The sequence below is a fragment of the Bradyrhizobium neotropicale genome, from assembly GCF_001641695.1.
Classification (GTDB): Bacteria; Pseudomonadota; Alphaproteobacteria; order Rhizobiales; family Xanthobacteraceae; genus Bradyrhizobium; species Bradyrhizobium neotropicale.
The window spans coordinates 56,015-168,705 of sequence record NZ_LSEF01000033.1 but is presented as its reverse complement, the minus strand read 5'-3'; the positions used below and the strand labels follow the sequence as shown (position 1 = coordinate 168,705).

General features: G+C 63.9%; 107 protein-coding genes and 2 pseudogenes (2 of these 109 running past the window's edge). 54 read left to right on the top strand and 55 right to left on the bottom strand.

What is annotated here, in order from left to right:
* A protein-coding gene (locus AXW67_RS08920; protein ID WP_145927500.1) for a hypothetical protein crosses the window boundary here: on the top strand, positions 1-1,947 show its 3' portion. The gene continues 339 nt to the left of window position 1, outside the view; 1,947 of the gene's 2,286 nt are visible here — the last part of the coding sequence; the start codon falls outside the window, past its left edge; its stop codon occupies positions 1,945-1,947.
* Between the two features lie 343 nt (positions 1,948-2,290).
* Positions 2,291-3,223 carry a helix-turn-helix domain-containing protein gene (locus AXW67_RS08915; RefSeq protein ID WP_063677560.1) on the top strand — a complete coding sequence of 311 codons (933 nt, stop codon included), beginning with the start codon at positions 2,291-2,293 and terminating at the stop codon, positions 3,221-3,223.
* A gap of 22 nt (positions 3,224-3,245) precedes the next feature.
* Here AXW67_RS08915 and AXW67_RS08910 read toward each other — a convergent pair whose 3' ends face one another.
* From AXW67_RS08910 to AXW67_RS08885, 6 genes are all read right to left on the bottom strand, one after another.
* A complete protein-coding gene (locus tag AXW67_RS08910; RefSeq protein WP_063677559.1) occupies positions 3,246-4,478 on the bottom strand; it encodes a Zn-dependent hydrolase in 1,233 nt (410 codons plus the stop codon).
* On the bottom strand, positions 4,471-5,256 hold the full coding sequence (locus AXW67_RS08905; RefSeq protein WP_063677558.1) for an ABC transporter ATP-binding protein: 786 nt from the start codon (positions 5,254-5,256) through the stop codon (positions 4,471-4,473). The genes AXW67_RS08910 and AXW67_RS08905 overlap by 8 nt, the downstream gene beginning before the upstream one ends.
* A complete protein-coding gene (locus AXW67_RS08900; protein ID WP_063677557.1) occupies positions 5,253-6,026 on the bottom strand; it encodes an ABC transporter permease in 774 nt (257 codons plus the stop codon). The genes AXW67_RS08905 and AXW67_RS08900 overlap by 4 nt, the downstream gene beginning before the upstream one ends.
* A gap of 79 nt (positions 6,027-6,105) precedes the next feature.
* On the bottom strand, positions 6,106-7,071 hold the full coding sequence (locus tag AXW67_RS08895; protein WP_063677556.1) for an ABC transporter substrate-binding protein: 966 nt from the start codon (positions 7,069-7,071) through the stop codon (positions 6,106-6,108).
* A gap of 112 nt (positions 7,072-7,183) precedes the next feature.
* Positions 7,184-7,912 carry a histidine utilization transcriptional repressor HutC gene (gene hutC / locus AXW67_RS08890; protein WP_063677555.1) on the bottom strand — a complete coding sequence of 243 codons (729 nt, stop codon included), beginning with the start codon at positions 7,910-7,912 and terminating at the stop codon, positions 7,184-7,186.
* Positions 7,909-9,267 (bottom strand): formimidoylglutamate deiminase, encoded by a 1,359-nt coding sequence (locus AXW67_RS08885; protein ID WP_063677554.1) that lies wholly within the window; start codon positions 9,265-9,267, stop codon positions 7,909-7,911. Before AXW67_RS08885 ends, hutC begins: the two co-directional genes overlap by 4 nt.
* Positions 9,268-9,352: 85 nt before the next feature.
* On the opposite strand from AXW67_RS08885, the gene hutI reads away from it, so the two are divergent.
* The 3 genes from hutI to hutU are packed head-to-tail and all read left to right on the top strand — an operon-like array spanning position 9,353 to position 13,816.
* Positions 9,353-10,567, top strand: coding sequence for an imidazolonepropionase (hutI, locus tag AXW67_RS08880; protein WP_063677553.1), 1,215 nt, complete (start codon positions 9,353-9,355; stop codon positions 10,565-10,567).
* A complete protein-coding gene (hutH, locus tag AXW67_RS08875) occupies positions 10,564-12,135 on the top strand; it encodes a histidine ammonia-lyase (RefSeq protein ID WP_063677552.1) in 1,572 nt (523 codons plus the stop codon). Before hutI ends, hutH begins: the two co-directional genes overlap by 4 nt.
* Before the next feature lie 10 nt (positions 12,136-12,145).
* Positions 12,146-13,816: a urocanate hydratase gene (hutU, locus tag AXW67_RS08870; RefSeq protein ID WP_063677551.1), complete on the top strand. Its 1,671-nt coding sequence runs from the start codon at positions 12,146-12,148 to the stop codon at positions 13,814-13,816.
* A gap of 7 nt (positions 13,817-13,823) precedes the next feature.
* Here hutU and AXW67_RS08865 read toward each other — a convergent pair whose 3' ends face one another.
* A complete protein-coding gene (locus AXW67_RS08865; protein ID WP_063677637.1) occupies positions 13,824-14,444 on the bottom strand; it encodes a TetR/AcrR family transcriptional regulator in 621 nt (206 codons plus the stop codon).
* Between the two features lie 254 nt (positions 14,445-14,698).
* Between AXW67_RS08865 and AXW67_RS08860 the strand changes: the two genes are divergently transcribed.
* Genes AXW67_RS08860 through AXW67_RS08825 form a run of 8 tightly spaced genes read left to right on the top strand, consistent with a single transcriptional unit; the run spans position 14,699 to position 23,094 of the window.
* Positions 14,699-15,559, top strand: a complete 861-nt coding sequence (locus AXW67_RS08860) for an FAD binding domain-containing protein (RefSeq protein ID WP_063677550.1) — start codon at positions 14,699-14,701, stop codon at positions 15,557-15,559.
* On the top strand, positions 15,556-16,107 hold the full coding sequence (locus AXW67_RS08855) for a (2Fe-2S)-binding protein (protein WP_063677549.1): 552 nt from the start codon (positions 15,556-15,558) through the stop codon (positions 16,105-16,107). Before AXW67_RS08860 ends, AXW67_RS08855 begins: the two co-directional genes overlap by 4 nt.
* On the top strand, positions 16,104-18,479 hold the full coding sequence (locus tag AXW67_RS08850; RefSeq protein WP_063677548.1) for a xanthine dehydrogenase family protein molybdopterin-binding subunit: 2,376 nt from the start codon (positions 16,104-16,106) through the stop codon (positions 18,477-18,479). Before AXW67_RS08855 ends, AXW67_RS08850 begins: the two co-directional genes overlap by 4 nt.
* A 21-nt stretch (positions 18,480-18,500) precedes the next feature.
* Entirely contained in the window at positions 18,501-19,751 is a 1,251-nt protein-coding gene (locus AXW67_RS08845) for an ABC transporter substrate-binding protein (RefSeq protein ID WP_063677636.1), read from the top strand.
* A gap of 11 nt (positions 19,752-19,762) precedes the next feature.
* Positions 19,763-20,638, top strand: a complete 876-nt coding sequence (locus AXW67_RS08840; protein WP_063677547.1) for a branched-chain amino acid ABC transporter permease — start codon at positions 19,763-19,765, stop codon at positions 20,636-20,638.
* A complete protein-coding gene (locus tag AXW67_RS08835; protein ID WP_027551157.1) occupies positions 20,635-21,633 on the top strand; it encodes a branched-chain amino acid ABC transporter permease in 999 nt (332 codons plus the stop codon). The genes AXW67_RS08840 and AXW67_RS08835 overlap by 4 nt, the downstream gene beginning before the upstream one ends.
* On the top strand, positions 21,630-22,382 hold the full coding sequence (locus tag AXW67_RS08830) for an ABC transporter ATP-binding protein (RefSeq protein WP_063677546.1): 753 nt from the start codon (positions 21,630-21,632) through the stop codon (positions 22,380-22,382). The genes AXW67_RS08835 and AXW67_RS08830 overlap by 4 nt, the downstream gene beginning before the upstream one ends.
* Positions 22,375-23,094, top strand: a complete 720-nt coding sequence (locus AXW67_RS08825) for an ABC transporter ATP-binding protein (RefSeq protein WP_063677545.1) — start codon at positions 22,375-22,377, stop codon at positions 23,092-23,094. Before AXW67_RS08830 ends, AXW67_RS08825 begins: the two co-directional genes overlap by 8 nt.
* A 6-nt stretch (positions 23,095-23,100) precedes the next feature.
* Here the strand turns inward: AXW67_RS08825 and AXW67_RS08820 are convergent, their stop codons facing one another.
* The 5 genes from AXW67_RS08820 to AXW67_RS08800 all read right to left on the bottom strand — a co-directional run bounded on the left by AXW67_RS08820 (position 23,101) and on the right by AXW67_RS08800 (position 29,369).
* Positions 23,101-25,116: a putative bifunctional diguanylate cyclase/phosphodiesterase gene (locus AXW67_RS08820; RefSeq protein WP_063677544.1), complete on the bottom strand. Its 2,016-nt coding sequence runs from the start codon at positions 25,114-25,116 to the stop codon at positions 23,101-23,103.
* Between the two features lie 275 nt (positions 25,117-25,391).
* Complete coding sequence (gene blaBJP, locus AXW67_RS08815; protein WP_063677543.1) at positions 25,392-26,279, bottom strand: BJP family subclass B3 metallo-beta-lactamase; 888 nt, start codon at positions 26,277-26,279, stop codon at positions 25,392-25,394.
* A gap of 190 nt (positions 26,280-26,469) precedes the next feature.
* On the bottom strand, positions 26,470-26,748 hold the full coding sequence (locus AXW67_RS08810; RefSeq protein WP_063677542.1) for a TonB-dependent receptor plug domain-containing protein: 279 nt from the start codon (positions 26,746-26,748) through the stop codon (positions 26,470-26,472).
* A gap of 61 nt (positions 26,749-26,809) precedes the next feature.
* A complete protein-coding gene (locus AXW67_RS08805) occupies positions 26,810-28,360 on the bottom strand; it encodes a hypothetical protein (RefSeq protein WP_063677541.1) in 1,551 nt (516 codons plus the stop codon).
* A gap of 211 nt (positions 28,361-28,571) precedes the next feature.
* Positions 28,572-29,369, bottom strand: coding sequence for an IclR family transcriptional regulator (locus tag AXW67_RS08800; RefSeq protein WP_063677540.1), 798 nt, complete (start codon positions 29,367-29,369; stop codon positions 28,572-28,574).
* Between the two features lie 175 nt (positions 29,370-29,544).
* Between AXW67_RS08800 and AXW67_RS08795 the strand changes: the two genes are divergently transcribed.
* The 5 genes from AXW67_RS08795 to AXW67_RS08775 all read left to right on the top strand — a co-directional run bounded on the left by AXW67_RS08795 (position 29,545) and on the right by AXW67_RS08775 (position 33,971).
* Entirely contained in the window at positions 29,545-30,702 is a 1,158-nt protein-coding gene (locus AXW67_RS08795; RefSeq protein ID WP_082907836.1) for an aminotransferase class V-fold PLP-dependent enzyme, read from the top strand.
* 29 nt (positions 30,703-30,731) lie between these two features.
* Positions 30,732-31,634 carry an amino acid ABC transporter substrate-binding protein gene (locus AXW67_RS08790; RefSeq protein ID WP_063677538.1) on the top strand — a complete coding sequence of 301 codons (903 nt, stop codon included), beginning with the start codon at positions 30,732-30,734 and terminating at the stop codon, positions 31,632-31,634.
* 61 nt (positions 31,635-31,695) lie between these two features.
* Positions 31,696-32,490: an amino acid ABC transporter permease gene (locus tag AXW67_RS08785; RefSeq protein ID WP_063677537.1), complete on the top strand. Its 795-nt coding sequence runs from the start codon at positions 31,696-31,698 to the stop codon at positions 32,488-32,490.
* Complete coding sequence (locus AXW67_RS08780) at positions 32,487-33,182, top strand: amino acid ABC transporter permease (protein ID WP_063677536.1); 696 nt, start codon at positions 32,487-32,489, stop codon at positions 33,180-33,182. Before AXW67_RS08785 ends, AXW67_RS08780 begins: the two co-directional genes overlap by 4 nt.
* 18 nt (positions 33,183-33,200) lie before the next feature.
* On the top strand, positions 33,201-33,971 hold the full coding sequence (locus tag AXW67_RS08775; protein WP_063677535.1) for an amino acid ABC transporter ATP-binding protein: 771 nt from the start codon (positions 33,201-33,203) through the stop codon (positions 33,969-33,971).
* A gap of 43 nt (positions 33,972-34,014) precedes the next feature.
* Here the strand turns inward: AXW67_RS08775 and pstS are convergent, their stop codons facing one another.
* A complete protein-coding gene (pstS, locus tag AXW67_RS08770; protein WP_063677534.1) occupies positions 34,015-35,064 on the bottom strand; it encodes a phosphate ABC transporter substrate-binding protein PstS in 1,050 nt (349 codons plus the stop codon).
* A 191-nt stretch (positions 35,065-35,255) separates the two neighbouring features.
* The gene (gene hisC, locus AXW67_RS08765; RefSeq protein ID WP_063677533.1) at positions 35,256-36,308 is read right to left on the bottom strand and encodes a histidinol-phosphate transaminase; all 1,053 of its coding nucleotides are present in this window, start codon (positions 36,306-36,308) and stop codon (positions 35,256-35,258) included.
* 227 nt (positions 36,309-36,535) lie between these two features.
* Here hisC and AXW67_RS08760 point away from each other — a divergent pair, with 227 nt between their 5' ends.
* Positions 36,536-38,014: an FAD-binding oxidoreductase gene (locus AXW67_RS08760; protein WP_063677532.1), complete on the top strand. Its 1,479-nt coding sequence runs from the start codon at positions 36,536-36,538 to the stop codon at positions 38,012-38,014.
* 85 nt (positions 38,015-38,099) lie between these two features.
* On the opposite strand, the gene AXW67_RS40340 is transcribed toward AXW67_RS08760, so the two are convergent.
* Positions 38,100-38,600: a septal ring lytic transglycosylase RlpA family protein gene (locus AXW67_RS40340; RefSeq protein WP_145927495.1), complete on the bottom strand. Its 501-nt coding sequence runs from the start codon at positions 38,598-38,600 to the stop codon at positions 38,100-38,102.
* Between the two features lie 90 nt (positions 38,601-38,690).
* Positions 38,691-39,230 (bottom strand): hypothetical protein, encoded by a 540-nt coding sequence (locus AXW67_RS08755; protein WP_245315502.1) that lies wholly within the window; start codon positions 39,228-39,230, stop codon positions 38,691-38,693.
* 823 nt (positions 39,231-40,053) lie between these two features.
* On the opposite strand from AXW67_RS08755, the gene AXW67_RS08745 reads away from it, so the two are divergent.
* The gene (locus AXW67_RS08745) at positions 40,054-40,776 is read left to right on the top strand and encodes a hypothetical protein (RefSeq protein ID WP_063677530.1); all 723 of its coding nucleotides are present in this window, start codon (positions 40,054-40,056) and stop codon (positions 40,774-40,776) included.
* Between the two features lie 100 nt (positions 40,777-40,876).
* Here AXW67_RS08745 and AXW67_RS08740 read toward each other — a convergent pair whose 3' ends face one another.
* Positions 40,877-41,302, bottom strand: a complete 426-nt coding sequence (locus AXW67_RS08740; RefSeq protein WP_027551144.1) for a YybH family protein — start codon at positions 41,300-41,302, stop codon at positions 40,877-40,879.
* A 59-nt stretch (positions 41,303-41,361) separates the two neighbouring features.
* Complete coding sequence (locus tag AXW67_RS08735; RefSeq protein WP_063677529.1) at positions 41,362-41,667, bottom strand: ABC transporter substrate binding protein; 306 nt, start codon at positions 41,665-41,667, stop codon at positions 41,362-41,364.
* 422 nt (positions 41,668-42,089) lie between these two features.
* Here AXW67_RS08735 and AXW67_RS08725 point away from each other — a divergent pair, with 422 nt between their 5' ends.
* The 4 genes from AXW67_RS08725 to AXW67_RS08710 all read left to right on the top strand — a co-directional run bounded on the left by AXW67_RS08725 (position 42,090) and on the right by AXW67_RS08710 (position 46,381).
* Positions 42,090-42,941, top strand: coding sequence for a 3-hydroxybutyryl-CoA dehydrogenase (locus tag AXW67_RS08725; protein ID WP_027551142.1), 852 nt, complete (start codon positions 42,090-42,092; stop codon positions 42,939-42,941).
* Between the two features lie 192 nt (positions 42,942-43,133).
* A complete protein-coding gene (locus AXW67_RS08720; protein WP_063677527.1) occupies positions 43,134-43,598 on the top strand; it encodes a group III truncated hemoglobin in 465 nt (154 codons plus the stop codon).
* A 277-nt stretch (positions 43,599-43,875) separates the two neighbouring features.
* Positions 43,876-44,535: a QcrA and Rieske domain-containing protein gene (locus tag AXW67_RS08715; RefSeq protein WP_063677526.1), complete on the top strand. Its 660-nt coding sequence runs from the start codon at positions 43,876-43,878 to the stop codon at positions 44,533-44,535.
* Positions 44,536-44,653: 118 nt separating this feature from the next.
* Entirely contained in the window at positions 44,654-46,381 is a 1,728-nt protein-coding gene (locus tag AXW67_RS08710) for a methanol/ethanol family PQQ-dependent dehydrogenase (protein WP_063677525.1), read from the top strand.
* Positions 46,382-46,606: 225 nt separating this feature from the next.
* Here the strand turns inward: AXW67_RS08710 and AXW67_RS08705 are convergent, their stop codons facing one another.
* The 8 genes from AXW67_RS08705 to xoxF5 all read right to left on the bottom strand — a co-directional run bounded on the left by AXW67_RS08705 (position 46,607) and on the right by xoxF5 (position 56,300).
* The gene (locus AXW67_RS08705) at positions 46,607-46,882 is read right to left on the bottom strand and encodes a hypothetical protein (protein ID WP_027551138.1); all 276 of its coding nucleotides are present in this window, start codon (positions 46,880-46,882) and stop codon (positions 46,607-46,609) included.
* Between the two features lie 653 nt (positions 46,883-47,535).
* Entirely contained in the window at positions 47,536-48,096 is a 561-nt protein-coding gene (locus AXW67_RS08700; RefSeq protein WP_027551137.1) for a hypothetical protein, read from the bottom strand.
* A gap of 642 nt (positions 48,097-48,738) precedes the next feature.
* Positions 48,739-51,051, bottom strand: a complete 2,313-nt coding sequence (locus tag AXW67_RS08690; protein ID WP_063677523.1) for a xanthine dehydrogenase family protein molybdopterin-binding subunit — start codon at positions 51,049-51,051, stop codon at positions 48,739-48,741.
* A 2-nt stretch (positions 51,052-51,053) separates the two neighbouring features.
* Entirely contained in the window at positions 51,054-51,506 is a 453-nt protein-coding gene (locus AXW67_RS08685; protein WP_063677522.1) for a (2Fe-2S)-binding protein, read from the bottom strand.
* Between the two features lie 619 nt (positions 51,507-52,125).
* Positions 52,126-52,689 carry an S-(hydroxymethyl)glutathione synthase gene (gene gfa / locus AXW67_RS08680; protein WP_027551134.1) on the bottom strand — a complete coding sequence of 188 codons (564 nt, stop codon included), beginning with the start codon at positions 52,687-52,689 and terminating at the stop codon, positions 52,126-52,128.
* A gap of 33 nt (positions 52,690-52,722) precedes the next feature.
* Positions 52,723-53,832, bottom strand: a complete 1,110-nt coding sequence (locus AXW67_RS08675; RefSeq protein WP_027551133.1) for an S-(hydroxymethyl)glutathione dehydrogenase/class III alcohol dehydrogenase — start codon at positions 53,830-53,832, stop codon at positions 52,723-52,725.
* Between the two features lie 62 nt (positions 53,833-53,894).
* Entirely contained in the window at positions 53,895-54,386 is a 492-nt protein-coding gene (locus tag AXW67_RS08670; RefSeq protein WP_082907833.1) for a c-type cytochrome, methanol metabolism-related, read from the bottom strand.
* Between the two features lie 111 nt (positions 54,387-54,497).
* Complete coding sequence (xoxF5, locus tag AXW67_RS08665) at positions 54,498-56,300, bottom strand: lanthanide-dependent methanol dehydrogenase XoxF5 (RefSeq protein WP_063677521.1); 1,803 nt, start codon at positions 56,298-56,300, stop codon at positions 54,498-54,500.
* Positions 56,301-56,815: 515 nt separating this feature from the next.
* Here xoxF5 and AXW67_RS08660 point away from each other — a divergent pair.
* Positions 56,816-57,784: a helix-turn-helix domain-containing protein gene (locus AXW67_RS08660; RefSeq protein WP_063677634.1), complete on the top strand. Its 969-nt coding sequence runs from the start codon at positions 56,816-56,818 to the stop codon at positions 57,782-57,784.
* 261 nt (positions 57,785-58,045) lie between these two features.
* On the opposite strand, the gene AXW67_RS08655 is transcribed toward AXW67_RS08660, so the two are convergent.
* From AXW67_RS08655 to AXW67_RS08640, 4 genes are all read right to left on the bottom strand, one after another.
* Positions 58,046-58,471, bottom strand: coding sequence for a hypothetical protein (locus tag AXW67_RS08655; RefSeq protein WP_063677520.1), 426 nt, complete (start codon positions 58,469-58,471; stop codon positions 58,046-58,048).
* A gap of 145 nt (positions 58,472-58,616) precedes the next feature.
* Positions 58,617-59,606: a Bug family tripartite tricarboxylate transporter substrate binding protein gene (locus tag AXW67_RS08650; RefSeq protein ID WP_063677519.1), complete on the bottom strand. Its 990-nt coding sequence runs from the start codon at positions 59,604-59,606 to the stop codon at positions 58,617-58,619.
* A gap of 99 nt (positions 59,607-59,705) precedes the next feature.
* Complete coding sequence (locus AXW67_RS08645) at positions 59,706-60,731, bottom strand: FUSC family protein (RefSeq protein ID WP_063677518.1); 1,026 nt, start codon at positions 60,729-60,731, stop codon at positions 59,706-59,708.
* A 369-nt stretch (positions 60,732-61,100) separates the two neighbouring features.
* A complete protein-coding gene (locus tag AXW67_RS08640) occupies positions 61,101-61,343 on the bottom strand; it encodes a hypothetical protein (RefSeq protein WP_245315491.1) in 243 nt (80 codons plus the stop codon).
* Between the two features lie 188 nt (positions 61,344-61,531).
* Between AXW67_RS08640 and lanM the strand changes: the two genes are divergently transcribed.
* The 3 genes from lanM (at position 61,532) to pqqA (ending at position 62,689) form a co-directional block, all read left to right on the top strand.
* Complete coding sequence (gene lanM, locus AXW67_RS08635; protein WP_063677517.1) at positions 61,532-61,924, top strand: lanmodulin LanM; 393 nt, start codon at positions 61,532-61,534, stop codon at positions 61,922-61,924.
* A gap of 128 nt (positions 61,925-62,052) precedes the next feature.
* Entirely contained in the window at positions 62,053-62,382 is a 330-nt protein-coding gene (locus tag AXW67_RS08630; RefSeq protein WP_245315489.1) for a hypothetical protein, read from the top strand.
* A 226-nt stretch (positions 62,383-62,608) separates the two neighbouring features.
* Positions 62,609-62,689, top strand: a complete 81-nt coding sequence (pqqA, locus tag AXW67_RS08625) for a pyrroloquinoline quinone precursor peptide PqqA (RefSeq protein ID WP_008562446.1) — start codon at positions 62,609-62,611, stop codon at positions 62,687-62,689.
* A 251-nt stretch (positions 62,690-62,940) separates the two neighbouring features.
* Here pqqA and AXW67_RS08620 read toward each other — a convergent pair whose 3' ends face one another.
* Complete coding sequence (locus AXW67_RS08620; RefSeq protein WP_063677515.1) at positions 62,941-66,087, bottom strand: efflux RND transporter permease subunit; 3,147 nt, start codon at positions 66,085-66,087, stop codon at positions 62,941-62,943.
* The gene (locus AXW67_RS08615) at positions 66,080-67,261 is read right to left on the bottom strand and encodes an efflux RND transporter periplasmic adaptor subunit (RefSeq protein WP_245315487.1); all 1,182 of its coding nucleotides are present in this window, start codon (positions 67,259-67,261) and stop codon (positions 66,080-66,082) included. Before AXW67_RS08615 ends, AXW67_RS08620 begins: the two co-directional genes overlap by 8 nt.
* Positions 67,262-67,367: 106 nt before the next feature.
* Here AXW67_RS08615 and AXW67_RS08610 point away from each other — a divergent pair, with 106 nt between their 5' ends.
* A complete protein-coding gene (locus tag AXW67_RS08610) occupies positions 67,368-67,577 on the top strand; it encodes a hypothetical protein (protein ID WP_027551121.1) in 210 nt (69 codons plus the stop codon).
* Positions 67,578-67,587: 10 nt separating this feature from the next.
* Here AXW67_RS08610 and AXW67_RS08605 read toward each other — a convergent pair whose 3' ends face one another.
* From AXW67_RS08605 to AXW67_RS08585, 5 genes are read right to left on the bottom strand one after another with little or no spacing between them, the layout of a single operon-like run.
* Complete coding sequence (locus tag AXW67_RS08605; RefSeq protein ID WP_063677514.1) at positions 67,588-67,938, bottom strand: hypothetical protein; 351 nt, start codon at positions 67,936-67,938, stop codon at positions 67,588-67,590.
* 25 nt (positions 67,939-67,963) lie between these two features.
* Positions 67,964-68,758 carry a pentapeptide repeat-containing protein gene (locus AXW67_RS08600; RefSeq protein ID WP_430648706.1) on the bottom strand — a complete coding sequence of 265 codons (795 nt, stop codon included), beginning with the start codon at positions 68,756-68,758 and terminating at the stop codon, positions 67,964-67,966.
* Positions 68,759-68,807: 49 nt separating this feature from the next.
* Positions 68,808-69,536: an ABC transporter ATP-binding protein gene (locus AXW67_RS08595; protein ID WP_063677512.1), complete on the bottom strand. Its 729-nt coding sequence runs from the start codon at positions 69,534-69,536 to the stop codon at positions 68,808-68,810.
* Positions 69,526-70,263 (bottom strand): ABC transporter permease, encoded by a 738-nt coding sequence (locus AXW67_RS08590; protein WP_027551117.1) that lies wholly within the window; start codon positions 70,261-70,263, stop codon positions 69,526-69,528. The genes AXW67_RS08595 and AXW67_RS08590 overlap by 11 nt, the downstream gene beginning before the upstream one ends.
* Before the next feature lies 1 nt (position 70,264).
* On the bottom strand, positions 70,265-71,239 hold the full coding sequence (locus AXW67_RS08585; protein ID WP_063677511.1) for an ABC transporter substrate-binding protein: 975 nt from the start codon (positions 71,237-71,239) through the stop codon (positions 70,265-70,267).
* Between the two features lie 86 nt (positions 71,240-71,325).
* Between AXW67_RS08585 and AXW67_RS08580 the strand changes: the two genes are divergently transcribed.
* A complete protein-coding gene (locus AXW67_RS08580) occupies positions 71,326-71,685 on the top strand; it encodes a hypothetical protein (RefSeq protein WP_063677510.1) in 360 nt (119 codons plus the stop codon).
* Positions 71,686-71,737: 52 nt separating this feature from the next.
* On the opposite strand, the gene AXW67_RS08575 is transcribed toward AXW67_RS08580, so the two are convergent.
* Together AXW67_RS08575 and AXW67_RS08570 are read right to left on the bottom strand one after the other, a co-directional pair.
* On the bottom strand, positions 71,738-72,556 hold the full coding sequence (locus AXW67_RS08575) for a quinoprotein dehydrogenase-associated SoxYZ-like carrier (protein ID WP_063677509.1): 819 nt from the start codon (positions 72,554-72,556) through the stop codon (positions 71,738-71,740).
* Positions 72,557-72,632: 76 nt separating this feature from the next.
* Positions 72,633-73,559 carry a quinoprotein relay system zinc metallohydrolase 2 gene (locus AXW67_RS08570; protein ID WP_063677508.1) on the bottom strand — a complete coding sequence of 309 codons (927 nt, stop codon included), beginning with the start codon at positions 73,557-73,559 and terminating at the stop codon, positions 72,633-72,635.
* A 141-nt stretch (positions 73,560-73,700) separates the two neighbouring features.
* Between AXW67_RS08570 and AXW67_RS08565 the strand changes: the two genes are divergently transcribed.
* Both AXW67_RS08565 and AXW67_RS08560 read left to right on the top strand, forming a co-directional pair.
* Complete coding sequence (locus AXW67_RS08565; RefSeq protein ID WP_027551112.1) at positions 73,701-74,585, top strand: substrate-binding domain-containing protein; 885 nt, start codon at positions 73,701-73,703, stop codon at positions 74,583-74,585.
* Positions 74,582-75,136 carry a PQQ-dependent catabolism-associated CXXCW motif protein gene (locus AXW67_RS08560; RefSeq protein ID WP_063677507.1) on the top strand — a complete coding sequence of 185 codons (555 nt, stop codon included), beginning with the start codon at positions 74,582-74,584 and terminating at the stop codon, positions 75,134-75,136. Before AXW67_RS08565 ends, AXW67_RS08560 begins: the two co-directional genes overlap by 4 nt.
* A gap of 443 nt (positions 75,137-75,579) precedes the next feature.
* On the opposite strand, the gene AXW67_RS08555 is transcribed toward AXW67_RS08560, so the two are convergent.
* The 6 genes from AXW67_RS08555 to AXW67_RS08530 form a co-directional block, all read right to left on the bottom strand.
* Positions 75,580-75,882 (bottom strand): copper-binding protein, encoded by a 303-nt coding sequence (locus AXW67_RS08555; protein WP_027551110.1) that lies wholly within the window; start codon positions 75,880-75,882, stop codon positions 75,580-75,582.
* Between the two features lie 125 nt (positions 75,883-76,007).
* On the bottom strand, positions 76,008-76,622 hold the full coding sequence (locus AXW67_RS08550) for a hypothetical protein (RefSeq protein ID WP_063677506.1): 615 nt from the start codon (positions 76,620-76,622) through the stop codon (positions 76,008-76,010).
* Entirely contained in the window at positions 76,619-77,467 is an 849-nt protein-coding gene (locus AXW67_RS08545) for an ABC transporter permease (protein ID WP_063677505.1), read from the bottom strand. Before AXW67_RS08545 ends, AXW67_RS08550 begins: the two co-directional genes overlap by 4 nt.
* Positions 77,464-78,273 (bottom strand): ABC transporter ATP-binding protein, encoded by an 810-nt coding sequence (locus tag AXW67_RS08540; protein ID WP_063677504.1) that lies wholly within the window; start codon positions 78,271-78,273, stop codon positions 77,464-77,466. Before AXW67_RS08540 ends, AXW67_RS08545 begins: the two co-directional genes overlap by 4 nt.
* A complete protein-coding gene (locus AXW67_RS08535) occupies positions 78,270-79,238 on the bottom strand; it encodes a YVTN family beta-propeller repeat protein (protein ID WP_063677503.1) in 969 nt (322 codons plus the stop codon). The genes AXW67_RS08540 and AXW67_RS08535 overlap by 4 nt, the downstream gene beginning before the upstream one ends.
* Before the next feature lie 8 nt (positions 79,239-79,246).
* On the bottom strand, positions 79,247-80,428 hold the full coding sequence (locus AXW67_RS08530) for an ABC transporter substrate-binding protein (protein WP_063677502.1): 1,182 nt from the start codon (positions 80,426-80,428) through the stop codon (positions 79,247-79,249).
* A gap of 130 nt (positions 80,429-80,558) precedes the next feature.
* On the opposite strand from AXW67_RS08530, the gene AXW67_RS08525 reads away from it, so the two are divergent.
* The gene (locus AXW67_RS08525) at positions 80,559-81,062 is read left to right on the top strand and encodes a DUF3280 domain-containing protein (protein WP_035684349.1); all 504 of its coding nucleotides are present in this window, start codon (positions 80,559-80,561) and stop codon (positions 81,060-81,062) included.
* A 169-nt stretch (positions 81,063-81,231) separates the two neighbouring features.
* Here the strand turns inward: AXW67_RS08525 and fghA are convergent, their stop codons facing one another.
* Positions 81,232-82,077, bottom strand: a complete 846-nt coding sequence (gene fghA, locus AXW67_RS08520; protein ID WP_063677501.1) for an S-formylglutathione hydrolase — start codon at positions 82,075-82,077, stop codon at positions 81,232-81,234.
* A gap of 77 nt (positions 82,078-82,154) precedes the next feature.
* The gene (locus AXW67_RS08515) at positions 82,155-82,775 is read right to left on the bottom strand and encodes a response regulator (RefSeq protein WP_027551102.1); all 621 of its coding nucleotides are present in this window, start codon (positions 82,773-82,775) and stop codon (positions 82,155-82,157) included.
* A 203-nt stretch (positions 82,776-82,978) separates the two neighbouring features.
* On the opposite strand from AXW67_RS08515, the gene AXW67_RS08510 reads away from it, so the two are divergent.
* The 3 genes from AXW67_RS08510 (at position 82,979) to AXW67_RS08500 (ending at position 88,071) form a co-directional block, all read left to right on the top strand.
* Entirely contained in the window at positions 82,979-84,343 is a 1,365-nt protein-coding gene (locus tag AXW67_RS08510) for a histidine kinase (protein WP_063677500.1), read from the top strand.
* Positions 84,344-84,517: 174 nt separating this feature from the next.
* Entirely contained in the window at positions 84,518-86,974 is a 2,457-nt protein-coding gene (locus AXW67_RS08505; protein ID WP_082907832.1) for a TonB-dependent receptor, read from the top strand.
* Positions 86,975-87,168: 194 nt separating this feature from the next.
* Positions 87,169-88,071 carry a polyphosphate kinase 2 family protein gene (locus AXW67_RS08500; RefSeq protein ID WP_063677498.1) on the top strand — a complete coding sequence of 301 codons (903 nt, stop codon included), beginning with the start codon at positions 87,169-87,171 and terminating at the stop codon, positions 88,069-88,071.
* Positions 88,072-88,090: 19 nt separating this feature from the next.
* On the opposite strand, the gene AXW67_RS08495 is transcribed toward AXW67_RS08500, so the two are convergent.
* Positions 88,091-90,841, bottom strand: coding sequence for an HAD-IC family P-type ATPase (locus tag AXW67_RS08495; RefSeq protein ID WP_063677497.1), 2,751 nt, complete (start codon positions 90,839-90,841; stop codon positions 88,091-88,093).
* 417 nt (positions 90,842-91,258) lie between these two features.
* On the opposite strand from AXW67_RS08495, the gene AXW67_RS08490 reads away from it, so the two are divergent.
* Positions 91,259-92,479, top strand: coding sequence for a transporter substrate-binding domain-containing protein (locus tag AXW67_RS08490; RefSeq protein ID WP_245315485.1), 1,221 nt, complete (start codon positions 91,259-91,261; stop codon positions 92,477-92,479).
* A 151-nt stretch (positions 92,480-92,630) separates the two neighbouring features.
* Here the strand turns inward: AXW67_RS08490 and AXW67_RS08485 are convergent, their stop codons facing one another.
* Positions 92,631-93,131: a DUF1269 domain-containing protein gene (locus tag AXW67_RS08485; RefSeq protein ID WP_027551096.1), complete on the bottom strand. Its 501-nt coding sequence runs from the start codon at positions 93,129-93,131 to the stop codon at positions 92,631-92,633.
* 921 nt (positions 93,132-94,052) lie between these two features.
* On the opposite strand from AXW67_RS08485, the gene AXW67_RS42675 reads away from it, so the two are divergent.
* From AXW67_RS42675 to AXW67_RS08450, 7 genes are all read left to right on the top strand, one after another.
* A complete protein-coding gene (locus AXW67_RS42675) occupies positions 94,053-94,328 on the top strand; it encodes a SemiSWEET family sugar transporter (protein ID WP_161491240.1) in 276 nt (91 codons plus the stop codon).
* Between the two features lie 287 nt (positions 94,329-94,615).
* Complete coding sequence (locus tag AXW67_RS08475) at positions 94,616-95,038, top strand: hypothetical protein (protein ID WP_063677495.1); 423 nt, start codon at positions 94,616-94,618, stop codon at positions 95,036-95,038.
* Positions 95,039-95,118: 80 nt separating this feature from the next.
* The gene (locus AXW67_RS08470) at positions 95,119-95,502 is read left to right on the top strand and encodes a hypothetical protein (protein WP_063677494.1); all 384 of its coding nucleotides are present in this window, start codon (positions 95,119-95,121) and stop codon (positions 95,500-95,502) included.
* A 142-nt stretch (positions 95,503-95,644) separates the two neighbouring features.
* Positions 95,645-96,094: a DUF2721 domain-containing protein gene (locus AXW67_RS08465; RefSeq protein ID WP_063677493.1), complete on the top strand. Its 450-nt coding sequence runs from the start codon at positions 95,645-95,647 to the stop codon at positions 96,092-96,094.
* A 161-nt stretch (positions 96,095-96,255) separates the two neighbouring features.
* Positions 96,256-97,713: a GH1 family beta-glucosidase gene (locus AXW67_RS08460; RefSeq protein ID WP_063677492.1), complete on the top strand. Its 1,458-nt coding sequence runs from the start codon at positions 96,256-96,258 to the stop codon at positions 97,711-97,713.
* Positions 97,714-98,084: 371 nt separating this feature from the next.
* Positions 98,085-99,317: an acetyl-CoA C-acetyltransferase gene (locus tag AXW67_RS08455; protein WP_063677491.1), complete on the top strand. Its 1,233-nt coding sequence runs from the start codon at positions 98,085-98,087 to the stop codon at positions 99,315-99,317.
* Between the two features lie 281 nt (positions 99,318-99,598).
* Entirely contained in the window at positions 99,599-99,901 is a 303-nt protein-coding gene (locus AXW67_RS08450; protein ID WP_027528369.1) for an HU family DNA-binding protein, read from the top strand.
* A 71-nt stretch (positions 99,902-99,972) separates the two neighbouring features.
* On the opposite strand, the gene AXW67_RS43090 is transcribed toward AXW67_RS08450, so the two are convergent.
* From AXW67_RS43090 to AXW67_RS08435, 4 genes are all read right to left on the bottom strand, one after another.
* Positions 99,973-100,131, bottom strand: a complete 159-nt coding sequence (locus AXW67_RS43090) for a hypothetical protein (protein ID WP_198024673.1) — start codon at positions 100,129-100,131, stop codon at positions 99,973-99,975.
* 6 nt (positions 100,132-100,137) lie between these two features.
* Entirely contained in the window at positions 100,138-102,519 is a 2,382-nt protein-coding gene (gene lon / locus AXW67_RS08445) for an endopeptidase La (protein ID WP_063677490.1), read from the bottom strand.
* Positions 102,520-102,527: 8 nt separating this feature from the next.
* Complete coding sequence (locus AXW67_RS08440; protein ID WP_027551089.1) at positions 102,528-102,911, bottom strand: Hsp20/alpha crystallin family protein; 384 nt, start codon at positions 102,909-102,911, stop codon at positions 102,528-102,530.
* Between the two features lie 195 nt (positions 102,912-103,106).
* The gene (locus tag AXW67_RS08435; RefSeq protein WP_063677489.1) at positions 103,107-103,688 is read right to left on the bottom strand and encodes a YciE/YciF ferroxidase family protein; all 582 of its coding nucleotides are present in this window, start codon (positions 103,686-103,688) and stop codon (positions 103,107-103,109) included.
* Positions 103,689-103,840: 152 nt separating this feature from the next.
* On the opposite strand from AXW67_RS08435, the gene AXW67_RS08430 reads away from it, so the two are divergent.
* From AXW67_RS08430 to AXW67_RS40330, 5 genes are all read left to right on the top strand, one after another.
* The gene (locus tag AXW67_RS08430; RefSeq protein ID WP_063677488.1) at positions 103,841-104,467 is read left to right on the top strand and encodes a MarC family protein; all 627 of its coding nucleotides are present in this window, start codon (positions 103,841-103,843) and stop codon (positions 104,465-104,467) included.
* 158 nt (positions 104,468-104,625) lie between these two features.
* Positions 104,626-105,279 (top strand): class II aldolase/adducin family protein, encoded by a 654-nt coding sequence (locus tag AXW67_RS08425; protein ID WP_201723651.1) that lies wholly within the window; start codon positions 104,626-104,628, stop codon positions 105,277-105,279.
* Positions 105,280-105,292: 13 nt separating this feature from the next.
* A complete protein-coding gene (locus tag AXW67_RS08420; RefSeq protein ID WP_063677487.1) occupies positions 105,293-107,080 on the top strand; it encodes a chloride channel protein in 1,788 nt (595 codons plus the stop codon).
* Between the two features lie 234 nt (positions 107,081-107,314).
* Positions 107,315-108,100, top strand: a complete 786-nt coding sequence (locus AXW67_RS08415) for a hypothetical protein (protein ID WP_245315483.1) — start codon at positions 107,315-107,317, stop codon at positions 108,098-108,100.
* Between the two features lie 164 nt (positions 108,101-108,264).
* Complete coding sequence (locus AXW67_RS40330; RefSeq protein ID WP_082907830.1) at positions 108,265-109,581, top strand: alpha/beta hydrolase; 1,317 nt, start codon at positions 108,265-108,267, stop codon at positions 109,579-109,581.
* Positions 109,582-109,685: 104 nt separating this feature from the next.
* Here AXW67_RS40330 and AXW67_RS40325 read toward each other — a convergent pair.
* A pseudogene (locus AXW67_RS40325) lies at positions 109,686-109,935 on the bottom strand (DUF2798 domain-containing protein).
* Between the two features lie 290 nt (positions 109,936-110,225).
* Here AXW67_RS40325 and AXW67_RS08405 point away from each other — a divergent pair.
* Positions 110,226-110,615, top strand: a complete 390-nt coding sequence (locus tag AXW67_RS08405; protein WP_027551082.1) for a hypothetical protein — start codon at positions 110,226-110,228, stop codon at positions 110,613-110,615.
* Positions 110,616-110,786: 171 nt separating this feature from the next.
* On the opposite strand, the gene AXW67_RS08400 is transcribed toward AXW67_RS08405, so the two are convergent.
* Entirely contained in the window at positions 110,787-110,999 is a 213-nt protein-coding gene (locus AXW67_RS08400) for a hypothetical protein (protein WP_245315482.1), read from the bottom strand.
* A gap of 232 nt (positions 111,000-111,231) precedes the next feature.
* On the opposite strand from AXW67_RS08400, the gene AXW67_RS08395 reads away from it, so the two are divergent.
* The 4 genes and pseudogenes from AXW67_RS08395 to AXW67_RS08385 form a co-directional block, all read left to right on the top strand.
* Entirely contained in the window at positions 111,232-111,504 is a 273-nt protein-coding gene (locus tag AXW67_RS08395) for a hypothetical protein (protein ID WP_035684263.1), read from the top strand.
* A 92-nt stretch (positions 111,505-111,596) separates the two neighbouring features.
* Positions 111,597-112,010, top strand: coding sequence for a DUF3830 family protein (locus tag AXW67_RS08390; protein WP_027551079.1), 414 nt, complete (start codon positions 111,597-111,599; stop codon positions 112,008-112,010).
* A 1-nt stretch (position 112,011) separates the two neighbouring features.
* Positions 112,012-112,250: pseudogene (locus AXW67_RS43850) on the top strand (allantoinase); the annotation flags it as partial.
* 1 nt (position 112,251) lies between these two features.
* The coding region annotated (locus AXW67_RS08385; protein ID WP_245315480.1) for a polysaccharide deacetylase family protein crosses the window boundary (this coding region is incomplete at its 5' end): on the top strand, positions 112,252-112,691 show 440 of its 688 nt. Its footprint extends 248 nt past the window's final position.

Below are 112,691 nucleotides of genomic sequence, written 5' to 3'. Positions count from 1 at the left end.
CCTGTCGAGCAAGCACTGCTCGCGATGGCAGGCTGGGTCGCGCTCGGTGCTGTCGCATATCTGCTCTGGATATTTTTCCGGCCACGCGATCTCAGGCCAAGGGGCCTGCTCGGGCGCATCAACGCCAAGCTCGGATGGTTCTGGCAGGCGATCTCTCCGGGGCGCAAGAGCGGGTCGGCAGACGAGGAAGGCCGCGACTTCGGCAGGCTTATCCTCGCCGCCGTATTCGCTATCTTCGCGGGGATATTTTTCGTGGGCGCCGATCACGTTGCCGGCTGGTTTCCGCGGTCGATGGCAATACCGTTCATCCTGGGCGGATGGCTGCCATTCCTGACTTATCTGTCCGGCCTTGGACGACAGATCCGCGCGCCGCTGATCACGGGACTGGCCGTGCTGGTCGCCATCGTCGCTGTCGTGTTCGGCGATAACCACACGGTACGCCGTGTGGCGTCGAAAGATGTCGTGCCCATCAAGATCGAGGACGCGATCGATCTCTGGATGACTGAGAACGGCTGCAATCCGAAGACCTCCAACAATGCGCCTGCCGCGAGCTGTCCGCGTCCGATCATTGTCGCGGCGGCGGGCGGAGCAAGCCGCGCCGGCTTCATGATGGCAAGCATGATCGGCTACTTCCTCGATACCCAGGAGGCAGACTATTACGGTGTCAAGGGACTTAGCTCCAAAGACGTCCGCAACCGCCTGTTTTCGATTTCAGGCGTATCGGGCGGAGCGATGGGAGCCGTGATGGTGACCGCAGCGCTGGGCGCGGCATCGCCGGCCGCCGACAAGCAGCCTTGCGTGAATGCCGTCGCCGTCGATCAGTGGTGGGGCGACAAGGTCAACAACTGGCGCGACTGCCTGGAAGCATTGACCAGCGGGGACTTCCTGACGGCCGGCTTCCTTGGGTTTGCGTTCAACGATGCGTTGCCCTTCACCCTCCGCGACCGCGCCGCCGTGCTGGAGGACAGCTGGCGCAATCGCTTTGGCGATGTCGTACCCAAGGCAAAGGAGGACGCCAAAACCTTAGGCTGCGGGGGCCTGGATTGTCCGTTTCTCTCGTTGCGGCCGCAGCCGGGACACTGGATCCCGCTGCTGGTCCTCAACGGTACTTCGGAAGCCATCGGCCGAAGGATCCTGACGACGCCGCTGGCAATGAGCTATGCGCCACCGGGAAAATGCCCGACGGCCGTAACGAACGGCCCCTGTCCGTTGTTCGTGGAAGCTGACAGCTTTCACCAGTTGCTGCGGACGGAGATCGCGTCGGAGAGCTGGCGCGAATGGCTGGGCATGTTCGGGCGATTGCTGTACGGCAACCCGCAAGCCAACGACATCCGCCTGAGCACGGCCGCGCTCAACTCGGCGCGCTTTCCACTGATCTCCCCGCCGGGCTCGGTTCGCAATCAGGAGTATCGGCTGGTCGACCGCATCGTGGACGGCGGCTATTTCGAGAACTACGGCACGTTGACCGCAAGGGAGCTTGCGCTGGCCATTCACACAATCGCGCCGCAACTCAAGCCGCTTGTCATCGTGATCTCGAATGACCCCGACGATCAGCTCGGCCCAACCGACGACGTCGCCAACGATCCGCAGGTCCCGCCACGGCCGACCGCAACCGCGGGCGAAGTGCTCAGCGAGGTCAGCGCTCCGATCACCACTGTCTTCAACCTTCGAACGGCGCATGGCGTGCAGGCCGTCGACGCATTGCGCACCGGACTGCACGCCACCATTCCGGAGTGCGACAAGCTCGTGATTCAGCTCCGTATCTCGCGCGATGGCAACAAGTCCTTGTCCATGAGCTGGTGGGAATCGCCGTTGGTTCAGCGGCGGATCCATCGTCAGACCGAAAGCGATCCGGATACCAATTACGCGAGGGAACACAACCAGAATCTCCCGCGCCTGAAGGCGATCTGGCAGGAAATGCAATCGTCGAGCTGCAGGGCAAGTTAGCTGCCTTTGCTGGTGTTCGAAAGCAGCGGGTGCGCGTGGCGAATCCGACGTCCGTCGTTCCAGCGCTTCGTTCTCCGCCGGGACACATTTTGCCGTGCGTTTGTGAAAAGTCGTGATGTGTCCATGCGGGGTTGATCGCGTATTGTCCGGACTGGCGGGCCGGCGAAAGCACTCTGAAATCGTTGCGGAATTCTCCTCCCTCGTCGGAGAAGTCGCGCCGCAGTATGCCGTCGCGCCAGTCTGGAGTGAACGTGGACAGCGGTGGGCGAATACCCGATAATGAGTTGCTGGACCTGCAGGACGCTGTGGCCTGCGCTTGGACGCCCACAGAAGGATACATCTGATGACTCGAGCTGGTGCCTACGGACAGAAGCTCGGCCAGTTCCTGCATCTGAAGGACGCCCCGCCTTCGCTGGTCACACGTTCGCTGCGCAGCACTGAACTCGCGGTCACCGAGACCCGGAATGACAACCCGGTGTCGGGGCTGTCCGGCTCGCTTGCCGCCGAGGACGCATTTCTCGTCAGTCTGAAGCTTCACGATTACCCGGCCTGCGAGCTCTGGGAGCGTGGCAAATGCCTCATGACGGCGGATGTCCGCGCGGGCACGACCTATCTGTACGACCTCAAGCGCGATCCGCGCTACGTGATCGACAAGCCGTTCCACTCCCTGTTCTTCTACATTCCGCGCTCCGCGCTCGACGGCATCTCGGAACAGTCCGGCAGGCCGCGTGTGGACGAGCTCGACTGCCGGACCGGCGTCGGCCATGACGACGCCATCGTCCGTCACATCGGCGCTTCACTGCAGCAAGGGCTGCGCCGGCCGGGCGAGGCCAATCAGCTTTTCATCGATCACATGATGCTCGCGCTGACCGCACACGTGGCGCAGACCTATGGCGGGCTTCACCGCGCCGCCGAACCCAGCCGCGGCGGTCTCGCGCCGTGGCAGGTGAAGCGCGCCTGCGACAGGCTCGAGTCCGATCTCGGCAGCACGCTCTCATTGCAGGCCATCGCGGCGGAGCTCGGCCTCTCGGTCAGCCATTTTTCGCGCGCGTTTCGTGTCTCCACCGGACTGCCGCCGCATCAATGGCTGCTACAGCAGCGCGTGAAGGCCGCCAAGCAGTTGATGAGCGTGCGCGACCTGCCGCTGTCGGAGATCGCGATATCGGCGGGCTTTGCCAATCAAAGTCATTTTACGCGGGTGTTCTCCGCGGTGGTCGGCGTCAGCCCGGGCGCGTGGCGGCGCGAAGCGCAGGGCGCCCCGGGCAGCGGGGCGTGATCAGCGACGCTTAGGATTTCTTTTAACCGCTCAGGATGCGCCGGCAGGCCTCGACGAAGACCTCGGCGCCCGTGACGATATCCGCGTCGGCGGTATTTTCGGTCCAGTGATGGCTGATGCCGCCGATCGATGGCACGAACAGCATGCCTGCGGGCATGATGGTTGCGAGCATCTGCGCGTCGTGGCCGGCACCGCTCGGCATACGGACCGATCGTCCGTCGGCAACGGCCTTGCTCGCCGCCTCGATCGCATCCTGGAAGCGGGAATCCATCATCGCGGGGGCGCCGGTGCGGATCCGCTCCACCCTCACGATGCACGGTCCCTTCGCGTTGGCTTCATCAGCCATGGTGTGCAGCAGATCCTCCAGCCGCGCAATCACGGCCGGGTCGTCGTCGCGGATCTGGAACAGCATCTCAGCGCCGCCGGGAATGATGCTCGGCGCGCCCGGATCGAGCGCGATGCGGCCGGTGGTCCAGACCGTGCGCGGCCCGCATGCGGCCGGGAAGCGCTCGTCGATCGCCACGCAGAACTTTGCGAGCGCCAGGCCTGCATCCTTGCGCGCGGCCATTCGCGTGGTGCCGGCGTGGTTCTGCTCGCCGACAAAATCGATGCGGTATTGCCAGATGCCGACGATGGAGGTCACGACGCCGATCGCGAGGCGGCCGCTTTCGAGCGTGTCGCCTTGCTCGATATGCGCTTCCAGATATCCGACGTGCCGTCCCGGCTCGGCGCTGACACGCGGCCGGCCGGCAAGTCCCATGTCGGCGAGGGCATCGCGCATGGTCCGGCCGCCGGTGCGGTCACGCGCGGCCTCGATGTCGGCCTCAGTGACCTGACCGACATAGGAGCGCGAGCCAAGGAAGTGGCCGAAATGACCTTCCTCGTCGCACCAGGCGGCAACCTCGACCGCGCCCTTGAATGAGGGATCGGCATTGAGCACGCGCGCAGCTTCGAGCGCATAGACGACGCCGAGCGGACCGTCGAGCCAGCCGGCATAGTTCTGGCTTTCCAGATGCGATCCGGCCAGCAGCTTCGGCCCGGATTTCGCGCTGGTGCCGAAGACATTGCCGATGCCGTCGATCGCAGCCGAGAGCTTTGCCTCGGGCAGCTTCTGCATCAGCCAGTCCAGCGATTGCTTGTGCGGCTCGGAGAAGGTCGGCTTGTGCACGCCGGTCTTGTAGGCGCCGATGGCGCGGAGTGCGTTGAGATCGGCGAGAACCCGCTCGCCATTGGCGCGCGATCGAGTGTCAGGCATGTTCGGCAACCTTCAGCGCCTCGGTGCGGATCTCCTCGACCAGCCTCTCCTTCAGCCGGACGAATTCGGGCGTGGTCTTGATCTTGTAGGAGCGCGGATGCGGCAGGTCCACCGTAATCTCTGCCTTGATGCGGCCGGGACGCGCGCTCATGACGATGACGCGGCTGCCGAGGAAGATCGCCTCCTCGATGTCGTGCGTCACGAACAGCACGGTCTTCTGATCGCGCTCCCAGATCCCGAGCAGCATTTCCTGCATCAAGGCGCGGGTCTGGTTGTCCAGTGCGCCGAAGGGCTCGTCGAGCAGGAGGATCTTTGGATCATTGGCGAGCGCACGCGCGATCGCCGTGCGCTGCTGCATGCCGCCGGAGAGTTGCTTGGGCCAATGGTTCTCGAAGCCGGACAGACCAACCTGGCGGATGAACGCGTCCGCGACCTTGTGCCGCTCTGCTTGCGGCGCGCCTCGCTCGCGCAGGCCGAAGGCGATGTTCTCGCGCACGGTCAGCCAGGGAAAGAGCGTGTAGGATTGGAACACCATGCCGCGATCGGCGCCGGGGCCGGTCACCTCGCGCCCGTCGAGCGTGACGCGCCCGCTGGTCGGACGGTCGAGGCCGGCGACGATGCGAAGCAGCGTGGACTTGCCGCAGCCGGAGGGACCGAGGATGGTGACGAAGTCGTTGTTGCCGATGGTGAGATCGGTCGGCTCCAGCGCCTTGGTCGGCGCGTTGCCGTGGCGCGCGGGAAAGGTTCGCGAGACCTGCTCGATCTTCAGCGTCGTCATGCGAGCTTCCACGGAAACAGCCAGGCGTTGAACGCCTTGAACAGGAAGTCGGAGATGAGGCCGATCAATCCGATGACGATGATGCCGAAGATGATCTGGCCGGTGTTGAGCAGGGCCTGGCTGTCGGTGATCATGTGGCCGATGCCCGAGGACGAGCCGATCAGCTCGGCGACGATGACGTAGGTCCAGGCCCAGCCCAGCACGAGCCGCAGGATTTCGGCGATCTCGGGCGCGGAGGAGGGCAGCAGCACGCGGCGGATGATGCCGCGGTCGCTGGCCCCGAGCGTGTAGGCCGCCTCGACCAGATCGCGCCGCGTGGCGCCGACGGTCACGGCGATCATCAGGATGATCTGGAACACCGAGCCGATGAAGATGACGAGCAGCTTTTGCAGCTCGCCGATGCCGGCCCACAGGATCAGGAGCGGAATGAAGGCGGAGGCGGGCAGGTAGCGGGCGAAGGAGACGAACGGCTCGAGGAAGGCCTCGACGGGCTTGTAGGCGCCCATCAACACGCCGAGCGGAACCGCGATAGCAGCGGCCAGCGCAAAGCCGCCGACCACGCGCCAGATCGTCATGCCGATGTCGAATAGGAAGCCCTGGCGGGTCAGCAGCTCAACGCCTTCCTGCACCATGGTCAGCGGGTTGGCGAGGAATGTCTTCGACACATGGCCGCCGAAGGTTGCCCACGACCAGAGGGCAACGAACAGCACGAAGAACGCAAGGCCGTAGGCCGCGCGTTGCTTCGATGTCACGGGATCCAGGGGACGCATCAAACGATCTATCCGAACCGATAATTTAAGTCATGCGCCGGTCCCGCCGCGATGCGGGACCGGCAGGTCCTAAGGCAGTTTACTTGATGTAGCTCGCGTCGAAGAGGTCATCGACCTTCGGCGCTGCCTTGATGATGCCGATCTCGAGCAGGAGCTCGGCGGCGTCCTTGTTGAAGGTCAGGAAGTCGCCGGCGAAGAATTTCTGGTTCGCGGCCTTGTCCTGCCAGCGCAGGTATTTTGCCGAGTTGCCGAACTGCTCGCCGGTCTGCTTCACGTCGGCGCCCATGATCTCGTAGGCCTTGGCCTGATCCTTGGCGATCATGTCCAGCGCCTCGAAATAGCTGTCGGCGAGCGCCTTGGCCGCCTTGGGATTGTCGGTCAGGAACTTCGGCGTGCAGCCGAAGGTGTCCATGACCATCGGATAGTCGAGCGTGGTCGCAATGATCTTGCCCTTGTCGGGCGCGGCGCGCACGGTCGACAGATACGGCTCATAGGTCATCGCCGCATCGTTCTGGCCGGAGACGAAGGCCTGGGCGGCCGCGGCCGGCTCGAGGTTCACGACAGTGACGTCCTTCACCGACAGCCCGTTCTTCTTGAGTATCCAGGCCAGCGCGAAATAGGGCGAGGTGCCGGGCGCGGAGGCCGCCACCGTCTTGCCCTTCAGGTCCTTGATCGCGGCGACGTCGTTGCGCACGGCCATGCCGTCGGCACCAAAGCTCTTGTCGAGCTGGAAGATCTGCTTGGTGGCGACGCCGTTGGCGTTCCAGGAGATCCAGGTCTCGACGGTCGTTGCCGCACATTGCACGTCGCCGGAGGCGATAGCGAGATGGCGGTCCTTCTGCGGGATCTTCTTGATCGTGACGTCGAGGCCGTTCTTCTTGAAGATACCGGCCTCTTTCGCAAGCGTCAGCGGCGCGAAACCGGTCCAGCCGGAGATACCGACGCCGACCTTGATGTCGTCGGCGAGCGCCGGGCCGGATACCGCAAGCGCGGATCCGGTTACTGCGAGGGCAATGATTGTCGCGAATACTTTTGAACTACGCATAGTTGTCGTCCTCTTGCGATCGATGGATTGACGTCCTGTTGATCTGTGTCAGTCCTGACTGGATGGACCGTTGCCCAAAGCGTTGCACGAATTGTGCCGACATGTCTCTCTCTCAGCCTCCCTCGAATCGGGCGACAAGGCGGTGAGAGTCACCGGGATAGAGCAGCCGCACGGCGGTGATCGTGCGCGCACTGCGCCAGGTATAGCGGTCGATCACGAGGCAGGGTGCGCCGACGGCAATGTCGAGCGCTTCCGCCGTGCGTTCGTCCGCAACAATGGCGCTGATCGTGTGCTCGGCCTCTGTCCATGGGACGTGATGAAGCAGCCATGAGCCCGGCGGCTCCCGCGCAAAGTCTGCGGTCGCCGCCTCCGGCACGGAGGAGAGATCGATCAGCCTGTCCTCGACCGCAAACGGCACGTTGTCGGCGCTGTGCCGGCAGGCGATCGCAACCACCCTGCCGGCCTTCTTCACGCCGAGACGGTCGCGGTCGGCCGCAGTCGCCGCGCGCAGTTTGCGATGGATCAGCTCGTAACCGTAAGTGCGGCCGAGCGCGGTGATCTCGGCGCGGATGTCGGCGATCTTGAGCACGGCCGACATGTGTTGCGGCCGGCGCACGAAGGAGCCGGCCCGCCGCCGCCGCTCGATCAGATCGGCCTGTGCGAGCTCCGACAGCGCCTTGTTCACCGTCATGCGCGAGCAGCCATAGCGCGCCATCAACTGGTGTTCGAAGGGAATGCGATGCCCCGGTGGCCATTCGCCGGTCAGGATGCGCTTCTCGATGTCGGCCCGGATCCGCTTGTAGAGCGTAGGCTTCTCGGCTGTATCAGCGGCGAGGCTCATGCGACGAGCCTCCGCACGGCTGCATTGAATTGCTCCCGCGCCCTGGCGCGCAGTCTGTGCCTTCCGCCTTCGACCACCTTGGTGCCGCCGGCCCAGACGCAATCGATCGCGCCGTTGGCTGCCGCAAAGATCCAGCCGTCGATTGCGGCATCGCCGCGGCGTCCCGCCAGCGACGGATGTTCGGTGTCGAGGGTGACGATGTCGGCGCGCGCGCCCGGAACAATGCCGACGGTCCTCTGCGCCAGCGCCCGCCCGCCGCCCGCAAGCGCATGATCGAACAGCGCGCGTCCCGTCGAGCTGCCTGCGGCGCCCGACAGCACATTGCGCTGGCGATGCTTGAGCCGCTGGCCGTATTCGAGCTGACGCAGCTCATCGGCGACGCCGACCAGCACATTGGAATCGGTGCCGATGCCGAACGCGCCGCCGGCGTCGAGAAATTCGCGGGCCGGAAAGATACCGTCGCCGAGGCTTGCCTCGGTCACCGGACAAAGGCCGGCGACCGCACCGGTCCCGGCAAATGCGGCGACTTCCTCATTCGTCGTGTGGGTCGCGTGAATGAGGCACCAGCGCCGATCGACGGGCGCATTCTCCAGCAGCCACTGAACCGGCCGCCGGTTCGACCAGGACAGGCAATCCTCGACTTCCTTGACCTGCTCGGCAGCATGGATATGCACCGGCCCGCCATCCGCGAGCGGAATGATCGCCGCGAGCTCGTCCGGCGCCACGGCGCGCAAGCTGTGCGGCGCAATGCCGATATTGGCGCCCGGCAAGCTGCTGATCGCCTTGCGGGAGGCCGCCATCAGCGTGGCAAACTGATCGACCGAGCAGATGAAGCGGCGCTGCCCGGCATGCGGCGCTGCGCCGCCGAACGAGCCGTGCGCATAGAAGCTCGGCAGCAGCGTGAGGGCGATGCCAGACGCTTCGGCAGCCTGCGCGATGCGCGCGGCCATTTCGGCGATGTCGGCGTAAGGCGCTCCGTCGCGGTCGTGATGCAAATAATGGAATTCGCCGACGCGGGTAAAACCCTGTTCCAGCATCTCGACATAGAGCAGCGTCGCAACAGTGGCGACATCGTCCGGCGTCATCCCGAGCGCGAAACGATACATCGTCTCGCGCCAGGTCCAGAACGTATCGGTCGAGCCGCCGCGCAGCTCGGTCAGCCCCGCCATGCCACGCTGGAACGCGTGGCTGTGCAGGCTCGCCAGTCCCGGAAGCGCAATCTGGTGGCGTTCGTCGCCCGCAGCCGGCGCCACGCCCGCGGTCACCGCGGCAATCGCGCCGGCGGTCACGAGCACCTGCACGTCATTGGCCCAGCCCGAAGGCAGGAGCGCGGAGGCGAAATGCAGTCGTGTCATGTTTCCATGCCGGCTGGACAGAACCCCGCCACGATTATATGTCTAGACATATATGTCAAGCATCCCACGGCTAAGGGACCACCGCATGGCAGAGCGCTTCGACCGGATATGGCACAATGCCCGGCTCGCCACGATGCGGGCCGACCGTCCCGATCTCGGCGAGATCGAGCATGGCCTGATCGCAGCACGCGACGGCCGCATCATCTACGCCGGGGCGCAGGCGGAGTTTCCGGCGGATGTCGATGCGGCCGAACGGATCGATTGCGAGGGCCGCTGGATCACGCCGGGCCTGGTCGACTGCCACACCCATCTCGTCTATGGCGGCAATCGCGCGCACGAGTTCGAGCTGCGCCTGAAGGGTGCGAGCTATGAGGAGATCGCGCGCGCCGGCGGTGGGATCGTCTCGACCGTGGCCGCAACGCGCAAGGCGAACGAGGCTGACCTCGTCGCGAGCGCGCTGCCGCGGCTCGATGCGCTGATGGGCGAGGGCGCAACCACGGTCGAGATCAAGTCAGGCTACGGCCTCGACACCGAAACCGAGATGCGGCAGCTCGCGGCCGCGCGCAGCCTCGGCCCGATGCGGCCGGTTGCGATCCGCACCTCCTTTCTCGGCGCGCACGCGCTGCCTCCGGAAGCCGAGGGAGACAAGGACCGTTACATCGATCTCGTTTGCAAGGAGATGTTGCCGACGGTGGCAAGGGCTGGCCTTGCCGATGCGGTGGATGCTTTCATGGAAGGCATTGCGTTTTCCGGTGCGCAGACCGCGCGGGTGTTCGAGACGGCGACGGCGCTCGGGCTGCCGGTCAAGCTGCATGCCGACCAGTTGTCGAACCTCGGTGGCGCGGCGCTCGCCGCAAAATTTTCCGCGCTCTCGGCCGATCATCTCGAACATACCGACGAGGCGGGCGCGGCGACGATGGCGAAGGCCGGTACGGTGGCCGTGCTGCTGCCCGGCGCCTTCTATTTCATCCGCGAGACGCAGAAGCCGCCGGTCGAGGCGTTCCGCAAGCACGGCGTCAACATGGCGCTCGCGACCGACTGCAATCCCGGCAGCTCGCCGCTGACTTCGCTGCTGCTCGCCATGAACATGGGCGCGACGCTGTTCCGGATGACGGTTGTCGAGTGCCTTGCCGGCGTCACCCGCGAAGGCGCGCGCGCGCTGGGCGTGCTCCATGAAACCGGTACGTTAGAGACCGGCAAATGGTGCGACCTCGCGATCTGGGACATCGAGCGTCCCGCTGAGCTGGTCTATCGCATCGGCTTCAACCCGCTGCACCGCCGGGTGTGGAGGGGCCAGTGACCGGGGCGGGCGCACCGATCGTCGTCGCGCCGGGAACGGTCGGCCTCGACGATTTTGCGCGTGTGCTCTCCGGTGCTTCCGTCACGCTTGATCCCTCGTACTGGCCGCGCGTCGAGGCGGCCGCGGAGATCGTCGCGAAGGCCGCACACGCCGATACGCCGGTCTACGGCATCAACACCGGTTTCGGAAAGTTGGCGTCCAAGCGCATTCCGCCGGACCGGACCGCGCTGCTTCAGCGCAACCTCATCGTCTCGCATTGCTGTGGCGTCGGACCAGTAACGCCCGAGCCGATCGTGCGGCTGATGATGGCGCTGAAGATCGTCTCGCTCGGGCGCGGTGCTTCCGGCGTGCGCCGCGAGGTGATCGAGCAGCTGCAGGCAATGCTGGCGCAGCGCGTCTATCCGCTGGTGCCGCAGCAGGGTTCGGTGGGCGCCTCCGGCGATCTCGCGCCGCTCGCGCACATGACCGCCGTCATGATCGGCGAGGGGCAGGCGATCGTCGACGGCAAGACCGTGTCAGGCCGCGAGGCGCTTGCCGCCGCGGGGCTGGCGCCGCTGACGCTCGGCCCCAAGGAAGGGCTCGCGCTGATCAACGGCACGCAGTTCTCGGCCGCCTATGCCATCGCCGGCGTGCTGCGCGCGCATCGCCTCGCCCGCGCCGCGCTCGTCACCGGGGCGCTGGCGGTCGATGCGGCGATGGCGTCGACGGCACCGTTCCGCCCCGAGATCCAGCAACTGCGCGGCCATGCCGGGCAGATCGCCGCGGCGGCGACGCTGACGGCGCTGCTCGACGGCAGCGATATCAGGCTGTCGCATCTCGAAGGCGACGAGCGCGTGCAGGATCCCTATTGCCTGCGCTGCCAGCCGCAGGTGGCGGGCGCCGCGCTTGACCTGATCGCGCAGGCCGCGCGTACCCTTGTCGTCGAGGCCAATGCCGTCACCGACAATCCGCTCGTTCTGATCGAGACCGGCGAGATCGTCTCCGGCGGCAATTTCCACGCCGAGCCCGTGGCGTTCGTCGCCGACGCAGTCGCGCTGGCGCTGTCGGAGATCGGCGCGATCAGCGAACGGCGCATCGCTACCTTGGTCGATCCCGCGCTCAATTTCGGCCTCCCGCCGTTCCTGACGCCTGATCCCGGTATCAATTCCGGTTTCATGATTGCAGAGGTGACGGCCGCCGCCCTCTATGCCGAGAACAAGCAGCGCGCGCTTCCCTGTTCTATCGATTCGACGCCGACCAGCGCCAACCAGGAAGATCACGTCTCCATGGCCGCGCATGCGGCGCGGCGCCTCTCCGACATGGCCGACAATCTCGCCGCCATTCTCGGCATCGAGCTGCTGGTCGCCGCACAGGGCATCACGCTGCGCGCGCCGCATATGACGAGCAAACCGCTCGTCGCTGTCATCGCCACCCTTCGCGGGCAGGTACCTGCGCTCGGTGCCGACCGCTACATGGCTGGCGATCTCGCCAAGGCAGCCGCGCTGATCGAGGCGGACGCGCTGCCGGCCGCGGCGCTCTCGACACTTTCAACCGATCCGTTTCCGAGACTTGGCTCGCGACTTTGCTAAAGAGGTCTTCATGAACCGCCGACTGGACAATGACCGCACCATCCGCGCCCCGCGCGGCAGCGACATCAGCGCCAAGAGCTGGCTGACGGAAGCACCACTGCGCATGCTCATGAACAACCTCGATCCCGAGGTGGCCGAGCGGCCGAGCGAGCTCGTCGTCTATGGCGGTATCGGTCGCGCGGCGCGCGACTGGGAGAGTTTTGACCGGATCGTTGCGTCCCTGCGCAAGCTGGAGACCGACCAGACGCTGCTGGTCCAGTCCGGCAAGCCGGTCGGCATTTTCCGCACCCATGCGGACGCGCCGCGCGTCCTGATCGCGAACTCGAATATCGTGCCGCACTGGGCAACGCTCGATCATTTCAACGAGCTCGATCGCCAGGGACTGATGATGTTCGGCCAGATGACGGCGGGCTCGTGGATCTATATCGGCAGCCAGGGCATCGTGCAGGGCACCTACGAGACGTTCGTCGAGGTCGGTCGTCGTCATTACGGTGGCAGCCTCGCGGGAAAATGGATCCTCACAGCCGGCCTCGGCGGCATGGGCGGCGCCCAGCCGCTCGCTGCGACCATGGCCGGCGCCTCGCTGCTCGCGGTCGAGTGCCAGCCGAGCCGCATCGAGATGCGCTTACGCACCGGCTATCTCGATCGCCAGGCCGCAACGCTCGACGAAGCGCTCGCGATCATGGCCGAGGCCACGAAGACGAAGAAGCCCGTCTCGGTCGGCCTGCTCGGCAATGCCGCCGAGATCTTTCCCGAGCTGGTGCGCCGCGGCGTCAAGCCCGACATCGTCACCGACCAGACCAGCGCGCATGATCCGATCAACGGCTATCTGCCGAAGGGCTGGACGCTCGCCGAGTGGGAGACGAAGCGCGCCTCCGATCCCAAGGCGGTCGAGCGCGCCTCAAAAACCTCGATGGTCGAACACGTCCAGGCCATGCTGGATTTGCACGCGCAGGGCATTCCGACGCTCGACTACGGCAACAACATTCGCCAGATGGCGAAGGACATGGGCCTGAACAATGCGTTCGATTTTCCGGGCTTCGTTCCAGCCTATATCCGCCCGCTGTTCTGCCGCGGCGTGGGACCGTTCCGCTGGGCGGCGCTCTCAGGTGATCCCGAGGACATCTTCAAGACCGACGCCAAGGTCAAGGAGCTGATGCCGCACGACAAGCATCTGCACAATTGGCTCGACATGGCCAAGGCGCGCATCAAGTTCCAGGGCTTGCCGGCGCGGATCTGCTGGGTCGGCCTCGGCGACCGCCACCGGCTCGGCCTCGCCTTCAACGAGATGGTGGCACGCGGCGAGCTCAAAGCGCCGGTCGTGATCGGCCGCGATCACCTCGATAGCGGCTCGGTGGCAAGCCCAAACCGCGAGACCGAGGCGATGCGCGACGGATCGGATGCGGTATCCGATTGGCCTTTGCTCAATGCGCTGCTCAACTGCGCGAGCGGCGCGACCTGGGTCTCGCTGCACCACGGCGGCGGCGTCGGCATCGGCTATTCGCAGCATGCCGGCATGGTGATCGTCGCGGACGGCACGCCGGAGGCCGCGAAGCGGATCGAGCGTGTGCTCTGGAATGATCCCGCCACCGGCGTCATGCGCCACGCCGATGCGGGCTACGAGACCGCGATCGAATGCGCCCGCGCCAACGGGCTCGACCTGCCGAGCCTGGCGAGATAGCCAAAGCCTAGTCGGGCAGCAGCAGCTTCGGCATCGTCGCCTTGGCGCCGTCCATGAAGGTCTGGACGGCATCGCGCACGATCGCGTCGAGATCGGACGGGATCGGCGTCGCGTAGATGAACTTGCGGATGGCGAGATAGAAGATGCGGCCGTGCAGACCCCAGAACAGCTCGGTCTCGCGCTCGCCGAGCGGCTGGACTTTCGCATCGGGCAGCTTCAGCTCATGGCGCAGCTCGGCCGCCGCCGGCTCGATGATCTCGCGGCGGACGATGTCGAGATAGCGGCCGGTGATCCCGAACGACTTCATGCCGGAGAACACGAAGATCCGGACCCAGTTGTATTCGAACACGCGCACGACATAGTCGAGATAGAAGCGCGTCAGCCGCGCCTCCAGCGGCAATGCACGGTCGCAGATCAAGGGACCCCAGTCGGGTGACCAGCGGCTGAGATAGACTTCCTGGTAGACGCGCTCGATCAGCGCCTCCTTGCTGGGGAAGTGGCGGTAAATCGCCGAATGGGTGATGCCCATGCGCTTGGCGAGCTCGCGGGTCTGACCCTCGAAGCCGCGCTCGGCGAAGAAGCGGATCGCCTCGTCGACGATCGCCCGCTCGCGGTCGGCGGCGCGCATGTTGCGGCGCTTTGGCGCGGCCTTGCCGCCGGTCTCGGCCCGTCTTCGGGCCGGTCGTTTCGCCGTCTTCTGCGTCTTTTTCGCCATCTTGCCGCTGAATCGCATACCCAGCTGCCTTCTTAGCCCAAGGACGCGTTTGTGACCAAATGGTCATTTCATGTTGACCGACCTCTGCCGGCATGTCAGGATTTTGAGACCAGATGGTTACAAATCTGGCGTCCCGGCTGATGAGCCGATGGATCTGAGGAAACGGTGTGAAGCCGAGGGCTTTCAGCTATTTTCGCGCTGATACGATCGACCAGGCGCTGAACGCTCATGCGCGCGCCGGGGACGACGCGCGATTCATCGCAGGCGGCCAGAGCCTCGTGCCGGCGCTGTCGCTGCGGCTGCAGGCGCCGCGGCTCCTGATCGACATCGCCCACATCGCCGATCTGCGTGGGATCAGGCGCGAAGGCGATACCTTGCGCATCGGCGCGCTCACCCGTCACTGCGAGATGCTGAGCGAGCCGCTGATTGCCGAGTTCGCGCCGCTGCTGCGGGCTGCGGCGCCCTTCGTCGCCCATCCCGCGATCCGCAACCGCGGCACCTTCGGCGGGAGCGTCGCGCTCGCCGATCCCGCGTCCGAATTTCCCGCGATGACGCTGGCGCTCGGCGCCGAGATTGAGATCGCCGGCCCCTCCGGCAGCCGGCGCGTCAAGGCCGACGACTTCTTCATCGATCTGTTCGAGACCGCCTTGCAGCCGGGCGAGCTGATCACGGCGGTCCACGTTCCGCTGTTCAGGAGCGGCCAGCGCTTTGCCTTCGACGAGCTGGCGCGCCGGCGTGGCGACTATGCGCTGGTCGGCTGCGGCATACTCGCGAGCCATACGGGCGATCGCATCGACGACATTCGCATCGCGTTCTTCTCGGTCGGCAATACGCCGACACGGGTCAAGGGCGCGGAGGCTGCCCTGACCGGCTTCACCTTCGACGCGGCGCGTATCGCTGCCGCGCAAGCCGCGCTCGAAGACGATCTTGCGCCACCCGAGAGCGATGAGGTGCCGCCGGCGATGCGGCTGCATCTCGCCCGCGTGCTGCTCGGCCGTCTGCTCGGCCGCTTGGGCGAGGGCGCATGAGCGGAATCGGCGACGATATGTTGGTCGACGGAGCCGACGAGACCATGCGGGTCCGTTTCGTCGTCAATGGCCGCAAGGTCGCCTGCGAGGTGGCGCCGCGCGAGACGCTGGTCGATTGCCTGCGCAATGTGCTCGAGCTGACGGGTACGCATGCCGGCTGCGAGATGGGGGCCTGCGGCGCCTGCCTCGTGCAGATCGATGGCCGTGCCGTGCATTCCTGCCTGATGTTCGCGGTGCAGGCCGATGGCGCCAGGATCGACACCATCGAGGGACTGTCCGAGAGCGGTGTGATCGCCGATCTCCAGGCCGAATTCCATCGCCGCAACGCATTGCAATGCGGCTTCTGCACGCCGGGCATGCTGGTCAACGCCCACGAGCTCCTGTCACAGGTCACGCGGCCGAGCCGCGAGGCGATCCGCGACGCGCTCTCGGGCAATTACTGCCGCTGCACCGGCTATGAGGCGATCGTCGATGCCATCGACGCCGTCGCCAAGGCTCGCGTCGAGGCACGCGTCGAGGTGCGCAGCGAAGGTGGAAGTGCAACATGAGCGCGCCGCTGACTTCGCTCGATCGTCCCAACTCCTATATCGGCCGCTCGGTGCCGCGACCGAACGCCAAGCGGTTGCTCGCCGGGCGCGGACGCTATGTCAGCGACCTTCGTCTGCCGCGCATGCTGCACGCCGCGTTCCTGCGCAGCCCGCACGCACATGCGAAGATCATCTCCATCGATATCGAGCAGGCGCGCGCGCTCGAGGGCGTGCATCTCGTGGCCACAGGAGCCGATCTTGCAAAGATCTGCACGCCCTGGACCGGCACGCTCGATCATTTCAAGGGCATGACGTCGGCGCCGCAACTGCCGTTGCCGCTCGATCGCGTGGTCTGGGCCGGGCAGGCGGTTGTAGCGGTGGTGGCCGAAACCAGGGCGATCGCGGAGGACGCGCTGGAGCTGATCGAGGTCGAGTACGAGGATCTGCTCGTCGTCGTCGACATCGACTGCGCCCGCGAGGTCGGAACGCCGCTCGTCAATCCCGGCAGCGCCAACAATGTCTGCTTCCGCAGCCAGCTCGACAGCGGCGGCGTCGATGACGTCTTCGCGAGCGCGGCCCATGTCGTGGAAGAAGAATTCAGCTTCGGTCGTCACACCGCGGTGACGCTGGAACCACGTGCGATCGTCGCCGATTACGATCCTGGCAGCGAGATGTTGACCGTGCATCACGGCACGCAGACGCCGTACCAGTTCCAGGACCTCTACTCGCGCCACTACGGCATCCCCGAGGCTCGCGTCCGCGTGATTGCGACGGATATCGGCGGCTCCTTCGGAATGAAGCTGCATGTCTATCACGAGGACATGGCGGTGGTCGGCCTGTCCATCCTGCTCGGCCGCCCCGTGAAATATGTCGCCGACCGCATCGAGTCCTTCGTCTCCGACATCCATGCGCGCGACCACCGCGTCCGCGCCCGCATCGCGCTCGATGCCAAGGGCGAGATTTTGGCGATGGACGTGCACGATCTGACCGCGATCGGCGCCTTCTCGACCTATCCGCGCACCAGCGTGGTCGAAGGCAACCAGGTGATCCGCCTGATCGGCGCGCCCTATCGTTTCAAGAACTATCGCGCCGCGCTGGAGGTGATCTTCCAGAACAAGGTGCAGACCAGCCAGTATCGGGCCGTCGGCCATCCCATCGCCTGCGCCGTCACCGAACGGCTGGTCGACATGGCCGCGGCCAAGGTCGGCCTCGATCCCTTCGCGATCCGCGAACGGAACGTCATCGCCGACGATGCCTATCCGCAGACCTCGCCGACCGGTTATCGTTTCGAGGCGCTGTCGCACCAGGAATGTCTGAGGCGTTTGCATGCGATGATGGACTATGACGCGCTCCGCGCCGAGCAGGCGGACTTGCGCAAGCGCGGCGTCTATCGCGGCATCGGGATTGCGACCTTCGTTGAAATCACCAATCCCAGCCCCGCCTTCTACGGCGTCGGCGGCGCACGCATCTCGTCGCAGGACGGTGCGATCGTCAGCCTGACGCCCACCGGCGAGGTCCGCTGCCTGATCTCGGTCACCGAACAGGGCCAGGGCACCGAGGCGATCATCAGCCAGATCGTTGCCGATCAGCTCGGCCTCGCGCAGGAGCACGTCAAGGTCATCACCGGCGATACCGAGGTCACGCCGCATGGCGGCGCCACCTGGGCCTGCCGCGGTGCCGGCATTGGCGGGGAGACCGCGCTCCAGGCAACGCGCGTGCTCAAGCGCAACATTCTGGAGATCGCCGCGCTCATCCTCCAGGAGCAGCCGGCCGCGCTCGACATTATCGACGGCGAGGTCGTTGATGCTGCGACACGGCAGCAGCGCCTGCCGATCTCCGAGATCGCGCGCATCGCCTATTTCCGCTCCGACACGCTGCCGCCGGGCACGCAGGCCCAGCTCACCGTCAGCCATCACTTCGCTCCCCAAGGCTATCCCTTTGCCTTCACCAACGGCATCCAGGGCTGCTCGCTGGAGGTCGATGTCGAGACCGGCTTCATCAAGCTGCTGAAGCACTTTGTCGTCGAGGATTGTGGCCGCATCATCAATCCGATGCTGGTGGATGAGCAGCTACGCGGCGGCGTCGTGCAGGGGCTGGGTGCGGCCCTGTTCGAGGAATGCCGTTACAGCGACACCGGCCAGCTCATCAACGGCTCGCTTGCGGACTATCTGGTTCCGATGGCGATGGAGATGCCCGACATCGTCATCGCACATGTCGAGACGCCGACTGCCGACACCGCGCTTGGCGCCAAGGGGTGCGGCGAGGCCGGCACCGCAGCGGCCTCCGCCTGCGTGCTCAATGCCGTCAACGACGCGCTCACCCCGTTCGGTGCAACGATCAGTACAATCCCGATCACGCCCGCTAAAATCCTGAAAGCCCTGAAGCGGTTCTAGAAAAAGCTCTTGGAGGAAATCATGCGCAAATCCGGTTCGAACCTGTTTCGTCCAAAAATCTCCCGCCGCGCCGCGCTGGCGGGCCTGTCGGCAAGCGCCGCGATGCTCGCCATGCCCCGGCTTGGCCGCGCCGCGGAAGAGACGATCCGCATCGGCTTCCCCACGCCACTGACCGGCCCCTTCGCGGCCGAAGCGCGCGATCAGGTCAAATGCGCCGAGCTCGCGGTCAAGCTCGCCAACGACAAGGGCGGCATCGGCGGCCGCAAGGTCGAGCTCTTGGTGCGCGATGACAAGCTCAACGCCGGGGAGGCCGCGACCCGCACGCTGGAGCTGATCGAGAAGGACAAGGTTCATGCCGTCGTCGGCGCGCTCTCCAGCGCCGTGCAGCTCGCCGTCAACGAGGTCACCCGCGCCCGCGGCGTGATCTATGTTTCGATCAGCCAGTCCGACACCATCAACGAGGCCAAGGATTTCAGCAAATACACTTTCCACGAGGCGCTCAATCCGCACATGACGACCGCGGCGGTGGCGCGGCGGACCCTGAAGAAGGGCATGAAGGTCGCCCATCTCGTCGCAGACTACGCCTACGGCCACGAAATGCTGCGCGGCTTCAAGCGCGCCCAGGCGGCGATCGGTGCCGACAATGTCGGCGAGATCCTGCATCCGTTCGGTGCGGCCGATTACTCCACCTTCATGCCGCGCCTGATGTCGATGCGGCCGGACGTGCTCTGCATCTCCAACTTCGGCCGCGATCAGGCCAACGCGATCAAGCAGGCGGTGGATTTCGGCGTCAAGCAGCAGATGAAGATCGTCGTGCCCGTGATCCTGCACAACCAGCGGCTCGCGGTCGGCCCCGACGTGTTCGAGGGCGTCGTCGGCGGCGCCAATTACTATTGGGGCCTGGAGACGCAGAGCAAGTCGGCTGCCGATTTCAACGCGGCGTTCCGCAGCGCCAACGGCGGCGCGATCCCGACCGATTACGGCGCCTACGGCTATTCCGGCGTGGCCTCGCTGCTGCTTGCCATGCAGGCCGCCGGCGGTACCGACACCGACAAGGTCGTCGATGCCCTGGAGAAGCTGCAATACGACCTGACCAAGGGTCCGCAGCACTACCGCAAATGCGACCACCAGTCGGTGCAGTCGGTCCTGGTGCTGGAGTCCAAGAAGAAGTCCGCGATGGCCAACGACAACGACCTGTTCGCGGTCGTTGCCAACGACGTGGGATCGGACGACATGTTGCGCAGCTGCAGCGAGCTCGGACACGCCACTTAAAGCCTCCGCCGATGGACCTGTCGCTGATCATCATGCAGCTTCTCTCCGGGATCGCCCTTGGGGCGGTCCTGGTGATCACTGCGCTTGGCCTGACGATCGTGTTCGGCATGCTCGGGGTGGTGAATTTCGCCCACGGCGCGCTGTTCATGATCGGCGCCTATGCGGGGCTGTATCTGGCATCGCTCACCGGCAGCTTCTGGTGGGGGCTCCTGCTGGCCCCGATCCTGATCGGCGCGTTCGGCATGCTGATCGAGTTCGTTCTGATCCGCCGGCTCTATGGACGCTCGATCGACGATCCGCTGCTGCTGACGTTCGGCCTCAGCTACGTCCTGGTCGAGGGCGTACGCATCGTGTTCGGCAGCGACGGCATCCCGTTTCCGACCCCGCCGCAGCTCATCGGCGTGCTCGACCTCGGCATCGGATTCTTCCCACGCTACCGCCTCTTCGTCATCGCGCTCGTGGCGGTCGTCCTGCTAGTGCTCTGGCTGATGCTGGAGAAGACCCGTGTCGGCCTGATCGTGCGTGCCGGCGCCCGCGATCCCACCATCATGCAGGTGCTCGGCGTCGATATCGGCCGTGTCTGGCTCGCGATCTTCGGCCTCGGCGTCGCGCTCGCGGCCCTCGGCGGCGTGCTCGCTGGTCCCATGCGCAGCGTCAATCCGGAGATGGGCTCGCTCGTGCTCGCGGAAGCCTTCGTCGTGACCGTGATCGGCGGCCTGGGTTCGATCGTCGGCGCGGTCGTGGCCGGCCTCATGGTCGGCATTTCCATCAGCCTGGTGGCGCTGTTTGCGCCGGAGATGGCGACCATCGTCATGTTCGCGCTGATGGCGGTGGTGCTGCTGATCCGCCCGCAGGGCCTGTTTGGCGTGAAGGGGAGGACCGCGTGACGTCACCATCGAGCGGCGAGGCGATGGCCAAATCTGCGCCCGGCGGGCTGGCCTGGCTCCTTGACCAGCGCGTGCTGCTCTCCATCGCGGTCCTTGCCGTGTTGCCGTGGCTGCTGCCGTCCAAGGCATTGGCGGTCAACGTTCTGATCTACGGCGTCGTGGTGATGGGCTACAATCTCCTGTTCGGTTACACCGGCCTCCTGTCGTTCGGTCAGGCCGCGTTCTTCGGCGCCGGCGCCTATTTCACCGGCATCGCGATCGGCCGCTATGGCGTGCCCTGGTTCGCCGCGGTCACGATTGCGGTCCTCCTCAGCACGTGCCTTGCGGCGGTGATTGGCGTGGTCTCGACGCGCACCCGCGGCATCTATTTCTCGATGGTGACGCTCGCGCTCGCCCAGCTCGTCTACTACGTCGCGCTGCAGGCCGCCTCCTTCACGGGCGGCGAGAATGGCCTGCGCGGCTTCACCGTCGACCGCATCAGCCTGTTCGGCCTCTCCGTCAATTTCCTCGATCCCGTCAACAAGTACTACGTGCTGATGGCCTTCGCGGCGCTGGCGATGTGGTTCCAGTCACGCATCCTGAATTCACCCTTCGGCGCCGTCATCGAGGCGATCCGCGAGAACGAGCAGCGGGCGCGAGCCTGCGGCTACAATGTCGAGCGCTGCAAGCTGATCGTGTTCATGCTGTCAGGCGCGATCTCCTCGCTCGGCGGCTGCATGCTGGCGCTGCATCTGTCGATCGTGCCGCTGGACATCCTGCACTATCAGACCTCCGGCATGATCGTGATGATGGTGCTACTTGGCGGCGCGCGCAGCTTCTTCGGGCCTTTCGTCGGCGCGGCAACCTTCCTGATCCTGGAGGATGTCATTTCGCTCTGGACGCCGCACTGGCAGATATTCGTTGGTGCAATCTTCGTCCTGTTCGTGCTGTTCCTGCCCAAGGGTATCTGGGGCACGCTGCTGGAAGGCTTGCCGATCCGAAAGGCACGGCAATGAGCGAGCTGCTTCGCGCCGAGGGCATTGGCAAGCGCTTTGGCGGGTTCGTCGCGCTCGAGGACATCACCGTGTCCTTTGCGGCCGGCCAGCTCACCTCGATCATCGGGTCCAACGGCGCCGGCAAGAGCACCTTCTTCAACATCCTCTCGGGCGCGCTGACGCCGTCGTCCGGCAAGCTGCATTTCAGGGGACGCGAGCTGAACGGGCTGCCGCAGCACCGCTTCGTGCATCAGGGCATCTCGCGCTCCTACCAGATCACGAACATCTTTCCGGACCTCACCGTGCACGAGAATGTGCGCGTTGCGGCGCAGGCGCTGACCGTGAGCTACGACATCTGGCGCAACCGTACGCGCCTTGCCGAGTTGAACGCGCGCGCCGACACGGCGCTCGACGCGGTCGGCTTGCTCGGCAAGCGCGGCGAGCTTGCGAAGTTCCTCTCGCACGGCCAGCAGCGTGCATTGGAAATCGCGATCGCGCTGGTCTCCGAGCCCGAGCTGCTCCTCCTCGATGAGCCCACTGCCGGCATGGGGCCGGAGGAGACCAAGGACATGGTGGCGCTCCTGGAGCGGCTTGCCGACAAGCGCACCGTGCTCCTCGTCGAGCACAAGATGAAGATGGTGCTGGGGCTCAGTAAGCGCGTGGTGGTGCTGCACCACGGCCGCCTGCTTGCCGACGGCGCGCCCGACGAGATCAGGGGCAATCCGGAGGTCCGCCGGGTCTATCTCGGACAGAGTGAGGGCTATGGCTGAGACGGCGCTGCTCGAGATCGAAGACCTCCACGCCTGGTACGGCGCAAGCCATATCCTTCACGGCATCTCGCTCCGTGTGAAGGAGGGCGAGGTGGTCGCGCTGGTCGGCCGCAACGGCGCCGGCAAGACCACGACGTTGCGCGCGATGATGGGCCTGATGCCGAAGGCGACGGGACGGGTGGGCTTTGCAGGCAAGGAGCTGTTGCCGCTGCGGGCGCATCAGCGGTTCCACCTCGGCCTTGCCTATGTGCCGGAGGAGCGCCGTATCGTCCCCGGGCTGTCCGTGCGCGAGAACCTGCGCCTCGGCCTCGTCGCGGCCGGTGGCGATATCGAGGAGCGCGCGGCGATCGACGAGATCGCCGAAACCTTTCCGCGCCTGAAGGAGCGCCTCGACCAGGAGGGCGTGACGCTCTCGGGCGGCGAGCAGCAGATGCTGGCGATCGCCCGCGCGCTGATCGCAAGACCGAGGATGATCCTGCTCGACGAGCCCTCCGAAGGCATCATGCCGGTGCTGGTCGAGGAGATGGGTGTGCTGTTCCGTCGCCTGCGCGACGAGGGCAAGACGCTGCTGCTGGTCGAGCAGAACGTCGAATGGGCGCTGCGCCTTGCTGATCGCGCCGTAATCATCGACCAGGGCGAAGTGGTGCACGAGAGCAGCGCCGCGGCGCTGCTCGCGGACAAGGCGATCCAGGACCGCTATTGCGCGGTGTGAGCGGCCTTAGGCCGCGCCCCTGGCAGCGCGCTTGGCGTCATCGAGACGCTGATCTTCCGCCGCGAGATAGTCGGCGATCGCATCGGCCGGCATGGGCTTTGCGAAGTAGTAGCCCTGGATGAAGTCGCAGCCGAGGCGGCGCAGGCTGTCGAGCTGCGCGCGGGTCTCGACGCCCTCGACGACGCAGGCGATCTCCATGTCGTCGCACAGGCCCGTCAGCGACTTGATGATCTTGTGGCTGATCGGATTGTCGTTGACGTCGGCGACGAAGCTGCGGTCGACCTTGATCTTGTCCAGCGGCAGGCGGTGCACGTGGCTGAGCGACGAATAGCCGGTGCCGAAATCATCCAGCGAAATGCCGCAGCCCATCGCCTTCAGCGCGGCGATCGACTGCTGGGCGCGCACGAAATCGAAGGTGACGGCGGTTTCGGTGATCTCGAAGTCGATCCGGCGCGGCGGCACGCCGCTTTTCTCGATGATGGAGATCAGCGGCAGAATGCCGTCGGGTGAACAGATGTCGTGGGCGGAGAGGTTGAATGACAGGCGGATGTCGTCGGACCAGGTCTTCGCGGTTGCGAGTGCGCGCACCAGCAGCGCCTGCGTTAGCGGGCGGATCAGGCCGATGCGCTCGGCGGCCGGAATGAAGTCGGCCGGCGAGACCAGGCCGAGGCGGGGGCTGTGCCAGCGCGCCAGCACCTCGAAGCCCGCGGTGCGCTCGCTCATGGCATCCACGATTGGCTGGAACACCAGATTCATCTCGGCGCCGAAATCGGAGGCGCGCAGGAGGTTCTCGATGACGCCGCGGCTGCGGATCTCGGCCTCGAGCTCGCTCGAGAAGATCACGGTGCGGCCGCGTGCATGGCGCTTGGCGTGATAGAGCGCGTAGTCGGCGCATTCGTAGAGCGCTTCGGCTGATGTCGCCGAGCGCGGGAACTGCGCAAATCCGATCGAGCAGGACAACCCGGTATGCGCGGTATCGAGCTGATAGGGCAGCTTGACGTGATCGCCGATGCGTTCACCGAGCCGCGCCAGATCCTCATCGTCGGGATCGCCGCACACCACGAGACCGAACTCGTCGCCGCCGAGCCGCGCGAACTCGACGCGGTGTGGACCAAAGCCTTCGCAGACTTCGCGGATGCGGCGTCCGGCCTCGATCAGGACGCGGTCGCCGACGGTGTGGCCGTAATTGTCGTTGATCGGCTTGAAGCCGTCGAGGTCGATGATCCCGACCGCGAGGCGAATGTTCCTGCGCTCGGCATCGCCGAAAGCGGTTGCGAGCTCGGCGAAGAAGCGGCGCCGGTTCGGCAGTTCGGTCAGGGAATCGAGATTGGCGAGACGGAAATTCTCGTCCGAAAGCGCTTGCGTCGCCGCCTGCTGCGCCAACAGCGATTTGCGGCTGGCGACGAGGTCGGCGAAGTCGCGATAGTAGATGAACAGGACCGTCACCATCGCGCCCGAGACCAGCAAATTGTTGACCGCGATCGCCTTCAGCGTCGGCTCCCCCGTGGCGAAGAAGAACAGTACATAGGGCACGTCGACGACCAGCGTCACGATCAGCGCCGCCGAGCGCAGATGCATCAGTGAGAAGATGCAGCCGATCACGGTCACCGCCATGTAGAAGGCGACCTGGCTCTTGGCGAACGGATCGCCGTAAGGGTAGAGCGCGAACGACCATGCGGTGAAGCCCGCGGCGATCGGCAGGGTCAGCCAGTTGGTGGCGCGCAAGTTGCGCAGGATGTCGGCATCGCTACGCACCAGATGACGCTGGCGCAGCCACCAGAAGGTCCGCAAGCCCGCCAGCACGGACAGCACGCCCGGCACGATCATCGTCAGCCAGGCCGGCGCCAGCGGCACATAGGTATAGGCCACGGCGATCGTGTTGCTGATCAGGATGAAGTAGAGCAGCGGGATCTGCTTGGAGAAGGCGTCGAATTGGGCGCGCGTCAGATCGGGGTTGTCGGCCCGCACGCGGAACAGCCCCGCGGCGGCCGCGAGATAGGACTTCACATCGGCAATCGGCATTGAAATACGAGCCCCGGATGCTGAGAAAACACCGGAGATCTTGCATGGCACGGGTAAAAAGGCGGGTTAGACGGTTCCGCGTGGGCCGCGCGCGCAAGTTGCGCGCCGCCGCAGATTTCTCACCGCCGCGTGCACCGGTGAGGCCGCGTTAAGCATATGCACCGGAATGGAAGTGCATCCGGCTGCAGATTGCCCTCATCTGCGAGTGCTACCTCATGCTAACCATGCTCTTCACCTCTCCCGTGGGGAGAGGCGAAAAGCGAGAACCGAAGCCGCTACTTCGCAGTCTGCAGGGCTGCGGTCTGCTTGGCGAGCTGCTTGTCGAAGTCCTGTTCGAGGCCGGCCGCATAGGTCGTGAGTTCGCCCGGCTTGACGAACGGGTTCGGCGCGCCGTCCTTCATCTGCGCGCGCTTGTCCTGCATGCCGTAGACCTCCGGATGCGGCCCGAGCAGAACGTCGATCTTCATCGCCTTGGCCTTGGCATAAGTCGTGCGATAGTCGTCGACAATACCGGCATAGGTCGGCTGGCCGACCAGCCGGTTGAGCGCGACCGTTCCGCTGCAGAAGAACAGAACCTCGCGGTCCTGGCTGCCGTCCTTGACGGTCATCTCCCAGCTCGTGCAGCCGGGCGAGTGGCCGGGCGTCGCATGTGCCGTCAGAGTGGTGTCGCCGAGCGTGACCTTGTCGCCTTCCTTCACCGCGCGATCGACTTTCACCGCGGGAAAGGCGAGGTCCTCGTTCTTCTCATCGCCGGGATAATAGCCGCCTTCGAGCAGCGGCTTGTCGCGCTCGCCGGCGATGAGCTGCGCGCCGCTTTCCTTCTTGATCTCGGCGAAGCCGCCGGTGTGATCGAAATGCGCGTGGGTGTTGAGGATGTACTTGATGTCGGCAACCTTGAAGCCGAGCTTCGCGATGCTGTCCTTGATCATGCCCGTCGACTGCGGCAGCGCCGTATCCATCAGGATCAGGCCCTGCGAGGTCTTGATGATGTAGACGGCGATGCCGTCGGTGCCGACATAGTAGATGTTGCCGATGAGCTGGAACGGCTCGAATGGCGTGGTCCATTTCTTGGTGACCGCCGCGAGGAAATCCTTCAGAGTCTGTGCCTGCGCGCCCGTCGCGAACAGCGCCACCGCGCATAGTGCGGCTGCGAACCTTCTCATCGTCTGCCTCCCAGGTGTTCTTGTCGTTCTCGCTGACGGCGGCTTTGCGTGCGCGTCGCGATCATGCGCAAGCTACGTCGCGCAAGGCGCGGCAGGCAACAGCCTTGCGTTGAAAATATTTCGTCCCATGCGCGGGAATAACGGCACATCCTGGCTTTGCGCATGGCGCGAAGGATGGGAGGGATGCGCGTTATCGCCCGATCGTGACGCCGGCGGTCGAGCGCATGGCGTCCTTGAGGCTCGTTGCATTCATATCGTCGAGGACCTGCCGCGTGAGCACGGTGGTTTGCCCGGGCGTGTTGAGGATCGTCTCGCCGCGCGAGAACGACAGCCGATCGGCCTTGTAGGGGGCTGCCGGATCGACAAACGGTGGTGGCGGATGGCGCGGCCGTTTGGCCGGGGCGGCGGAGGCTGCGTGCGAGACGCATAGCGTGACGATTGCGATCGTTCGCAACAATTTCGTGGGCATGCGATCCCCCCTGTCAGGGCGCAAGCCTAACACAATTCACCGGCCATTGCAGGCAAAACGATCAGGCCGGCACAGCCTCACGTGCGCGCTCCGGCTGTCGCCGCTCGGCGAGCACGGTGAAGCTGCGCTGGCCCGCATGCACGGGCGCCTCGACGATGACGCCCTCGCAAACGATCTGTCCACCGAGCATCCTGAACTCGAGCTTGTCGTAGCGCGGCATCTTTTCGCCCGGCTCGGGCGGCAGCAGCTCGATGCGTCCCTGGATGTTCAGCGCGGCCTCACCGGTGCCATGCAGCCGCGGGTTCCACATCCTGATCCCGGTCTCCGCCCAGCGCCGCCGGATCAGCGTGGCGCGATCGATGGGCTCTGCGGCTTTCGCCGGCGCCTTCGGAACATCTCGGGCGTCCGGTGCGGAGGATGCGCCAACTGCGGGCGGTTCGTCGGTCGAGGTGATGCTGAGCGTCGAGGCCGAAGGAGCTTCCTCTGCTTCGGCTGTAGCAATCGGCGCGCTTTCGACAGTGACTGCCTCGCTGGCAGCGTCGTCGCGGCTGATGCCGGCCTCGGGACAATCGACCAGAGCAGTCTCGGCAAGTTCGATCGGGCCGACCGCAATGGCGTCTACCGCCACCGGCTCGACGTCGATGACTGTGCTGCTGGATGACTTGTCGCCGGAAATATCTGCCAGGACCTCCGGAGAGCTCTCTGTGCTATCGGCAATGGCCGGTTCGTCCGCGGCGACCGTCTCGAGGTCCGCGATGCTGTGGCTCGGATCGCTGCTGATGCTGACATCGGGATGATCGGCCGGAGCCTCTTCCGCGAGGGCGGCAAGGCTTGCCGCAGAGGCGTCTACCGTGACCGGCTCGACGTCGGCGGCCGTGCTGCAAGACGACTCGTCGGCGACAATATCTGCCAGAGCCTCCGGAGAGCTCTCTGTGCTATCGGCAATGGCCGGTTCGCCCGCGGCGACCGTTTCGAGGTCTGCGATGCTGTGGCTCGGATCGCTGCTGATGCTGACGTCGGAACGATCGGGCGGAGCATCTTCCGCGAGGGCGGCAAGGCTTGCCGGAGAAGTGTCTACCGCGACAGGCTCGATGTCAGCGGTCGCACTGCTGGCTGACTCATCAGCGCCAGCAATATCTGCCAGGGCCTCGGGAGAGCTCTCGACGACCTCGATAACGACTGGCTCGTCCGCAGCGACCAGCTCAACATCCACGGTGTCGCTGTGGTCTGGATCGGCGCTCGTGCTGGCGTCCGGGATCTCGGAATGGTCTGAAGTCTCGAGAATGGTGAGCGGAGCGTCATCTGCGATGATCGTCTCGACGTCCGCAAGTGTGGTGCAAGATGGGCCGCTGCCGACATCGGGGCCGCCGGCCGAAGTCTCTTCAGAAAGATCCACGGTCGTCGCGCTCTCCACGGCAACCGCGGTGATATCGCGAGACGGCTCGCTGCCGACGCAAATATCGGCAGAAACAGCCGCAAGACCTTCCGTGCTATCGGCAACGACAACGGAAGAATGTTCCAGAGCGACCGGCTCGGAACTCGCGGTGTCGACCTGCGGCGAAGGCCGGAGCCTACCGAACGCCCATTGCACCGCAGGAAGGCGGCGCAGCAACGCTATCAGTCTCGAAAGCACTGAAAATTGTCCAAGAGGTACTCGGCATGAGACATCGCTGATTCGCCAGCAAAGCAAAAATTGCCCCGGCCGTCACATAGATGTCAATGGATGCGGCCCAATTGAGGCGCCGCGTCCACGAGTGACGGGCCTGCGCGCTGCGGGTGATTGGGAGCTGCTCTGCGAGACGCTCGAAGTCGGCGATCCCTCGCTACTCGACCCGATCGCCTTTGTGATCATCATCTGCCTGGAGGATCGTCTCCGACAGGAGAGCCGCGGCTTTCTGAAGCGGCGCGATGAAGTGGTCGAGCTCGGCGAAGCTGACGCGGGCCACCGGAACGGAGACGCCGAGGCATGCGATCAGATCTCGATCGGGTGAGACGATCGGGACGGCGCATCCGACGACCCCCTTGACGAACTCCTCGTTGGTCTTGGCCCAGCCGCGCTGACGAGTCTCCGCAAGAACCTGCATAAGCCTGTCGCGGTCCACGACGGTGTTGTCGGTGTATTTCGTCAGCGCCAGCGCATTGCAGAGCTTTTCGCGCGCCTTCTCGGGCAGGCGGCTCATGTAGATCTTGCCGGTCGACGTGCAGTGCAATGGGGCCGCTTCGCCCGGATTGAATTGCAGGCCTTGCGGTTGCGACACGCGGACGCTGTCGACATAGGTCACGACGTTGTCGCGCACGACGCCGATCTCGCACTGCTCGCCGATCTCTCCGGCGACGGCGCGCAACACGGCGTGCCGGCGCGCGGTGCGAAAGGCCGCGCCGATGACCTTGGCCGACAAGGTGACGAGTTGATTGCCGACCACGTAGCGCTTGGTCCCGAGCGCCTTTTGGAGAAGCCCGCGCTCCTCCAGGTTTCCGATCAGCCGATGCGCGGTCGGAAGCGGAAGTGCCAGTGCCTGCGCGATCTCAGCCACCGAGACGGCTTTGGTCTGGCTGGCGATATGCCCGACGATGGCAAATGCGCGGTCGAGGGGGCCGTCGGTTTTGGCTGGCTCTGCCATTTGCGTCTCTCTGTTTGAGAGCATAAAATATCAATTTTCGGAATTATTGCTACTGAAATATGAAAATTTAACTATCCTGTTCCTGTGGCTGCCCATATCGTTGGCTCCGCCGGCGGGTGAACAGGATTTGTGCAGTGCAAATCGGGTCCACCCACGTGCCGAAGAGGAGAATGGGATGTCACGTCAATACGACGTCGAGGCCGTGCGGAAGGAATTCCCGGCTGCCGAGCGGATGACCTATCTCGATTCCGGCTTCCAGGCGCCGCTGGCGCGCCCCGTGAAGGCGGCGATCGACCTTTTCCTTCGCGAAGGTCTGGAGACGGCCGGCCCGAAGAGCGTGTGGCTCGAGCGCGTCGAGCAGACGCGCGTCAAGGTCGCGCGCTTCCTCGGCGTGTCCGCAGACGAGATCGCCTTCACCAAGAACACCTCGGAAAGCATGAACATCGCCGCGAACGCGCTGCCGCTGCGGGCGGGTGATAATGTCCTGATGGTTCACGGCGATCATCCCAACAACGCCTATGCCTTCCTTAATCTGCAACGGAAGGGCATCGAGGTGCGCTTCGTGCCGATGACCGAAATCGTCGATGCGGCGAGCTTTCGTCCCCACATCGACGCGCACACCCGCGCGATCTCGATGTCGCATGTAACGTTTCACGCCGGCCATCGCTTCGATATCGAAGGCATCGGTCGCCTGTGCGCGGAGATGAATCTCCATTTCGTCGTCGACGTGATGCAGGCAATCGGCATCGTGCCGATCGACGCCAGGGCCATCGGTGCGACGTTTGTCGGATCGGGAAGTCACAAGGGGTTGCTCGTTCCGCAAGGACTGGGACTGCTCTATTGGAACAGCGAACATGCGGAGCTCGAACCCGCATATCTCGCCGCCGCAGGCCTTGCCGAGATCCCGGCCGATCTCGTCGCGCGTCCGGACCAGCTTGCGCCGGCGCCGAGTGCACGCCGCTTCGAGCTCGGCAATTTCAATCTTCCCGCGATCCATGCGCTCGGCGCCGCGCTCGACATGATCCAGCAGATCGGCGTCGAAAACATCCAGAACCATTGCTTCGATCTCGGCGATCACCTCATTGCAGGGCTTGACGCACTCGATATCCGCCTCGTCGGCCCGCGCGATCGGAGGCACCGCGCGCCCCACATCTATGTCATCGCGCTGCCCGCCGCCGACTGGCTCGGCTACTTCGAGGAGAACGGCGTGCGCGTGTCGCCGGAACGGGACGGCATTCGCGTGTCGTTCGGGATGTTCAATACGTTAGGGGATGTCGACCGCCTGGTCGATCTCATCAGCCGGCGCGTGAAGACATCATCCAGGGCCGCTTAGGCCTGACATCACAGAGGAGGGTGCAGGACATGAGGAATATTGCACGGATATCCGCAGCCCTGTCGGCGCTCGTGGCCCTCGCTGCCCTGGCCGGGCCGTCGGCCGCGGCCGACAGTCCGACGCTGAGCAAGATCAAGTCGAGCGGCGCGATCACGATTGGCTACCGCGAAGCCTCGATCCCGTTCTCCTATCTCGGCCCCGATCAGAAGCCGATCGGCTTCTCGCTCGATCTCTGCGCGGCCATCGTCGAGCGGGTCAAGGCGGAGCTTGGCCTGGCCAATCTCACCGTCAACTACACGCCGGTGAACTCGTCCAACCGCATCCCGCTGATCCAGAGCGGCACCGTCGATATCGAGTGCGGCGGAACGGCCAATGACAAGAAGCGGCAGGAGCAGGTCTCGTTTTCGGTGACGACCTTCGTCAGCCAGCCGCGCTGGCTGGTCAAGGCCGACAGCGGCCTGAAGACCGCCGGCAATCTCAAGGGCAAGACGATCGTCGTCACCCAGGGCTCGAACGCGGTGGGCTTTGCGCAAGGCGTCAACGCCAAGGAACAGCTCGGTCTCAACATCGTTCAGGCCAAGGATCATGCGGAATCCTTCCTGATGCTGAATACGGGCCGCGCTGCGGCCTTCATGGAGGACGACATCCTCCTCGCCGGCCTCAAGGCCGCAGCACCGAATCCGGACGCGCTGATCTTCCTGCCTGAAGGATACGCGCGGATCTACTACGGGCTGATGTTCACGAAGGGCGATGCCGGCTTCAAGGCGCTCGTCGACGACGTCCTGTCCAAGCAGATGGCGTCGGGCCAGTTCGAAAAGACCTACACGAAATGGTTTACGAGGCCCATCCCGCCCAAGGGCGAGAATCTCGCATTCCCGCTCACCGAGACGCTGATGGAGCGGATCGCGCATCCGAGTGATGCGGTCGACTGACCGCAAAAGCCGCGGGACTCGACGGAGTCGCCTTCGCTCGCACCCAACCTAGAGGTTCGCGATGTTCGGAGTGCTTTTTGAACAGACGGCAGATGGTCAGCGCTATGTCGACTGGCTTCTCTCGGGTCTTGGTTGGACACTGGCGTTGGCCTTCTTCGGCTGGTGGATCGCCTTCGCAGTCGGTGTCGTCGTCGGGATCGGCCGGACCGTGCAGAACCGGCTCGTTGCGGCTCTGGCGCGGCTCTATGTGGAGATCTTCCGCAATATCCCCGTCCTGGTGCAGATGTTCCTCTGGTACTTCGTGCTGCCGGAGATTCTCCCGACCTCGCTTGGCGACAGCATCAAGCAGATCCCGCCGCCCTGGGGATCGTTTTTCCCGGCCCTGCTGTGCCTCGGCCTCTACACCGCGGCTCGCATCGCAGAGCAGGTGCGCGCGGGCATCGAGGCCTTGCCGAAGGGGCAGACCGAGGCGGCCAGCGCGCTCGGTCTTGGCGGATACTTGACCTATCGCCACATCATCGTGCCGCAAGCATTGCGCCTGATCGTGCCGAGCCTGACCAGCGAAGTCATGGGAATCTACAAGAATACGTCGGTGGCGCTCACCATCGGATTGATGGAGCTGACCGCGCAGGCGCGCCAGATCAGCGAAGCGACCTTCCAGACCTTCACCGCTTTCGGCGCCGCGACGTTGATCTACCTCGCACTCGCGCTCATTGCCTATCAATCGATGATGCTCATCGACAGAGCCGTGCGGATCCCGGGCTCCACGCCGGCGAAGGACGCGATCGAGCCGGCCCTCGCGGACGACGTACAGCCGGGCGCCGCCTTGCACCAGGGGATGGAGGTCGTGAAATGAACAGCCTCGATTTCTCGATCCTCCTTCAGGCATGGCCCTATCTCTGGTCAGGACTTCTATTTTCTCTCGCGCTGACCGCCGCGGCCTTCGTCATCGGCATGCTGCTGGGGACTTGCTTCGCCCTCGTGCAGCACTTCGAGGTGCCGGTCATCGCCCGCATCGTGCGCGCCTACATCGCATTGATCCGCTCGATCCCGCTGATCCTCGTGCTGTTCTGGTTCTTCTTCCTGGTGCCGATCGTGCTCGGGCATCTCTATGGCAACGGCCGTCCGATTCCGATCGGCGCCACCTGGACCGCCTTCATCACCTTCGGCCTGTTCGAGGCCGCCTATTATTCGGAGATCATTCGCGTCGGATTGCGCGCGGTGAACAAGGGGCAGTTCGAAGCGTGCCAGGCGCTCGCTTTGTCCACCTTCGACACCTACCGATGCGTGATCCTGCCGCAGGTCATTCGCGTCGCGAGCCCGATCATCCTGAGCCAGACCATCATCCTGTTTCAGGACACATCGCTCGTCTACGTGCTTTCGCTGACCGACCTTCTCGGCGCGGCCTCGAAACTTGCGCAGCTCAACGGCCGTCTTGTCGAAATGTATCTCGTGGTGGCGGTGGTCTATCTCGCCATCAGCTCGGCCGCGTCGCAATGCGTCGCCTCGCTCAGGCGGCGCTACCCGCTCACCGGGGCGCACAAGTAGTCTGGAGAGGAGACCAGGATGCAACATGAAATCGCAACACCCCTGGCTGATCGTTCGCCCACGATCGTCGTCGTGGAGAATCTGGTGAAGCGGTTCGGCGGCTTCACCGCCCTGAATGATGTAAATCTCACCGTCGCGAAGCGCGAGAAGATCGTCCTGTGCGGACCGTCCGGTTCAGGCAAGTCGACGCTGATCCGCTGCATCAACCACATCGAAAAGCACGACGGGGGTCGGATCGTCGTCGATGGCGTCGAGCTGACCGACCGCATGGCCGACATCAACGGCGTGCGCTCCGAGGTCGGCATGGTGTTCCAGAGCTTTAACCTGTTTCCGCATCTCTCGGTCGTCGAGAATTGCATGCTGGCGCCGATGAAGGTGCGCGGGCTCTCGCGTCCCGAGGCGCGTGAGCGCGCGATGGACCTGCTCCGGAAGGTGCGTATCCACAGTCAGGCGGACAAATATCCGGCGCAGCTCTCGGGTGGCCAGCAGCAGCGCGTCGCCATCGCCCGCGCGCTGTGCATGCAGCCGAAGATCATGCTGTTCGACGAGCCGACCTCGGCGCTCGATCCGGAGATGGTCAAGGAGGTGCTGGACACGATGGTGCAGCTCGCGGCCGAGGGCATGACCATGGTCTGCGTGACCCACGAAATGGGTTTTGCGCGCGAAGTCGCCGACCGCGTCGTGTTCATGGACCAGGGCAGCATCGTCGAGGAGGCCGATCCCGAGACGTTCTTCCGGGCGCCCCGCACCCAGCGCGCCAAAGGCTTTCTCAACCAGATCATCCACTAGCGGGAAGATCGGCGTGTGCCCCCGAAGAGGCCAGTTTCGGGCCTCAGCGCTTGCCGGCCGCTGATGCCACCGTGGGCGCTTCAACGCCTTGCTGCCAGTAGTGTTCGATCTGCTCGATCAAGGCAGGCGGCAAGGGAACGTAGTTGAGCATTTCGGCCTGGGATTTTCCGTTCTCCAGCGACCAACGAATGAAGTCGATCGCGGCCGCCGACCGTTCCGGAGATTTCGCGGTCTTCGGCATCAATACGAACGTCGTGGCGGTGATCGGATATGCGTCCTCGCCGGGCGCATTGGTGAGCACGAGATGGAAATCCTTCTCTGCCTTCCAGTCCGCGCTCGAGGCCGCTGCCTGGAACGATGCGGCATCGGGGACAACGAAGTTGCCTGCGCTGTTCTGCACGACACCGAAGGAAATCTTGTCGAGCCGTTGCAGTGCGTAGGTGTATTCGAGATAGCCGATCGAGCCGGGAACGAGACTGACGAGCGAGGCGACGCCGTCATTGCCGCGTCCGCCCAATCCGAGCGGCCACTCGACCGAAGTGCCTTCTCCGACCGTCGTCTTCCATTGAGGACTGACCTTCGAGAGGTAGTTCGACCAGTTGAAAGTCGTTCCGGATCCGTCAATGCGATGAACGACGGTGATCGGCGTGCTCGGCAGCTTGATGTCGGGATTTATCGCCCGTATGGCGGGATCGTTCCAGGACCTGAGCTTGCCGAGATAGATGTCTGCAAGCATCGCTCCCGTGAAGCGAATCTGGCCAGGCTTGATGCCGTCAATATTCACCACCGGCACGACGCCTCCGACCACGATTGGGAATTGCATCATGCCGAGCTTGTCCAATTCTCTGGGATCAAGCGGCATGTCGCTTGCGCCGAAATCGACGGCTTCCTTCTTGATCAAGCCGACGCCAATGCTCGAGCCCACCGATTGATAGCTGACAATGTTGCCGGTCCTGGCCTTGTAGGCGTCGATCCATTTCGCCATCACCGGCGAAACGAAGGTTGAGCCCGCACCCCTGGTGTCGGCAGCAAAGCTTTGCGTCGCCATGACCAGGGCGGTGAAGATGATCGGTAGCCTGAGACGCTTTGTCATGGGCGCGACCCTAGCAGTTCCAACACCAGGCCAATGTGGTCTATGTCACAAAAGTGCAATGTGCTTCTGGCGCCGGCGCGACCGGAAAAAGCCCAGCGTAGCCACTTCGCCGATATTCGGATTTGTCAGCTATATTGTCGCATCTTGCCGGCTAGCGCGATGCGGCGGCGTGGTCCGCCGCCAGTCCTGGCTCAGATCAGATCGCGCAGCACTTCAATCAGCCGGCCACACTGCTCTTCCGTTCCGACCGTGATGCGCAGGAAGTCTTCGATGCGCGGCTTCTTGAAATGCCGGACCAGAACGCCGCGCTGCCGAAGCGCAGCCGCGAGATCGGCTCCGCTTTGGCTGCGATGACGCGCAAAGACGAAGTTCGCGAGCGAAGGCAGCACCTCGAAGCCGAGCTGCCGGAGATCGCGGGTCAGCGCTTCGCGGCTTGCGATGATGCGGGCGCGGGTCCGCCGAAACCACTCGTCGTCCTCGATGGCCGCGACCGCGCCGGCGATGGCGAGGCCATCGACGGGATAGGAGTTGAAGCTGTCCTTCACCCGTTCCAACGCTTCGATCAGCGGCCGTTGACCGATCGCAAAACCAACCCGCAAGCCGGCGAGCGAGCGCGATTTCGAGAAGGTCTGGACGACGAGCAGATTGTCGTGACGTGCAACGAGCGGCACGGCGCTCTCCGCGCCGAAATCGACATAGGCCTCGTCGACCACCACCAGCCGGTCCGGATATTCGGCGAGCAGGGCGGCGATTGCGTCGCGCGGCAGGGCGATGCCGGTGGGCGCGTTCGGATTGCAGAGCAGGATGGCACTCGATGGTCGCCGGTAATCGGCGAGCTCAATTCTCATCGCGCCATCGAGTGGCATCTCCTCGTGAGCGACCCCATAGAGGCCGCAATAGACGGGATAGAAGCTGTAGGTGACGTCGGGGAACAGCAGCGGCGCATCGTGCTTCAGAAGGGCCTGGAAGGTGTGGGCCAGAACCTCATCGGAGCCGTTGCCGACGAACACCTCTTCGGGTGCCACATCGCAGCCCGCCGCGATCGCCTCGCGCAGCCGCGTCGCCCGCGGATCGGGATAGAGGCGCAGCCGCTCCGCAGCCGATGCGATTGCCGCCAGCACGCGCGGCGAGGGCGGGTAGGGGTTCTCATTGGTATTGAGCTTGACGATGCCGTCCTGCTTCGGCTGCTCGCCCGGCACGTAGGGCGACAGCGTATGGACGACCGGACTCCAGAAGCGGCTCATGATCTCCGATCCAAGTTGATCGGAGCACAGTAGGATATGCCGGGCGTCGGTGGAAGTGCGCCTCCCGTTGAGCATTCGAAGCAGATCTGCACCAGCGTCGCAGCCGGAGACGTTCCCGCAAGCGCTGCCCTCATGCTAGGGTCGGCCGCAAACGTCCAGAACCGAAAACAAGAACGAAGGCCGGCGCACCCAGGCTGCGCAGAAGAGCCGCAAAAAGAGAGGAATACATGCCGGGTGCAGCCCTTCCCACCATTCCCTCCATTCCGACCGCGCCCGTGACCGCTGCCATTCTCGACCGCTTGCAGGTAATCGTGGGCGACAAGGGCCTGATCCTGGACGAGCAGGACAAGCGGCCGTTCGTGACCGACTGGCGCGGCGCGCTGGCCGGGCAGGCTGCAGCGGTCGTGCGTCCCGCCAGCACCGCGGAAGTCTCCGCTGTCGTGAAGCTCTGCTATGACAACGGCATTGCCATCGTGCCGCAGGGCGGCAACACCGGTCTGATGGGCGGCGCTACGCCGTGGCCTACGCATCGCGGCATCCTGCTGTCGCTCGGCCGCATGAACCATGTGCTGAATGTCGATCCCGTCGGTTACGCCATGACCGTGGAGGCGGGCTGCATCCTCGAGACGCTTCAGGACACGGCTGCACGTCATGACCGCTTCTTTCCGCTCAGCCTGGGTGCCCAGGGCTCGTGCATGATCGGAGGCAATCTGTCGACCAATGCCGGCGGCGTGCAGGTGTTGCGCTATGGCAATGCGCGCAATCTGGTGCTGGGCCTCGAGGTCGTGCTCGCCAACGGCGACGTCTGGGATGGCTTGCGTGCACTCAAGAAGGACAATACCGGCTACGACCTCAAGCATCTGTTCATGGGCGCCGAAGGCACCCTCGGCATCATCACCAAGGCGGTGCTGAAGCTCTGGCCCGCGCCAAAGGACGTGTGCACGGCGTGGCTCGCCATCCGCGATCCGCTAGCCGCCATCGAGATCCTGTCGGAAGCGTATGCCCCTTCCGACGACAATGTCGGCTCCTGCGAGCTCATGAGCCGCGCGTGCACCGACATGGTGCTGCGCCACATACCCGGCACCCAGGATCCGCTCAAGGCGGCGACCGAATGGTATCTCCTGCTCGAATGGTCGTCGGCCCGGCCGCGGCAGGACGGCGCTGCGGGCATGTCGGACAAGATGGAGCAGTTCCTGGCCGACCAACTCGAGGCGGGCCGCGTGCTGGATGCGGTGATCGCGCAAACGGAAGCGCAGTCGCGCAACATGTGGCGCATTCGCGAAAGCGTGGCCGAGGCCTCGCGCACCGAGGGGCCCGGCTTGAGCTACGACGTGTCGGTCGCGGTCTCCATAATCCCTGACTTCATCGACAAGGGTCTCAAAGCCGTGCTCGAGATCCTGCCGACGATCCGCCCATACCCCCTCGGCCATATCGGAGACGGCAATTTGCACTTCTCCTTCATGGGTCCAAAGGGCATGGATCGCGAGACGCTCGACCAATATTCCGCGGCGATCACGCGGGTCGTCAACGACCTCATCACCTCGATGGGAGGCTCAATCTCGGCCGAGCATGGCATCGGCATCGAGAAGCTCGACGAGCTGGCGCACTATCGCTCCAGGACCGAGCTCGACATCATGCGCACGATCAAGCGGGCGCTCGATCCCAGGAACATCATGAACCCGGGAAAGGTGCTGCGTCTTTCGTGAGCGAGACGCAGGTGTCGCGATGCGGCTGCAACATGTCCGCTAAGGGCGCTCGCAAAGCGGACGTTGGTGCCGCTGCAGCCTGCAATCACGTATAGGCAATTGGTCCGGGTGTCCAATCGTCGCCTGCAAGCGGCGTAACCTTGACGCCAGCAATGACTCCTCGTTGCAGGCTTGGATCGAAATGGCGCATCGTCCGCTCATTCAAATCAATGATGCGACCAGGCGTGAGAGGTCCTACATCGTTTATTTTGACGATGGCCTTCTTGCCTGCACCCTCGACGAGGGCATATTTCGGTTTCGCGCCAAATTGAACCCCGCCAAACTTCTTACGCAAATCAGTCTTGATGGCCGCCGCCCACGCAGATGGATCATAGCGCTCCCCGGAGGCTGTGTTCACGCCGCCCTCCCGATATCCGGGCCGGAACGGGTTGTACGTGGAGGCTGCGCCGACGATCGCGGGTCCAGAAGCGGCGCTATCGACGGCATCTGAACGAACCGCGCCGATTTCACTCCGAGCCATGGCAACGGATGAAGTGGCAAGCGTCATTACGGCGCCGCAAATTGCGGCGCTCAAGCGAAACACGATCGGGGCTCCTTGACTGATTTTGGATGCAGCATTCGGCGGGCTCTCGCGCGAGGTTGCGCGAGAGTGCAGGTGCTATCAGAGCCGAGCCATTTATTTGCGGATTGGTGCCAATCGGGCGCCAAAACTGGCGAGGAAGCCGCGCTGGTCCTGGTCGACGAAAGCAGGGTTGGCTGGCACCGCGGCGGGAGCACGGGCATCGACGTAGCACGGGCGATACATGGCTTGGAGCTGTCTGCCGCGAAGGAAGATCATTCTGCGGGTCAGACCGCCGCGACTTGTAATCCAACGCCGCACTTGGGATGGATACCCCGAATAGAGCAACTGGGTTGCTTCAGGATTAGTGACAGTTCGGCCATTGCCGGCGAAATCATAAGCGGCGTGAAAGCCAAGCGTCGCGTTCGAGGTGACACAAATCTTGTCGTGAGGGATTGTCGAGAGGAGGATGGTGCAGGCCGAAGCGCAAAGGCCATCGATCATCACCGTTTGGCCTGAAGCGCGGAGTTCGCTGTACTTGGAGAGGTACTCTCCAATCTGCCCACCCGGGTCGTCTGCAATCCGAACCGCCGCGTGGCCTGACCCCATGCCCGCGAGCAAGAGCGCTGCCGTGAGCAGCGCAGACAGAATTTTCATCAATGTCCCTACCCAAGTTGATGTTGTGATGCGGACGTCCGCCGTAGCGCATCAGGCCGGAAAACAATGGCCGACGACGGTTCAGGTGTGACGCCGGAAGTCGAATTAGCGGCTCCCGGCCGCCGCTTAAACTAACTGCAACGTTTGTTGCGCGGTGCATGCACGCGCACTGTTCCCTGGCGGAAACCCTTTGCATTTCGATGAGTTAGCGGAATCGTTGCGAAACGATCGCGTCTTGGTTTGTGGCGGATCTTTGGCGCGCGACGAGATGCCGGCACGCTGATATGGTGTAATGGGAGGATGGAGCGATGAAGGTCCTTGCTGCGACACTCGCCCTGCTTGTCTCGAGTCCGGCCGCCGCCCAAGAGTGCCAGACGTGCTCGTCGACCGACGCCTGCATACAGACGTACCTCAAGTCGACCACGCAGGCGCAACGGGAGGTCAAGCAGGCAATCCGGGATTGGAGACAGAACCTGGACAGGAAGGCCTCAGGGGAATTGCTCAGCAAAGGTACGGTAGCTTTACAAGGCGCCATGGAGTCTCAAGTTCGCTCGGAGCTTGAGCGGCTAAAGGAGTGCCTGGCCAAAATCCAATAGCGGCGCGCGATCTGGCCGCCTTCGCTCCGTTCGGCTTTGACCCGCGAGTGCGCTTGGTGTGCAAATCGGCCATTTCTGATTAACCTCAGAAGAGGCAGTCTGGTAGTTCGCACTTTCGACGCCGACTGCCAGAAATGAATCCACCGCGCCGCCGGATTTAAGCCGCATTGCGACCCAGGTCACGGCCAAAGGTCAGGGCCGGGCGGGGCGCAACACCGGGGTTTTCCATGTCCGGTCATTTGCGATTTTACTTCGCCGGTTTTGTCCTTCTTGCAGCCCTCTCGACGTCGCCCGCGTCTTCGAACCCTTTCGCCGACTTCTTTAATGTCGCTCCCCCGACACCGCCCGCGCCCACATCCGAGCAAGAGGCGTGCGTGCCGCGACCCGGTAAGTCGACCGCCGACGGCCAGCACTGGGTCTATCGATTGGAGGGCCGTCGCAAATGCTGGTTTCAGGCTGCAGAAGGGACCGCGCCGATGAAGAAGCTGCTTCAGCGCCGCGCCGCCAAATATGCCACGGCTCGGGAGAACGAGACTGCAGGGCGTACGCGGAAGGTTGCGGTGGATGCGCGCGCGGAGCTGGTTCGCTCAGTACCTGTGGATACGTCTCGGCCAAGCCCTTCCGCGCCCGTGCAGGTGGCTGATGCCGATCCTCTCGCGACCGCGACCACGCTGGCTCCCGTTCTCAACCGCGCGAACGACCGGCTGACGGCTGACCGCATCACGCCGAGTCAGGTCGACGTGGAGGCGCTTCTGGCGGCCGCGCCGGCCGCCAGTGACGTGGTTGCCGCTTCCGCGTCTTCGGCGACGCCGCTAGCCTTTCCAACCATCGAGGCCGGCGATGATGGGTGGGACTGGAGGTGGCTTGGCGTGCTGCTGATGGCTCTGGGGCTCGCATCCGTCTTAGGCTCGAGCCGAGCCATTCGGGAGGCCGTGCTACTGCATCACTAGTCGGTGGAATCTTTCGCGCGTCGATGCAACTGCCAGTCGACCGCAATCTCGCGCGGAAGCCAGCTTCTGGCGCAAAGCGGTCCTACCGCACGAGAGAAGCCTACTTGCCATCGTTCCATATGTCGGTCGCGAGCTTCCAGTCATCTCCGACCTTCTCCCAAACAACGACATACTTTCCAGTCACCTCCTGCGGCGTCGGTCCCTTGGTCTTCAGGACGAAGGTGCCGATCTCGCGTGCGGCGGCTGGCCCAAGTGGCTTGACGTCGACCGTTGTGAGCTTCGGATCGGCAACTTGTTCGGCCATGCTCTTCCACATTGCCTCGATGGCTGCTCGGCCGTGCACCATCGGAGAGCCGGGCGGGAGCGCGGTTGCATCAGTGCTGTAGAGTGATCCGATCCCGGCGAAATCTCCCTTGTTGAAAAATTCGATCCATTTCGCGTTGATCGCGTCAATCTCGGCCTTCTGAGCCGAAGCCGGCGCGCTCAATGAAATCACGAATGCGATTGTCAACGCTATGCTGCGCATGATCGTCTCCAGGCTAAGTGCACGATGTGAATGCAGGCAGTCGTCTTGGCGCGAAGTTTTCATTCGATCACCTTGTCGGCGCGGGCGAGCACGCTGTCGGGAATGGTCACGCCAAGTGCCGCGGCCGTCTTGAGGTTCACGGCGAGCTCGAAAATCACTGGTTGCTCGACGGGGTACTCGGCCGGATTGGCGCCCTTGAAAACCCGGTCGACGTACCGTGCCACCTTGATGCAGATCGACTCGATCTTGGGATGATAGCTCGCCAGCGCACCCAGCGACATGAACGGGCTGGATTGGTAGACCGCCGGCATTCTCGGTTTGGCAGGCAACATCGCGATGGCCGGTCTCGTCGGATCGCCGATCATCCATATGAAATTCCGTCGCAACATTGATCGAGCTCAAAATCGACTGCTGAAACGAAATGCAAAAACGATGTGATCTTGAGCGGAAGACGAGAGTTTTGCAACGCTCACGATGGGCGGGAATGCTCGCGAAGGTCGCCGCCGTCAGGCTGGCCCTCGACCGGTCGGCCTGCACACCCGACCGGCCCGGTCTCCCCGCATCCTCGGCATTCCCTGGGGGCGAGATGGGCGCGGGCCAAACAGGCCGAAAGAACGGCAAATCAGGCCTATCCAAGGGAACAGGCGGCTTTATTCCGGCCGAGGATGCGTTAAGGAAGGGCCAGGATCAGGTCGCACCCGCCCGGCAGCGGTGCTAAACCCTGATGCTGGGAAAATGGGGCTGGGCCCTTGCTGGCACGCCCGCAGGACGAGAAGGATGTGAATCAATGATCCAAACCGTTGGCATCATCGGGGCAGGGACCATGGGGAACGGCATCGCGCAGATCTGCGCGGCGGCGGGGCTCGACGTGGTGATGGTCGACATCTCCGATGCCGCCGTCAGCCGCGGCATCGCCACCGTCGGCGGAAGCCTCGACCGTCTGGTCAAGAAGGAGAAGCTGTCCGCGTCCGACCGCGAGGCGACTCTCAAGCGCATCACGGGAACGACCGACCGGGCCAAGCTCGCCAATTGCGACCTGGTGATCGAGGCCGCGACCGAGAACGAGGAGCTCAAGGTCAAGATCCTGAGGGATCTCTGCGCGACGTTGTCGCCGCGCACGCTGATCGCGACCAACACCTCGTCGATCTCGATCACGAAGCTCGCCGCTGCGACCGATCGCCCCGACCGTTTTATCGGCATGCACTTCTTCAATCCGGTTCCGGTGATGGCGCTGCTGGAACTCATCCGCGGTCTGCAGACCTCGGACGACACTCACGCCAAGGCTCTGGACTTCGCCAAGCGCGTCGGCAAGGTGGCGATCACCGCCAAGAACAGCCCGGGCTTCGCCGTCAACCGCATCCTGTGCCCGATGATCAACGAGGCGATCTTCGCGCTTCAGGAAGGGATCGCCACGGCGGAAGAGATCGACGCCGGCATGAAGCTCGGCTGCAACCATCCGATCGGTCCGCTGGCGCTCGCCGATCTCGTCGGGCTGGACACCATGTTGTCGGTGATGGAGGTCTTTTACAAAGGCTTCAACGACCCTAAATACCGTCCAGCGCCGCTGCTCAAGGAGATGGTCGATGCCGGCCATCTCGGCCGCAAGACCGGGCAGGGCTTCTACACCTACAGCGCCTGATTGGCGCAGGCGGCGGGTGTTCGGAGCATGATCCGGAAAACTGCGTAGCGGTTTTCCGACAAGATCATGCTCAAGATATAGCGTCCGCCGCTCCTCTCCCGCAATTTGCGCTGCGACAAAGACGGAGCGGCGTGGTCAGCCCAGACAATGTCGCAAGGGCGGTTGCGGAACCAACGAACGGATAGCAAGGGAATGTCGGATCGACTGAAGGCCGAGCGGGAAGCTGCGGCCGAGCGGCGGAGCCTCTTGGTTCAGGATGCGATCGAGCGCACCGGGATCACCGAAGAGATGATCGGGGAACTCGTCACCCGCTTCTACGGGCGCGTGCGCGAGGATGCATTGCTGGGCCCGGTGTTCGCGGTCGTCAAGGATTGGGACGAGCACCTCGCCAAGCTGAGGAATTTCTGGTCATCGGTTGTGCTGATGACCGGCCGCTATCATGGCCAGCCGATGCGGGCGCATCTGCCGCTGAGCCTGATCGGCGATCATTTCGATCGCTGGCTCGACCTGTTCGAGCAGACCGCCCGCGACGTCTGTCCGCCCGCCGCCGCTGCGCTCTTCATCGACAAGGCGCGGCGCATCGCCGATAGTTTTGAGATGGCATCGGCCACGGTCGCGGGGCGCATTGCCGCGCCGCGCCACATGCTGAGATCCTGAAACTGAGATGCTGAAACGACAAATTGCCTGCAAAACGTGCAGTTGCATTGTCATCGTGTTGCATTGCGCCGCATGATGGCGCGTTGCACCAATACTGACATCATCGGTCTGACCTGCAAAATCATCATGACCGATCGCGCATCATGACGTTGCAATCGCGAAAATGCGCGTGAACGCGTTCACTCGCGTTCAATCAAAGCGAGCAAAGCCATATTGATGCACTGCGATGCCAATTCTCCGCCATGTTTTTGGCAGAGTTGCAGCGCCTGCTAGATGCATGTCGAGCTCATCGTTCAACATCACCTCAACATCATCGTCCTCTGACATCGCAACGGAACCTGACGCCGACGCGGGCGCGGAGCAAACGCGGCGAACGCTCCTGATCGGCGCGCTTGTCACCACGGCCTGCCTTGGTTGTTCGGCACCGTCCCGTGCAGGCGAAGACGCGCCCGGCGCCGACGAGCGGCCGCAGAAGGGCGATCTCCTCGTCTTCTCTGAAGGCGATCAGGAAGGAAAGGTCATCACCGCGGCCGATCTGCCGCGCGGCGGACCGCCGGTGCATGCCTGGCCGAAAGATCCCAAGACATCGGTGGTGCGCAGCGGCTCGCGGCTGAACGAGATCCTGATCATCCGGCTCGATCCCGCCGAACTCGACGAGCAAACCAAATCGCGCGCCGTGGATGGCATCATCGCCTATTCGGCGATCTGCTCGCATGCCGGCTGTCCCGTCACCGCCTGGGTCAAGAGCGATGTAGGCGACAAGGAGGTCTTCAAGTGCATGTGCCACAACTCCGAATACGATCCCCGCGCGGGCGCGCAGGTCGTATTCGGGCCGGCGCCGCGGCGGCTCGCCGCGCTGCCGCTGGCGCTCGTTGACGCCACGCTCAACGTCGCCGGCAATTTCATCGGAAAGGTAGGTGGCCAGCAGCCAGGATGATGGATCGCGGGTCGCGCCCGCATCACGACAGGCCGCATCCGCATCTCGTGCGGGTGACGAGAAGAACGACAAGAATTCACATCAAGAATTCAACGGATGAAATCAAGGGGAAACGTCCATGACCAGGAAGCAATGGTTACTGTCCGGCTTCGTCGCCTTCACCTGCCTCGTCCCGATCGCCGCCGGCGCCGGCCCGATCGAGAATTACAGTCCGGTCACCGCGCAGCGCCTGGAGAATCCGGAAGCCGGCAACTGGATGCTCTATCGACGGACCTATGACGGGCAGGGCTATAGCACGCTCGACCAGATCAACACCTCGAACGTCAAGAATCTCACGCCGGTCTGGACCTTCGCCACCGGCGTCGTCGAAGGCCACGAGGCGCCGCCGATCGTCAACAACGGCGTGATGTTCGTGGCAACTCCCATGGGGCAGGTGATCGCGCTGAATGCCAAGACCGGCGACGAATACTGGCGCTACAAGCGGCAACTCCCCGACGATCTGTTCCAGTTGCATCCGACCAGCCGCGGCGTCGGCCTCTGGGACGACAAGCTCTATCTCGCCACCACCGACGACCACGTCGTCGCGCTCGACGCCAAGACCGGCAAGGTGGTGTGGGACACCAAGGTGCAGGATTATAAGAAGGGGCAGTACATGACCCTGATGCCCCTGGTCGTCGACGGCAAGGTCATCGTCGGCGGCTCTGGCGGCGAGTTCGGCGTGCGCGGCTACGTTGCCGCCTACGATGCCAAGGACGGCAAGGAGTTGTGGCGAACCTTCACCATTCCCGGTGAAGGCGAGCCTGGTCATGATACCTGGCAGGGCGAGGACTGGAAGAACGGCGGCGGCTCGGCCTGGATGACCGGCACCTACGACAAGGACGCCAAGACGATCTACTGGGGCGTCGGCAATGCCGCGCCGTGGCCCGGCGAGATGCATCCAGGCGACAATCTCTACACCTCGTCCGTGATCGCGCTCGATCCCAACACCGGCAAGATCAAGACCCATCACCAGTATCATCAGAACGATTCGTGGGACTGGGACGAGGTCGATGCGCCGATGCTGGTCGATCTGCAACGTGACGGCCGCAGCATCAAGAGCCTGATCCATCCGGGCCGCGATGCGATCTTCTGGGTGCTCGAGCGCACGCCGACCAAGATCAATTACGTCGCCGGCTGGCCGTTCGTCTCCACCGACGTCTGGAAAGGCATCGAGCCCGAGAGCGGCAAGCCGATCGTCGATCCCGCGCACAAGCCGGTCGTCGGCAAACGCGTCGAGTTCTGCCCGTCGCTCTGGGGCGGCAAGGACTGGCCGTCGGCGGCCTACAGCCAGAAGACCGGTCTCGTCTACGTGCCCGCCAACGAGAATTTCTGCGGCGGCTTCACCGGCGAGAAGATTCCGCTGAAGCCGGGCGAGCTCTGGCTCGGCACCAAGCCGGAAGACATCGGCCTGAAGGCCAAGCCCGGCGCCGATCATTTCGGCGAGCTCCAGGCCTGGGATCCCACGACCGGCAAGAAGGTGTGGCAGCACAACTTCCCGAAGTCGCAGCTGTTCGGCTCGGTGACGGCGACCGCCGGAGACCTCGTCTTCGCCGGCGGCACCAACGACCGCAATTTCCGCGCCTTCAACGCCAAGACTGGCGAGTTGTTGTGGGAGCAGAAGACCAACTCAGGCATCATGGGCATGCCAATCTCCTATGAGGTCGACGGCACGCAGTACATCGCAATCCAGTCCGGCTGGGGCGTCGATGCGCAGCGCATCCAGGATGCGCTGGCGACCAACGATATCGGCATCGAATCCAACGTGCCGCAGGGCGGTGTGGTCTGGGTCTTTGCGCTCAAGAAATAGCTCCGCTGGCGGATCGAAAGAAGCGGAGTGTGCAGGGGGCGAGCGAATGCGGCGGACGGCAGCGTCCGCCGCATTCTGCTGTGTGCGCCCTGAGAGGGGCATAGCTGCCTGCTTGAGGCGGACCGCCACTCGTCCCCACGCAAAAGAAGGCGGACTACATTGCAAGGCCACGCAAGAAGCAGGCAGAGAAATTCGACTGGTCGGGATCAAAGGGCAAACGCCGCCTCATGCTCCGAGATCGGCGCCGCCGTCCTGCCTTTCGAGATGTTTCAGCATCGTGGTGCAGGCTTCTTCCGCTTCCGCGAAAGTCTTGAACGGTGAGCCGCCGATCTTGATCGCGCCATTGGTCTGATAGAGCGGTCGCCATGACGCCACATAGCCCGGCTGCCCGTGAAAGCCGGGACCGGCGGGACTCTCATGGCTGATCACGAACGAATAGCCCTCGCTGCTCGCGCTCCATATTTCCATGTGCTCGACAGCGCGGTGGAATTGCAGGGCCATCAGCGTCAGTCACCGGGACATGAGATCGTCATGTTCGGGCGCCCCTTAGCCAACCATCATAAGCAAGCTCATTGCCCCCATCAGCACGAAAAATCCGGTCATCGTGGTGACGATGAACCTACGCTCTGCCCCGTTCATGGCCGTCTTCCTTCGTGGCCTATGAAGGCAGCATGCCGACTTCCGGAAGTCGCGTCGGTTCGTTTATGGACATAGAAAGCCAGTAATTATGCGGGCTGCGCCCTTTTCGCAGGACTGAATTCATTGGCAACCGTGGCACCAAGTCCAAGCCCGTCTGCGGGCCGCATCGGGTCTACCGGATCCTGACCACGGAAGCGAACGCAGTGGTCGAGCCAAGCCGATACCGGTGATCCTGGCGGCCGATGAGAGCGCGATGTCTGAATGCGCGCACCGTGGGATGAGGCGCGCTGCATTGGCAGTTACCGGATGACGCGCTCAAGATCGTGATGCGTGGGGCGGACAAGCAAGGTAATGCCGCTGCATAGCGCGGGCGCTCTTCACGGAAGCGCAAACAACAGCGCCGCCCCGAAAGGTCCGGCGAGTGTTAGTCCGTGTCAGCGAACTCACTTCTTTATGGCGTCTGCCGCGTGCCTTGCGGCTTCTTGTATGAACGTAGGGAGTGCGAGATCGCGAGGTCAGCGGACCGGCAGCATCAGATGCTCGTACTGCGTGCCGGGCCACATCACATAGGGTCTCGTTGGGTCCGCCTTCGCGTCGCGTGGATAACCATCCAACATCTTGGCGCCAGAGCCGACGATCATCACATGTGCGCCGGTCTTGATCCAGTTGTTGCCGGCCTCTTCTTTTGTTGCATACGGGTCGGTGTTGCTCGCACCCCCGTCTCCTCGGAGCATGTACATGAACCCTACCTTGTTCGCCGGTGGCTCCTTGTGATCCATCCAGGCTGTTGCCCATTCCATCGCGTTCTTATCGCCGCACATCGGGTCCGGGTTGGCCGGATCGGCGTGACCTGGCATGCACGTCCACTGCCCCGTTCCTTGGCGCAATGTCCGCATCTTGCCGTCGTGGTCCATAGCGACGATCGTTGCATCTTTGGCGATGGCCTCGGGCGCGGCTGACAGCGATAGTTTAATCAGCTCTTCGTCGCTCATGTTGTGGCCGGTTGAGCCTTGAGCGAAGCCGTAGCTCGGGGCAAATGCGAGAGCAAATAAGGTTGCATAAGCCAGCGATTTCATCGCGATGTCCTCCTGTGATCTTTGTCGATGGCAGCCGCGGAGTAAGCCGAAAGGCGGCCATCTGCACTGAGGTGCTTGCACGTGATAATCCTAGGCTCCTTGTTGGCCTCCCGCAACGATGCAGACCCATCCACAACCACGACGCGCGGTGGTCAAGCCGCGATCCCCCAACCCACTGACAATTTGCCAGCGGTATCACGCGGCGCTCGACCATGACTCATCTCGCCCGTCGTCGTGACTGCGACGTCTGACAGGAAAGCTGGCTGATCCCATTACGGCGATGTCCAAGGTCGGCAGCATCGGCCTGCGCAGCGGCAATCCGACTGAGAGTGATCCATGGCAATGGCGCTGCAGCTTCTATCCTGGGTCACGTGCCGGCGGGTGCATGTCGGGCACAGCGAAAACGTTCGAGAGCACGCGTGCTGCGTTCTTGGCTGCGTCGGCGGTATTCCTGTCCAAGCGCACCGAAGTCGATTTCAGGAAGCGGCGAGAAGAACTGGACGGCACGGAGATATGCCACGTGGGATTGCGGCAAGAGAGCGCCGAGTGCGTGTCTTTCAGCGTCACTGCCCTCTCCCACAACAAGGGGAGAGGGCACATCGGATGGGGAAGGTTGCTCTAACCTAAAGCGCTCAACGCGCTTTACGCCTCCAATTGCTTGCCGATCGGAAGCGCGCGGATGCGTTTTCCGGTCGCGGCGAAGATCGCATTCATCAGCGCCGGGGCGAAGGGCGGCACGCCGGGCTCGCCGACGCCGCTCGGCGGCGTGTCGGGTCCGGGCGGCACGATATGGACGTTGGTGATCAGCGGAGCCTCGTCCATCCTGAGGACCTGGAAGTCGTCGAAGTTCTTCTGCTCCACCTTGCCGTCCTTGAAGGTGATCTCGCCATATTTGGCGAGGCCGAGGCCCATGATCGCCGCGCCTTCGATCTGCGAGGCGATGCGCTCGGGGTTGACATAGGTGCCGCAATCGATGGCGGTGTCGACCCGTGGCACCGTCAGCTTGCCCTTGTCGTCGACGGCCACCTCGACGATGGTCGCGATGTAGCTGACGAAGCTGCGGTGCACGGCGATGCCGAGGCCGTGGCCCTTCGGCACCTGGCGTCCCCATTCGCCCTTCTCGGCGACCAGCTCGACCACCTTGCGCAGGCGCGCGGTGTCGATCGGGTAGCTGTCATAGGGCTCGCCATAGTTCCAGAGGTCCTTCACCGCGGGCTTGACGATCCGCGGGCTTCCAATCAGCGCGAGCAGCGTCTCCTTCTGATCGCGGCCGGTCGCATGCGCGATCTCGCCGACCATTGATTGCACCGCGAAGGCGCGCGGGATGTTCGACACCGAGCGGAACCAGCCGATGCGGGTGTGCGCGGCCGCTTCCGGATTTTCGCAGGAGATGTTGGCGATCTCGAAGGGCATGTCGACGAGGCCCATGCCGAGCTCGAACGGTGCCTGGTGAACGGTATCGGCGGCGAAGGTCGATGCGATGCTGGGAGCCACGCTGCGGTGGCGCCAGGCGATCACCTTGCCGTTCTTGTCGAGCCCCGCCTCGATCCGCTCGGCCGAGACGGTGTGCAGGAAGTCGTGCTGGACGTCGTCCTCCCGCGTCCACTGCACCTTCACCGGCGTGCCGAGCTCCTTCGACAGCAGTGCGGCTTCGAGCGCGAAGTCGCATTTCGACTTGCGGCCGAAGCCGCCGCCGAGCAGCGTGACGTTGACCGTGACGTTCTGCTCGGGGATACCGAGCGTCTTGGCGACGTCTTCGCGTGTGCCGCCCGGGCTCTGAACCGGCGCCCAGATCTCCGCTTTGTCGTCCTTGACGTCGGCAACCGCGACCGGCGGCTCCATGCTGACATGGGCAAGGTGCGGGATGTAGTACTCGCCGACGATCACCTTGTCGGCGCTCTTCAGCGCGGCATCCGCATCGCCCTCCTGGCGCACGACGAGGCCCGGCTTGCGCGAGGCGTCCTCGAGCTCCTTGCGGTAGGCGACCGAGTCGTATTTGGCATTCGCGCCGTCGTCCCAGGTCAGCTTCAGCGCGTCGCGGCCCTTGATCGCCGCACCGGTGTTGCGGGCGATCACTGCAACGCCGCCGAGCGGCTGGAATTTCGAGGGCCACGGCCAGCCGCGGACCTTCATCACCTTCTCGACGCCGGGGACCTTCAACGCCGCGTCCGGATCGAACGAGACCAGCGTGCCGCCGGTCACCGGCGGGCGCGCGATGACCGCGTATTTCATGCCGGGCAGGCGTATGTCGGCGCCGTAGCGCGCCTTGCCCGTCGTGATGTCGTGGAGATCGACGATGCCGATCCGGCCCTTGGTCAGGTAGCGGAAGTCCTTGGGGTCCTTCAGCTTGAGGCCCTCGATGCTCGGCACCGATTGCTTGGCGGCATCGGCCGCGAGCTCGCCGTAGCCAAGCTTGCGTCCGCTGGCGCTGTGGACCACCTCGTGATTGACGGCCTTGACCTCGGCAGCCGGCACGCCCCAGCGTTTGGCCGCGGCCTGCTCCAGCATGATGCGGGCGGACGCGCCGATCTGGCGCATCGGGATCAGATAGTGCCGCGTGCTGCGGGAGCCGTCGGTGTCCTGGTTGCCGAACTTGACCTCGTCGCCATGGGCCTGCTCGACCTTGACCCTGGACCAGTCGGCCTCCATCTCCTCGGCCACGATCAGCGGCAGGCTGGTGCGCACGCCCGTGCCCATCTCCGAGCGGTGGGCGAGAATGGTGACGATGCCGTCAGGCGCGACCGCGACGAAGACGCGTGGATCGACCACGACGCCGTGCGGCATCTTTCCCGCTCCGGTCTCATAGGCGAAGGCCTGGCGCGTCATCACGGGCGCGGCGAGCACGAAGCCGCCGGTGACGCCGAGACCCTTCAGGATACTGCGGCGGGAGACCTTCTCGACCTTGATGTGCTTTTCGAAGCCGCGAAGCTTCCGGGGATTGTCGATGAAATTCATGATCACACCCCCGTCGATGCGAGATGAACGGCGTTCTCGATGCGCTGGTAGCAGCCGCAGCGGCAGATGTTGCCCGCCATGGCCTCGCGGATCTGCTCATGCGACGGTTTTGGATTTTCCATCAGCAGCGCGGCGGCCTGCATGATCTGGCCGGCCTGGCAGAAGCCGCATTGGGGAACGTTGACCTGGCGCCAGGCCTTCTGGACGGGATGATCGCCGGTGGGATGCAGCCCTTCGATCGTCGTGACCTCGCGTCCCGCGACGTCGTTGATCGATGTGATGCAGGCGCGCACGGCCTCCTTGTCGACGATGACCGTGCAGGCGCCGCACAAGGCCTGGCCGCAGCCGAATTTGGTGCCGGTCAGCCCGGCCTCGTCGCGCAGGAACCAGAGTAGCGGAAGATCCGGGTCGCCGTCCCAGCTCTGTTCCTGGCCGTTGATCCTTATTTTGATCATGATCGTCCTCGCTCTTCATAAGCTTGTCGATTTTTGATTGCGCCGACGTCGTCGACGCCATGGTCCGTGTGTCGTCTCGCCCGCATCCAGCCTGTTGTCCCCGCGCGGGCAGGTCCCGGGAGGAGGTCGGAATGCGATTGGCGATGTCTGGATGTGCTCGATACCTCCCGTTTTGTTCTTATTTGATTGAATTTGGCGCGGCATCGTCACGCCGCGACTCTTATCAGAGATCGGGCCGGACCGGCATTCACAGCCGGGTGTGCTTGACGTGAAGAGATTGTATCCGCGGTTTGGCAAAAGCAGGGCGGCGATGCTGCGCGTAGCTTTTGCAGCGGCAGGTTGCGCGACAAAAAAAGCTTCGTCCGCCAGAGGGACTGCGCGGACGAAGCAGGATGCCTCAGTCGAGGGAGGGAGAAGCGCAGGACGCGGACTTCAAGCAGGAAGTCGGCGGCACTGCGCAGTCATTCAAAGACCAGGACTGAGGGAGCAGAGGGCCCTCGCAGGCGCATCAAACGAAGGGGCGGAACCACGCCGCCGCAATCTTGGGAGCCTCGCCGTCCGGCGCGCTGGTGATGGTCGGGACCAGCGGCCGGACGGGCGTGGCGAGCGTCTGGCGGCCTCAGGCGGCCTTGGCTTTGGCCACGTGGGTCGCGATCGCGTCCATCAGGGGCGGCGACAGGCAGTCATAGGGCTCGAGCCCGAGCTCCTTGAGCCGCGACCGCACACCGGCCATCTGCTCCGGCTTCACGCCGGATTCGATCACCGAGGAGACGAAGGCGGCGAAGCCGGGAGCGGCCGAGCCCTGTTCCTGGAACAGCTCGGGATGGATGAAGTCGAGACCGTAGAACGGATGGTTCTTGTTCTCGATGCGGCCGTACATGTGCGTGCCGCAGGCCTTGCAGGCATAGCGCTGGATCACCGCCGACGGGTCGACGATCTGCAGCTTGTCGCCGTTCTCGAGCACGGAGACGTTCTGGCGCGGCACGACCGCGACCACCGAGAACATCGCGCCCTGCGGCTTCCAGCACTTGGTGCAGCCGCAGGCATGGTTGTGGGCGACGTCGCCCTTCACGCTGACCTTGACCGGGTGGTCACTGCATTTGCAGACCAGCGTGCCGCCGGCAAAGCTGCCGCTGCCCTGTTTGACGCCGTTGTCGATCGAGGGATGGAGTGCAACAGTCATGGGTCGATCCTCCTTGGGTGGGATGTCTGAGAGCTAGAACACGACGACTGAACGGATGGACTTGCCCTCGTGCATGAGGTCGAAGCCCTTGTTGATCTCTTCGAGCTTCAGCACGTGGGTGATCATCGGATCGATCTGGATCTTTCCGTTCATGTACCAGTCGACGATCTTCGGCACGTCGGTGCGGCCGCGCGCGCCGCCGAAGGCGGTGCCCCGCCAGTTGCGCCCGGTGACGAGCTGGAACGGACGGGTGGCGATCTCCTTGCCCGCTTCCGCGACGCCGATGATGATCGAGGTGCCCCAGCCGCGATGGCAGGCTTCCAGCGCCTGGCGCATCACCGTGGTGTTGCCGGTGCAGTCGAAGGTGTAATCGGCGCCGCCGTCGGTGAGGCTGACGAGATGCGGGACGATGTCGCCCGTGATCTTCTTGGGGTTGACGAAGTCGGTCATGCCGAACCGGCGGCCCCATTCCTCCTTGGAGTCGTTGACGTCGACGCCAATGATCTTGTCGGCGCCAGCCATCTTGGCGCCCTGGATGACGTTGAGGCCGATGCCGCCGAGGCCGAACACGACCACGTTGGAGCCCGGCTCGACCTTGGCGGTGTTGACGACTGCGCCGACGCCGGTGGTGACGCCGCAGCCGATGTAGCAGCTCTTGTCGAAGGGCGCGTCCTCGCGGATCTTCGCCACCGCGATCTCCGGCAGCACCGTGAAGTTCGAGAACGTCGAGCAGCCCATGTAGTGGTAGATCGGCTTGCCCTTGTAGGAGAAGCGGCTGGTTCCGTCAGGCATCACGCCCTTGCCCTGGGTGGCGCGGATCGCGGTGCAGAGATTGGTCTTCTGGCTCAGGCAGCTTTTGCACTGCCGGCATTCCGGCGTGTAGAGCGGGATGACGTGATCGCCCGGCTTCACCGAGGTCACGCCGGGGCCGATCTCGCGGATGATGCCCGCGCCCTCATGGCCCAGAATCGAGGGGAAGATTCCCTCGCTGTCGAAGCCGTCGAGCGTGTAGGCGTCGGTATGGCAGATGCCGGTCGCCTTGATTTCGACCAGAACTTCACCGGCCTTCGGGCCTTCCAGATCGACCTCGACGATTTCAAGCGGTTTTTTCGCTTCAAAAGCGACGGCTGCACGTGTCTTCATCGTAAACTCCTCAGATCTTCACGGAGATGCCGAGATTTAAGTCCCGGTCAGACTCCAAACGTTCACTTCTTGTTGCCCATGCAGGCATCTTCAGCCGCCGTGTATGCCTGCGTCTTGTCCTCATGCTTGGGTGGCCGCGCACGGCCCCAGGCGTCATTGGCCCGGGCGCGCAGATAGACGTAAAGGTCGTCCATGTAACAGGCGACGTTCGGATTGTCGCCGAAGGCCGGCATCACGTTCTCCTGCGCCGTGGAGATATTCTTGCGGCCGGAGGCGACGACGCCGAGGAAGTCGGCGTAGCTCATGGTCTTGAGCGAATCCTTCAGCGCCGGAGCGTAGGTGGAGCCCATTCCGTCAGGGCCGTGGCAGACATGGCACTCGGAGTGATAGCGGCGGTATCCGGAATAGGTGTACCAGTCCACGGATCCGTCGCTGACCTTGTAGGTCGGGTTTCCCTCCTTATCGGACCATTCGCCACTTTCGTTCTGTTTGACGGCGGTCGGGTCACCCGAGCCGTCCGCGACGGCAATTCCTCCGGACGCGACGAACATCATCGCAGCAATGACAGAGCAGATTCTACGCAAGTGAGTTTTCCTCGGACGCGTTCGGTGGAGACGAGCCGGCGCGTGGAGTTGATCCACGCGCCGGGACGATACGAGTCGACGTTAGTTCGGCAGCGAGAACACGGTCAGCGTACCGCCGAGAGCCGTGTAGTTCGACAGCGCCGCGTAGCCGCCGACCGCGCCGAGACCGGCCGTCGGATCGGTCAGACCAGCCGCCAGACCGATGCCGGCCCAGCCGCCCACGCCGGAGAGCACGGCAACGTACTGCTTGCCATTGTTCTCATAGGTCGTGACGTTGCCGATGATGCCGGAGGGAGTCTTGAACTTGTAGAGCTCCTTGCCGGTCTTGGCATCGACTGCCTTCAGGTAGCCTTCGAGCGTGCCGTAGAACACCACGCCGCCGGCGGTTGCGAGCGCACCGGACCAAACGGAGAACTGCTCCTTGTTGGACCAGACGATCTTGCCGGTCTTGCCGTCCCAGGCGATGAAGTTGCCCATGTTGGTCTCGCCCTGCGGCGGATACATCGACAGCGTCGCACCCACATAGGGCTGGCCTGCGGTGTAGCTGACCTTGAACGGCTCGTAGTCCATGCAGACGTGGTTGGTCGGTACGTAGAACAGCTGCGTGTCCGGCGAGTAGGCCGCCGGCTGCTCGTCCTTGGTGCCGAGCGCGGCCGGGCAGATGCCCTTGGTGTTGTGGTCCTCTCCGCCCTTTTCGGTCGAAGCTGCATCGAGCACCTTCGGACGACCATAGGTCGGCGAGTTCTTGTCCATGTCGACGCCGGAGGTCCAGTTCACCTTCGGATCGTACTTCTCGGCGACCAGCAGCTCGCCGGTGGCACGGTCCATGGTGTAGGCGAGACCGTTGCGATCGAAGTGCGTCAGCAGCTTCCTCGCCTGGCCATTGATGCTCTGATCGGAGAGGATCATTTCGTTGACGCCGTCATAGTCCCACTCGTCGTGGGGCGTCATCTGGTAGACCCACTTGGCCAAACCGGTGTCCGGATTGCGCGCGAAGACGGTCATCGACCACTTGTTGTCGCCCGGGCGCTGTTTCGGATTCCAGGTCGAGGGATTGCCGGAGCCGTAGTAGATCAGGTCGAGGGTGGGGTCGTAGGAGACCCAGCCCCAGGTGCAACCGCCGCCGATCTTCCACTGATCGCCCTGCCAGGTCTTGAGGCTCGAATCCTTGCCGACCGGCTTGCCGAGCGCAGTGGTCTTGTCGTCGAACAGGATCTGGTCATCCGGGCCTTCCGAATAGGCCTTCCAGACCTGCTTGCCGTCCTTGACGTCGTAGGCGGTCATGCTGCACTGAACGCCGAATTCGCCGCCGGAGGTGCCAACGAGCACCTTGTCCTTGACGACCAGAGGCGCCGAGGTGCCGGTCTGGCCCTTGGTGGGATCGCCGTTCTTCGCGGCCCATACCTGCTTGCCGGTCTTGGCATCCAGCGCGACGAGCATGTCATCGGCCTGGTGCAGGAAGATCTTGCCGTCGGAGAAAGCGAGACCGCGATTGACGGTGTCGCAGCACATCACCGGGATGACGTTCGGGTCCTGCTTGGGCTCGTAGCTCCAGATGATCTTGTTCTCGTTGGAAAGGTCAAGAGCGTAGACCTTGTTCGGGAACGGGGTGTGGACATACATCACGTTGCCGATGATCAGCGGCCCACCTTCGTGGCCGCGCAGCACGCCGGTTGAGAAGGTCCAGGCGACCTGGAGCTTGCCGACGTTCTGGGCGTTGATCTGGTTCAGTTTGGAATAGCGGCTGTTGGCGTAGTCGCCGGCCGGCATCACCCAGTCTTTCGGGTTCTGCGACATCTTGTTCAACTCGTCATTGGCTGACGCGCTGCCGACGGCGAGAACCGCCGCGGAGCCAAGATAGGTCGCCAGTAGCACCTTGCGCATAGTTTATTCCTCCTAGGGCTCGTTTATTGTTTCCAAAGCATTGCTAAATCGCTGGGCATTGACGTCCAGCGTCTGCTCGTGCAGGGCGGTCACGATTGGGACCAGAAACGATGCTGTGAGTTTCCTCCTCCTGGTATGAGCCACGGGTCCGCGTTTCGTCTGCAGCCCGTTTCTTGTTGTTCCTGCCACATTCCCTAACCGGTTCATAATCGGGAAACTTGCCCAAGAGGGAAGCTGCTTTGCTCGACAGCGCACGGATGCGAAGTTTTTGATTTTGCAGTAGCGAATTCAGCGGCTTCCGCGACGCCTGTCCGCGGCCTTTGGCGCTCAGGTTCCCCTTGACGGCGGTGCAACTAAGGCGGAGGATTATTCTTAAGGATGGCAGTGGGGCATAGCGCTTGCCCCAAAAGACCGCCCAAATTCGAGGTAAACGTCGCGCAATCACGACAGAGGGCACCCAGCGGCACCGGTCGCGATTCGCATCGTATCTCCGGGTGAAACCAGTTGGCTGGATGATGTCCGACACAATCCACACGCTCTCGACGACCGGACTGACGCCGAAGAAGCAGATCCAGAGCTGGATCGACGGGCTGACGAGCCTGTGCGGCTACTTCGACGTGGATCCGCTGGAAGCGTCCTCGCTCGAGGGCCGTATCGACTACACCACCGTCTCGCGCCTCAAGCTCTGCCAGATTGAGGTGAGCCAGCATCGCGTCGCGCACACGCTCGCGCGAGCCAAGGCGAACGAGCATCCCTATATCAAGATCCACTTCCAGACCTACGGCGTGTCCTATTTCGAGCAGGACGGCCGCCACATCGAGCTCAATCCGGGCGACATCATCGCCTATGATGTGTCCTGCCCGCATTCGATTATCAGTCCCGCCTTCACGCGGCACGACGTGGTGATCGTGCCGAAGTCGTTGTTGCGCGATCGCGGTTTCCCCTCGCAGCGGATGCCCGCCTGCAAGCTGTCGGCGAAGACGGGAACGGGGCGGATCGCCCATGATTTCGTCCATGCGACCTTCGACGAGGCGGCGAAGCTGTCGGCGAACAGCGCGGTCGGCGTCGCCGATTCGCTGATCGATCTGTTGCTGCTGCCGCTGCGCGAGGCCGACACGATGTTCGATCGGGTCGGGCCCGAGGCCATGTATGTGCGCGCGCAGTTCTTCATTCGCGAGCATCTGCGCGATCCGGATCTGTGCATCGACCAGATATCCACGGAGCTCGGCTGCTCCAAGCGCTATCTGCACATGCTGTTCTCTGAGCGCGGCACCACGGTGAGCGACTATATCTGGCAGGCGCGCCTTCAGAACTGCCGGCAGGAGCTCGAGGCCCACGGCGGCAAGACCATCACCGACGTCGCGTTCTCCTGGGGCTTCTCCAGCTCATCGCACTTCAGCCGGGTGTTCAGGAAGTATTTCGGCGTGGTGCCGTCGTCGATCCACAAGGGGCAACAGAGCGCCGTTTCCTCGGAAGAGCACTAGGCGGGTAGGGGGCGCAGCCCTCTTGCAGGACATTCCGATGCTTGGTCGTTCGAGGAACTGGCGCGAAGGCGAGGCGCCGGATCGGCCAGGGGCAAGGCCGCCAAAAGGAAGCGGCCCTGACCGTTCAGGGGACTCCGGCGCCAATGTGCATGCTTACACTCAATGGAAGAGCTGACGCGCGGAGCTTCGAGCTTGAGGGCGCGGCAAGTGACGGAAGTGGGGGGCGGCGCGAGACCCGACAATCGCCATGTGCGCCTTGCCTCAGGTCGACGGAGCAACGTAGGGAATGCTGGTCACGAGAGCGACGACCAGGACCGCGTTGGTCAGCATCCCGCCCCAATGCAGCCAGCGTAACCGACGCGCCGCATTGGCATCGCCCGCGCCCCCGGCGCTGAGCTGGTCATCCATCTGTCGCAGAAACCAGAGGCGTCCCCAGATCGCGAAAGCCGCGATCAGGGCGGGACCGATTGCGAAGGCAAATCGACCGGTCACGACGAAAACCACCGTCCCGATTGCGCCGACAACGCTCAACATCAGGAAATAGGCATTGAACTGCCCGCGCAACAGCAGGGCGACGGGCCGGATGTCGAGCTTCACCAGCAGGAAGGCGGGCGACGACAGCAGAAAATAGCCCATCGGGAAAAGCAGGATGATCATGGTGGCCACAGTGACGCCGTCCGGTGTCATGCGATCGGCCTTTCTCGTCCGGACCGGGGGGCTTGACGCAAGGGTTGTCAGGTCGGCGTGCATTATACTAGAACGCGTGTGCGTCTTCGACCTAGGCTTTGGTCGGATGCGAGCGCCCGACAAGGGCTGCTAGCGCATCCGGGGGTCAGGTTGGCTCCAGTCCGAGCGACTGCGCGCTCTCGATCCAGATCGGCAACTCGCGCTGATACAGGGCATTGGTCTCCTTGAAGCCGAGCGCCGGTTCGAGCACGAACGTGCCGAGAACCTCCTTCACTTTCGGATCGCTGTTGGCGGCGACACAGAGTTCGGCCAGCCGGTCGACGATCGGCTGCGGCGTCGCCTTCGGCACCGCCCAGCCGGTGAAGCCGCTCGCGGTGAAGAACTTTGACGTCGCGCCCTGCTCGGGGAGAGTCTTGATGTTCGGGATCGCGTCGACCTTCTTCGAATGAACCGCGAACACGGTGCCGCGGTCGCTTTGCAGGACGGATTGCGCGGCGGTGTAGCTGCCCATCGCGGCATCGAGCGTGCCTTCCAGCATGCCCGTCCACATCGGGGCTTCGCCCCGGTAGTGGACCGGCTCGACGTTGAGGCCATACTGCTTGTTGAGCTCGTTGATCGTCATGTGTGGGGATGAGCCCGCACTATAGGTGCCGAAATTCACCTTGCCGCTCTTGCGCGCGAAGGCGACGAAGTCGTCCAGCGTCTTGATGCCGGTTTTCGGGTTCGCAACCAGCAAGAGGCCGGCGCCCGGAATGACGCTGACGAGCGTCAAATCCTTGTCCATGTCGTAGCCGGGATTCTTCATCACCACCCGATTCATGATGTAGGTGGTCGAGATCGAGCACAGCACGGTGTGGCCGTCGGGCTCTGCACGCGCGACCTCTGCCGTGCCGATCGCACCTGAGGCGCCGGGCTTGTTTTCGATGACGACGGTCTTTCCCGTCTGCTTGGAAATGAACTCGCCGAATGCGCGCGCGAGCAGGTCGGTCTGTCCGCCGGCAGGGTAGCTGCAGATCATGCGGATCTGCCGTGACGGCCATGGGCTTTGCGCCGATGCGCTGCGCGTGATGAAAGGCATCGCGATAGCGCTGGCGCCGGCGGCAACGAAGTGGCGGCGATCGAGTTTCGCGGACATGACTCCCTCCCTGAATTGTTGTCGAGGGTACTGCATCATGCGGCCTCTGCCATGAGCGAGAGGCGAGACAGATTGGCGCATTCGAGGACGCGCCGGGCATTATCCAGGCGAACGGGCTTTCCGCCGGACGCGCAGCCAGACGATCTCCGTCAAGGCGACCGCGATGAGGCCGAATGCGCCGCCCGTGATCACGTTTGCGACGCGCTCCTCCGCTATGCCGCTGGCGCCTCCGGCGAATGAGGCCGCAAGAGCGATGAAGAAGCAACGCAGGCCGAAGCCGACGATGTAGCGCGAGAATGAGATCAGCGTGAGGGTCGCGCCGAGAACCGCGAGCGCATAGCCGGCCCGGCCGACCGGCAGTTCGAAGCCCGCGAGGAAGCCGAACGGGACACCAACGAACGCCCCGATCGCTCTCTGCTTCAGCTTGCCGGTGGAGGCGGAGAGATCTCCGACGATGACGCTTGCCGCCGACCACATCACCCATTGCCCCTGGGCGAGATCCAGCAGCTCGACAAGCGCCGCCGCGGCGAACACCGCCATGGCGGTTGCGGCCGCGGGCAGGAACCATTCGGCGGAGGGCGGTCCATAGGAGGATGCCACGGCATCGCCTCTTCGGCGCTGGTCGTAAATCCGGACGCCGCAGACGAGCGCGAGCGCAACCGGTGAGGTCGCGACGATGATGCCTGCATGACGCAGCGCCTCCGCAGCGCTCACCCCCTCGCGGACCTCGCAGGCGAGATAGACGGCCGGGATGAACACCCAATTGCCCAGCGTGCGCAAATTGTCTCCATAGCGCGTCACCGCGACGGCAAGGAAGCCGGCGAGCGCTGTCAACGCGACGAACAGCGGCTTGATCGGAGCCGCGAGGAACAGCGTGCCAAAGGTGAGGAGAATGCTGAGGTAGTGCAATGCGACCATCTTCGACGGCAGCCGAAGTTTGAGCGCGGGAATGAGCAGCGAAACCGCGATCAGTCCGAGGTTCAACAGGGCCGGTTCGCGCGTAAGGAAATAAGCGGCCACGATCGGGCCGACCACGACCAGTGCTCGCAGAAGCTCGCCGGTCTTGATTTCGCGAGACAGGAAATCTCCGAGGCGTGCAGCGGGCGGGACGGTCGGCGGGTTCACGATTGCACCAGATCGTCGATGAAACGGCGCGCATCATACGGTTCCGGGCGCGGGCGAGCTAGCCAAAGCCGTTGCGCTTGGCGTCAATCCATTCTCCGTCATTCCGGGATGCGTGCGCAGCACGCGGGCCCGGAATCCATCGGGCCGCAATTTGTGCGGCGAGATGGATTCCGGGTTCGCCCTGCGGGCGCCCCGGAATGACGGAGGTAGACCTCACCGTTGGATGATCTGCCTCCAGACGTCGCCGAGGACCGCAGGGTCTCGCGGTGGCAGTTAGGTGAGGCTGGCCTGCTTGGCGACCTCGGTGATCCTGCCCTCGGAAGTCCGTGGCATGAAGCGACATGCGTTGTGTCTCGCGCGCTTGCGCATCTAGTGGGTCAGATGGTCCGGACAGAGAATCGGGCGCGACTTGGTTCCACGCTTGTCCGGCGGCACATTGCAATTGTCGATGCGTTGCTCGTCGGTCCATTTGGGGCCGAGCCGTTCCTTGCCGGTCAGGACCTTGGCCGTTGCCGGCATGGGTTTGGAAGGAGTCCCGCTCTGCGCCGCAGCGGGCGAGATCAGGCAAATCGCGACGGCGCAGCGCAATGACATCTGGATCAAGAACTTCATGGGTGGCCTCGCTGATGCAGCATGGTCCGCAATAAGGCGACGGCTTGGCTCAACGATCCACCCGAAATCCGTCAACTTTGCGCATGTGCGAGCGCCCGCATCGAATTCGGCTTGGACCGGACCCCATCAATGGACTTATGTTGTCGCGATCCCGCGCGATGCGGGATTTTTCCGCCAGGGAGGTTTTGATGATTTCGCGCCGCTCCATTGCACTCGCGTTGACAAATGTTCTGTTCGCTGGCCCGGTCTGGTCGGCATCCGGCAACGTCATCAAGATGTTCGACACCGACAATGACGGAACGCTCGATCTTGCCGAAGCGAAGAAAGCTGCCGCTGCCCTGTTCGCCAAGCTCGATCCCGACCATGACGGCACGCTTGATGCACGCGAACTGCGCGGACGGTTGACGGCGAAGGAACTCGCCGCCGCCGATCCCGATCACGACGGGACGCTCACGCTGGATGAATATCTCGCTGTGGTCGAGCAACGCTTCAAGGCCGCCAATCCCGACAATGATGGAACGCTGGACGCCAAGGAGCTGAACTCGCGCGCGGGGCGCGCGTTGCTGCGGCTATTGAAATGAACGGCTGACCCGCTGCGCACAGGCGGCGGGTCAATTCCATGCCGGCATTCGGAACCTCGCGCGTCGCGACATGTTCTCGCCGCAAGAGCCTCCCCGCGGGGGCACGGGCAGGAGGAGAGGAGATGCACATGAGCACGAAACGATCGATGCTCGCGGCATGCGCGATTCTCGCTTTGAGCGCCGGCACAGCCATCGCGGGCCCCTGCAACAGCACAAGCGCCGCTAATGATAAGGACGCCGGGTCGGGTCCCGTCACGGTCGGCTCGGCGCAGTCTCACACGTCCGATTCCGCGAACGACACCAACAAGCATCCGCCGACCAGCACGATGAATCGTGCAAGCGGTGAAACGGCGACATCATCCGAGGATGCGCAGCGGCAGATGCAGGGTGAGCCGACTGCGGCTCAGCGCGCCGAGGGTGCCAAGCCGAACGCAGCAACCGCGGACAAGGGCTGCTGACGACGAGGCGCGGTTCGCGCCGAGACATCGACGGTGCGTCGCACAAGATCACTCTTCGTTAATCGCGTTTGACCAAGAGGGAACAGCTCTTGTCCGAGAGCGAAATGCGCCTGCGAAGAATCGGCGCGGATGTGCTGCGCGTTCGAATCCAGGCTTGCGCGGTGCGCGATGCAGCCCTAGGTTTCCGTCCGCGCGATGTCGCGCTCAATCCCTTGGGAGACCCCGAATGGCTTGGAAAGCTCCGAAGATCGTGGAAGTGCCGGTGGGCATGGAAATCAACATGTACGCCTGCGCTTCGCGCAAGTAAGACCACTTGACGACCTGCCGCGGCTTCGATGGCAAACACCATCGAGGCCGTGGCAGTGTTCGGGCCGTCTTTGCCCGTCATCGTTGTGCCGGACGATCCGTCATTCAACGCATTGTCGTTGATGCAAAGCCACACCCGATCGGGCTTCAACTCTCTTCCACCAAAATCTCGACTGTGCTCTTTCGGCACCGTGCTAGGCTGACGCTTGGTCAGCGCTGCTGCCGCTTTTGAGGCGAGCGTGATCCTGATCGTCAAGCGCCTTGCGTGCGCTCAGAGCGGCTCTTGAAACGCGCATATCGAAGCGCAAGAGTCGGCAGAACCAGCAAACTAAGCGCCATCGAAGTGATCAGCCCCCCGAGGATGACGATTGCCATCGGGCCCTCGATTTCACGACCCGGTTCTCCTGCGCCTATCGCCAGCGGCAGCAATCCCAGGCCGGTCACGAGAGACGTCATCAGGATCGGGACAAGACGATCGGCCGCGCCCTCGATCGCGGTATCGGGTCCCCACGCGTGACCATCGACGAGGACGAGGTGCTCGTAGTGCGAGATCATGAGGATGGAGTTGCGCAGCGTAATTCCGAACAGCGTGACGAAGCCGACCATCGATCCGAGCGAAAGCAGACCACCCGTCAACGCTAATGCGAACACGCCGCCGACAAAGGCAAACGGCAGGTTGATCATCACCAGCAACAAATTTCGCCAATGGCCGGTAACCATCGAGAGCAGAACGACGATACCCGTCCCAGCCAGCAAAGAGTTGACGATGAGATCGCGCCGCGATCGGGCTTGTGCCTCGGCCGCTCCTGCAAATTCGATATGGGCACCCGGCGGCAACGTGACCTCGCGGGCCAGCTTGCGTTTGGCGGCGGCCACGAAGGACTCGAGATCGCGTCCGCTGACGTTCGCCGTTACGGTCTGAACGCGCTGTGCATTCTGGTGCTGGATCTGATAACGGCCGGAGGTTTCGTAGACGTCGGCAATTTGCTTCAGCAGAATGTATGCTCCGCTCGGCGTGCGCACCGGCAGGTCACCGATCTGAGTGAGCCGGGCGCGGGCATGCGTGTCGAGGATCACGATGACATTGAAGACGGCATTGCCTTCATATCCCTGGCCGACGACATCGCCCTGATAGGCGGTGCGGATCAGTTCGAGCACTTCGACAGCATCGAGCCCCCAGCGCTGCAGATCGGTCGGACGAAGCGTCACATTCACCTGCGGCATCCCTGGCGGGGATCTCTGCTGCACGTCGATGGCACCACCGACCTCGTCGAGTTCTCGAGCGACGTCGCGCGCAGCGCGCTCGAGTGAATCGAGATCGGACCCGTAGATGTTGATCACCACCGCCGCGGTAAAGCCGGAGACGGTCTCCTCCACGCGCTCGGTCAAGTAGGTCTTGCTCGAGAAGGAAACCCCGGGGAAGTCGGCCAAGGCGGCCCTGATGCGCGCTTCCGCTGCGGATTGTGCCTGACCCGAGAGACCCGGCTCTAAGTCGACCTCGAACTCGCTGGAATGCGGACCAACCGTGTCGATACCGGCCTCGGCTCGGCCTGCATGCTGCGCCACCCTGCGGATGCCCGGGATCTGTCGGAGGGTATCCGTCATCAGTTTGCCGATACGAAGTGATTCGTCGAGCGAGGTGCCAGGGATCGCGGAGACGTGCAGTATCAGATGGCCTTCCCGCAGATCCGGCAGGAAGGTCCCGCCGAAGAAAGGCAGCATCGCCGCGCCGGCGATCGTGAGAGCTGCGGCCGCCGTCATCACCAGCTTCGGGAAGCGGCCGATACGACGCAGCAAGGCCTGGTAGTAGCGACGGGACCACCGCACCGCTGGCGGCTCATGCAGGCGTTGTTCGCCGGTCCGCCCGACGAGGAGCAGCATGGAGAGCGCCGGCGTCACCGTAAGAGCGACCGCGAGCGAGGCGAGCACGGCGAATATATAGGCGATTCCCAAGGGGCCGAAGAGACGGCCGGCGATGCCGGAAAGCGCCAGGACCGGAAGGAAGACCAGCAGCACCGCAAACGTCGCATAGGCAACGGCGGTGCGCACCTCGAGGAAAGCTTCGAGCACGACGCGAGCCTCGGGTTTCGGCGCCGGCGCCCGGCGATTTTCGCGCAATCGACGTACGACGTTCTCGACGCCGATCACGGCGTCATCGACGACTTCGCCGATCGCGATTGCAAGGCCGCCCAACGTCATCGTGTTGAGAGTCTCGCCCATCCATTGCAGCGCGAGCACGGCCGCTATCAACGATAGGGGGATAGCGGTGCAACTGATGATCGAGGTGCGCCAGTCGAACAGAAATAGAAACAGAACGACGACCACGAGCGCCCCACCGATCAACAAGGCGTTGAGCACATTCTCGGTCGCCGCGTCGATGAAATTGGCAGGGCGAAAGATGTCCGCATGGAGCTGTACCCCGTCGGCTTCGAGGCCAGGCCGCAGTTCTTGCAGCGCGGCTTCCGCCCGCGTGGTGACCTCTCGCGTATTCGCGCCGTATTGCTGGCTGACCATGAGCATGATGCCAGGCACGCCGTCGATGAGGGCGGCCCCGATTGGCGGCTCGGGAGCGGTCACGACGGTGGCGACGTCGCCAAGAACCACGCTTGCGCCGCCTTCGTGCAGAAGAACGGTGCGGGCAAGCTGGTCGGGCGTCAAAGACTGCCCCTGGGTTTGCAGCGTGACGCGCTGATTGGCGGTATCGATGAAGCCGGCGCCCCGTACGCCGGTGGCCTTGCGCGCGGCGGCCAGTACGTCATTCAGGCCGACCCGATACCTGATTAGGTCGTCCGGTCGGACTTGCACTTGCAGAGACCGGACATCTTTGCCGTAAGTGGATACTTGTGCCACGCCCTGGACGGCCAGAAGTCGTCTTGCCACGGTCCAGTCCGCAATGGTGCGCAAATCCATCAGCGAACGTTGGTCGGACGTCAGGCCAATGACCAGCACTGTGCCGGCCAGCGGGGTCAATGGTGTCATCGACGGCGGCTGAACGCCCTGAGGCAGCCGCGCGGCCACGACCGCGAGACGCTCCGTCACCAATTGGCGCGCCCGGTAGATATCGCTGCGCGGCTGGAAGATGACCGTTATTACGGAGAGGCCCTGGATCGACGACGAGCGCAGATTCTCGACGCCGGCCAAGCCGTTGATCGACGTTTCGATCGGTTGCGTGACCAGAATCTCGACATGCTCCGGGCTGAGGCCGGGAGCTTCAGTCTGGATCGTGACCTGTGGCGGCGCGAATTCGGGGAACACTCCGTATTTGGCTTCGCCGAGCGTGAACAGGCCATAGCCCAGCAGTGCGAACGAAAGCGCGAGCACGATGCCGCGGAAGCGGATGGAGAATGCGACGAGAGCAGCTTGCGGCCCTGACCTGTTGGAGCCGATGCCGTCAGTCATTGTCATCGCCGCCCCGAAGCTCGCTCTTGGCCTCTTCGGACAACAAGACCTGTGCGCCCCGGATTACGATTTCGGACCCCGATGGGATGTCTCGGACGACGTAGTCATCATCCGAAACCGGCTGATCCGTGCTGATCGGATGCCGTCGGAAGCTATCGGAGCTGACGCGCAGGTAAACCCACGATCGACCCTGCCATCGCACGATCGCGGTATCCTCGATGAACACGCCCTCGTAAGTGTTGCCTGACGGTACATAAACGGTGGTGTTCATGCCGGGCAGCAGGCCGCTATCGCCAGGCGCGGAGAAGAAATAGCTCAATCCCTGAATACGAGGGTCGGTGCGTGTTGCCGGGGAAATGTACCGGAGATCGATATTCGCATTTCGCGTCGGCGCTTGTGCCAGGGCCGTCCCCGGGGGCCCCGTGACGGCCACGCCAGGCGGCAGCGTCACCTGCACCAGAAAATGATCGCGTTCGATCAGCCTTACAACGGCGGGCGAGCGCTCGACGATTCCCCGGCCGATCACCGGCCCCCACTCCTGCTTTGCTGTTGCCGCGAGAGTCCTGAGCTGCGATTCCGCCGCGGCAAGTGCGGCCTTGTCGGTCCGCAACGTTCCCTCTGCGGTTTCAGCTTCCTTTTTTGGGAGCGCGGCGGAGTCGACGAGATTCTTGGTCCGGTCGAATGCGCTCTTCGCAACTTCGAGCTTGGCCTGTGCTGTCTGGAGTTGAGCCTGCGCATTGGCGTAGCTGTTGGTGAGCTCCGTAATGCGGGAGATGTCCAGCACCGCGCCGTATGCGCGGAATTGCTCAGGATGCGGAGCAGCTTCCACAACCGAGGTTTCGAGTCCGACCTGTCCCTGCTGGCTGGGCGTAAGCTTGACCGCTGGCTGGTCGCTGTTTGCGGCGCGGGAAGGCTCGGTGCGGACAGAATTCGACTTGTCCGGCTGCGGCTCCGCCGCTGCGCGCCGGACTTGACCCGTGATAGCCCAAGAGCCAGCGAGGAGCGCCAGCAAGCACACAGCGACCGCGACGCCGCGCCGAGAGGTTTCCGTGAGAGCCATCAGCCTGTTAGCAGTTGTGGGGAACCAGCTTATTGACGAAATGATCTGGCGGCAAGGCGCTGGTTTCACCTCAGCTAGCTTGGCGAAGGTCGGCGCGCTTGGGTGAGAGGCCATGGCCCGCCAGGTTCCCGCTTCGTCTCGCACGGAGTTGAAACTTCCGGCTGCTGGGAACGTAGCTCTTATGCTAGTTTCTTGATCGCCGAGGCGAGAGGATCACAGCATGAACCCGATTGACCTGGTGGTGACCGTGTGTGCGGTGCTTTCGCCGGCGACGTGCGAGGAGCAGCATCTGGTATTTTCCTATGCCGGTTCGCCGCGGCAATGCGCCATGGCTGCGCCGCCCTATATCGCGCAATGGGTCGGCGAGCATCCGAAGTGGCAGGCCGTGCGGTGGCGCTGCGAATATCCGCACATGCATGACAAGGCCTGAGCACCGGCGTTTACTTGGTGCAGTCCTTCAGATCCTTGTCGGCAATCGAGAACACCGCGTCCGCCCTGATCTCGATGTCGCGGACGATGCATTGCCGTGAACTCGGATAGCTGACCTTGGCGTCGTAGCGGCCGGGCTCGACGCCGGTGATCCGCAGCCGCTCGTCATGGTCGACCTCCTTGTCCTTGTCGTTCAAGGTCTGGTTCAGTCCCCAGTCGGTCTTGCCGGCCGGCGAGAGCTGGAATCCGGAGATCGTCTCGGCCGTCAAATTCCAGAGCCGGATGCCCTTGCCCTTGCTCTGCGCGGCGGCTGCGCCGGCACATGCCACGACGACGATCAAAGCCAGACCCCAACGTCTCATCCGCTGCTCCTCCCAAATCACGCCGTCATTCCCTGATGACGCGCTCGCTGTTTCTTGCCTTGTCGAAATTCTTGGCGCGGTCAAGGCCGATCGGTGCGATCAGCCTGGTGGACACAAGATCGGCGCCCTCGAAATCGGTGCCGACGACGGTTGCTCCGCTGAGATCGGCGCCGCCGAGCTGGGCGCCCTTGAGCGAAGCGCCGGTGAGATCGGCGCCTTTGAGAACGGCGAATTCGAGATCGACGCGCGAGAGGTCGGCGTTGCGCGCATTCAGGCCTTCCAGATTGGCCGAGCGCAGGACGGCGCGCATCAGGCCCATCGACTGGTTGCGCATGTCGGCGCCGAGATGTGCATCCGCGATCGAGGCGCCCTTGAGGCTTGCACCGGTGAGATCGGCGGCGATGCGGGCACCGGTCAGATCGGCGCCGTCGAGGCGGGCGCGCGGCATTTGCGCGGCGAACAAATTGGCTCCCTTGAGGCTTGCGCCGGTGAGATCGGCCTCCAGCAGCCAGGCCTGATCCAGGATCGCGCGATCGAGGTGAGCGCCCATAAGCTTGGTCTTGTTCAGCCGCGCTGCACGAAAAATGGCGCCGGACATGTCGAGGCCCGACAGGTCGAGGCCCGAGAGCCGCTTGCTGGTGAAGTCGGCGGGCGCGGTCGCGCTCGCTCTTGCGAGCATGGCTTCGACCTCCGCCCGGCTCATCTCGGCCGACACCATCGCCGGCGAGGTGAGGTCGACACCACGCATCATGTCCTGCGCGTTGGCCGCGGGTGCGGCAAGCACGAGGCCGAGAGCTATCAGTACAACCGTCGCCTTCATCATGAGGCTCCGCTTGAGGTCCATTTTAGCACGCAAGCGGCACGGGTTGCTATGAGACATCCCGGCCGGCGCGCTCGCCCTGGGTCCGCCGCACCAGGCCCGCCTTGATCGCGGCGATCTCGGCCTCGCCCCGCGCAGCGCGCGGGATGGCGATCGGCACTTCGGCCAGAATCCGCGCCGGTCGCGGCGACAGGAAGAACAGGCGGTCGCCGAGACGCACGGCGTCGTCGAGGCTGTGCGTGACGAGCAGCGTCATCACCGGCCGGCTTGCGACCAGCGTTGCAATCTCCTCACGCAGACGGCCGGCCAGGGCATCGTCGAGCGAGGCGAGCGGCTCGTCGAGCACCAGGAGGTCCGGCTCGACCGCGAAGGCGCGGGCGAGCGCGACGCGGCGGGCGAGCCCAAGCGACAACTCGCCGGGGAAGTGGCTGCGGTGCGCGTCGAGCTCCAGAATCCTGAACAGTTCGGTGAGCTTCGCCTCGTCGATCTCCGGCGCCGCCAGCCGCACGTTCTGCTCGACCGAGCGCCACGGCAGCAGACGCGGCTCCTGGAACACCATGCCGATGCGTGCGTTCGGGGGGCGTGTGACGTCACCCTGGAAGTCGCGGTCGAGGCCCAGGATGATGCGCAGCATCGTGCTCTTGCCGCAGCCGGAGGGGCCGACGAGAACGCCGACCTCGCCGACGCCGAGCGAGAAGCGGACCGGCGCGAGCACCTCATGCGTTTCGCCGGCCGCGCTCCGGAAGGTCTTGCCTGTGATGTCGACCTCAAGCCGCACGGGGGCGCCACCGTGTTGAGCGGGCTTCGAACGGCTGCACCAGCAGGGTTTCGATGACGAGCACGACCGCGGCAAATGTCAGCGAATAGGCGAGCAGCCGCGGCGTGTCGAACAGCTGGAACGCGACGCCGATCTCGAAGCCGACGCCGTTCGGCCGTCCCAGGAGTTCGGCGACCAGCACGATCTTCCAGACCAGCGACAGCCCGGAGCGGGCGGCGGCCGCGATATAGGGCGCAAGCTGCGGCAGTACCACGTGGCGGAACGCGCGCCAGCGCGACATCGCAAATACCGCGGCCATCTCGTCGAGCGAGCGGTCGAGCGCGCGCGTGCCCTCACGCAGCGTGACCACGGCGGTCGGCAGCTTGTTGATGGCGATCGCCGCGATCGCGGCGGCCTCGGTGAGGCCGGCCCAGATATAGGCCAGCACGATCACGACCAGCGCCGGCAGGTTCAGCAGCAGGATCAGCCAGGGATCGCCGAGCCGGTCGGCGAGCTTCACCCGTCCCATCAGGTAGCCGATGGCGCTGCCGAGCGACATCGCCAGCACGAAGGCGAGCACGACGCGCGCGAGCGTGGCACCGAGATGCAGGAATAGCGCGCCGCTCGCCGCTTCCGCCATCATCACCTGGAGCACCGCAGGTGGGGAGGGCAGCTTCACGCCGCCCACGAACAGCGCTGCGATCCACCAGATCGCGAGAAACAGGGCAAACGACAAAAGACGCAGCACCTCAGTCTCCGGAAACCGCGTGATAGAACGTGCCGGGGTCGAGCTCGCCCGCCGGCCCGACCAGATCGCGGCCGCCAATCTCGGCCAGCACGCGGTAGAGCACGCGCGCGTCGGCCTCCTCGTCATCGATGCTCCGGCGCGGAATGCCGTCGCGATAGCGGTCGCGGTAGGTCTTTAGCATGGCCGCATCGGTCGTGCCGGTGAGCGGGGCGACCTTCTCCCAGGCCGCATCCGACGTCACCAGCAATTGCTTGGCCTTGCGGGTCATCGCGATGAAGCGCGCCACCGCGTCGCGATGGCTCGCCGCCCAGGTCTCGTCGAAGACATAGCCGACGGCGGAGACCGGGCCCTTGGCGCCGAGCTTCGGCAGAATGTCCTCGATGCCGGCGACGCGGCGAAAGCCCTTGGCCTCGAGCTGCGCGCAGAAATTCCAGAAATTGAGGCTCGCATCCATCTCGCCGTCGAGCGCCTTGGCCGCCAGCAAGGGCGGCGCGCCATAGACGATGGTCGCCTCCGATTTCAGGTCGATGCCGTCCTGCTTCATCCGCGCCTGGAGCAGCAGCCAGCTCTTGTCGATCGGCCCGCCGGCAACCGCCAGCTTGCGTCCCTTGAGGTCGGTGAGCGACTTGATCGGCGAGGAGGCCGGCACCATCACCGCGCCGAGCGCGCTGGAATAGGGATAGAAGGTCAGCTTGGCGCCGAGCGCGCGTTCGCGCGACACCCAGAGCCAGTCCGACAGCATGATGTCGGCGTTGCCTGCGCGCATCGCGATCTTGCCGGCCTCGGTGCTCGCAAGCTCCGTCACCTCGAGCGATAGATTGGCCTCCTTGTCGAGTCCACCTGCGCGGATCGTGGCCAGTTCCCAGGAGAATGTTCCGGTTTTCTGCACCGCAAGGCGGATCGTGTCCGCGGCGTGGGCGGGCGCGAGAAGCGCCAGCGCGGCCGACAGCGCGACTATTCGTGCAAGATATCTCATCACCCTGTGAGCCGTTTCCACCAACGAGTTCTTTTCAGGACAATAGGCATAGCATAGTTTCGGTCGCAACCAGCGGGAGGACGCTCATGAGTTTCGCGGAACGGGTACGACCGATTGTCGCCGCATTGGCGGTGGTGGCCGCGACCGCATGCGCGACGCGGGCCGAGGAGGCAAATGACTATCCGACCTCTGCGCGGGCTGAATATGTCTATGGCTGCATGAAGGCCAATGGCGAGACGCGGCAGTCGATCGAGCAATGCTCCTGCTCGATCGACGTGGTCGCCTCGATCGTGCCCTATGAGCGCTACGTCACCGCGGAGACCGCGCTCAGCATGTCCCAGGTCCGCGGCAATCTTGGCACCCAGTTTCGCACCTCCGAACAGGCCAACACCGCCGTGAACGATCTCCGCCGCGCGCAGGCGGAGGCCGAGGTGAGGTGCTTCTAGCCGTGCGGCGATCCACCCTCTCCCACAAAGGAAGAGGCGGAGATCGCGCCACTCACGTCCCCGGCTTCTCCACGTCCCACTCGTTGCGGAACACGTGTCCATCCGTGTCCTTGGCTTCGGCGCGGAAGCGCCTGGCGCCGTTGGAGACGTAGGTGAAGCGCAGATTTGGGTCTTCCGAAATCGAGATGCCGCCTTCCATCGCCAGCACGAGGCTGTCGTCCTGCGTCAGCTTCAGCTGGTTGACGAAAAAGGCCGGGATATAGAGATGCGTGATCTGGTCCATCTGGAGCCCGGAATTGTTGGGATGGCCGATCATGATCTGCGCCTCGCGGATGCGGCTCGCCGGCGCGTCCTCGCGCGCGAACTGCCGGTAGCGCATCTGGCCGAGCCGGTTCCTGGCTTCCTCGGCGTTCTTCCCCGCCGGCGCCGAGCAGCCGCCGGAGGCCTTCACATAGGTCTTGGAGACATAGAGCTGGCCGTCGCTGAGCTCGGCCACCGCATGGACGGCGGTGTAGTTGTTGACGCGCACGCGTGTGGAGATCTCCGTGACGTTGGCGTCCGGCCCGAGCTCGAACTTCGCCGCCATCGGCGCGGGGTTGCGGTCGATCACGAGTGTGATCGCGCGGATGCGACGCGCATCGCCGGGCGACAGCTTGCTGCGCAGGGTTACGGGAACGATCGCCGCATCCTCGGCGCGATAGGGCATCTCGATGCCGACGACGTCGCTGCCGTCGTTCATCGGGCGGTTGTTGAAGATGTCCTGCACGAGGCCCGGCCAGGGATCATAGGCCTCCTCGGCGCGCACCGGCGCGGCAAGAGCGATGCCGAGCAGCGCGGCGATCAAGGGCAGGCGGAGAATGTGTCCCGTCATGGTCGTGGTCCCGCACAGGCGAAGCAGTAATCCCGGAGTCAGCGTAGCTGATCCCTGGGTCAGCGTAGCGCGCCCGCTACTCCCATTCAATTTCCGAAAATGCTGCGGTTGCGTTGCGCGCGTTGTAGTCCTCGAAGAGGTCCCAATGAGGCCGCTCCGACGCCGCCGCCTGGTCCGCAGCAGCCCGGATTGGCTCGCCCTTCTTGTTGAGCGCGCGGACATCGGTAAGCAATGTCTGGAGATAACGCCGTTCGTCGGCCAACGCGGCAGGCCAGTCGGTCACGGGTCCGTGACCGGGAACGACGCGCTGCGCGGGAATGCCTTCCAGGTCCTTGAGCAGGGCAAGCCAGCCGCGGATGCTGCCGTCCATCACCGGGACATGGCGGAGAAAGACGAGGTCGCCCGCGAACAGGGTTTTCGTCGTCTCATCGAACACCGTGAGGTCGTTGTCGCTGTGCGCGGCAGGCCAGGCTCGCAGGCTCAGGCGGCGCGATCCGAGATCGAGCGTCATGGTGTCCGACACGAGCAGGGTGGGCGGCACGATCTTCACCGGCGCGATCAGCTCGTCGCCCATGATGCGGCGAAAATTGTCGAGATAGTACGGCCCGCGCGTGGCAAGCGCCTGCGGCAGCTTGCTGTGGCCGACGAAGCTGGTCCCTTGCGCAACGAAGGCGGCATTGCCGAAGATGTGGTCGGGATGGCCATGCGTATTGATGACGTAGCGGATCGGCTTGTCGGTGCGGGCCCGCACGGCCTCGAGCAGAGCCTCGCCCTCACGGACGCTGCCGCCGGTATCGATCACGGCCACCGCGTCGCTGCCGACGATGAAGCCGACATTGGCAATGGCGCCCTCATTCTCGGAATTCATCAATGCAATTGACCCGGCGTGCATGAAAATTCCGGGTGCGACTTCGCTCACAGGCAATTCGGGAGGGGTTGCGCGTGCTAGCGTCGGCAGCCCCAGCAGGGCAAGCACCGCGATCACCAGAGCGACATGCGCCATCTTTACGCCTCAGTTCCGATCATCGCGGCATTGCACTGCAACAAGACAAACCCCAAGCGAAGTCATAGAGAAACTTCGCCGTCCATGGCGCGTAACGTGATCCATGGATAGCATTCAATCAAGACAAGAGGAGGAAGCGCGATGACGGAGGCCGGACGACATCGTCGCGGGTTGTTCTCGCTGTTGGCGATCGCCGCAATGTTCGTCGTGGGCGGCGCCGCACGGGCACAGACCAACGACAGCGGCGACCTCTCGTTCGAGCTGGTCGACCCGAAGGTGCTGCGCGTCTGCGCCGATCCGCGCAACATGCCTTTCTCCAATGAGAAGGGCGAGGGCTTTGAGAACAAGCTCGCCCAGCTATTTGCCGAAAAACTTCAGAAAACCCTCGACTACGTCTACTTCCCGCAGGCCACCGGCTTCGTCCGCATGACGCTCGGCGCGCACCGCTGCGACGTGATCATGGGTTTCCCGCAGGGCGACGATCTCGTGCAGGGCACCAATCCCTATTACCGCACGACCTATGCGCTGGTCGCGAAGGCGGGCAGTGGGCTCGAGGACGTCGACACGCTCGAGGACGCGCGGCTCAAGGGCAAGCACATCGGCATCATCGCCGGAACGCCGCCGGCGACCAACATGGCCATCGCCGGTCTGATGGGCGACGCAAAGCCCTATCCGCTGATGATCGACACGCGCTTTGACAATTCCGCCAAGGCAATGATCGATGATCTTGCTGCCGGCACGATCGATGCTGGCGTGCTGTGGGGACCGATGGCGGGCTTCTATGCGAAGCAGGCCGGCGCCTCGCTGCATGTCACGCCGCTGGTCAAGGAGACCACCGGGCCGAAGCTCGTCTATCGCATCGGCATGGGTGTGCGTCCTGCCGACCAGAACTGGAAGCGGCAGCTCAACAAGCTGATCCAGGAGAATCAGGGCGAGATCAACAAGATCCTGATCGACTTCGGCGTCCCGCTGCTCGACGAGAGCGACCGGCCGCTCGGCGCGGAGACCGCCAAGAAGACGCCATGAGACAGCCTCTTGCTGCTGCGCTCGTCGCCGTCGCGCTGGCGGTGCCGGCACTCGCGCAGCAGCAGGAGCCGTTCGAGCCTGAGGGCTATCGCACCGACAATTACCGCGCGCCGGTGCCGGCGACGCTGGAAGGCGCGCGCGTGCTCTCGACCGCGCAAGCAGAGGCGATCTGGCGGGCGAAGAGCGCCGCCTTCGTCGACGTGCTGCCGCGTCCGCCGAAGCCGAGCCTTCCCGCGGGCACGGTCTGGCGCGACATGCCGCGCAACAACATTCCCGGCAGCATCTGGCTGCCCGACGCCGGCTATGGCGCGCTATCGCCTGCCATGGACGACTATTTCCGCCGCGGGCTCGCACATGCGACGCATGGCGACAAGGCCGCGCCGCTCGTGATCTATTGCCAGGCCGATTGCTGGATGTCCTGGAACGCCGCCAAGCGCGCGCGCGCCTACGGCTATTCCAACGTCGCCTGGTACCCGGACGGCACCGACGGCTGGGAACGCGCGAGCCTTCCCACCGAAGCGGCGCAGCCAGAGCCGCGCTCCGAGCAGTGAGCCGTGTTTTGGAGCCGAGCTGCGTGATCCTCGCCCGGTTCTTGCGGGTCGCGACGAGCTTCGCTCGCGCTGAGAGGGGTGGGGTGAGGGGCTCTATCCTCGTTTCACAGTGCCAGTCGGACTCGCGGACGCTCCGCCTCACCCGGAATCCGCGCGTTGCGCGAGTTCCGATCTCTCCCCGCAAGCGGCAGGGCTATCGCATATGCCCTTGCGGCGCGCGCTCGGCCTTCATGGTTCGAGACGCGCCGTAAGGCGGCGCTCCTCACCATGAGGGTCTAAGATTTTTGCCGCAAGACAAGACCTCATCCTCTTTTTGAGTCAGGCTCTGAGGAGCTCGCCAAAAGCGGGCGTCTCGAAGGATGGGCCGCAAGGAGGCTGCCTGCCAAACTCTCTCATATGCGATTGCCTTCCCCGCAAGCGGGGAGAGGACCACGCGCTGAGAGCTACTGCTTCTGAAGCTTGGTCAGCGTGCCGGTGCCGTTCGTGTCGGTCGCGGAGTACGTCACCCTGTCGCCGGCGTGAACGCTTTCGAGCATGCCGGCATCCTTCGCCTTGTACTCCTGAAGCGCGCCGGCACCGCCCGCGCTGCCACCGACCGTTCCCTTCTGCATCTGCTGAATGGAGATCGTGTTGTTGAGCCGGTCGATCCTCGTGATCATTCCGGTCATGTCGTCAGCGGCAAATGCCGGTGACGCAAGCATGCCGATGGCCGCAGCTCCTGCGTAGATGAATTTTGCTGTTCCCATCGAGGCCTCCCGACGTCTAGGATTCACTTCGACAAGACATGATAAATCGATTTGGTTCCGGCAGATAGCGCGGCAAAAGCGGGGCCAATCCAGGAACTTTTCGTGAGCTGTCAGCGAGGCTGACGCTATTCCATTTCCTGCTGGACCACGCGTCCAAGCGCAAACAGGCGCTGGTCGATCGTGGTTGGAACCTCGCAGACAAATCGCACCACCTTGCGACGGTCCTCGAAAATGCGGGTCTCCCAGACCAATTGATTACTCAGCGCCTCGATCTTGGTCTCGTCGCGGGGCGTCGCGCCCTGAAGCGCCTGGAGCTGGAGGGTCTCGTCGCGGATCTTGTCGGCGGCTTCGCGCTGCTTGCGGCTGACGCGTTCGAGCCCGCTCATGACCTGGGAGCGTTGGGCGTTGAGCGTGTCGAACAGGCCGGCGAACAGCAGTTTTGCGTTCGTGGTCTTGTCGGAGGCGGAAGCTGCCAGAAATTCCTTCACCGACTTCTCGGCCTCGTCCAGCGGCGTCTTCCGCGCCGATAGCTTTGAGACCAGTCCGCTGATCTTCGCGTCGTCCTTCCACTTGTTCTGGACGTCGTCGAGCGGCGGCCCGCCCCAGACAGCGGCGAGCGAGATCTCCGGAACCTTGGCCTGCGTGCAGGGCCAGTTGGGATAGCGCGGATCGGCCGCGCGCGCGGCCGTGCTCGCGGCTGCGAGCACCAGTGCGGCCATGGTCACGATCCCCAATCTCATCCTTCGCCTCCCGCGGGCCCGCGTCGTGCCAGTCCGCGCGATGGATCATAGGCATAGATCGCCCCGATCATGAAGACGATTGTACAGGTCGCGACCACCGCCAGCGAGATCCAGTTGATCTGTCCATACAGCGCGAAGCGGATCAGCTCCACCGCATGGGTGAACGGATTGGCCTCACAGACATAATAAAGATAGGGGCTGCCCTCCTGCACCCGCCAGAGCGGGTAGAGCGCAGAGGAGGCGAAGAACATCGGGAAGATCACGAAATTCATCACGCCGGCGAAGTTCTCGAGTTGCTTGATGCCGGAGGAGATCAGCATGCCGAGCGAGCCCAGCATCAATCCGGACAGGATCAGCGCCGGCAGCACGGTGAGATAGCCTGATGGGGGAGGGGTGATGTCCCAGAACCAGGCGATCAGGAGGAACGCATAGACCTGGAGCAGCGACACCGCGGTGCCCGCGAGCAGCTTGCAGAACAGCAAGAACCAGCGCGGCAGCGGGCTCACCAGCAGCGTGCGCATATTGCCCATCTCGCGGTCATAGACCATCGAGAGCGAGGACTGCATGCCGTTGAAGAGCTGGATCATCGCGATCAGCCCCGGCGCGATATAGACCTCGTAGAGGATGTAGGTCTCGTAAGGCGGGATGATCGAGATGCCGAGCACCTGGCGGAAGCCGGCGGCGAAGATGAACAGCCACACCAGGGGGCGCACCAGCGCGGAGATGAAGCGCTCGCGCTGATGCAGGAAGCGCAGGCCCTCGCGCCAGACGATGCCGGTGAGGCAGGTCATGTACTCCGAGGCCGAGAAGCCGCGCGGCGCGTCGCGCGTCGTGATGCTGCTCATGCGCCGCCTCCCGGCATGACTTGCGCGCCGGTCAGGCGCATGAAGGCGGTGTTGACATCCTGCGCGCCTGCCTCAGTGATAACGCGGCCGACGGGGCCCTTCGCCAGCACCTTGCCCTGGTGCAGCACCACGAGGTCGTCGCTTGCGGTGATCTCGTCGAACAGATGCGTCGCCCAGAGCACGCCGATGCCCTGTTCGGTCACGAGCTGACGGACATGGCTGATGATGTCGGCCCGCGCCTTGACGTCGAGGCCGACGGTCGGCTCGTCCAGCAGCAAGAGGCGCGGCCGGTGCAGCAGCGCCCGCGCGATCTCCAGCCGCCGCATTTGTCCGCCGGAGAGATCGCGCACCTTGTTGCCGGCACGGTCGGCAAGCCCGATGCGGCCGAGCAGGTCTGCGCTGCGTGCGGCCGCCTCGCGCCGGCTGATGCCGTGGAGGGCGGCGTGATAGAGCAGGTTCTGCGTCAGCGACAGGTCGAGATCGAGCGTGCGCGGCTGGAATACGACGCCGAGCAGCCGCAGCGCCTCGCCAGGTGAGCCGGTGATGTCATGACCGAAAATGGCGACGCGTCCCGATTGGATGCCGAACAGGCGTGTGATGAGCGAAAACAGCGTGCTCTTGCCGGCGCCGTTGAGGCCGAGCAGCGCCGTGAAGCTTGCCGGCGCGACACTGAAGGAGACGTCGATCAGCGCCCGGCGCGGGCCGTAGGAATGGCTGACGCCGTCGATCGACAGCGCCGGCACTGTGGCCGGATCGGGCTTCGGCGCGGCCTCGCGTTGATCGGCGATGGGAGCAGGGCTGGTCATGGCGCGATCGTGATGCCCCAGGGCAGTTCGCCCACCTGAATGGTCTTGATCACCTTCTGCGCGGCGACGTCGATCACGGAGATGTCGTTCGAGACGCCGTTGGTGGTGAGCAGGTATTTTTCGTCCGGCGTGAACGCCATATGCCAGACGCGCTGGCCCACCAGCAGATATTTCGTCACCTTGCGCGTGGCGGTATCGACCACGGCGACGCGGTTGGCGGGGCCCAGCGCGATGAAGGCGGTCTTGTCGTCCTTGGTCATGCCGATACCGACCGGCTGGATCGCCTCGCGCCGCAGGCCCGGAATCTCGAATGCGACCTTGCCGATCACCTCATGCTTCTTGGGATCGATGATCGACACCGTGCCGCCGATCTCCGAGGACACCCACAATTCCGTGCTGTCATGCTTGAACTCGGCAAAGCGCGGCCGCGCGTCGACCAGCACGTTAGCGACGATCTGGCGCGACGAGGTATCGATGAAATGCGCCATGTTGGTCGTTTCCGACGTGTTGATCAGCGTCTTGCCGTCGGGGCTGATGGTCATGCCTTCGGGCTCGACGCCGACCTGGATGTCGCCGAGCCGTGCGCGCTTTTCCAGATCAATCACAGTCACCGTGTTGTCGTTCTCGTTGGCGACATAGAGGATCTTGCCGGCGGCGTCCTGGGCGAACAATTCAGGATCGGGGCCGGACGGCAGGCTGTCCACCACCGCTTGCGTCTTCGCATCGATCACCTGGATGGTGTCGTCGTCGCCGACCGCGACCATCACGAACTTGCCGTCGCGCGAGAACTCGATGCCGCGCGGGCGCTGGCCGACCTTGATGGTCTTGGTCACCGTCCAGCTGTCGGTATCGATCACCGAGACGGTGTTGCTCTTCTCGTTCGAGACATAGGCGATGAACGCGTGCGCCGGCGCCGCCGCGAGCGCCAGTCCGGAAAGCAGCCCCACACGCCACATGCGCGACATTATCGTCCTCATTTCAGCTTGCATTTGCTCTCCGGGCGGTCATAGCCGAGCGTATCGAGCTCCGAGACCTGGTGCAGGAAGCCTTCCTGCGGCGAGACCGAGACGACCATGCGGCCGTCGACCAGGAGGATCGGCTGGCGCAGTTGGAGGTTCCAGTCGCGCAGGGTCAGCCGCGTGCCCTTGAAGGCGGCGACCGAGAAGTCCGGTCCCTTGATGAAATCGGTGACCTTCCTGGCATCGCCGGAATTGGTGCGCGAGGTCGCTTCCCCGATCATGCGCGCCGCGGTCCACGCCTGCATGTCGAGCGCCGTCATCCGCCGCGAATTCAGCTTCATGAAGCGGTTCTGCATCTGGATCGCGCCCCACTGATCCTGCGCCGCGTCCCAGCTGCGCGGCACGAGGCCTGCCGAGCCGGCGACGGGCCGCGGATCCCAGGTGCGATAGGGCAGGTAGGCGCCGAACACCTCGCTCTCGTCGGCGGCGACCAGCACGTCATAGGCCGGCGCCTGCTGCGTAAAGACTGGCATCTGGCGCTGGATCAGCGTCACGCCGGAATCGGTGCGGCGTGCGCCACCGGTGTCTTCGAACGTGCGCTCCTGCACGATCTTGGCGCCGAACCGCGCGGCGGCGCGCCTGAGTGCATCGGCATAGAGCTTGTCCTCCTCATGCGAGCCGACCACGAGCAGCCAGCGCGACCACCGCTTCCACACCAGATACTGGCCGAGCGCGTCCGCCAGCATCGACCGCGTCGGCGCGGTGTGGATGACGTTGGTGCGGCAATCGGCCTCGCGCAGCCGCTCGTCGATCGCGCCGGCGTTGAACAGCAGCGTGCCGCGGTCGCGCAAGGCGTCGGCAACCTTCAGCAGGGCATCGGGGGGAAGATCGGCAATGATGAAGCCGTTATGCTCGGCGAGCGCGGTGGCGGCCTGGACCGGGTCCTCGCCTTCCTTCAGGCGACGCTCCTCCAGCGTGAAACGCTGGTTGAGGAATTTTCCGGTGGTGTTGTTGTCCTCGATCGCCAGGCGCGCGCCGGCGATACCGTCATTCTCGGCGGGCTGCTCGACCAGCGACAGCGTCGACTTCGTGCCGGCAACGCCGAGATAGCCGACGCCGATCTCAATGGGGTCAGCGGCCAGCGCCTGCGTCGCCGCAAGACTTAAGGCCAGCAGGCCGACCAACCATCGGATCATGTATCCTCCGTCGCGTTCTCCCCGGCTTGACCGCCGGTGGAGAATTGTTTCTGCTGGAAGCATGACCAATTTGGCATGGCTTGCAACCCCGCATTTCGTCCTCATGCGCGCACGGGCTGGAATCACGATCATGCGAGCGCTGTCGTCGATCGTCGTCCTGCTGCTCTTGGGATCGGTCGCGTTCGCCGATCCGCCGAAACTCGCGGTGTTCGATTTCGAGCTGCTCGACACCAGCCTGCCCGGCGAGTTCTACGGCTCGAAGCCGGAGCAGGAACGGCTCGGTCGCATCAGTGAGCAGCTGCGCAAGGAGTTGGCGGAGTCAGGCAGGTTCCAACTGCTCGACATCGCGCCGGTCCGGGATGCCGCCCATCGCAGCAATTTGCAGGCCTGCGGCGGCTGCGACGTCGAACTCGCCGGCAAATTGGGCGCCGACCTCGAGATCACCGGCCTGGTGCAGAAGGTCTCCAACCTGATCATCAACCTGAACATCTACCTGCGCGACGTGAAGACGGGCAGTCTCATCACCGTTGCCAGCGCGGACATGCGCGGCAACACCGACGAATCCTGGACCCGCGCCATGAGCTATTTGATCCGCAACCGCCTGCTCGCGCCGAACTACGGGAAGCCGGAGTAGGGGGATCTTCGCCTCTCCCCGCTTGCAGGGAGAGGCCGGAATTTGCGAGAGCAAATTCCGGGTGAGGGGGACTCTCCGCGAGTCCAACCATTAGCGGCTTTGCGGATGCAGCCCCTCACCCCAACCCTCTCCCCGTAAGAACGGGGAGAGGGGGAGGGGAGAGCAACCTTCACGCCGCCAACTTCCCTGCGTGCCAGTGCAAATGGTCGCTCATGAAGGTGGAGATGAAGTAGTAGCTGTGGTCGTAGCCCGCCTGGCGCCGCAGCGTCAGCGGGATGTTGGCCTTGGTGCAGGCGGCCTCCAGCAGCTCGGGACGGAGCTGCTCTTTCAGGAAATTGTCGGCATCGCCATAGTCGACCATGAAGCCGGAAAACTCCGCGCCGTCCTCGATCAGCGCGACCGTGTCATGGCTGCGCCAGGCGTCCTTGTTGGGGCCGAGATAGCCGGTGAGCGCCTTGATGCCCCACGGTACCTGCGACGGCGCCACGATCGGGGCGAAGGCGCTGGCCGCGCGATAGCGGTGCGGATTGCGCAGCGCCACCGTCAACGCGCCGTGGCCGCCCATCGAATGGCCCATCACCGATTGCCGCTTGGCATCGACCGGGAAATTCTCCGCCAAGAGCTTCGGCAGCTCGTCGGTGACGTAGCTCCACATCCGATAGTTGCGCGCGAACGGCTCTTGCGTGGCGTCGACGTAGAAGCCGGCGCCCAGGCCGAAATCATAGGCGTTGTTGGGATCGCCGGGCACGTCGGGCCCGCGCGGGCTGGTGTCGGGCGCGACGAAGATCAGGCCGAGCTCGGCGCAGGCGCGGCGGAATTCACCCTTTTCGGTGACGTTGGCATGGGTGCAGGTGAGGCCGGAGAGATACCACACCACCGGCAGCTTCACCCCATCCGGGTGCGGCGGAACATAGACCGAGAACACCATATCGGTGCCGGTGACGGCGCTCGCATGGCGGTACACGCCCTGCACGCCGCCATAGGATTTGTTGGTCGAGACAGTCTGGATCGTCATGCCCTAATACTCCGTGGCGCCTAACCACATGATGATTGCAACGCTTGTGTGACCGATATGTGCCGGCGCTCGCTTCGTCAGGCGACGCCGCTGTCGATCGCCAGCCGCACCAGTTCGACCGAGGTCTTCACCCCGAGCTTCTGGCGCATGATCGAGGAGGTGTTGGCGACCGTCTTGTAGGACGATTGCACCAGCCAGGCGATTTCGGACAGGCTTTTTCCCGCGCTGAGCAGCCGCAGGATCTCCATCTCGCGCGCGTTCAGCTTCGCCAGCGGATTTTGCGCCAGCGCAGGTCCGGCAAAGGCGATGCTGCGCGCGATCGCGCTCGGCAAGTAGGTGCCGCCGTTGCCGACGGCGCGGATCGCCTCGACGAGGTCGTCGGGGTCGCCGGTCTTGGAGACGTAGCCCTTGGCCCCGCACTCGATCGCGCGCGCGGCGAAGGCAGGGTCGTCGTTCATGCTGAACATGATGATGCGGGCCTCGGGCGCACGATCGAGGATGCGGCGCGCGAGCTCGAAGCCGGAGACGGTCGGCAGGTTGATGTCGATCACGCAGATGTCGGGACGCTCGACAATGAAGACGCACTCGCCGCTTTCGGCGTCGGCGGCTTCCAAAATGTCGATCTCGCCTTCGTCGGCCAGCACGGCTCGGCAGCCGGAGGCGACGATGGGATGATCGTCAACGATCAAAATGCGCATAAGCGTTCCTCGCGACAGCGCCGCGACCTGCTTTTGCGCCGCATGGTTCGGATAGAGACGGCGCCTGCTTTCGGCGCGCTCCTCATCTGACCATGCAGCGCGGTCGAGATTGCTGTACGCTTGCGATTAGATATCGGGCGCTTCGGGTCTGTCAACGTCATCGGACAGGCGCGGGCAAACCTTCGCGGGTCACGGACACACCTATGTGGCAAAATCTCTCGTTGCGCGGGCGCATCAACCTCCTGCTGGCGCTGCTGCTTGCGCTGGGGCTCGCCGTCAACATCGCCCGCCAGGTCGCGGAGGCGGGGCCGCGCGTGCAGGCCGAGGACCAGAGCGTGATCCGGCTCGCGCGCGAGTTCATCGAGATGATCGTTGCCGATCTCAACGAAGCGCCCGATCCCGAAGCCAAGCTGAACCAGATCGCCCGCGACCTCAACCGCCTGCGCCACGTCAGCATCGCGCTGCGCGACGCCGACGGAAACCCGCTCACGCCGCCGCGGGCCGAGGCAGAAGACGACGCGCACGGGCCGCCGGCCTGGTTCATCAGCCTGGTTCATCCCGATCAGACCGCCGTCAGCGTGCCCGTCTCGATCCACGGCAAGCCCGGCTCGCTCGTGATCACCTCGCATCCGAATGACGAGATCGCCGAGATCTGGGACGGCATCGTGACGCAACTCGAGGTCGGCTCGGTGATCGCGCTCGCGCTGTTCCTGGTGACCATGACGGTGGTCGGCCGCGCGCTCGAGCCGCTCCAGTCGCTGGCGCAGGCCATGTCCGCCCTCGAAAGCGGGCGCTACGACGCCCGCGTCAAGCCGGGCGGCGCGCCCGAGCTCGCCGCGATCTGCGCCAAGCTCAACCATCTCGCGGCGACGCTGGGGGAGGCCGTTGAAGACAAGCGCCGGCTCGCCGAACGCGCCGTATCGCTGCAGGACGTGGAGCGCAAGGAGATCGCGCGCGAGTTGCACGATGAGTTCGGGCCATATCTGTTCTCCCTGCGCGCGCATGCGAGCGCGCTGGCGAAACTGTCGGACGGGCGGGCGCCGAGCCCGGAGGCCGTGCGCAAGCACGGCAGCGCCATGCTGGAGCAGATCAACGCGCTACAGCAGTTCAATCGCCGCGTGCTGGAGCGCCTCCGGCCCGTCGGCCTCGCCGAGCTTGGCCTGCGCAAGGCGCTCGAATCGCTGTCGCGGCTCTGGCGCGAATCGCACCCCGACGTGGCGATCGAGACCACGATCTCGCCGGCGCTTGGGGTCACCGGCGAGACCGCCGACCTCACCATCTACCGCATCGTGCAGGAGGCGCTCACCAACGTGTTCCGCCATGCCGGCGCGACTTCGGTCAATGTCCTCATCGAGCCGGCCGGACAGTCCAACGGTGTCCGCGACGGCCGCGGCTGTGCCCGGGTGCGGGTCAGCGATAATGGCCGCGGCATGGAGCCGGGCCAGAAGCTCGGCTTCGGTCTGGTCGGCATGCGGGAGCGGATTCTGGCGTTGGGCGGCACGCTCGACATTGCGTCCGGAGAGGGGGGCGTCACCGTGGAAGCGCTGGTTCCGACAGCGGCGGCCTGATCGCGCCGCAGGTGATCGGGAAAAATTCCCGAAATCGTCGGGAAGATGGGCGCGGAAATCGCCCGACCTTTTGTGGCTGGCGCGACCGCGACCGGCGATTACACTCGCCTCAACCAAACGGCGAGAGAAAGCAGCCGCAGAAAAAGAATGTGTTTGCGGGTGGGACGGCAGGGGATGGGCGTGCGCAAATTGTTGATTGCCTCGATGTCGACGGGGCTGGTGCTCTGGACTGACGCCGGTATGGCGGCGCAGGACGAGGACACCAACGTCCAGAATCTGCCGGCGGTCGAGGTGGTGGCGCCGCAGCCCGCGCCGAGACGCCACACGACGCGCACACAGGCACGCGTCGTCGCGGGCTCTGGAAAGCCAAAGACGCGGCTTTACGTCTACCCGACGTCGCCGGGCACCGGCAGTGGCAAAGGCCTCGAGGTCGATAAGGTTCCCTCGGCGATCAACGCCGTCGATGCCAACCAGATCAGCCGCACCCGCTCGCCGGATATCGCCGTCGCCCTGCAGCAGTACGTGCCAGGTCTCAGCATCAATGAGGTGACCGGCAATCCATTCCAGCCTGACGTGCAGTTTCGCGGCTTCGTCGCTTCACCTCTGGCCGGCACGCCGCAGGGGCTCGCCGTCTATCAGAACGGCGTGCGCATCAACGAGGCGTTTTCCGACACCGTCAATTGGGATCTGATCCCGACGGCTGCGATCCGATCGGCGCTGGTCGTGACCAACAATCCTGCGTACGGCCTCAACGCGCTCGGCGGCGCCATCGATCTGCAGATGAAGAACGGCTTCAACTATCACGGCGCCGAGATCGACATCATGGGCGGCTCATTCGGCCGCATCCAGGGCTCTGCACAATGGGGCAAGCAGGTCGACAACAACTGGGCGGTCTACGGCGCGCTCGAAGGCGTACACGACAATGGCTTCCGCAACTTCTCGTCATCGGACGTCCGGCGCTTCTATGGCGATGTCGGGTATCGCTTCGAAGGCAACGAATTCCACCTCAACATGGGCGTCGCCAACAATTCCCTGGCGGGACCCAGCACCGTTCCGGCCGAATTGCTCCAGCAATATTGGGGCGCGACCTATACAACGCCGCAAACCACTTCCAACAAGGTCGGCTATCTCAACCTGACCGGCAAGGTGGAGGCGACGCCGACCTGGACCTTCGAGGGCACGGCGCATCTGCGGGGCTTCAGACAGAATACCGTGGACGGAAATCCGACCGATACGCAGCCCTGCGACGCCGATGCGACGCTGCTTTGCTTTGGCGACGTCAACCCTTTGACCGGCCTCCAAGCGCCGGCGAACGGCCTCAATGGCGCTCAGCTCGTCAATCCCTTTGCGCCGGGTGCCATACTCGGCGAGATCGATCGCACCACCACGAGATCGACCACGTTTGGCGTATCCGGGCAGGCGACCAACAGCGACCAGCTTTTCGGTCACGAGAACCGCTTCGTGATCGGCGCGACCTATGACGTCAGCAGCACGCGCTTCACCGGCAGCGCCGAATTGGCAACCATAGGCACGAACTACGCCGTCACGGGCAGCGGGATATTCCTGGGCCAGTCCGGCGACCCGACATCGATTGGCCCGGTGTCGCTTCGTACCGTCAACCAATATCAGGGGCTCTATGCGCTCGACACGTTCAACGTTGATGATCGCTTCGCGGTGACCGCAGGCGGGCGCTTCAATGCGGCCCGCGTCACCCTGATGGACCAGCTCGGCACCGCGCTCAATGGCGATCATACCTATGATCGATTCAATCCGGTCATCGGCGGTACCTACAAGATCACGTCTGAAGTGACCGCCTATGCGGGCTATTCCGAAGCCAACCGGGTGCCGACCCCGCTCGAACTGGGCTGCGCCGATCCGACGAGGCCGTGCATCATTGGGCAGTTCCTGATCGCCGATCCGTCACTGCAGCAAGTCGTATCCAAAACTGTGGAAGCGGGCTTCCGCGGCACCAGGGAATTGAACATCGGCTCGCTCGGCTGGAAGATCGGCGCCTACCGCGCCACCAACAACAACGACATCCTTGCGGTCGCGAGTCCGGGTTTAACGGGATTCGGCTTCTTCCAGAACGTCGGCTCGACGCGCCGGCAGGGGGTTGAAGCCGAGGTGAGCATCAAGTCGAGTGTCCTCCAGTTCCAGGCGAGCTACGCGTTCCTGGATGCGCGCTTCCTCGACGCGTTCCAGATCGGCTCTGAGAGCCCCTTCGCCGTCGGCGGCATCATCCAGGTCCTGCCGGGCAACCACATTCCGCGCCTGCCGAGCCACCTCGTCAAGGCCAGTGTCGAATACGCTGTTACCGACGTCTGGAAGGTCGGAGGCGACGCGCTCTTTGTCTCGAGCCAGTATTTCGTCGGCGACGACTCCAACCAGTTTCCGAAGTTGCCGTCCTATGCCGTGTTCAATCTCCACACCTCCTACCAGGTCACCAAGAATCTCCAGATCTACGGTCGTGTCGACAACCTCTTCGACAACCGCTACTCGACTCTCGGCACCTTCTTCGACAGGGAGAAGCTGCCCAACTTTGCCAATGGCGGCGCAGAATTCACCGATCCGCGTTCGCTCAGCCCAGCTAGGCCGCGCGCGTTCTACGCGGGGATGCGGGTCACGTTCTGAGCTCGCATTGCGCTGCGATCGCGGCGAACGACGCGGCGCGCGCGGCAATCAAGCCGCGAACACAGAGCCCTGTCCCCATGATAGGATAAGGCACGGCGCATCAAGGCTGTCGAGGCGCAAGTCAAGCCCGCCGCCGTTGAGCAGACAGCGCGAGATTGTCTCTGTCTTATGATCTTATGAGGGGAGGACACTCGATGCCGAGAAAAGAAATTCTCGACCAGATTCAGAAGTACACCCACCCGTTCCGCATTGCCAGCGGCAAGGGCTTTCAGCTCAGGGATTTCGACCCCGGCGACACGTGCGGTCTGAACATGGAAAAGGGCGAGGCCGCCGAACTTCTTCAACGCGGCACGCGCTGGCTCGCAGAAGAGCAGGACATGCTTTATGCCCAGGACCGCTGGTCGCTGTTGCTCGTGTTCCAGGCCATGGATGCCGCTGGCAAGGACAGCACGATCAAACACGTCATGTCGGGGGTGAATCCGCAGGGCTGCCAGGTCTCTTCATTCAAGCAACCCTCACAAGAGGAGCTCGCGCACGACTTCATGTGGCGCTATGTCACGCGCCTGCCGGTGCGTGGGCAGATCGGAATCTTCAATCGTTCCTATTACGAGGAGGTCCTCGTTGTGCGCGTTCACGAGGAGATCCTGAAACGGCAGAGGCTACCGCCGGCGTTCATGGGCGCGCGGATCTGGGACGAACGGCTTGCGGACATCGCGCACTTCGAGGAGTACCTGACCCGACAGGGCGTAGTCATCCTCAAGTTCTTCCTGAATTTGTCGCGCGGCGAGCAAAAGAAGCGTTTCATGAAGCGCCTCGACAATCCCGAGAAGAACTGGAAATTCTCTGTGTCGGACGTGCAGGAGCGCAGGTATTGGGACGACTATATGGGCTCGTACGCGGCGGCGATCGCCGCCACTGCATCGGAGCACGCGCCGTGGTACGTGGTGCCGGCCGACAACAAGTGGTTCACCCGCCTTGTCGTCGCCGCGGCAATCGTGGAGGCCGTGGAGAAGCTCAACCTTGCATATCCCAAGGTGAGCCCGGAGCAGAAGAAGGAGTTGGCCGCGGCCCGTGCGGAACTTGCGCGCGAAGCCTGACTTGCGTGGCTCGAGCCGCTCACGCGCCCGCTTCCGCGGCGACAACAACCTTTCGCAAGGTGCTTGACGAGCGAATGACAAGCTTTTCTGCCTCCACCACGAGGAAGAACAGCAGGCCGCCCGCAAGCAGCCAGGGCCACACCCAAAGCGGGATGGATTCGTTGCCAAACAACGCCTGGACCGGCGGCGCGTAGGTGAAGATCAGTTGCAGGATCACGACGGCAATGATGCCGAGCGGCAAGTACGCGTTGCCCAGGTGCGCCTTCAGGGAGAGCGACGAATCAAGCAGGTAGCGGCTGTTCAGCAAATAGAAGACCTGGCCGATTGTGATGGCATTGACGGCGACCGTTCGGGCAAGCCCATCCGATGCGCCTTGCGCCGTCATCCAGAAGAACGCCAGCAAGGTGTAGGTAAGCAGCGCCAAGCCGACGAAGATGATCCGCCAAATTCCGAAGCCGGTCACGATCGGGCGGTCTACCGCGCGCGGAGGCCGGTGCATCACATCGATCTCGTGCGGCTCGAAGGAGATGACAAGGCCGAGCGCGACCGAGGTGACCATATTGACCCAGAGCACCTGCGGGGCGGTGATCGGCATGGTGAACCCGACAAAGATTGCCACCGCAATGACCAGCGCCTGCGCGACGTTGGTCGGCAGCATGAATAGCATGGCCTTCTCGATGTTGTTGTAGACAGTGCGCCCTTCCTTCACCGCAGCGGAGATCGAGGCGAAATTGTCGTCGGCCAGGATCATTTCGGCAGCTTCCTTCGTGACCTCGGTGCCTTTGATACCCATCGCGACCCCGATGTCGGCCTTCTTGAGAGAGGGCGCGTCGTTCACACCATCGCCTGTCATCGCCACAATCTGATTGTTGGCCTGGATCGCTTTCACCAGACGCAGCTTGTGTTCGGGGCTGGCGCGCGCGAAGACGTCAACGGCGCGAACGCGTTCCTGCAGCGTCGCGGTGTCCATGTTCTCGATTTCGGCGCCCGTGATTGCGGTCTTTCCGTCGCCAAGCCCGAGCATCTTGGCGATGGCTGCGGCGGTGATCTTGTGATCGCCGGTGATCATGGTGACGCGGATGCCACCACCTTGGCACTCCTTCACGGCTTCGATGGCCTCTTTGCGCGGCGGATCCAGGAGGCCGATCAGGCCCAGCAGGACGAGCGTCCTTGGCAGATCGGCCGCTGTGAGACCGCCGGCCTTCACATTCGGATTCTGTAGCCACGCGAACGCCAGCACACGTTCGCCTTGGGCCGCAAGTCTGTCCGATTGTTTCAGGAAGTGATCGCGGTCGAGCGGGCTCGACTGGCCGTCGGCGGTCTGCTGGCGATCGCAGTGCTCGAGGATGACTTCCGGGGCGCCCTTGACGAGCAGGACCTGCTCGCCGCTCGCTCCTCTCTGGAGCGTCGCCATGAACTTGTGCTCGGATTCGAACGGAATGGCATCGATACGCGGAGATGCAGCTTGCTCGAGCTGCCGATCCATGCCGAGCTTGGCCGCGAACGGATAGAGCGCGCCCTCGGTCGGATCGCCCTCCACCTTCCAGGTGCCTTCCTCCTGGAACAGCTCCGCGTCGTTGCAGAGCAGGGACACTCGCCCCATCAGCGTGAGCACCGGGTCCTTAGCCGCGGGCTGTCCGTCCTTCTTGATTTGCCCCTCGGGAGAATAGCCGTCGCCGGTGACCTGATACGTCGCCTCGGCCGTGACGGCGGACACCACCATCATCTCCATGAGCGTGAGCGTGCCTGTCTTGTCCGAGCAGATCCGCGACACCGAGCCGAGCGTTTCGACGGCAGGCAACCGCCGGATAATGGCGTTGCGCTGGGCCATGCGCTGCACGCCGATGGCCAGGGTGATCGTGATGAGCGCAGGCAGTCCTTCCGGAATGAGCGATACGGCGATGCCGACGACCGCCTGGAAGAGCTCCACAAAGTCGATGTGCTTCACCCACTTGCCGTAGGCGAAGATGAGGACGCTGATCACCCCGATTACCCCGGTGATGGCGTAGCCGAATTTCTTGATCTGGCGCAGCAACGGAGTCTCGAGCGGACTGACGCTGGCGAGGAGCTGGTTGATGCGGCCGAGCTCGGTCTGATTGCCGGTCGAGACGACGATCCCGGTTGCGCGTCCGGACACGACCATTGTGCCGGAAAATGCCATGCTTTCGCGATCCCCGACGGTCGCGTTCGCGGGCACGGCATCGACGGTCTTTTCCGCCGGCACCGATTCACCGGTGAGGGCCGCCTCTTCGGTTCGCAGGTTCTTCGTCTCGATGAGCCGCAGATCCGCAGGAATCTTGTCGCCCGACTCCAGGAGCACGACGTCCCCCGGGACGAGTTGCTCCGCAGGAATCATGCGGGTCTCGCCGCCGCGCACCGTCCGTGCTTCCGCGGACAGCATGTTGCGAATGGAATCCAGCGCTTTCTCCGCCTTGCCCTCCTGAATGAAGCCAAGCAAGGCGTTGAGAACGACCACGCCAAAGATGATTGCCGCGTCGACCCACAGGTTCAGCATCAGCTTGGTGAACCCTGCGGCGAGCAGCACGTAGACCAGGATGTTGTTGAACTGTGCGAGGAGCCGCGAAAACCAGCCGCGCTTCCTGCCTTCGGGGAGGCGGTTCTGACCAAATTTCTGAAGTCGGACCGCGGCCTCAGCCGGAGCAAGCCCCTTCTCGGAGCTGGTAGCAAGTCGCTCCACGACCTCGTGTTGAGGTATCGCGTGCCAGGGCGTCACCTCATTGGTCGTGGTCGCATTCGCTGCTGCGCTCATGCTATTTCGCCTACCGGCCGACGTCCAAAACCAGTCAAGTCCGCTTACGGCGTTGGCATCTGACATTTCTGTCGAAGTCGCAATGACATGGGTTGTGATCCGCACGGCCCTTGATCTGAATCAAGAGAATGAGACGCGTTGGAGGGCCTGTTTCAATCGGGAGAATCCCTCACTCAACTTGGAGTTTCGCCGTAGGGTTTGACGAGGCCGACGGTGGCGACGGGTTCCGTATCTGATTTCGTTTGGCGAGCAGCTTTCGGTAATGGGCTCGGAGCCGAGGCAAGGCCGGCCGCGGCTGAAGTCGGTTTCCGACCCATTGCGGGACACGGCCTGTCCTATGCCGGGGTAGCTCAAGGTCTCCGTGGAATTGCCAAATAATCGGGATTTGCTTGGAAATCGGGGGCCTCGAGGTCTGCAGTGAATTCGTTCCACCAAGTTCCGTTAGTCGCTTACGGCGAACGTCCGAAGAACGAAGTTTCGTGCCGGACGGTCGTCGACTGCGCGAGCCGGCAGGATCTGACCCCTCGATCCAGGCAGGTGAGTTCGTCGGCTCGACCCGCCTTGTTGTGCCTCGTGTCGCTGGCCATGCTTGCGTTCGGCCTCAATACGCTCCACGCCCAGGAGAGAGCGGCCCCCGACAGGGAATTGGTGGTGGCAACCAAGGCGGCACCCCCGTTTGCGATCAAGCAATCGGACGGGGGCTGGGGCGGCATTAGCATTGCGCTCTGGAAGAGGATCGCGGATCGGGAGCATCTGCGTTTTCGCCTGGTCGAAACCCAGAGTGTCCCGGATCTCCTGGATGGCATTGCGAACGGCACCTTCGACGCCGGCGTTGCCGCCGTGACAGTGACCGCTGCGCGTGCACGCAGCGTCGATTTCACTCAACCTTTCTACAATACCGGGCTCGGAATAGCGGTGCCGATCAACGAGAATCCGTGGGTCTCGATCGGGCGGGCGCTGCTTTCCTTCGGCTTCTTCCAGGCTGTTGGCGTGCTGCTCTGTCTCGCGCTCGCGGTCGGCTTCCTGATTTGGGTGCTGGAGCGGCGCAAGACGGAACACTTCGGCGGCGGCGCCAAGGGGCTAGGCTCGAGCTTCTGGTGGTCGACGATGGCCATGACCCAGGCGGGCGCTGCCCACAATGCTCCGGCAACCCTCCCAGGCCGGATCGTCGCAATGGGCTGGATGATCGCTTCCGTCATCGCGATCGCCGTATTCACCGCCGGTATCACCTCCACCTTGACGCGCAGAGGGCTCGAGGGTGCCGTTCACGGCTTCAACGACCTGCGCTCCGTGCGTGTCGGCGCGGTCGCGAACTCCACCACGGCGGACTACCTCGGCCGCCACCGGCTTTCCTTTCGAACTTTTCCGGACATTGAAAGCGGCCTCTCTGCGCTCGGAGCCGGCAAGATAGATGCCTTTGCCCATGACAAGCCCCTCCTGATCTGGATGGTCCGGAATGACTTTTCGGGTTCGGTCCGTGTCGTCGAGACCAGCTTCAGCAGCGAGAGCTATGCGATCGTTCTGCCCAGAAACAGCGCTCTGCGGCCGATGCTCGATCTCGCCGTCCTCGATCAGGTTGAAAGCGATTGGTGGCAGCAAACGCTGTTCGAGACCCTTGGAACTGCTCGAACGCCCTGATGCCTCCTGCCAGGCATCGTCAGGCGCAACCAGTTTTCGGCTCCCCGGCCGCGCTGAGCGCCTGGCAGGTTGACCGCCGACGAAGATGCGCCAATCGACCGGGGATAATCCGCCTGATCGGGTGGACGAGGCGAGCTAGGACCTCACACGCCTAGGCAGCCTTTGCCTGAGCCGCAGCAGCGAGGGTATCGCGCAAATGCTGCTCCTTCTTTTCGTCCAGCGAGGTCTTGAGAACATGCCCTCCTGCATCCTTGATCTCATTGAGAACCTTGTCTGTAGTCATGTTCTGGATCAGCAGGAATAGAACAGCATCTCCCGATTTCACCTTCGACGCGAGATCCTTCATGAATTGATCTCTGATCCCGAAGTCGGTCAGCGCGCCGCCCAACGCGCCTGCGCCGGCGCCGAGAGCCACGCCGATAAGCGGATTCAAGAACACCAATCCAAACAGCAGTCCCCAGAAGCTTCCGCTTGCGGCGCCCGTCATCGTGGTGTTCACAAGCTGATTGAGCTTGACAGAGTCTCCCGTTTTGACGGCGATCACGGCATCATTGATCGTGATCAGATACTCTTTTTGCAGCTTGAGTATTTTCTGCCGAACTTCCTCTGCTTTGGCTTCGGATGGATATACAATCGCAACGAGGTCTGACATTGAACGCTCCCGTGCTGACCTGAAGTGCTGCCCCTGATCACACGCGCTTGTTTGCACGCGGCTATCGTTTAACACGGCGCAAAAAGTCTCCTGTCGGCTAATCGGACTCGCGTGTTCACAAATCGGAGACTCGTGGTCTCGGCGCGATTGAGTAAGCGGGATTGCCGTATGTGGCGCCGCGCCATGAGACTTCGCAGGTTTGCCGAACGAGCAACAGGCTTTGGCAGTCCTGAGTGAAGAGATATACACGTGAGCAAGCGCGCTCGGCTCATGGATGATCGCGCGGTGTTTGGAATCGAGCTCGCGACGGGGGCGAAACCTCATAGGAGGAACTTATGTCGGGTTCTAAGCTATGGCTGATCTCCGCGATGATGCTTCTCTCGCTCGGCTTCGCTCTCTGTCCTCAGGGCCCCGCCAATGCTGCCAGCTTCTGTGCGCAGTTGAGAGGGGCGAAGGCCACAGGACAACCTGACTGCTCATTTTCGACGCTGGAAGCCTGTCGTCTGCGTGTAAAGCACAGGGGCGGCGGCCACTGCTATAAATTGACTCATTAGCCTGATGGTCCAAATCCGCCACGACACTTGCAATCATATGCGGGTCGTGGCGTTCGGTTCGTCGAGCAACTCGGATTGACGAAATCAGCGAAACCCCCCTCGTTGGCTGAGCGGCGACGGCGAGGCCCAGCATCGGCAACGATATGCGCTTCAATGGGCGTTCGTTGCCGTTCGTGCGGGTACGCAAGGCCGCATGGCGAACATGGCCGTTGCGCCTGGAGACGGCTGGGGAGGCTATAACGCCCTCGTATTTGTTCATCGTATCAAACGTCACGCACCGCGAAATCGATTGGGGCGAGGGCCGCGACGCGCACTTGGGACGCGCCAAGCGTACGCATCTGCGGCGCGGCCAGCGTTGAGAGGAAGCGTGGTGGACCTTACTCAAATCATCGGCTTCGCGGCGGGGCTCGGGACAACCTTCGCGGCTCTGCCCGATCTCATTGCGATGCTGAAACAGCGCTCCAGCGTCGGCATGAATCCCAGAATGGCAGCCATCACGGGCACCTTTCAAATTCTCTGGGTGATCTACGGCATGTTGATTGGCTCAAGCAACATCATCATGTGGAATGTGATTGCAGTCGTGATCAATTATCTGACCGTCGGGGCATACGTGCACTTTCGCCGCCAGGAAGCGCGATCGTGATCAAACGCAACGCCGCGTGCGTTCTATGCAGGGATGCGGGTGGCGTTCTGAGTGGAGCTCGCGCTGCAGCGGGTGACAGCGATACGCCACCATCAAAGCGGCGACCTTTCCGCTTTCGAACGTCGAGTAGTCCTCGAACAGGCCGACGTCGCAGGTGTACGGTTGACCCTAAATGGATATGTTACCCAGACTGGGGTCCCGCCGATATTGTTGATCTAAGTCAAGACGAGATTTATGCTTGGGCAAAGCATTGCGCCGCCTGCTTCGTAGACGCTACGGAGATCGATATGGGCATGCGATTGTCGGCGGTGTTGATCACCGCAGCTTTTTTTACGACGACCATTTCGGGTTTTGCTCAGGACCCCTTTTCGTTTGAGAAAAGAGCTGCGGCAAAGGGCAGCCATCGATATGGCGACGTGCCGTTGGGGGCGGTCATCCGTACCGACGAACGGTACAACCAGAATGGCTTATTCCAGGGCCCGTGTGGATGGGCCTACTGGAATTTTTTGCCGGATCCCAAGCCCTATCAGAACCCCAACCTTTGGCCCGATCAGCGGCCGACCTGGAAGTTCCGAACCCAAGACCTTGGCGAGGATCTGGTGTTGGACCTCAAGTCGGATCAAACCATCTACGCTATCGGTGACGAATACCATCAGTATTGGACGCGAATTCCAGACAGCAAGGCGAGCGACGCCACGACTGCGAACTGACCACGGTCTCGGGGCCTACGCCCCTTGGGGCAATTGCGCGCTGCAACCTGCCAATGCCCCGAACAGCAGGAGGGTGTGTCATGCGTATAGCTATTCCTCTCGTCCTCTCGATCGCGATCTCGTCGCAGGCTGCGATCGCCGACATCAAACGGCACGCGTCGATCCCGGAGGCGCTGCAGGGATCATGGGCAACGAGCGCGGATGCCTGCAAAATCGCGGACAAATCGGCCGTCGCACTCGCAGCCAAGACTTACGCCGGGCCTGCGGGGAACTGTACCGTGATGTGGGTGAGCGAAACCCCCAGCCCGCACGGGGCACTCTATTCCGCCCGTTTGCGTTGCCCGAACGAGGACGCGCAGCAGCAGTGGTCGGAAACCAACCTCGTCATCCGTTCTGACGACACGAACCAGATTTCGGTCGGCCCCGATTTCGGCAGTCTCAAGACATATCAGCGCTGCCCATAATCTCGCTGCTGCGTTTGACCATGCCAGTCAAGAATCGTTCGACCTTTGGTCAACCCGTCGCAATCGTCGCACCGGCTGGCTCGGGGCCGGCGCCAATGTCGAGCCATCTCGATCACTCATCGTGCACTTGAAAGATCACCCGATGCTGGACGCGCTGCTGCCAATGGGGCCACCTTCGATCGACCAACTCAGCCGCATCATCGCAACGGTCGCCGCACCGGCATTTCTGCTGGGGGCTGTTGCCTCCTTCATTGCGGTGCTGATCTCCAGGATCAACCGTGTTGTCGATCGATCCCAAATCCTGCACGCCATCGTCGATGACGATAGCTCCAAGGCTTACCTGAAGGCCGATATACCGCGTCTAAAGCGTAGAGCTGCTCTGCTTAATCGGTCATTGTTGTGCTCGATCATCTCCGCAATTCTGACGGCCCTCATCATCATCGTTGCCTTCATCAGCTCGATGTTCAGCATGGCTCATGAGTACGGGGTTGCGATATTGTTCGTCGCCGCGCTCGTGCTATTTTGCCTGTCACTGATCGATCTGGCGCGAGAGGCTCGGATTGCACTTCACGAGAATGACTTTCGCGCCTAGACCACAGCGAGTTCGCGGGGCGGGGACGTTACGCTGCTGCGGTTCATTGCGTTCGATATTCCTGTCTGTTGTTGCCACGGAGAAGTCGGCTTCGGGCCTTCTCAAATCGACCGGGACTGGTCATTGTGCCGGTCCGAAGCTATGGAAGTGGAGCAGCATCAATGTCGGACAAGGTCTCGCGTCGCCGGTTCGCGAAGCTCGCGGGATTGTCCGCAGCCGGAATCACAAGTCCGCTGGAGATGTCGGAGGCGAAGCCGTCTCCGCGCGGCGCCGGCGGCTTTCCGCCCGGCTTTCTCTGGGGCACGGCGACCTCGTCCTATCAGGTCGAGGGCGCCGTCACTGAGGACGGGCGAGGGGCCTCGATCTGGGACAACTTTACCCGTGTCGCCGGCAAGATCGAGGACGGCACGAACGGCGACCGCGCCAATGAGCATTACCATCGCTACAAGGACGACATCGCGCTCATCAAGGAACTCGGCTGCAAGGCCTATCGCTTCTCGGTGGCCTGGCCGCGGGTGTTTCCGGACGGCGACGGCAAGCCGAACCCCAGGGGGCTCGACTTCTACAACCGGCTGGTCGACGAGCTCCTGAAGAACGGTATCGAGCCGTGGCTGACGCTCTATCACTGGGACCTGCCGCAATCGCTGCAGGACCGCTTTGGCGGCTGGCGCTCGACCGAGACCTGCAAGGCGTTCGGCGATTATGCAGCTTACGTCGCCGAGCGCCTGACCGATCGCGTCAGGAACGTGTTCACTCTGAACGAGAGCGGCCGCTTCGTCTACTTCGGTTACGGCAACGGCATCGACGCGCCCGGCTTGATGCTGCCACAGGCCGAGATCAACCAGGTCAGGCACAACAGCGCGCTCGCGCACGGGCTCGCCGTGCAGGCGGTACGCGCCCACGGCAGCCGGGGCACGCGCGTCGGTCCGGCCGAGAACATCGATGCCTGCATTCCCGCGATCGACACGCCCGAGCACGTCCGCGCCGCCGAGATCGCGCTGCGCGAGATGAATGCCAGCTATCTCAACGTCATCATCGAGGGCCGCTATACCGACGCCTTCCTGAAGTTCGCCGGCAGCGACGCGCCGAAATACACCGATGCGGAGTTGAAGATCATCTCCTCGCCGGTCGATTTCCTCGGCCTCAACATCTACGCGCCGCAGCACTATGTCGTGCCGTCCGACCAGAGTGCGGGCTTTGCGCCGCTGCCGATCCCGAAATCCTTTCCGCACATGAACTCGGACTGGCTGCGCGTCGGCCCCGAGACGATCTACTGGGTGCCGAAGCTGGCTGCGAAGATATGGAAAACCAGCGCGATCTATGTCAGCGAGAACGGCACCTCCGGGGACGACAGGGTGACGCCGGATGGCAAGATCTACGACACCGACCGCATCATGTATTTGCGCAACTATCTGGCGCAGCTCCAGCGCGCGACGGAAGAGGGCGTGCCGGTGCGCGGCTATTTCCTCTGGAGCCTGATGGACAATTTCGAATGGGTGTTCGGGCTGAACAAGCGCTTCGGTCTCTACCATGTCAATTTCGACACGCAGGTGCGGACGCCGAAGCTCAGTGCAAGCTTCTATCGCAACGTGATCGCGAAGAATGCGGCGGGGGTGTAGCGATACTTCTCCCTCTCCCCGTTCTTACGGGGTGAGGGGCTCTATCCACGAGTCCATCTACCACCGTCCTCGCGGAAGCTCCCCCTCACCCGGATTTTCCGCTGCGCGTAAAATCCGACCTCTTCCCGCAAGCGGGGCGAGGTGAAAAGGAGCTCTCGTACGGATTGCGCGATCATACATTGTTGCCGGTGTTTTGCCCGACGTGTCAATTGGTTCGCGAATGCGCCAGGCGTCATCCCGCTACCGCATTTCTACTTTGCATGGGGTTGTTTTCGAGTTTTTTGCAAAGGGGGGGCGCGCCAGCACGCATTGACTCAACTCTTCCCCTGATTCAAAACGCCCTCAACATCCATAAGAAGAGGACAACGCCCATGGTTGACGCGCTGATCATCGATGCCTGCAGGACGCCGCGGGGCGTCGGCAAGGCCGGCAAGGGAGCGCTGTCCGGTATTCATCCGCAGCAGCTTGGTGCAACCGTCCTGCGTGCGCTCGCCGATCGCACCGGGATCAACACGGCCGATGTCGACGACATCGTCTGGGGCTGCAGCGCGCAGGTCGCAACGCAAAGCGGCGATCTCGGGCGGATGTCGGCGCTCGATGCCGGCTACGACGTGCGCGCCAGCGCCGTGACGCTCGACCGCTTCTGCGGTTCCGGCATCACCAGCGTCAACATGGCGGCAGCCTCGATCATGGCGGGCGCCGAAGACCTCGTCGTCGCCGGCGGCTGCGAGATGATGTCGATGGAGGGACGGCGCGGGTCTAACCCCATGATGATGGACTCCGGCAACCTGCGGCTTCGCGCCAGGCATCCGCAGTCGCATCAGGGCGTCTGCGCCGATGCGATCGCGACGCTCGAGGGCATCACCCGGCAGGACGTCGACGCGCTCGGCCTCGAGAGCCAGAAGCGCGCTGCGCATGCGATGGCGAGCGGCCACTTCAAGAAGAGCCTCGTGCCGGTCCATCGCGAGGACGGCAGCCTCGCGCTCGATCATGAAGAGTATCCGCGGCCGCAGACCACGATGGAAGGTCTTGGCTCGCTGAAGCCTGCATTCCCCGCGATCGCCGACTATGCACTCGACGACAAGGGCACGACCTATCGCGGCCTGATCCTGCAAAAATATCCGGACTTGAAGATCGACTTCGTGCACCACGCCGGCAACTCCTCCGGCGTCGTGGATGGTGCCGCCGCGATCCTGCTGGCCTCGCCCGCCTACGCCAAGGCGCATGGCCTGAAGCCCCGCGCCCGTGTCGTGGCGATGGCCAATATGGGGGACTCGCCGACGTTGATGCTGAACGCGCCGGTGCCGGCGACCCGCAAGGTGCTGGCGAAGGCCGGCCTCACCATCGACGACATCGATTTGTTCGAGATCAACGAGGCCTTTGCGGTGGTTGCGGAGAAATATATCCGCGACCTCAAGCTCGACCGCGCCAGGGTCAACGTCAATGGCGGCTCGATCGCGCTCGGCCATCCCATCGGCGCCACCGGCTCGATCCTGATCGGCACCGTGCTGGACGAGCTCGAACGGCGCGACCTCAAGCGCGGCCTCGTCACCATGTGCGCCGCCGGCGGCATGGCCCCCGCCATCATCATCGAGCGCGTCTAGCCTTGTTTTCCCGGGTGAATCGCGACCGGCCTCCCATAAAGAGGCCGGTCGTCGCTTGTCGAAAGCATGGAATCAGCTTTAGCAAGGCGGCGTGCGGGCCTTTGAAACAAGGCAAAAACCCGCTGCCGAGGCCTCCTCCGCTCCGGAAGTGGCTAAAAAGCAGGGTTTTTTGCCACAGGGGGGCAAAAAAGCCCGTATTTTCGCGATAAAACTGTGCAGAAGGCTATAGGCCTTCAACGGTTGGTCTAATATGCAACCGGCAACGAATCAGAGGAGACACGATGCCAACCCAACTTTCCAAATCGCAGCTGATCGAAAAGATTGCGACCGCCACCGAGCTTTCCAAGCGCGACGTCAAGAACGTCATGGAGACGCTGACCGACGTCGGCCACAAGGAGCTCAAGAAGAACGGCCTTTTCCTGGTGCCGGGTTTCGCCAAGTTCGTGGTCATCAAGAAGCCCGCGACCAAGGCGCGCAAGGGCACCAACCCGTTCACGGGTGAAGAGATGATGTTCAAGGCCAAGCCGGCCCGGAAGATCGTCCGCGCCCGCCCGGTCAAGGCCGCCAAGGACGCCGTGGCCTAAGAACGCAAAGGCCCCCTCAAACGAGGGGGCCTTTTGTTTAGGGGGCGGCCGCGAGGGCTGAAGCAGAGGGATCAGCCCTTGCGGCGCTTCACCCGCACCGGAACCGGCTGAAGCCGCGGCTGCGGTACACCGGGCAGCGCGTCCCGAAGCCGATCGATGGCGCGATCGAGCAATTGGCGCAGGCGCTGCGCCGTCCGGGACCTTTTCGCTCTTCCCACTCGTTCGTTCATCTGATCTCACTCCGCCGCCTCGACCTTGGCTCCGGCCGGCTCGAGCGCCGCGGCGATGGCCTCGTCCACGCGCTCCAGCCAGATGAATTCGAGGTTGTCCCGCGCGCTCTTCGGGATGTCGTCGTAGTCCCGCTTGTTGCGCGCCGGCAGCATCACCCGCTTCAGCCCCGCGGCCGCGGCCGCGACCACCTTCTCCTTGATGCCGCCGACCGGGAGCACCAGGCCGCGCAGCGAGATCTCGCCGGTCATCGCGGTGTCGCTGCGCACCGTGCGGCTCGTGAGCAGCGAGGTCAGCGCCGTGAACATCGCGACCCCCGCGCTCGGTCCGTCCTTCGGGGTTGCGCCCGCCGGAACGTGAACGTGGATGTCGCTCTTCTCGAACAGCGCCGGGTCGATGCCGAGCTGGGTCGCGCGGCTCTTCACCAGCGTGAGCGCCGCCTGCACGCTTTCGCGCATGACGTCGCCGAGCTGACCGGTCAGGATCAGCCCGCCCCGGCCGGGGACGCGCGTTGCCTCGATGAACAGGATGTCGCCGCCGACCGGCGTCCAGGCAAGGCCAGTGGCCACGCCAGGAATGCTGGTGCGCAGTGCGATCTCGCCCTCGAAGCGCGGCTGACCGAGCACGGTGCTGATGTCCTTCGGGCTGATGACGACTTTCGTGGCCGTACCCTCCGCAACCTGCACCGCGGCGTAGCGGAACACCTTGCCGATCTCCCGCTCCAGATTGCGCACGCCGGCCTCGCGGGTATAGCCCTTGACGATCAGCTTCAGCGCCTCCGGCTCGATCTCGGCCTGCTCCGCCGTCAGCCCGTTGGCCTCGAGCTGCCGCCGCACCAGATAGCGGCGCGCGATCTCGAGCTTCTCCTCTTCGGTGTAGCCGGCGAGGCTGATCAGCTCCATGCGATCCAGCAGCGGACCCGGGATCTGGTCCAGCATGTTGGCGGTCGCGATGAAGACCACGCGCGACAGGTCGAAGGGCACGCCGAGATAGTTGTCCCGGAACGTCCCGTTCTGCTCGGGGTCGAGCACCTCCAGCATCGCGGCAGAGGGATCGCCCTGCACACCGCGGCCCATCTTGTCGATCTCGTCCAGCATCATCACGCAGTTCCGGCTGCCTGCCTTCTTGATGCCCTGGATGATGTTGCCGGGCAGCGCGCCGATATAGGTGCGCCGGTGACCGCGGATCTCGGCCTCGTCATGCACGCCGCCCAAGCTGACGCGTACGAAGGGGCGATCCATCGCGCGCGCGATGGACTGGCCGAGCGAGGTCTTGCCGACGCCGGGCGGGCCGACGAAGCACAGGATCGGCGCCTTGCCCTGCGGCGCGAGCTTGCGCACGGCGAGATATTCGATGATCCGGCTCTTGATCTTCTCGAGGCCAAAGTGATCGGCATCGAGGATGCGTCGCGCCTCCTTGATGTCGATCGGCTTCTCCTCGGGCAGCGCCCAGGGCAGTTCGATCAGCCAGTCGAGATAGGTACGGACCATGCCGGATTCGCCGGCGGCCTCCGGCATGCGCTCGTAGCGGCGCAGCTCCTTCTTGGCGTGCGCCTCCGCCTCCGGCGGCATGCCGGCCTTGGCGATCGCAGCCGTCAGCTCGGCGACCTCGGCCGCCTTGCCGTCGCCTTCGCCGAGCTGGCGCTGGATGGTCGCCATCTGCTCGCGCAGAATCGCCTCGCGCTGCCGCTCGTCGAAAGCGGCGCGGGTCTTCTGCCCGATCTCGTTGGAGATGCGCAGCACCTCCAGCCGCTCGGCGAGCTGCTTCGACACCTTCTCCACACGCAGGGCGAGGTCGATGGTCTCCAGCACCTCCTGCTTGTCCTGCGGCTTGATGTCCATGAAGGAGGTCGCCAGATCGGCCAGCGCGCCGGGCGCGGTAGTGGTCTGGAACATCGTGACCAGCTCCTGCGGCGCCTGCGGCAACAGCTCGATCGCCTCGATCGCCTGGCGCTGCAGGTTCAGCGAACGGGCCTCGATCTCGGCCGAGGTCGTCGCCGGCTCTGGAATCTGCTGAAACCGTGCAGCCAGAAATGGCTTGTCCGGCAGGAAGTCGAGAATGCGGGCGCGCTGCACGCCCTGGCAGACGACATGATGCGTCCCGTCAGGCGCGGTGATGTAGCGCACGATGTTGGCGATGGTCGCGACCCGGTAGAGATCGTCCGGGCCGGGATCGTCGATCTCGGGATTGCGTTGCAGGAGGATACCGATCGGCCGCTGCTCGCGCAGCGCCTGCTGCGCGGCCGCGATCGACTTCGGACGGCCGACCGCGATCGGCGCGATCGCGCCGGGAAACAGCACCATCTCGCGGACGGGGATGATGATCAGCGCATCGTCCGGGATGCTGACGGATTCAGTGTTTGGCGTATTGTTCATCTGTTCGGGGGCCATGATCGACCTCAGGATTTGGCGAGGCGCAGTGCGACGCAGCCGTCCATCACGAAGCGGCTGATGGCATAGCGGCCGAGGGGAAGCGCGATGCGGCGCTCGAAACGTCCCTGCGGCAGTTCGAGCCGGTGGATGCGGGCGTTGCGCAGTTCGGCCGGCAACGTGCGCTGGCCGGAGATGACGAGCACGCCGTCATGGATCACCGTCTCCACATTGTCGGGATTGACGCCGGGGAGCGCGACCAGGATCAAGAGCTCATGCTCGGTCTCGAGCACGTCGATCGGCGGCTCCCAGCAGGCTTCCTGACGGCCGAACTGCTGACGCAGCCGCTCGGCGCGGGTCAGCGAGTCCAGGGCTTCGGAGAGCATCCAGTCGAGGGGATTTTTCGGTTGCATGGGCAAGGCTCTGAGGAAGGCGCTGCGATTGGAAGAACCGCATATGGGGATGGTTCCCGGGAAGTCCAGCATTGCGCGTTCAGAGTATGCCCGGTCTGCGCGATCTGAACCAGACCGCAAGTCCCCTTCAGTCAGACTGACGGCGCCGCGGATGTGGTCCGCAGCGCCGTCGGGAGCAATTGGGCCGGCGCGGTATCAAGCCGCAGCGCGGTAGTGGCCTTCCGCTTCGAGATTGATCACGGAAGTGGCGAGCTCGGTCAACGCGCGATCGGTCGATTCTTCCTCGTCCAGCGTCGCCTGGAGCAACGTTGCGGCCTCCTGCATGCCGAGTTCCTCGGCCCAGGTGCGCAGCGTGCCGTAGCGGGAGATCTCGTAGTGCTCGACCGCCTGGGCCGCAGCGAGCAGGCCAGCATCGAGGGCAGGGGCGTTCTTGAACTCCCTCATGATCTCGGCGCCCTCGTCCGTGATGCCGTTGATCGCCTCGCAAGGCTTGCCGCGCGCCGGCTTGCCAAGCATCTTGAAGATCTGGTCGAGCCGTTTGACCTGGCCCTGGGTCTCGCGCAGATGCTTGTTGAAGGCGGCCGCAAGGTCCTTCGAGTGCGCGGCCTTGGACATCTTGGGCAGGGTCTTGATGATCTTGTTCTCGGCGAAATAGATGTCCCTCAGCGTCTCCAGGAACAAATCGTTCAGCGTCTTCGGCGCCCGGCGCGTGCGCCGCGCCGCAGTCTTCCTGGTTGCGCGTTTCTTGGTTGTTCGCTTCGTGGTTCGTCTAGCCATATATCCTCCTCTTGAGGTGACACGGGAAGGCATGCCCTTCCTCAATCCTCGGGCGATCAAGAGTCTGCGAGAGCAAATGTTCCTCGCAGAGGTCGCGGCGAGCCGTTATGGATTGCAGCTCAAGCCACCGCTTGCGTGAGACGCATTCTCCCATGCTCGACTTTGCCCTGTCCGCCTTCGTGACGTTGCTGCTGGTGGTCGACCCCGTCGGCCTTGCACCGGCCTTCCTCGCTGCGACCGGGGGCATGCCCGACAAAATCAAGCGGACGATCGCGCTGCGTGCACCGTTGATCGCGGCATCAATCCTGGTTGTGATCGCGCTGGTCGGAAATTGGCTGTTGCGCCAGCTCGGGATCGGCATCCCGGCGTTCCAGATCGCAGGCGGGCTGCTCTTGTTTGGCGTCTCCTATCAGATGATCTTCGGCGACCGGCCGCATCGCGAGGCGCGCGAGGCCGACAAGGCGCTGTCCGAGCATGCCTCCGATGTCGCTGTATTTCCGCTCGCCATCCCCATGATGGCCGGCCCAGGGGCGATCGCCACTACTCTGCTGCTGGCGGGCAATGCCGGCTATGGCGTCAAGCTCGCGCTCATCATCGCGGTTGTGATCTCGGTCTGCCTGCTCTGCATGCTGTGCTTTGCCTCCGCGTCGCTGATCGCGCGGACGCTCGGGCGCACCGGCAATGCGGTGCTGTCGCGCGTGCTCGGCATGCTGCTTGCCGCCTATTCGGTGCAGTTCGTCATCAACGGCATCGCCGCCGTCCGCGCGGGGCTGCCCTGATCCTAAGCCGATTCAATAATGCATTGATTTTACTGTCTATTTTAAGCTGCGGCAGGGCCGCAAGCATGACAATGCGCGGCGAGGTCCGCTTTCTCTTGCACTGTCTTATTGCTTTGACGTACTTCCCCTCTAGCAAGCTTCCATCGCCGGAATTCGAGATGTCGATGACAGGAAACGAGCTCGACAAGAGACAGGCCATCATCGACGCCTGCCGCCGCATGAATGCGCTCGGCATCAACCAGGGCACCTCGGGCAATATCAGCCTGCGGCACAATGACGGCCTCCTGATCACGCCGACCAGCGTGCCCTACGATGCCATGACACCGGACCAGATCGTCGTCATGGCCATGGACGGCTCCCATGCCGCCAGCCAGAAGCCGTCGAGCGAATGGCGCTTCCATCGTGACATTCTGAAGTCGCGCGACGACGTCAACGCCGTCGTCCACGCCCATCCGACCTATTCGACCATTTTGGCGATCATGGGCATGGACATTCCGCCCGTGCACTACATGATCGCGGCCGCAGGCGGCGACAGCATCCGCTGCGCGCCCTATGCCACCTTCGGCACGGCGGAACTGTCCGAGCATGCGGTCCGAGCGCTGGAGGGCCGGCTCGCCTGCCTGCTCGACCATCACGGCCTGATCGCGATCGGCAAGACCCTGGACAAGGCGATGTGGCTCGCAGTCGAGGTCGAGACGCTGGCGCGGCAGTATCATGGCTGCCTCCAGATAGGGAAACCGCCGCTGCTCACCAGCGCCGAGATCGAACGGGTCCGCCAGCGTATGGCCGGCTACGGCATGTCCGAAGGCTAGGGCGGGGCAGGCGGTGTTCGCGCGGATCAGGCATATCGTCGATCGCAAGGGTTCGAACCGGGTCATGGTTCGCCTGCGCGCGCTGCTGCGCAGCAACGAGTTCTACCTGATCCCGCTCGCGCTCGTGATCGGCACGCTTGCCGGCGCGGTGGTGACGCTGATGGCCGAGATCGCGCAGATCGCCCATGTCCTGATCTATGGCATTCCCGTCGACGTCCGCCTGTCCGCCCATGCGCGCGTCAGCCCCTGGGCGGCGCTGCTCGCGCCCGCGCTCGGCGGGCTCGCGCTCGGCATCATGGAATGGTCGCGGCGGCGGATGAAGATATCGAACGCGGTCGACCCGATCGAGGCCAATGCGCTGCGCGGCGGTAATCTCTCGATGCGCGACAGCGTGGTGGTGTCGAGCCAGACGCTGATCTCCAACGGCTGCGGCGCATCCGTCGGTCTCGAGGCCGGCTATACCCAGATCGGCTCGGGCATCGCCTCGCTGCTCGGCAAGTTCTTCAATCTCCGCCGCAACGATTTGCGTCTGATCGTCGGCTGCGGCGCCGCAGCGGCGATTGCGGCGGCGTTCGGCGCGCCGATCACTGGCGCCTTCTACGCCTGCGAGCTGATCGTCGGCGTCTATTCGGTCGGCAGCGCCGCGCCGATCCTGGCGGCCTCGCTCGCCGGTGCACTGACCGCACAGTGGCTCGGCGGCGCCCCGTACTCGATCGAGATACCGAAGGTCTCTTCGGTCGGCATCGAGCAATATCTGGCGCTGATCGGGCTCGCGCTCGTCACCAGCGGCGTCGGCATCGCCGTCATGCGCTCGTCCTCGACGTTCGAGCGCCTGTTCGCCTGGCTGCCGGTCTGGTTGCGCCCGGTGATCGGCGGCCTCATCGTCGGCTCTTTTGCGATCGTCACTCCGCAGGTGCTCGCTGCCGGCCACGGCGCCATGGTGCTCGATCTCTTTCACGACATGACGATCGGCCTGATCGCGATCATCATTGCCTTGAAGCTGATGGCCTGTCTGATCTCGCTCGCCTCCGGCTTTCGCGGCGGCCTGTTCTTCGCCTCGCTGTTCGTCGGCAGCCTGATCGGAAAGTTCTTCGCCGCGCTGCTGCTGCTCATCAGCCCGGACTTCGCGATCGACCCGCTGGTGGCGATGCTGACGGGCATGGCGACGCTTGGCGTCGCCATCGTCGGCGGCCCGCTGACGATGTCGTTTCTCGTGCTCGAGATGACGCGCAATGTTGACGTCACCGCTGTCGTGCTGGCGGGCTGCATCGTCACCTCGATCTGCGTCCGCTTCATGTTCGGCCATTCCTTCTCGACCTGGCGCCTGCACCTGCGCGGCGAGACCATCCGCAGCGCCAACGATGTCGGCTGGCTGCGCAACCTCACCGTCGAGCGGCTGATGCGCTCCGACGTCGGCAAGGTGCCGGCGACCACGACGATTGCCGCGACGCGGCGCGAGTTCGCGCTGGGGTCGCGCCCCGGCATCGTCGTCGTCAACAATGCTGACGAATATGTCGGCCTCGTCATGCTGCCCGACCTGTTTTCCAGCGATCTCGATACCATCGCCGACGACATCCAGGTGGTCGAGCTCGCCCGCTACATCGACATCGTGCTGATCCCGGAAATGAACGTGAAGTCGGCGATGGCGGTGTTCGACGAAGCCGAGGCCGAGATGCTGGCGGTGGTCGATTCCACCGACAGCCGCAAGGTGGTGGGCTTCCTGTCCGAGACCTTCGCCCGCCGCCGCTATGTCGAGGAGATCGACAAAGCCACGCGCGGCGTGCTGGGGGCGCTGTCGTAAGCCTCTGCGGCCTCGAGGGTCGAGATAGGTATCGGAGGAGGGGGCTGCGGAACTCGTCGTCGCCCTGCCTCCTAATTTCCATGATGGGGTCTTGCTTTGGACAAATCGCGTGAGCGATCATCAGCCAGAGCAAATGCGACGGACGCCTTCGGGCGACATTGGGCTGGGGGGAGGGAAGCGCCAATGAACTCCGTAACAACACCGATCGAGCCGCGTTATGCGCTGTCCGCACGCATGGACGAAGAGCTCTCGCACACCTTCGAGAAAATCAAGAGCGTCGATGAACAGATCGCGCGCGCCAGCGAGCAGCTTTCCAGGCTCGAGCGCGATGACGCACGCAGCCGGTCGCCGCGTGGCCGGCCGGCGCTGCGCGGCATCGCCGGCCTGGTGCTGGCAGCGGGGATTGGCACCGCTGCCTTGGTCTCGCAATCATCCTACGGTGATACGGTCAGGCAGATGATCGCCGGTTGGGCACCGCTGCGCGCTGCGACGTCGTCCCAGTCGCAAGAGCCAGCCCCCGTCGCTCAGCCGAGCCCAACTGTTCAGCTCGCCGAGGCGCCGCCGGCATCGCCGCAACCTGCAGCGGCCGCTGAAGCCATACCGGAAGCGGTCGCGTCAACCGGGAGCGCGCTGCCCCCGGAGCTGACGGAATTGCTGCAGAAGCTGGCGAGCGATGTCGCAAACGTGCAGCAAGGCATCGACGAGCTCAAGGCGAGCCAGGCGCAATTGAAAGCGAACCAGGAGCAGATGTCGCTCGACAGCGTCAGGCTTGCCGGCGAGTTGAAGGCAGGCCAGGAACAAATGGCACGGCTTGTCGCCAAGACGCCGGACAACAAGACGCCCGAGGTCGCCGGGAAAACGCCCGACCGGCCGAATGCGGGGCAGAAGACGAGCGCAGCGCCCGTGCCTGCGCCACGCCCGGCTGCAGCCACGACGCGCAAGCCGGCGCCGGCAACGCCGTCACCGCATGCCACGGTGCGGCAGCCGGCTCCGCTGCAGCTGCGATCCGCACAACAATAGGCGCGATCGATAGCGGCGCGCTGTTGTAGCGACGTCCGGCCGGACATCCATCGCGATGGCGATAGGCCGCACGCGCGGCGGACTTGCCAGATTCTCTGCAACCTCTAGGCTAGTGGCTCCGCCGGGCCATGTCCCTGGCCGGCCCCGCTGACGAGGGATGCGCGATGTCCGAGACGCTGCGCCTGTTGATCGCCTTGCTCGACCTCGGGCCCGGGTTGAAGGATCTGCTTGGCGACAAATGGCCGGCCTACAGCGACGAGTTGCTGGAACTCGCCGGACGAGCCGGCCGCGGCGACGACCCGGTCGAGCTTCGTCGCACGCTCGATGCGCTGGTCCAACGGCTGCTCGCGGAGGCGCCGGCTGCAGAGCTCGTCGAGCGCGCGGTGCGGCCACCGGCACCCACATTCGGTCCCGAAATCATAATCCGCCGCGGCCGCGTCCCGCCGACCGGCCCCACGCAGATCGTCCGGCCGAGCACCGACGACGTCACCGGCATCGTCAAGATTCCCGTCTTCTATGGCACCGATCGCGCGCGCGGCGACGACACGCCGGCGAACTACTATACGGGCCGCCGCGCAGGGCCGGCCTTCGGGATCGCAGAGGTCAGCGTGCCGACGCGCGGCCGCAACGTCGGTGAGCTGACCGGGCCGAGCTGGTGGCGTCTCGAATTCTCGCAAGATCCCGAGAAGCATGTGATCCTGATGGCGGTCGAAATGCTCGGCCGGGATGTGTTCACCGCCAGCTTGGCGGACTCGCTCGCTGCGGCCGACCAGCGCGACGTTCTCATCTTCGTGCACGGCTACAACGTGTCGTTCGAGGATGCGGCGCGGCGTGCCGCGCAGATTTCCGTCGATCTGAAATTCGCCGGCAGGACCCTTCTGTATAGCTGGGCGTCGGCGGCGGACCCGAAGCAGTACACGGTGGACGAAGACACGATCGAATGGTCGCGCGAGCATTTCGAGGCGTTTTTCCGGCTTGCGCTGACCGAGATCGGCGCCCGCGAGGTTCACGTCATCGCCCACAGCATGGGCAACCGCGCGCTCATCAACACGCTCGAGCGCGTCAGGTCCTGGCAATTGCCGCCCGGCGCCGCGACGCTGTGCCAGGTCATCTTTGCTGCGCCCGACATCGGCCGCGACCGCTTCGTCCAGCTCGCCGAGAAGTTCAAGGGCTGCGCGCGCCGCTGCACGCTCTATGCGTCGTCAAGCGACGTCGCGCTGATGGCCTCGAGACTGGTGCACGGCTATCCGCGGGCGGGCGAAGCCGGCCCGGCGCTGCTGGTCGTCGACGGCGTCGATACGATCGACGCCTCGCTGGTCGATACCAGCCTCGTCGGGCTGCGCCATTCCTATTTCGGCAGCAAGCGCTCGATCCTCAACGACATGTTCGGCCTGATCGTGCAGCAGCTCACGCCGGATCAGCGCTTCGATCTTCAGGCCACGGGCGACGCGCTCCGAAAATACTGGAACTACCGGGCCTAGACGTTGCCCCCTCATTCCAGAGGTCGCGGACGGTGTCGCGACGGCGCGAAGTGTCGAGCAATCATGGAAGCAGGACGGCGGCTTTGCGCCGCCGTCCGTGCCGGCTATTGGCCTGGTTGAGGTGAAGGCACGACGAGGCATGCCACGATCCGGCGGACCATTGGCAGGACCACGAGCAACGTCGGAAAGGCGACGAGCCACGACAGCGCCCAGCCAGGTGGCCAGGAAGGCAGGCGTCGGCCCGAGGCTCCTCAGTGTCGAAATGATCGACACCACGGCCGTCATAAGGATGGAAAGCACAAATGGCATGACGATCGGCGCATAGCGCGTCGGCAGTTTGCGAACCGCAATCATCTGTTTCTCTTGAAGAAAAGGACGCGTCGGTCACGTTGAACCCTTAGAATTGCATCGATCCCGACGGCGTCGGTTGATGCGTTGGTTCACGTGAAACGCTTACGGCGACCGAAAAACGGCGCGGCTGTTCATTATCCGCTCAGGTTGAATCGATCAAGCTGGACTTGGTTGTTCGGTTTACAATCGTTCAAGGCGTGGCAGATTGCCGCGATCAAGAAACCATCTCAATGGTTTGCGCGTTGCGTGTCGTTTTCCTATCTCTGCTTTGGGTGAGAACAGAGGACCCTCAGATGCGCGATGGACCCATGAATTTCAGAGTTGGCCACAACACCGTCCTGGCCGCGTTCGCAAGCCTCGCCCTGGTTGCGGCCTCCGCATCGCCCTCGACGGCGACCTCGCCACGTAAAGCGGTTGCTGCGAGCTCGAATGCATCCGCGGCGACCGACTTCAGCGCCGCCCGTCGCCACCGCTATTATCGTCGGGGTCCAAGTGCGGCGGGTCTCGCTTTCATGGGCGCGGCGACCGGCATTATCGCGGGGGCGATCGCGGAGAGCCAGCGCCGCGAATACTACGAAGACAATTATTACTACGGCGGCCCGCGGCACTACTATGGTCCCGGCTACGGCTACTATGGCGGTCCGGGCTACTATGGCGGTCCGGGCTATTATCAGCCCTACTGACCGTTGCGCCATCAAACAGGGCAGTGCCTGCGTAGCCGATGCCGGCTCGCAATGGCAACGTTGGGGCAGTTGCGCTTCATGTGCAGCCAATGTCGTCCCGGCTTTCGCCAGGGCGACATCCGAGAGTCCGGCGGGATGCCTCACTACGGCCAAAGCATCGCGCCTCTCGCATCACCACCCCGCGGGCGCCGACATTGCGCCGTTGGCGTAGCGCGACCAGTCGGGCTCGGTCGGTTGTGACGGCCACAGCGCGGCGTTGGAGTCACGTATCGACTGGGTGACGGGGGCGGGTTTCGCCTTGCGGGTGTGATGGCGGCCGCTTGCCGCGGCCGCGTGGATTGTGATTGCGGCGATCAGCGTGGCGCCGAGGATGGTCAAGGTCATTCGCATTGTCGTTTCTCCCGTGATGACACGTTGGTTGCGAGCGGACTGTCTCGCGTGCGTCCTCGCGGCTGAGATGGCGATGTGCGCTGCGGACTATGACGGCAGGCGCCATCACGATGGAGCGAGCAAATCTTTTGGTCGCGGCTAAATATTCGGCAATTGCGCCCGCGCCGCCGATGGACTTGACCCGCGCAATCCGGTTGAATGGGACGATCCGAGGTTTCGAGCGACAATGATATCGAGATATCTGCTGGTCCTGTTGTTGATGGCGTCGCCGGCCGTGGCGCAAGTCAAGTTGACGCCGAAGAATACGGCGGCGCGACCCGACCCCTGCGCCCCGATCGGACGTACCGCAGACGGCAAGCTGGTCTACGCCATGACATGCGAGCACCTTCCGGCGCCGCCTCCACAGGCGGAGCTGAAAGAGGCGCCGCCGCCGGTTGCCGAGCCGGAGCCGGAAGTGCGGCGAAGCGGGATTTTCGGCTGGTCCTACGACCGCAGGTGACGGGGCCGCGGCACTTGCGCGCGCCGGTCCGGAATGCTCTTTGCTTGAAAGTTCCCTTGGAGGGCCAAAGCCCTCCGACCCAGAGAGATGAGATGAGCAAACTCGTTATCCGCGCCGGCGATTTCACCTTCGATGCCCGCTTCGAGGAGCAGCTTGCGCCCAAGACCGTCGCCGCGTTCCGCAAGGCCATGCCGTTCGAGAGCCACATCATCCATGTGCGCTGGAGCGGCGAGGGCGTGTGGATGCCGCTCGGCGATCTCGACTTCGGCGTCGGCTACGAGAACCACACCAGCTATCCCGCGCCCGGCCACATCATCCTCTATCCCGGCGGCATCAGCGAGACCGAGATCCTGCTCGCCTATGGCGGCGTGCACTTCGCGAGCAAGATGGGCCAGCTCGCCGGCAACCATTTCATCACCCTGACCTCGGGCCTGGAAAATCTCGCCACTCTCGGCAAGAGCGTGCTGTGGAAGGGCGCCCTCCCGATCCGCTTCGAGGAAGTCTGAGTTGCAGGAGCCACCCTACCCGCGCGATCTTCGCGGCTACGGCCGCAACCCGCCGCATCCGCAATGGCCGGGCAATGCGCGGGTGGTGGTGCAGTTCGTCGTCAATTTCGAGGAAGGCGGCGAGAACAACATCCTGCACGGCGACCGCGCTTCGGAAGCGTTCCTGTCCGACGTGCTCGGCGCGCAGCCCTGGCCGGGCCAGCGCCACGCCAATATCGAATCGATGTTCGAATATGGCTCNCTTCTGGCGGCTGTGGCGGATGTTCGGTGAACGGAAGTGGCCGACGACCGTGTTCGGCGTCGCCACCGCGCTGAAGCGCAATCCGGAAATCGTCGCGGCGATGAAAGAGGCGGGCTGGGACATTGCGAGCCACAGCCTCAAATGGATCGAGCACAAGGACATGACCGAGGCGCAGGAGCGCGCCGAGATCGCGGAGGCGATCCGTGTTCACACCGAAGCCACCGGCTCGCGGCCGCTCGGCTGGTACACCGGGCGCTCCTCGATCAACACCAACCGCCTGTTGATGGAGGAGGGCGGCTTCCTCTATCTCTGCGACTCCTATGCCGACGATCTGCCCTACTGGGTCAAGGGGCCGAACGGCAAGCAGCTCGTCATTCCCTACACGCTCGATGCCAACGATATGCGCTTCATCAACCCGCAAGGCTTTGCGGAAGGTGAGC

Excerpts from the sequence above, each read along its gene's own strand:
- AXW67_RS08915 (WP_063677560.1), top strand. The coding sequence starts at position 2,291 with ATGACTCGAGCTGGTGCCTACGGACAGAAGCTCGGCCAGTTCCTGCAT.
- AXW67_RS08910 (WP_063677559.1), bottom strand. The coding sequence starts at position 4,478 with ATGCCTGACACTCGATCGCGCGCCAATGGCGAGCGGGTTCTCGCCGAT.
- AXW67_RS08905 (WP_063677558.1), bottom strand. The coding sequence starts at position 5,256 with ATGACGACGCTGAAGATCGAGCAGGTCTCGCGAACCTTTCCCGCGCGC.
- AXW67_RS08900 (WP_063677557.1), bottom strand. The coding sequence starts at position 6,026 with ATGCGTCCCCTGGATCCCGTGACATCGAAGCAACGCGCGGCCTACGGC.
- AXW67_RS08895 (WP_063677556.1), bottom strand. The coding sequence starts at position 7,071 with ATGCGTAGTTCAAAAGTATTCGCGACAATCATTGCCCTCGCAGTAACC.
- hutC (WP_063677555.1), bottom strand. The coding sequence starts at position 7,912 with ATGAGCCTCGCCGCTGATACAGCCGAGAAGCCTACGCTCTACAAGCGG.
- AXW67_RS08885 (WP_063677554.1), bottom strand. The coding sequence starts at position 9,267 with ATGACACGACTGCATTTCGCCTCCGCGCTCCTGCCTTCGGGCTGGGCC.
- hutI (WP_063677553.1), top strand. The coding sequence starts at position 9,353 with ATGGCAGAGCGCTTCGACCGGATATGGCACAATGCCCGGCTCGCCACG.
- hutU (WP_063677551.1), top strand. The coding sequence starts at position 12,146 with ATGAACCGCCGACTGGACAATGACCGCACCATCCGCGCCCCGCGCGGC.
- AXW67_RS08865 (WP_063677637.1), bottom strand. The coding sequence starts at position 14,444 with ATGCGCGCCGCCGACCGCGAGCGGGCGATCGTCGACGAGGCGATCCGC.
- AXW67_RS08855 (WP_063677549.1), top strand. The coding sequence starts at position 15,556 with ATGAGCGGAATCGGCGACGATATGTTGGTCGACGGAGCCGACGAGACC.
- AXW67_RS08850 (WP_063677548.1), top strand. The coding sequence starts at position 16,104 with ATGAGCGCGCCGCTGACTTCGCTCGATCGTCCCAACTCCTATATCGGC.
- AXW67_RS08845 (WP_063677636.1), top strand. The coding sequence starts at position 18,501 with ATGCGCAAATCCGGTTCGAACCTGTTTCGTCCAAAAATCTCCCGCCGC.
- AXW67_RS08840 (WP_063677547.1), top strand. The coding sequence starts at position 19,763 with ATGGACCTGTCGCTGATCATCATGCAGCTTCTCTCCGGGATCGCCCTT.
- AXW67_RS08830 (WP_063677546.1), top strand. The coding sequence starts at position 21,630 with ATGAGCGAGCTGCTTCGCGCCGAGGGCATTGGCAAGCGCTTTGGCGGG.
- AXW67_RS08825 (WP_063677545.1), top strand. The coding sequence starts at position 22,375 with ATGGCTGAGACGGCGCTGCTCGAGATCGAAGACCTCCACGCCTGGTAC.
- AXW67_RS08820 (WP_063677544.1), bottom strand. The coding sequence starts at position 25,116 with ATGCCGATTGCCGATGTGAAGTCCTATCTCGCGGCCGCCGCGGGGCTG.
- blaBJP (WP_063677543.1), bottom strand. The coding sequence starts at position 26,279 with ATGAGAAGGTTCGCAGCCGCACTATGCGCGGTGGCGCTGTTCGCGACG.
- AXW67_RS08810 (WP_063677542.1), bottom strand. The coding sequence starts at position 26,748 with ATGCCCACGAAATTGTTGCGAACGATCGCAATCGTCACGCTATGCGTC.
- AXW67_RS08800 (WP_063677540.1), bottom strand. The coding sequence starts at position 29,369 with ATGGCAGAGCCAGCCAAAACCGACGGCCCCCTCGACCGCGCATTTGCC.
- AXW67_RS08795 (WP_082907836.1), top strand. The coding sequence starts at position 29,545 with ATGTCACGTCAATACGACGTCGAGGCCGTGCGGAAGGAATTCCCGGCT.
- AXW67_RS08790 (WP_063677538.1), top strand. The coding sequence starts at position 30,732 with ATGAGGAATATTGCACGGATATCCGCAGCCCTGTCGGCGCTCGTGGCC.
- AXW67_RS08785 (WP_063677537.1), top strand. The coding sequence starts at position 31,696 with ATGTTCGGAGTGCTTTTTGAACAGACGGCAGATGGTCAGCGCTATGTC.
- AXW67_RS08780 (WP_063677536.1), top strand. The coding sequence starts at position 32,487 with ATGAACAGCCTCGATTTCTCGATCCTCCTTCAGGCATGGCCCTATCTC.
- AXW67_RS08775 (WP_063677535.1), top strand. The coding sequence starts at position 33,201 with ATGCAACATGAAATCGCAACACCCCTGGCTGATCGTTCGCCCACGATC.
- pstS (WP_063677534.1), bottom strand. The coding sequence starts at position 35,064 with ATGACAAAGCGTCTCAGGCTACCGATCATCTTCACCGCCCTGGTCATG.
- hisC (WP_063677533.1), bottom strand. The coding sequence starts at position 36,308 with ATGAGCCGCTTCTGGAGTCCGGTCGTCCATACGCTGTCGCCCTACGTG.
- AXW67_RS08760 (WP_063677532.1), top strand. The coding sequence starts at position 36,536 with ATGCCGGGTGCAGCCCTTCCCACCATTCCCTCCATTCCGACCGCGCCC.
- AXW67_RS08755 (WP_245315502.1), bottom strand. The coding sequence starts at position 39,230 with ATGAAAATTCTGTCTGCGCTGCTCACGGCAGCGCTCTTGCTCGCGGGC.
- AXW67_RS08745 (WP_063677530.1), top strand. The coding sequence starts at position 40,054 with ATGTCCGGTCATTTGCGATTTTACTTCGCCGGTTTTGTCCTTCTTGCA.
- AXW67_RS08740 (WP_027551144.1), bottom strand. The coding sequence starts at position 41,302 with ATGCGCAGCATAGCGTTGACAATCGCATTCGTGATTTCATTGAGCGCG.
- AXW67_RS08735 (WP_063677529.1), bottom strand. The coding sequence starts at position 41,667 with ATGATCGGCGATCCGACGAGACCGGCCATCGCGATGTTGCCTGCCAAA.
- AXW67_RS08725 (WP_027551142.1), top strand. The coding sequence starts at position 42,090 with ATGATCCAAACCGTTGGCATCATCGGGGCAGGGACCATGGGGAACGGC.
- AXW67_RS08720 (WP_063677527.1), top strand. The coding sequence starts at position 43,134 with ATGTCGGATCGACTGAAGGCCGAGCGGGAAGCTGCGGCCGAGCGGCGG.
- AXW67_RS08715 (WP_063677526.1), top strand. The coding sequence starts at position 43,876 with ATGTCGAGCTCATCGTTCAACATCACCTCAACATCATCGTCCTCTGAC.
- AXW67_RS08710 (WP_063677525.1), top strand. The coding sequence starts at position 44,654 with ATGACCAGGAAGCAATGGTTACTGTCCGGCTTCGTCGCCTTCACCTGC.
- AXW67_RS08705 (WP_027551138.1), bottom strand. The coding sequence starts at position 46,882 with ATGGCCCTGCAATTCCACCGCGCTGTCGAGCACATGGAAATATGGAGC.
- AXW67_RS08700 (WP_027551137.1), bottom strand. The coding sequence starts at position 48,096 with ATGAAATCGCTGGCTTATGCAACCTTATTTGCTCTCGCATTTGCCCCG.
- AXW67_RS08690 (WP_063677523.1), bottom strand. The coding sequence starts at position 51,051 with ATGAATTTCATCGACAATCCCCGGAAGCTTCGCGGCTTCGAAAAGCAC.
- AXW67_RS08685 (WP_063677522.1), bottom strand. The coding sequence starts at position 51,506 with ATGATCAAAATAAGGATCAACGGCCAGGAACAGAGCTGGGACGGCGAC.
- gfa (WP_027551134.1), bottom strand. The coding sequence starts at position 52,689 with ATGACTGTTGCACTCCATCCCTCGATCGACAACGGCGTCAAACAGGGC.
- AXW67_RS08675 (WP_027551133.1), bottom strand. The coding sequence starts at position 53,832 with ATGAAGACACGTGCAGCCGTCGCTTTTGAAGCGAAAAAACCGCTTGAA.
- AXW67_RS08670 (WP_082907833.1), bottom strand. The coding sequence starts at position 54,386 with ATGATGTTCGTCGCGTCCGGAGGAATTGCCGTCGCGGACGGCTCGGGT.
- xoxF5 (WP_063677521.1), bottom strand. The coding sequence starts at position 56,300 with ATGCGCAAGGTGCTACTGGCGACCTATCTTGGCTCCGCGGCGGTTCTC.
- AXW67_RS08660 (WP_063677634.1), top strand. The coding sequence starts at position 56,816 with ATGTCCGACACAATCCACACGCTCTCGACGACCGGACTGACGCCGAAG.
- AXW67_RS08655 (WP_063677520.1), bottom strand. The coding sequence starts at position 58,471 with ATGACACCGGACGGCGTCACTGTGGCCACCATGATCATCCTGCTTTTC.
- AXW67_RS08650 (WP_063677519.1), bottom strand. The coding sequence starts at position 59,606 with ATGTCCGCGAAACTCGATCGCCGCCACTTCGTTGCCGCCGGCGCCAGC.
- AXW67_RS08640 (WP_245315491.1), bottom strand. The coding sequence starts at position 61,343 with ATGAAGTTCTTGATCCAGATGTCATTGCGCTGCGCCGTCGCGATTTGC.
- lanM (WP_063677517.1), top strand. The coding sequence starts at position 61,532 with ATGATTTCGCGCCGCTCCATTGCACTCGCGTTGACAAATGTTCTGTTC.
- AXW67_RS08630 (WP_245315489.1), top strand. The coding sequence starts at position 62,053 with ATGAGCACGAAACGATCGATGCTCGCGGCATGCGCGATTCTCGCTTTG.
- pqqA (WP_008562446.1), top strand. The coding sequence starts at position 62,609 with ATGGCTTGGAAAGCTCCGAAGATCGTGGAAGTGCCGGTGGGCATGGAA.
- AXW67_RS08620 (WP_063677515.1), bottom strand. The coding sequence starts at position 66,087 with ATGACTGACGGCATCGGCTCCAACAGGTCAGGGCCGCAAGCTGCTCTC.
- AXW67_RS08615 (WP_245315487.1), bottom strand. The coding sequence starts at position 67,261 with ATGGCCTCTCACCCAAGCGCGCCGACCTTCGCCAAGCTAGCTGAGGTG.
- AXW67_RS08610 (WP_027551121.1), top strand. The coding sequence starts at position 67,368 with ATGAACCCGATTGACCTGGTGGTGACCGTGTGTGCGGTGCTTTCGCCG.
- AXW67_RS08605 (WP_063677514.1), bottom strand. The coding sequence starts at position 67,938 with ATGAGACGTTGGGGTCTGGCTTTGATCGTCGTCGTGGCATGTGCCGGC.
- AXW67_RS08600 (WP_430648706.1), bottom strand. The coding sequence starts at position 68,758 with ATGAAGGCGACGGTTGTACTGATAGCTCTCGGCCTCGTGCTTGCCGCA.
- AXW67_RS08585 (WP_063677511.1), bottom strand. The coding sequence starts at position 71,239 with ATGAGATATCTTGCACGAATAGTCGCGCTGTCGGCCGCGCTGGCGCTT.
- AXW67_RS08580 (WP_063677510.1), top strand. The coding sequence starts at position 71,326 with ATGAGTTTCGCGGAACGGGTACGACCGATTGTCGCCGCATTGGCGGTG.
- AXW67_RS08575 (WP_063677509.1), bottom strand. The coding sequence starts at position 72,556 with ATGACGGGACACATTCTCCGCCTGCCCTTGATCGCCGCGCTGCTCGGC.
- AXW67_RS08570 (WP_063677508.1), bottom strand. The coding sequence starts at position 73,559 with ATGGCGCATGTCGCTCTGGTGATCGCGGTGCTTGCCCTGCTGGGGCTG.
- AXW67_RS08565 (WP_027551112.1), top strand. The coding sequence starts at position 73,701 with ATGACGGAGGCCGGACGACATCGTCGCGGGTTGTTCTCGCTGTTGGCG.
- AXW67_RS08560 (WP_063677507.1), top strand. The coding sequence starts at position 74,582 with ATGAGACAGCCTCTTGCTGCTGCGCTCGTCGCCGTCGCGCTGGCGGTG.
- AXW67_RS08555 (WP_027551110.1), bottom strand. The coding sequence starts at position 75,882 with ATGGGAACAGCAAAATTCATCTACGCAGGAGCTGCGGCCATCGGCATG.
- AXW67_RS08550 (WP_063677506.1), bottom strand. The coding sequence starts at position 76,622 with ATGAGATTGGGGATCGTGACCATGGCCGCACTGGTGCTCGCAGCCGCG.
- AXW67_RS08545 (WP_063677505.1), bottom strand. The coding sequence starts at position 77,467 with ATGAGCAGCATCACGACGCGCGACGCGCCGCGCGGCTTCTCGGCCTCG.
- AXW67_RS08540 (WP_063677504.1), bottom strand. The coding sequence starts at position 78,273 with ATGACCAGCCCTGCTCCCATCGCCGATCAACGCGAGGCCGCGCCGAAG.
- AXW67_RS08535 (WP_063677503.1), bottom strand. The coding sequence starts at position 79,238 with ATGTCGCGCATGTGGCGTGTGGGGCTGCTTTCCGGACTGGCGCTCGCG.
- AXW67_RS08530 (WP_063677502.1), bottom strand. The coding sequence starts at position 80,428 with ATGATCCGATGGTTGGTCGGCCTGCTGGCCTTAAGTCTTGCGGCGACG.
- AXW67_RS08525 (WP_035684349.1), top strand. The coding sequence starts at position 80,559 with ATGCGAGCGCTGTCGTCGATCGTCGTCCTGCTGCTCTTGGGATCGGTC.
- fghA (WP_063677501.1), bottom strand. The coding sequence starts at position 82,077 with ATGACGATCCAGACTGTCTCGACCAACAAATCCTATGGCGGCGTGCAG.
- AXW67_RS08515 (WP_027551102.1), bottom strand. The coding sequence starts at position 82,775 with ATGCGCATTTTGATCGTTGACGATCATCCCATCGTCGCCTCCGGCTGC.
- AXW67_RS08510 (WP_063677500.1), top strand. The coding sequence starts at position 82,979 with ATGTGGCAAAATCTCTCGTTGCGCGGGCGCATCAACCTCCTGCTGGCG.
- AXW67_RS08505 (WP_082907832.1), top strand. The coding sequence starts at position 84,518 with ATGGGCGTGCGCAAATTGTTGATTGCCTCGATGTCGACGGGGCTGGTG.
- AXW67_RS08500 (WP_063677498.1), top strand. The coding sequence starts at position 87,169 with ATGCCGAGAAAAGAAATTCTCGACCAGATTCAGAAGTACACCCACCCG.
- AXW67_RS08495 (WP_063677497.1), bottom strand. The coding sequence starts at position 90,841 with ATGAGCGCAGCAGCGAATGCGACCACGACCAATGAGGTGACGCCCTGG.
- AXW67_RS08485 (WP_027551096.1), bottom strand. The coding sequence starts at position 93,131 with ATGTCAGACCTCGTTGCGATTGTATATCCATCCGAAGCCAAAGCAGAG.
- AXW67_RS08475 (WP_063677495.1), top strand. The coding sequence starts at position 94,616 with ATGGGCATGCGATTGTCGGCGGTGTTGATCACCGCAGCTTTTTTTACG.
- AXW67_RS08470 (WP_063677494.1), top strand. The coding sequence starts at position 95,119 with ATGCGTATAGCTATTCCTCTCGTCCTCTCGATCGCGATCTCGTCGCAG.
- AXW67_RS08465 (WP_063677493.1), top strand. The coding sequence starts at position 95,645 with ATGCTGGACGCGCTGCTGCCAATGGGGCCACCTTCGATCGACCAACTC.
- AXW67_RS08460 (WP_063677492.1), top strand. The coding sequence starts at position 96,256 with ATGTCGGACAAGGTCTCGCGTCGCCGGTTCGCGAAGCTCGCGGGATTG.
- AXW67_RS08455 (WP_063677491.1), top strand. The coding sequence starts at position 98,085 with ATGGTTGACGCGCTGATCATCGATGCCTGCAGGACGCCGCGGGGCGTC.
- AXW67_RS08450 (WP_027528369.1), top strand. The coding sequence starts at position 99,599 with ATGCCAACCCAACTTTCCAAATCGCAGCTGATCGAAAAGATTGCGACC.
- AXW67_RS43090 (WP_198024673.1), bottom strand. The coding sequence starts at position 100,131 with ATGAACGAACGAGTGGGAAGAGCGAAAAGGTCCCGGACGGCGCAGCGC.
- lon (WP_063677490.1), bottom strand. The coding sequence starts at position 102,519 with ATGGCCCCCGAACAGATGAACAATACGCCAAACACTGAATCCGTCAGC.
- AXW67_RS08440 (WP_027551089.1), bottom strand. The coding sequence starts at position 102,911 with ATGCAACCGAAAAATCCCCTCGACTGGATGCTCTCCGAAGCCCTGGAC.
- AXW67_RS08435 (WP_063677489.1), bottom strand. The coding sequence starts at position 103,688 with ATGGCTAGACGAACCACGAAGCGAACAACCAAGAAACGCGCAACCAGG.
- AXW67_RS08430 (WP_063677488.1), top strand. The coding sequence starts at position 103,841 with ATGCTCGACTTTGCCCTGTCCGCCTTCGTGACGTTGCTGCTGGTGGTC.
- AXW67_RS08425 (WP_201723651.1), top strand. The coding sequence starts at position 104,626 with ATGTCGATGACAGGAAACGAGCTCGACAAGAGACAGGCCATCATCGAC.
- AXW67_RS08415 (WP_245315483.1), top strand. The coding sequence starts at position 107,315 with ATGGACGAAGAGCTCTCGCACACCTTCGAGAAAATCAAGAGCGTCGAT.
- AXW67_RS40330 (WP_082907830.1), top strand. The coding sequence starts at position 108,265 with ATGTCCGAGACGCTGCGCCTGTTGATCGCCTTGCTCGACCTCGGGCCC.
- AXW67_RS08405 (WP_027551082.1), top strand. The coding sequence starts at position 110,226 with ATGCGCGATGGACCCATGAATTTCAGAGTTGGCCACAACACCGTCCTG.
- AXW67_RS08400 (WP_245315482.1), bottom strand. The coding sequence starts at position 110,999 with ATGACCTTGACCATCCTCGGCGCCACGCTGATCGCCGCAATCACAATC.
- AXW67_RS08395 (WP_035684263.1), top strand. The coding sequence starts at position 111,232 with ATGATATCGAGATATCTGCTGGTCCTGTTGTTGATGGCGTCGCCGGCC.
- AXW67_RS08390 (WP_027551079.1), top strand. The coding sequence starts at position 111,597 with ATGAGCAAACTCGTTATCCGCGCCGGCGATTTCACCTTCGATGCCCGC.